General features: G+C 71.7%; 113 protein-coding genes and 1 rRNA gene (1 of these 114 cut by a window edge). 49 read left to right on the forward strand and 65 right to left on the reverse strand.

Annotation, left to right across the window (positions count from 1 at the left end; all coding sequences use genetic code 11):
- Window positions 1-94 (forward strand): 5S ribosomal RNA (gene rrf, locus ADK67_RS20955); the annotation flags it as partial.
- A 245-nt stretch (window positions 95-339) separates the two neighbouring features.
- Window positions 340-465 carry a hypothetical protein gene (locus ADK67_RS54720; RefSeq protein WP_269436012.1) on the forward strand — a complete coding sequence of 42 codons (126 nt, stop codon included), beginning with the start codon at window positions 340-342 and terminating at the stop codon, window positions 463-465.
- A gap of 7 nt (window positions 466-472) precedes the next feature.
- On the opposite strand, the gene ADK67_RS20960 is transcribed toward ADK67_RS54720, so the two are convergent.
- Window positions 473-883 carry a nucleotide pyrophosphohydrolase gene (locus tag ADK67_RS20960; RefSeq protein ID WP_082403668.1) on the reverse strand — a complete coding sequence of 137 codons (411 nt, stop codon included), beginning with the start codon at window positions 881-883 and terminating at the stop codon, window positions 473-475.
- 26 nt (window positions 884-909) lie between these two features.
- The gene (locus tag ADK67_RS20965; RefSeq protein WP_053718324.1) at window positions 910-1845 is read right to left on the reverse strand and encodes an AraC family transcriptional regulator; all 936 of its coding nucleotides are present in this window, start codon (window positions 1843-1845) and stop codon (window positions 910-912) included.
- Window positions 1846-2033: 188 nt separating this feature from the next.
- Here ADK67_RS20965 and ADK67_RS20970 point away from each other — a divergent pair, with 188 nt between their 5' ends.
- On the forward strand, window positions 2034-2834 hold the full coding sequence (locus ADK67_RS20970) for an NAD(P)H-binding protein (protein WP_197289550.1): 801 nt from the start codon (window positions 2034-2036) through the stop codon (window positions 2832-2834).
- A gap of 13 nt (window positions 2835-2847) precedes the next feature.
- Here the strand turns inward: ADK67_RS20970 and ADK67_RS20975 are convergent, their stop codons facing one another.
- The 3 genes from ADK67_RS20975 to ADK67_RS20985 are packed head-to-tail and all read right to left on the reverse strand — an operon-like array spanning window position 2848 to window position 5137.
- Window positions 2848-3867: a helix-turn-helix domain-containing protein gene (locus ADK67_RS20975; protein WP_053718161.1), complete on the reverse strand. Its 1020-nt coding sequence runs from the start codon at window positions 3865-3867 to the stop codon at window positions 2848-2850.
- A 23-nt stretch (window positions 3868-3890) separates the two neighbouring features.
- On the reverse strand, window positions 3891-4526 hold the full coding sequence (locus tag ADK67_RS20980; RefSeq protein ID WP_157620680.1) for a hypothetical protein: 636 nt from the start codon (window positions 4524-4526) through the stop codon (window positions 3891-3893).
- 44 nt (window positions 4527-4570) lie between these two features.
- A complete protein-coding gene (locus ADK67_RS20985) occupies window positions 4571-5137 on the reverse strand; it encodes a DUF3558 domain-containing protein (protein WP_053718163.1) in 567 nt (188 codons plus the stop codon).
- Window positions 5138-5340: 203 nt separating this feature from the next.
- Between ADK67_RS20985 and ADK67_RS20990 the strand changes: the two genes are divergently transcribed.
- Together ADK67_RS20990 and ADK67_RS20995 are read left to right on the forward strand one after the other, a co-directional pair.
- A complete protein-coding gene (locus tag ADK67_RS20990; RefSeq protein ID WP_157620683.1) occupies window positions 5341-6144 on the forward strand; it encodes an alpha/beta fold hydrolase in 804 nt (267 codons plus the stop codon).
- Window positions 6141-7331, forward strand: coding sequence for a PP2C family protein-serine/threonine phosphatase (locus ADK67_RS20995; RefSeq protein WP_053718164.1), 1191 nt, complete (start codon window positions 6141-6143; stop codon window positions 7329-7331). Before ADK67_RS20990 ends, ADK67_RS20995 begins: the two co-directional genes overlap by 4 nt.
- A gap of 13 nt (window positions 7332-7344) precedes the next feature.
- Here ADK67_RS20995 and ADK67_RS21000 read toward each other — a convergent pair whose 3' ends face one another.
- From ADK67_RS21000 to ADK67_RS21010, 3 genes are all read right to left on the reverse strand, one after another.
- Window positions 7345-7785 (reverse strand): hypothetical protein, encoded by a 441-nt coding sequence (locus ADK67_RS21000; RefSeq protein WP_053718165.1) that lies wholly within the window; start codon window positions 7783-7785, stop codon window positions 7345-7347.
- Between the two features lie 98 nt (window positions 7786-7883).
- Entirely contained in the window at window positions 7884-8246 is a 363-nt protein-coding gene (locus tag ADK67_RS21005; RefSeq protein WP_053718166.1) for a peptidase inhibitor family I36 protein, read from the reverse strand.
- A gap of 66 nt (window positions 8247-8312) precedes the next feature.
- The gene (locus ADK67_RS21010; protein WP_053718167.1) at window positions 8313-9161 is read right to left on the reverse strand and encodes a DUF72 domain-containing protein; all 849 of its coding nucleotides are present in this window, start codon (window positions 9159-9161) and stop codon (window positions 8313-8315) included.
- Window positions 9162-9221: 60 nt separating this feature from the next.
- On the opposite strand from ADK67_RS21010, the gene ADK67_RS21015 reads away from it, so the two are divergent.
- Both ADK67_RS21015 and ADK67_RS21020 read left to right on the forward strand, forming a co-directional pair.
- Window positions 9222-9896: a hypothetical protein gene (locus tag ADK67_RS21015; protein WP_053718168.1), complete on the forward strand. Its 675-nt coding sequence runs from the start codon at window positions 9222-9224 to the stop codon at window positions 9894-9896.
- A 33-nt stretch (window positions 9897-9929) separates the two neighbouring features.
- Window positions 9930-10667, forward strand: coding sequence for an arylamine N-acetyltransferase family protein (locus tag ADK67_RS21020; protein ID WP_053718327.1), 738 nt, complete (start codon window positions 9930-9932; stop codon window positions 10665-10667).
- Here the strand turns inward: ADK67_RS21020 and ADK67_RS21025 are convergent.
- The 8 genes from ADK67_RS21025 to ADK67_RS21060 form a co-directional block, all read right to left on the reverse strand.
- Window positions 10660-11397: a DUF72 domain-containing protein gene (locus tag ADK67_RS21025; protein WP_197289563.1), complete on the reverse strand. Its 738-nt coding sequence runs from the start codon at window positions 11395-11397 to the stop codon at window positions 10660-10662. The genes ADK67_RS21020 and ADK67_RS21025 overlap by 8 nt on opposite strands.
- 35 nt (window positions 11398-11432) lie before the next feature.
- Window positions 11433-11885, reverse strand: coding sequence for a hypothetical protein (locus ADK67_RS21030; protein WP_053718170.1), 453 nt, complete (start codon window positions 11883-11885; stop codon window positions 11433-11435).
- Window positions 11886-12023: 138 nt separating this feature from the next.
- Window positions 12024-13436, reverse strand: coding sequence for a plasmid pRiA4b ORF-3 family protein (locus ADK67_RS52655; RefSeq protein ID WP_197289551.1), 1413 nt, complete (start codon window positions 13434-13436; stop codon window positions 12024-12026).
- A gap of 262 nt (window positions 13437-13698) precedes the next feature.
- Window positions 13699-14655: a hypothetical protein gene (locus tag ADK67_RS21040; RefSeq protein ID WP_053718171.1), complete on the reverse strand. Its 957-nt coding sequence runs from the start codon at window positions 14653-14655 to the stop codon at window positions 13699-13701.
- Window positions 14656-15001: 346 nt separating this feature from the next.
- Entirely contained in the window at window positions 15002-17113 is a 2112-nt protein-coding gene (locus ADK67_RS21045) for a 3-hydroxyacyl-CoA dehydrogenase NAD-binding domain-containing protein (RefSeq protein ID WP_053718172.1), read from the reverse strand.
- Window positions 17110-18330 carry a thiolase family protein gene (locus ADK67_RS21050; RefSeq protein ID WP_053718173.1) on the reverse strand — a complete coding sequence of 407 codons (1221 nt, stop codon included), beginning with the start codon at window positions 18328-18330 and terminating at the stop codon, window positions 17110-17112. The genes ADK67_RS21045 and ADK67_RS21050 overlap by 4 nt, the downstream gene beginning before the upstream one ends.
- Window positions 18331-18413: 83 nt before the next feature.
- Window positions 18414-18863 carry an ABA4-like family protein gene (locus ADK67_RS21055; protein WP_053718174.1) on the reverse strand — a complete coding sequence of 150 codons (450 nt, stop codon included), beginning with the start codon at window positions 18861-18863 and terminating at the stop codon, window positions 18414-18416.
- Window positions 18860-19774: a hypothetical protein gene (locus ADK67_RS21060; RefSeq protein ID WP_063797671.1), complete on the reverse strand. Its 915-nt coding sequence runs from the start codon at window positions 19772-19774 to the stop codon at window positions 18860-18862. Before ADK67_RS21060 ends, ADK67_RS21055 begins: the two co-directional genes overlap by 4 nt.
- 91 nt (window positions 19775-19865) lie before the next feature.
- Here ADK67_RS21060 and ADK67_RS21065 point away from each other — a divergent pair, with 91 nt between their 5' ends.
- Window positions 19866-20513 carry a MerR family transcriptional regulator gene (locus ADK67_RS21065; RefSeq protein ID WP_053718175.1) on the forward strand — a complete coding sequence of 216 codons (648 nt, stop codon included), beginning with the start codon at window positions 19866-19868 and terminating at the stop codon, window positions 20511-20513.
- Between the two features lie 215 nt (window positions 20514-20728).
- Here the strand turns inward: ADK67_RS21065 and ADK67_RS21070 are convergent, their stop codons facing one another.
- Both ADK67_RS21070 and ADK67_RS21075 read right to left on the reverse strand, forming a co-directional pair.
- Window positions 20729-21979: a ribonuclease D gene (locus tag ADK67_RS21070; RefSeq protein WP_053718176.1), complete on the reverse strand. Its 1251-nt coding sequence runs from the start codon at window positions 21977-21979 to the stop codon at window positions 20729-20731.
- A 67-nt stretch (window positions 21980-22046) separates the two neighbouring features.
- On the reverse strand, window positions 22047-22763 hold the full coding sequence (locus ADK67_RS21075; RefSeq protein WP_053718177.1) for a response regulator: 717 nt from the start codon (window positions 22761-22763) through the stop codon (window positions 22047-22049).
- A gap of 254 nt (window positions 22764-23017) precedes the next feature.
- Here ADK67_RS21075 and ADK67_RS21080 point away from each other — a divergent pair, with 254 nt between their 5' ends.
- Window positions 23018-24190, forward strand: coding sequence for a dipeptidase (locus ADK67_RS21080; RefSeq protein WP_053718178.1), 1173 nt, complete (start codon window positions 23018-23020; stop codon window positions 24188-24190).
- A 148-nt stretch (window positions 24191-24338) separates the two neighbouring features.
- On the opposite strand, the gene ADK67_RS21085 is transcribed toward ADK67_RS21080, so the two are convergent.
- On the reverse strand, window positions 24339-24875 hold the full coding sequence (locus ADK67_RS21085) for a DUF3000 domain-containing protein (protein WP_053718179.1): 537 nt from the start codon (window positions 24873-24875) through the stop codon (window positions 24339-24341).
- 97 nt (window positions 24876-24972) lie between these two features.
- Between ADK67_RS21085 and hemE the strand changes: the two genes are divergently transcribed.
- From hemE to hemQ, 3 genes are read left to right on the forward strand one after another with little or no spacing between them, the layout of a single operon-like run.
- Complete coding sequence (gene hemE, locus ADK67_RS21090) at window positions 24973-26025, forward strand: uroporphyrinogen decarboxylase (protein ID WP_053718180.1); 1053 nt, start codon at window positions 24973-24975, stop codon at window positions 26023-26025.
- Window positions 26022-27470: a protoporphyrinogen oxidase gene (hemG, locus tag ADK67_RS21095; protein ID WP_053718181.1), complete on the forward strand. Its 1449-nt coding sequence runs from the start codon at window positions 26022-26024 to the stop codon at window positions 27468-27470. Before hemE ends, hemG begins: the two co-directional genes overlap by 4 nt.
- A 13-nt stretch (window positions 27471-27483) precedes the next feature.
- Entirely contained in the window at window positions 27484-28176 is a 693-nt protein-coding gene (hemQ, locus tag ADK67_RS21100) for a hydrogen peroxide-dependent heme synthase (protein WP_053718182.1), read from the forward strand.
- On the opposite strand, the gene ADK67_RS21105 is transcribed toward hemQ, so the two are convergent.
- The 3 genes from ADK67_RS21105 to ADK67_RS52660 are packed head-to-tail and all read right to left on the reverse strand — an operon-like array spanning window position 28160 to window position 29930.
- A complete protein-coding gene (locus ADK67_RS21105) occupies window positions 28160-28759 on the reverse strand; it encodes a hypothetical protein (protein WP_053718183.1) in 600 nt (199 codons plus the stop codon). The genes hemQ and ADK67_RS21105 overlap by 17 nt on opposite strands.
- On the reverse strand, window positions 28759-29583 hold the full coding sequence (locus tag ADK67_RS21110; RefSeq protein WP_053718184.1) for a WXG100 family type VII secretion target: 825 nt from the start codon (window positions 29581-29583) through the stop codon (window positions 28759-28761). Before ADK67_RS21110 ends, ADK67_RS21105 begins: the two co-directional genes overlap by 1 nt.
- Window positions 29580-29930, reverse strand: coding sequence for a hypothetical protein (locus ADK67_RS52660; protein ID WP_053718185.1), 351 nt, complete (start codon window positions 29928-29930; stop codon window positions 29580-29582). The genes ADK67_RS21110 and ADK67_RS52660 overlap by 4 nt, the downstream gene beginning before the upstream one ends.
- Window positions 29931-30058: 128 nt before the next feature.
- Here ADK67_RS52660 and ADK67_RS21120 point away from each other — a divergent pair, with 128 nt between their 5' ends.
- A complete protein-coding gene (locus ADK67_RS21120) occupies window positions 30059-30619 on the forward strand; it encodes a YbaB/EbfC family nucleoid-associated protein (RefSeq protein ID WP_053718186.1) in 561 nt (186 codons plus the stop codon).
- A gap of 51 nt (window positions 30620-30670) precedes the next feature.
- Here the strand turns inward: ADK67_RS21120 and ADK67_RS21125 are convergent, their stop codons facing one another.
- Together ADK67_RS21125 and ADK67_RS53790 are read right to left on the reverse strand one after the other, a co-directional pair.
- Entirely contained in the window at window positions 30671-33901 is a 3231-nt protein-coding gene (locus tag ADK67_RS21125; RefSeq protein WP_053718187.1) for a S8 family serine peptidase, read from the reverse strand.
- A 1852-nt stretch (window positions 33902-35753) separates the two neighbouring features.
- On the reverse strand, window positions 35754-36842 hold the full coding sequence (locus tag ADK67_RS53790) for a S8 family serine peptidase (RefSeq protein WP_231648290.1): 1089 nt from the start codon (window positions 36840-36842) through the stop codon (window positions 35754-35756).
- Between ADK67_RS53790 and ADK67_RS53795 the strand changes: the two genes are divergently transcribed.
- Window positions 36817-37317: a hypothetical protein gene (locus ADK67_RS53795; protein WP_231648291.1), complete on the forward strand. Its 501-nt coding sequence runs from the start codon at window positions 36817-36819 to the stop codon at window positions 37315-37317. The genes ADK67_RS53790 and ADK67_RS53795 overlap by 26 nt on opposite strands.
- A gap of 175 nt (window positions 37318-37492) precedes the next feature.
- On the opposite strand, the gene ADK67_RS21145 is transcribed toward ADK67_RS53795, so the two are convergent.
- The 11 genes from ADK67_RS21145 to ADK67_RS21195 all read right to left on the reverse strand — a co-directional run bounded on the left by ADK67_RS21145 (window position 37493) and on the right by ADK67_RS21195 (window position 50767).
- On the reverse strand, window positions 37493-40711 hold the full coding sequence (locus ADK67_RS21145; RefSeq protein WP_053718191.1) for a S8 family serine peptidase: 3219 nt from the start codon (window positions 40709-40711) through the stop codon (window positions 37493-37495).
- Window positions 40712-40939: 228 nt separating this feature from the next.
- Entirely contained in the window at window positions 40940-44140 is a 3201-nt protein-coding gene (locus ADK67_RS21150) for a S8 family serine peptidase (RefSeq protein ID WP_053718192.1), read from the reverse strand.
- 217 nt (window positions 44141-44357) lie between these two features.
- Window positions 44358-44897: a hypothetical protein gene (locus ADK67_RS21155; RefSeq protein ID WP_053718193.1), complete on the reverse strand. Its 540-nt coding sequence runs from the start codon at window positions 44895-44897 to the stop codon at window positions 44358-44360.
- Window positions 44876-45220: a hypothetical protein gene (locus ADK67_RS21160; protein ID WP_053718194.1), complete on the reverse strand. Its 345-nt coding sequence runs from the start codon at window positions 45218-45220 to the stop codon at window positions 44876-44878. Before ADK67_RS21160 ends, ADK67_RS21155 begins: the two co-directional genes overlap by 22 nt.
- Window positions 45217-46014: a DUF692 domain-containing protein gene (locus tag ADK67_RS21165; RefSeq protein WP_053718195.1), complete on the reverse strand. Its 798-nt coding sequence runs from the start codon at window positions 46012-46014 to the stop codon at window positions 45217-45219. Before ADK67_RS21165 ends, ADK67_RS21160 begins: the two co-directional genes overlap by 4 nt.
- A 56-nt stretch (window positions 46015-46070) precedes the next feature.
- Window positions 46071-46901: a TIGR04222 domain-containing membrane protein gene (locus tag ADK67_RS21170; protein WP_053718196.1), complete on the reverse strand. Its 831-nt coding sequence runs from the start codon at window positions 46899-46901 to the stop codon at window positions 46071-46073.
- The gene (locus tag ADK67_RS21175) at window positions 46849-47772 is read right to left on the reverse strand and encodes a TIGR04222 domain-containing membrane protein (protein WP_053718197.1); all 924 of its coding nucleotides are present in this window, start codon (window positions 47770-47772) and stop codon (window positions 46849-46851) included. The genes ADK67_RS21170 and ADK67_RS21175 overlap by 53 nt, the downstream gene beginning before the upstream one ends.
- Window positions 47773-47835: 63 nt before the next feature.
- Complete coding sequence (locus ADK67_RS21180) at window positions 47836-48747, reverse strand: TIGR04222 domain-containing membrane protein (protein WP_053718198.1); 912 nt, start codon at window positions 48745-48747, stop codon at window positions 47836-47838.
- 237 nt (window positions 48748-48984) lie between these two features.
- Window positions 48985-49422 carry a peptide-methionine (R)-S-oxide reductase MsrB gene (gene msrB / locus ADK67_RS21185; RefSeq protein WP_053718199.1) on the reverse strand — a complete coding sequence of 146 codons (438 nt, stop codon included), beginning with the start codon at window positions 49420-49422 and terminating at the stop codon, window positions 48985-48987.
- A 46-nt stretch (window positions 49423-49468) separates the two neighbouring features.
- Window positions 49469-49783 (reverse strand): hypothetical protein, encoded by a 315-nt coding sequence (locus ADK67_RS21190; protein WP_053718200.1) that lies wholly within the window; start codon window positions 49781-49783, stop codon window positions 49469-49471.
- A 39-nt stretch (window positions 49784-49822) separates the two neighbouring features.
- Window positions 49823-50767, reverse strand: a complete 945-nt coding sequence (locus tag ADK67_RS21195) for an asparaginase (RefSeq protein ID WP_053718201.1) — start codon at window positions 50765-50767, stop codon at window positions 49823-49825.
- Between the two features lie 78 nt (window positions 50768-50845).
- Between ADK67_RS21195 and ADK67_RS21200 the strand changes: the two genes are divergently transcribed.
- Complete coding sequence (locus ADK67_RS21200; RefSeq protein ID WP_053718202.1) at window positions 50846-51490, forward strand: GntR family transcriptional regulator; 645 nt, start codon at window positions 50846-50848, stop codon at window positions 51488-51490.
- Between the two features lies 1 nt (window position 51491).
- Here the strand turns inward: ADK67_RS21200 and ADK67_RS21205 are convergent, their stop codons facing one another.
- The 3 genes from ADK67_RS21205 to ADK67_RS21215 form a co-directional block, all read right to left on the reverse strand.
- Window positions 51492-52367 carry an alpha/beta fold hydrolase gene (locus ADK67_RS21205; RefSeq protein ID WP_053718203.1) on the reverse strand — a complete coding sequence of 292 codons (876 nt, stop codon included), beginning with the start codon at window positions 52365-52367 and terminating at the stop codon, window positions 51492-51494.
- Window positions 52368-52492: 125 nt separating this feature from the next.
- A complete protein-coding gene (locus ADK67_RS21210; protein WP_053718204.1) occupies window positions 52493-53662 on the reverse strand; it encodes an acyl-CoA dehydrogenase family protein in 1170 nt (389 codons plus the stop codon).
- Between the two features lie 12 nt (window positions 53663-53674).
- Complete coding sequence (locus ADK67_RS21215) at window positions 53675-54826, reverse strand: acyl-CoA dehydrogenase family protein (protein ID WP_053718205.1); 1152 nt, start codon at window positions 54824-54826, stop codon at window positions 53675-53677.
- Between the two features lie 77 nt (window positions 54827-54903).
- On the opposite strand from ADK67_RS21215, the gene ADK67_RS21220 reads away from it, so the two are divergent.
- Window positions 54904-55518: a TetR family transcriptional regulator gene (locus ADK67_RS21220; RefSeq protein WP_053718206.1), complete on the forward strand. Its 615-nt coding sequence runs from the start codon at window positions 54904-54906 to the stop codon at window positions 55516-55518.
- On the opposite strand, the gene ADK67_RS21225 is transcribed toward ADK67_RS21220, so the two are convergent.
- The 4 genes from ADK67_RS21225 to ADK67_RS21240 form a co-directional block, all read right to left on the reverse strand.
- The gene (locus ADK67_RS21225; RefSeq protein ID WP_053718207.1) at window positions 55487-56203 is read right to left on the reverse strand and encodes an ESX secretion-associated protein EspG; all 717 of its coding nucleotides are present in this window, start codon (window positions 56201-56203) and stop codon (window positions 55487-55489) included. The genes ADK67_RS21220 and ADK67_RS21225 overlap by 32 nt on opposite strands.
- Window positions 56200-57399 carry a PPE domain-containing protein gene (locus ADK67_RS21230; protein WP_053718208.1) on the reverse strand — a complete coding sequence of 400 codons (1200 nt, stop codon included), beginning with the start codon at window positions 57397-57399 and terminating at the stop codon, window positions 56200-56202. Before ADK67_RS21230 ends, ADK67_RS21225 begins: the two co-directional genes overlap by 4 nt.
- Before the next feature lie 85 nt (window positions 57400-57484).
- Complete coding sequence (locus ADK67_RS49190; protein WP_197289552.1) at window positions 57485-58045, reverse strand: DUF3558 family protein; 561 nt, start codon at window positions 58043-58045, stop codon at window positions 57485-57487.
- Entirely contained in the window at window positions 58042-58512 is a 471-nt protein-coding gene (locus ADK67_RS21240; protein WP_157620687.1) for a hypothetical protein, read from the reverse strand. The genes ADK67_RS49190 and ADK67_RS21240 overlap by 4 nt, the downstream gene beginning before the upstream one ends.
- A gap of 210 nt (window positions 58513-58722) precedes the next feature.
- Here ADK67_RS21240 and ligD point away from each other — a divergent pair, with 210 nt between their 5' ends.
- The 8 genes from ligD (at window position 58723) to ADK67_RS21275 (ending at window position 66626) form a co-directional block, all read left to right on the forward strand.
- Entirely contained in the window at window positions 58723-59715 is a 993-nt protein-coding gene (gene ligD / locus ADK67_RS21245) for a non-homologous end-joining DNA ligase (RefSeq protein WP_053718211.1), read from the forward strand.
- 199 nt (window positions 59716-59914) lie between these two features.
- On the forward strand, window positions 59915-60088 hold the full coding sequence (locus ADK67_RS51075) for a hypothetical protein (protein WP_157620689.1): 174 nt from the start codon (window positions 59915-59917) through the stop codon (window positions 60086-60088).
- Between the two features lie 41 nt (window positions 60089-60129).
- Window positions 60130-61017: a phosphotransferase family protein gene (locus tag ADK67_RS21250; protein ID WP_157620694.1), complete on the forward strand. Its 888-nt coding sequence runs from the start codon at window positions 60130-60132 to the stop codon at window positions 61015-61017.
- Window positions 61018-61116: 99 nt separating this feature from the next.
- On the forward strand, window positions 61117-61314 hold the full coding sequence (locus ADK67_RS21255) for a hypothetical protein (protein ID WP_053718213.1): 198 nt from the start codon (window positions 61117-61119) through the stop codon (window positions 61312-61314).
- A 128-nt stretch (window positions 61315-61442) separates the two neighbouring features.
- Window positions 61443-64208 (forward strand): glycosyl hydrolase, encoded by a 2766-nt coding sequence (locus ADK67_RS53800; protein ID WP_231648292.1) that lies wholly within the window; start codon window positions 61443-61445, stop codon window positions 64206-64208.
- A 38-nt stretch (window positions 64209-64246) separates the two neighbouring features.
- Window positions 64247-65194 (forward strand): DUF1996 domain-containing protein, encoded by a 948-nt coding sequence (locus ADK67_RS21265; protein ID WP_082403653.1) that lies wholly within the window; start codon window positions 64247-64249, stop codon window positions 65192-65194.
- An 88-nt stretch (window positions 65195-65282) separates the two neighbouring features.
- The gene (locus ADK67_RS21270; protein ID WP_053718216.1) at window positions 65283-65885 is read left to right on the forward strand and encodes a DUF2238 domain-containing protein; all 603 of its coding nucleotides are present in this window, start codon (window positions 65283-65285) and stop codon (window positions 65883-65885) included.
- Window positions 65886-65936: 51 nt separating this feature from the next.
- Window positions 65937-66626: a DUF6319 family protein gene (locus tag ADK67_RS21275; protein ID WP_053718217.1), complete on the forward strand. Its 690-nt coding sequence runs from the start codon at window positions 65937-65939 to the stop codon at window positions 66624-66626.
- 853 nt (window positions 66627-67479) lie between these two features.
- Here the strand turns inward: ADK67_RS21275 and ADK67_RS21280 are convergent.
- Window positions 67480-68991 carry an alpha/beta fold hydrolase gene (locus ADK67_RS21280; protein ID WP_231648293.1) on the reverse strand — a complete coding sequence of 504 codons (1512 nt, stop codon included), beginning with the start codon at window positions 68989-68991 and terminating at the stop codon, window positions 67480-67482.
- Window positions 68992-69149: 158 nt separating this feature from the next.
- Between ADK67_RS21280 and ADK67_RS21285 the strand changes: the two genes are divergently transcribed.
- The gene (locus ADK67_RS21285; RefSeq protein ID WP_082403654.1) at window positions 69150-70061 is read left to right on the forward strand and encodes an EamA family transporter; all 912 of its coding nucleotides are present in this window, start codon (window positions 69150-69152) and stop codon (window positions 70059-70061) included.
- Window positions 70062-70064: 3 nt separating this feature from the next.
- On the forward strand, window positions 70065-70502 hold the full coding sequence (locus ADK67_RS21290; protein WP_053718219.1) for an iron chaperone: 438 nt from the start codon (window positions 70065-70067) through the stop codon (window positions 70500-70502).
- Here ADK67_RS21290 and ADK67_RS21295 read toward each other — a convergent pair.
- The 9 genes from ADK67_RS21295 to ADK67_RS21330 are packed head-to-tail and all read right to left on the reverse strand — an operon-like array spanning window position 70493 to window position 75152.
- Window positions 70493-70966 (reverse strand): hypothetical protein, encoded by a 474-nt coding sequence (locus ADK67_RS21295; protein ID WP_157620696.1) that lies wholly within the window; start codon window positions 70964-70966, stop codon window positions 70493-70495. The genes ADK67_RS21290 and ADK67_RS21295 overlap by 10 nt on opposite strands.
- 27 nt (window positions 70967-70993) lie before the next feature.
- A complete protein-coding gene (locus ADK67_RS21300; protein WP_053718221.1) occupies window positions 70994-72067 on the reverse strand; it encodes an ATP-dependent DNA ligase in 1074 nt (357 codons plus the stop codon).
- Window positions 72052-72627 carry a hypothetical protein gene (locus tag ADK67_RS21305; RefSeq protein ID WP_053718222.1) on the reverse strand — a complete coding sequence of 192 codons (576 nt, stop codon included), beginning with the start codon at window positions 72625-72627 and terminating at the stop codon, window positions 72052-72054. Before ADK67_RS21305 ends, ADK67_RS21300 begins: the two co-directional genes overlap by 16 nt.
- A complete protein-coding gene (locus ADK67_RS21310) occupies window positions 72624-73145 on the reverse strand; it encodes a DUF6286 domain-containing protein (protein ID WP_053718223.1) in 522 nt (173 codons plus the stop codon). Before ADK67_RS21310 ends, ADK67_RS21305 begins: the two co-directional genes overlap by 4 nt.
- Window positions 73146-73448 carry an Asp23/Gls24 family envelope stress response protein gene (locus ADK67_RS21315; protein WP_053718224.1) on the reverse strand — a complete coding sequence of 101 codons (303 nt, stop codon included), beginning with the start codon at window positions 73446-73448 and terminating at the stop codon, window positions 73146-73148. It abuts the gene before it with no gap.
- A complete protein-coding gene (locus ADK67_RS51080; protein WP_157620697.1) occupies window positions 73445-73621 on the reverse strand; it encodes a hypothetical protein in 177 nt (58 codons plus the stop codon). Before ADK67_RS51080 ends, ADK67_RS21315 begins: the two co-directional genes overlap by 4 nt.
- Window positions 73618-73881, reverse strand: coding sequence for a hypothetical protein (locus tag ADK67_RS21320; protein ID WP_053718225.1), 264 nt, complete (start codon window positions 73879-73881; stop codon window positions 73618-73620). The genes ADK67_RS51080 and ADK67_RS21320 overlap by 4 nt, the downstream gene beginning before the upstream one ends.
- Window positions 73878-74324 (reverse strand): Asp23/Gls24 family envelope stress response protein, encoded by a 447-nt coding sequence (locus tag ADK67_RS21325; protein ID WP_053718226.1) that lies wholly within the window; start codon window positions 74322-74324, stop codon window positions 73878-73880. Before ADK67_RS21325 ends, ADK67_RS21320 begins: the two co-directional genes overlap by 4 nt.
- Window positions 74325-74378: 54 nt before the next feature.
- Window positions 74379-75152, reverse strand: a complete 774-nt coding sequence (locus ADK67_RS21330) for a pyrimidine reductase family protein (protein ID WP_053718331.1) — start codon at window positions 75150-75152, stop codon at window positions 74379-74381.
- Between the two features lie 39 nt (window positions 75153-75191).
- Here ADK67_RS21330 and zapE point away from each other — a divergent pair, with 39 nt between their 5' ends.
- Both zapE and ADK67_RS21340 read left to right on the forward strand, forming a co-directional pair.
- Window positions 75192-76202, forward strand: a complete 1011-nt coding sequence (gene zapE, locus ADK67_RS21335) for a cell division protein ZapE (protein ID WP_053718227.1) — start codon at window positions 75192-75194, stop codon at window positions 76200-76202.
- A gap of 67 nt (window positions 76203-76269) precedes the next feature.
- Complete coding sequence (locus tag ADK67_RS21340; protein WP_053718228.1) at window positions 76270-76512, forward strand: DUF3040 domain-containing protein; 243 nt, start codon at window positions 76270-76272, stop codon at window positions 76510-76512.
- A 10-nt stretch (window positions 76513-76522) separates the two neighbouring features.
- On the opposite strand, the gene ADK67_RS21345 is transcribed toward ADK67_RS21340, so the two are convergent.
- Complete coding sequence (locus ADK67_RS21345; RefSeq protein WP_053718229.1) at window positions 76523-77410, reverse strand: hypothetical protein; 888 nt, start codon at window positions 77408-77410, stop codon at window positions 76523-76525.
- A 92-nt stretch (window positions 77411-77502) separates the two neighbouring features.
- Between ADK67_RS21345 and ADK67_RS21350 the strand changes: the two genes are divergently transcribed.
- Together ADK67_RS21350 and ADK67_RS49195 are read left to right on the forward strand one after the other, a co-directional pair.
- Entirely contained in the window at window positions 77503-79140 is a 1638-nt protein-coding gene (locus ADK67_RS21350) for an ABC-F family ATP-binding cassette domain-containing protein (protein WP_197289553.1), read from the forward strand.
- A gap of 20 nt (window positions 79141-79160) precedes the next feature.
- Window positions 79161-80018, forward strand: a complete 858-nt coding sequence (locus ADK67_RS49195; RefSeq protein ID WP_197289554.1) for a COX15/CtaA family protein — start codon at window positions 79161-79163, stop codon at window positions 80016-80018.
- Here the strand turns inward: ADK67_RS49195 and ADK67_RS21360 are convergent.
- Window positions 80015-80749, reverse strand: a complete 735-nt coding sequence (locus tag ADK67_RS21360; RefSeq protein ID WP_053718332.1) for a histidine phosphatase family protein — start codon at window positions 80747-80749, stop codon at window positions 80015-80017. The two genes, ADK67_RS49195 and ADK67_RS21360, sit on opposite strands and share 4 nt — an antisense overlap.
- 74 nt (window positions 80750-80823) lie before the next feature.
- On the opposite strand from ADK67_RS21360, the gene ADK67_RS21365 reads away from it, so the two are divergent.
- Complete coding sequence (locus ADK67_RS21365; protein ID WP_053718232.1) at window positions 80824-81459, forward strand: hypothetical protein; 636 nt, start codon at window positions 80824-80826, stop codon at window positions 81457-81459.
- Here ADK67_RS21365 and ADK67_RS21370 read toward each other — a convergent pair.
- The gene (locus ADK67_RS21370) at window positions 81425-82798 is read right to left on the reverse strand and encodes a DUF2252 domain-containing protein (RefSeq protein WP_053718233.1); all 1374 of its coding nucleotides are present in this window, start codon (window positions 82796-82798) and stop codon (window positions 81425-81427) included. The genes ADK67_RS21365 and ADK67_RS21370 overlap by 35 nt on opposite strands.
- 101 nt (window positions 82799-82899) lie before the next feature.
- Window positions 82900-84129 (reverse strand): ornithine--oxo-acid transaminase, encoded by a 1230-nt coding sequence (gene rocD, locus ADK67_RS21375; RefSeq protein WP_053718234.1) that lies wholly within the window; start codon window positions 84127-84129, stop codon window positions 82900-82902.
- 141 nt (window positions 84130-84270) lie between these two features.
- Between rocD and ADK67_RS21380 the strand changes: the two genes are divergently transcribed.
- The 6 genes from ADK67_RS21380 to ADK67_RS21405 all read left to right on the forward strand — a co-directional run bounded on the left by ADK67_RS21380 (window position 84271) and on the right by ADK67_RS21405 (window position 89678).
- Window positions 84271-85140 carry a PPK2 family polyphosphate kinase gene (locus ADK67_RS21380; protein ID WP_053718235.1) on the forward strand — a complete coding sequence of 290 codons (870 nt, stop codon included), beginning with the start codon at window positions 84271-84273 and terminating at the stop codon, window positions 85138-85140.
- 143 nt (window positions 85141-85283) lie between these two features.
- The gene (locus ADK67_RS21385; protein ID WP_231648294.1) at window positions 85284-86366 is read left to right on the forward strand and encodes a lactonase family protein; all 1083 of its coding nucleotides are present in this window, start codon (window positions 85284-85286) and stop codon (window positions 86364-86366) included.
- 55 nt (window positions 86367-86421) lie between these two features.
- Window positions 86422-87198, forward strand: a complete 777-nt coding sequence (locus ADK67_RS21390) for an SGNH/GDSL hydrolase family protein (protein WP_053718236.1) — start codon at window positions 86422-86424, stop codon at window positions 87196-87198.
- 133 nt (window positions 87199-87331) lie between these two features.
- The gene (locus ADK67_RS21395; protein WP_053718237.1) at window positions 87332-88126 is read left to right on the forward strand and encodes a HipA family kinase; all 795 of its coding nucleotides are present in this window, start codon (window positions 87332-87334) and stop codon (window positions 88124-88126) included.
- Window positions 88110-88499 (forward strand): DUF3037 domain-containing protein, encoded by a 390-nt coding sequence (locus ADK67_RS21400; protein ID WP_053718238.1) that lies wholly within the window; start codon window positions 88110-88112, stop codon window positions 88497-88499. The genes ADK67_RS21395 and ADK67_RS21400 overlap by 17 nt, the downstream gene beginning before the upstream one ends.
- Window positions 88500-88571: 72 nt before the next feature.
- Entirely contained in the window at window positions 88572-89678 is a 1107-nt protein-coding gene (locus ADK67_RS21405; RefSeq protein ID WP_082403657.1) for an LCP family protein, read from the forward strand.
- Window positions 89679-89771: 93 nt separating this feature from the next.
- On the opposite strand, the gene ADK67_RS21410 is transcribed toward ADK67_RS21405, so the two are convergent.
- Entirely contained in the window at window positions 89772-90974 is a 1203-nt protein-coding gene (locus ADK67_RS21410; protein WP_197289555.1) for an MFS transporter, read from the reverse strand.
- Between the two features lie 35 nt (window positions 90975-91009).
- Window positions 91010-92191, reverse strand: coding sequence for an MFS transporter (locus ADK67_RS21415; RefSeq protein ID WP_053718241.1), 1182 nt, complete (start codon window positions 92189-92191; stop codon window positions 91010-91012).
- A 65-nt stretch (window positions 92192-92256) separates the two neighbouring features.
- Between ADK67_RS21415 and ADK67_RS21420 the strand changes: the two genes are divergently transcribed.
- Window positions 92257-92985, forward strand: coding sequence for a TetR/AcrR family transcriptional regulator (locus tag ADK67_RS21420; RefSeq protein ID WP_053718242.1), 729 nt, complete (start codon window positions 92257-92259; stop codon window positions 92983-92985).
- A gap of 9 nt (window positions 92986-92994) precedes the next feature.
- On the opposite strand, the gene ADK67_RS21425 is transcribed toward ADK67_RS21420, so the two are convergent.
- Window positions 92995-93204, reverse strand: coding sequence for a hypothetical protein (locus ADK67_RS21425; RefSeq protein WP_053718243.1), 210 nt, complete (start codon window positions 93202-93204; stop codon window positions 92995-92997).
- A 195-nt stretch (window positions 93205-93399) separates the two neighbouring features.
- On the opposite strand from ADK67_RS21425, the gene ADK67_RS21430 reads away from it, so the two are divergent.
- The 3 genes from ADK67_RS21430 to ADK67_RS21440 are packed head-to-tail and all read left to right on the forward strand — an operon-like array spanning window position 93400 to window position 97400.
- Window positions 93400-94167, forward strand: a complete 768-nt coding sequence (locus ADK67_RS21430) for a 3-hydroxybutyrate dehydrogenase (RefSeq protein WP_053718244.1) — start codon at window positions 93400-93402, stop codon at window positions 94165-94167.
- A 40-nt stretch (window positions 94168-94207) separates the two neighbouring features.
- The gene (locus tag ADK67_RS21435; RefSeq protein WP_082403673.1) at window positions 94208-95545 is read left to right on the forward strand and encodes an MFS transporter; all 1338 of its coding nucleotides are present in this window, start codon (window positions 94208-94210) and stop codon (window positions 95543-95545) included.
- Between the two features lie 4 nt (window positions 95546-95549).
- Window positions 95550-97400, forward strand: coding sequence for a helix-turn-helix domain-containing protein (locus tag ADK67_RS21440; RefSeq protein ID WP_053718245.1), 1851 nt, complete (start codon window positions 95550-95552; stop codon window positions 97398-97400).
- Here ADK67_RS21440 and ADK67_RS21445 read toward each other — a convergent pair whose 3' ends face one another.
- Together ADK67_RS21445 and ADK67_RS21450 are read right to left on the reverse strand one after the other, a co-directional pair.
- On the reverse strand, window positions 97401-98204 hold the full coding sequence (locus ADK67_RS21445) for a hypothetical protein (protein WP_053718246.1): 804 nt from the start codon (window positions 98202-98204) through the stop codon (window positions 97401-97403).
- Window positions 98205-98421: 217 nt separating this feature from the next.
- Entirely contained in the window at window positions 98422-99720 is a 1299-nt protein-coding gene (locus tag ADK67_RS21450; RefSeq protein ID WP_231648295.1) for a tannase/feruloyl esterase family alpha/beta hydrolase, read from the reverse strand.
- Window positions 99721-100124: 404 nt separating this feature from the next.
- On the opposite strand from ADK67_RS21450, the gene ADK67_RS21455 reads away from it, so the two are divergent.
- Window positions 100125-100391 carry a hypothetical protein gene (locus tag ADK67_RS21455; protein ID WP_053718248.1) on the forward strand — a complete coding sequence of 89 codons (267 nt, stop codon included), beginning with the start codon at window positions 100125-100127 and terminating at the stop codon, window positions 100389-100391.
- A 48-nt stretch (window positions 100392-100439) separates the two neighbouring features.
- Here the strand turns inward: ADK67_RS21455 and secA2 are convergent, their stop codons facing one another.
- Window positions 100440-102758, reverse strand: a complete 2319-nt coding sequence (gene secA2 / locus ADK67_RS21460) for an accessory Sec system translocase SecA2 (protein WP_053718249.1) — start codon at window positions 102756-102758, stop codon at window positions 100440-100442.
- Between the two features lie 231 nt (window positions 102759-102989).
- Here secA2 and ADK67_RS21465 point away from each other — a divergent pair, with 231 nt between their 5' ends.
- Entirely contained in the window at window positions 102990-103874 is an 885-nt protein-coding gene (locus tag ADK67_RS21465) for a hypothetical protein (protein WP_053718250.1), read from the forward strand.
- Window positions 103875-104042: 168 nt separating this feature from the next.
- On the opposite strand, the gene ADK67_RS21470 is transcribed toward ADK67_RS21465, so the two are convergent.
- Complete coding sequence (locus tag ADK67_RS21470; RefSeq protein ID WP_231648296.1) at window positions 104043-105347, reverse strand: MFS transporter; 1305 nt, start codon at window positions 105345-105347, stop codon at window positions 104043-104045.
- The gene (locus ADK67_RS21475; RefSeq protein WP_053718251.1) at window positions 105344-108310 is read right to left on the reverse strand and encodes an acetyl-CoA carboxylase family protein; all 2967 of its coding nucleotides are present in this window, start codon (window positions 108308-108310) and stop codon (window positions 105344-105346) included. The genes ADK67_RS21470 and ADK67_RS21475 overlap by 4 nt, the downstream gene beginning before the upstream one ends.
- Window positions 108311-108467: 157 nt before the next feature.
- On the opposite strand from ADK67_RS21475, the gene ADK67_RS21480 reads away from it, so the two are divergent.
- On the forward strand, window positions 108468-109265 hold the full coding sequence (locus ADK67_RS21480; RefSeq protein ID WP_053718252.1) for a sporulation protein: 798 nt from the start codon (window positions 108468-108470) through the stop codon (window positions 109263-109265).
- Window positions 109266-109418: 153 nt separating this feature from the next.
- Window positions 109419-109691: a GlsB/YeaQ/YmgE family stress response membrane protein gene (locus tag ADK67_RS21485; protein ID WP_053718253.1), complete on the forward strand. Its 273-nt coding sequence runs from the start codon at window positions 109419-109421 to the stop codon at window positions 109689-109691.
- Between the two features lie 246 nt (window positions 109692-109937).
- On the opposite strand, the gene ADK67_RS21490 is transcribed toward ADK67_RS21485, so the two are convergent.
- On the reverse strand, window positions 109938-110480 hold the full coding sequence (locus ADK67_RS21490; RefSeq protein WP_082403675.1) for a TetR/AcrR family transcriptional regulator: 543 nt from the start codon (window positions 110478-110480) through the stop codon (window positions 109938-109940).
- Window positions 110481-110645: 165 nt separating this feature from the next.
- On the opposite strand from ADK67_RS21490, the gene ADK67_RS21495 reads away from it, so the two are divergent.
- From ADK67_RS21495 to ADK67_RS21510, 4 genes are all read left to right on the forward strand, one after another.
- Window positions 110646-111791 (forward strand): acyl-CoA dehydrogenase family protein, encoded by a 1146-nt coding sequence (locus ADK67_RS21495; protein ID WP_053718255.1) that lies wholly within the window; start codon window positions 110646-110648, stop codon window positions 111789-111791.
- Between the two features lie 17 nt (window positions 111792-111808).
- The gene (locus ADK67_RS21500) at window positions 111809-113011 is read left to right on the forward strand and encodes an acetyl-CoA C-acetyltransferase (protein ID WP_053718256.1); all 1203 of its coding nucleotides are present in this window, start codon (window positions 111809-111811) and stop codon (window positions 113009-113011) included.
- Window positions 113012-113773: an SDR family NAD(P)-dependent oxidoreductase gene (locus tag ADK67_RS21505; protein WP_053718257.1), complete on the forward strand. Its 762-nt coding sequence runs from the start codon at window positions 113012-113014 to the stop codon at window positions 113771-113773.
- An 88-nt stretch (window positions 113774-113861) separates the two neighbouring features.
- Window positions 113862-113884 carry the 5' portion of a hypothetical protein gene (locus ADK67_RS21510; RefSeq protein ID WP_157620701.1) on the forward strand. Its footprint extends 1156 nt past the window's final position, so 23 of the gene's 1179 nt are visible here — the first part of the coding sequence; it begins with the start codon at window positions 113862-113864; its stop codon lies beyond the right edge, outside the window.

Consider the following 113884-nt stretch of genomic DNA (forward strand, 5'->3'; position numbering starts at 1 on the left):
AACACCCGGTCCCATTCCGAACCCGGTAGTTAAGCCTTCCAGCGCCGATGGTACTGCACTCGTGAGGGTGTGGGAGAGTAGGACGCCGCCGAACAATTCGTCCCCTCAGGGGCACTCGAGCAGATCGAGTGCCCCTGAGGGCTTTTTTGCGTTCAGCACAAGGTTTCCACGCGACGGCGAACCGTCACTATCCGGCGGCTTCCACCGCTATTCGGGCGACGCGCGTGGCGCGACCGGGTGACGCGCGGTTCGCCGGGGTTGATCGTCCATACCGTAGCCCGCATGAGCAGCGGTGGTTGGACGAGGGAGGCGTCGGTGCCATGGCGCGCGCGGAGACAAATGAGACGAAGAGGCAGGCACCTGCGTGCCCGCCCGTCGTCGTCGGACACACCGATGTGGGCTTCGGCCGTGCTCGGCCTGGTGGTCCTCATCGCTTTGATCTTGTTGTTGTTGACCTACGTCTAGCGCACGGTCATTCAGCGGCCTTCGGGACTTCGATCGGCTTCAGGTCACCGTTCGGGAAACGGCGTTCGTTGCGCTCGATCTTGGCGAACGCGGCCTCGATGAGGTCCACGTCCAGCTTGTCGGCCAACCGCACCAGGTAGTGCATGACGTCGGCCAGTTCGTCCCGCACGTTCCACGCCAACTCGGGGTCGTCCATCGCGTGCGCGGCCTGCTCGGGCGTGAGCCACTGGAACAGGTCGGTCAGCTCGCCGACCTCCCCGGACAACGCCATCACGAGGTTCTTCGGGGTGTGGTATTCGTCCCAGTCGCGCGCGGCGGCGAACCGGCGCAGCGCGTCCCGCAGGTCGTCGAGGGTCTTGCCCGCGGAGTTGGCGTCCGCCGTGTTCGTTCCCCCAGAATTCGTGCCCGCAGAGTTCATGCCCTCGGAGTTCGTGCCCGCAGAGTTCATGCCTGCAGAGCTACCACACGGTGGTCGCTGGGACGCACGCCGCGTACCCGTTTGAACGCCGTGCTGAACGCGAACCCGTCCGCGTACCCGACCGCACGCGCCACGGAACCGACCGTGGCGTCAGGCTTGCTCAGGAGGTCCGCGGCGACGTCCATGCGCCACTCGGTCAGGTACGTCAGCGGCGGCACGCCGACCAGCGCGGTGAACCGGCGCGCCAACGCCGCCCGTGACACCCCCGCGCGTGCTGCGAGTTCCGCGACGGTCCACGCACGCTGTGGCTCGTCATGCATCGCGCGCAGGGCGGGCCCGACGACCTCGTCACCCAACGCCCGGTACCACGCGGGGGTCTTCGCCTCGGGCCGGTCGAACCACTCGCGCAGCGCGTACACGAGGAGCAGGTCCAGCAGCCGTTCGAGGACGATGTCCTGCCCGGGCTGGTCCTTCGCCACCTCTGCGGCGAGCACGTCCACCGTGGGGCAGTGCTCGTCGTCGCACGTCACGACGAACGTCGCCGGCAGGGCGTTCAGCAGCCGCGCCGCCACGCCACCGTCGACCGAATACCCGGCGACGACCACCAGCGCTTCGCCATCAGCCGCGCCGGCCCCGGCCCAAGCCCCGGTGAAGCCATAGGTGCGGGTGCCGATGAGCGACTCCGCGCAGTCCGACTCGGTGACCTCCAGCTGCGGGGGCATCGACGGGTCGTCGGCCAGCACGAACCGTTGCGGCCCGCGGATCAGCCCGAGCGAACCCGGTCGCAGCAGGACCTGGGTGCCGTCCTCGGCCAGCAGCCACGTGTCGCCGCGCACGGCGGCGACGAGCGTGAACGGCGTCGTCTCGGTGAACGCCAGCGCCCACGGCGGTGAGGCCACCGAACGGCACACCTCGGCACGTTGCGCGCGCAAGCCGCGCAGCAGATCGTTGAGAGCGTCGATGTCGGCCACGTCCCCCACGGTAGCCACCGCGGCCATGTCCGCCGCGCTTTCCATGTCCGCCGCGCCTGCTATGTCCGCCACGCCCGTCAGGTCAGCTACGCCCGCCATGTCATCCACGTAGACGATTGAACATGGTTCCGGGACGGTGAGCCATGTTCCGTCCAGCACGATCTTGATTGTCTAGTGGCATGACAATCCTGGTTCTCGGCGCGACCGGCAAGACCGGTCGCCGTGTCGTCTCCGCCCTCGACGCCCTCGGTGTCGACTACCGTCCCGTGTCCCGCCGCACGGAGATCCCCTTCGACTGGACCGACGAGTCCACCTGGGCACGCGCGCTCGACGGCGCCACCGCCGTCTACCTCGTGCCGCTCGCGATGAACCTGGACGACGCCGAGGTGGCGGCGTTCGTGCCCCAGGCCGTGGCGGCGGGTGTGCGGCGGATCGTCCTGCTGTCGGCCCGCGGCATCTCGCCGGACGACGGCCGCGAGCGTGCCGTGCGGGCGTCCGGTGTGGACTGGACGATCCTGCGGCCGACGTGGTTCTCGCACAACTTCAGCGAGGACTACTTCCTGCCGGAGATCCTGGCCGGCGAGGTCGCGCTGCCCGCCGGTGGTGATGGCGCGCACCCGTTCATCGACGCGCAGGACATCGCCGACGTGGCTGTGGCGGCGTTGACGCAGGACGGGCACGCGGGCGTCGCGTACGAGCTGTCGGGGCCGGAGGCGTTGACGTTCGGCGACGTGCTGGCCCGGATCGGCGAGGTGTCGGGTCGTTCGATCCGCATCACCGAGATGCCCGCGGCCGACTACACCGGCATGTTGGTGGAGCGCGGATTCGGGGTCGCGTACGCGGAGGTGCTGTCGATGTCGTTGACCGCGATGCGCGACGGTCACGACGCCGCGTTGTCCGACGGTGTGCCGTCCGTGCTGGGGCACGACGGGCGGCTGTTCGGCGACTACGTGAAGGAGGCCGCCGGCATCTGGGCGTGACCCCTCGACCCCGTCACGGCCGCACGAGGGTGAGGTTCGGCCTGGTGCGGCGGCCGGGATCGCCTTGACCGGGCAGGGCGGTGAGCACGAGGCCGAACACCAGCCCGTTCAGCTCCTCCACGTCCAGCAGGAGTTCGCGGGCGACGCCGTGCGGCGTGGTGCCCTGGGCGCGCAGGGCCCGGAAGACCTTGGTGAGCAGCTGGGACGTCTCGCGGTGGGCCATCCCGACGGTGCGGCGGGCCAGCTGCGCGCACACGGTCGCGTGCTGGGGCCGGGTCAGCAGACCGAGGTCGCGCAGGCGGTGCGCCAGGGTCACCGGGTCGACGTGCCACGTGGCGCTGTGCGCGACGACGTGCTCGGTGAGCGGGCCTCGGGCCACCGCGGCCAGCACACCGGCGCGGGGCAGCAGGAACGCCGCCGCGAACGTTTGCGCGTCCGACGCCCCGGTCAGCCGTCCGAGCTCGCGGGCGGCGTCGAAGCGGGCCTCGCCGGGGGAGGCCGTCGGGTCGAGGAAGACGTACGGGGTGCCGTCGTGCCGGCAGGAGAACGGACCGACGCCCGCGCAGTCCGGCGGCAGGGAGAAGACCCGGACCCCGTGCGCTTCCAGCAGGTGCACCATGTTGGGCGCGGGCCGGTGCGGGATGCCCCAGCGGGCGCGCAGCACCTCGGCGGCGGTCTCCGGGTCGGGGTGGTCCCACGTCGGCACGTTCGGCTCGGGGAACGTGAACGCGCGCGTCAGCCAGCCGTCGAAGCCGATGGCCAGGCGGGCGGCGCCGAGCGCGGCGTCCCGTTGCCGCTTGGCCGCCGGTCTGGTGAACGTGACCTCGACCTCGGGCACGTCGTCGGCTTCGAGGAAGCCGGGCGGGAAGCCGAGGGCCTCGGTGAGCCTGGCCGTGGTGGCCGGTCGTGGCCGGCGGCGGCCGTGTTCGTAGTCGCCGATGCTCGCCGGGCTCGTGCCCGCCTTGCGCGCCAACTCCACCGCGGTGAGGCCGCGGCGGGTCCGGGCGAGGACGAGGCGGGAAGGCGTGAGCATGATCGCGCCATTCTCGCACCTGCCTACTGGCGCGGCGTGACGGTGACGTCGACGTCGTCTGGGCCTTGAGCGCCGCGTGGCGCGGGCAGGGGTCCGAACACCAAGGGCGGCAACGTGATCCGGTGCGCCCAGCGGTCCACGACCTGGCCCTGCGGCGTCGGCTCCGGCTGCGCCACCTCGCGCAGCACGACCAGGCGTTCGCCTTCCTGCTGGGGGTAGGTGACCAGGAACCACAGCTTCCACTCGTGCGTGTGCAGCGAGTCGAAGAGCGTGAACTGGTCGTGGTCGTTGCCGCGCATCATGGCGGCGATGGCCGGGCCCTTGGCGTAGTCGCTGCGCAGGGGAGCACCGGGCGTGCCGGTGTGGCGGTTGCCCTGGAGGGTGCCCAGCACGACCGGTTTGGTGGGGTGCTGGACGAGGCCGGCGTTCCACTTGTCGACCCGCGTCCAGCCCTCCGCCACGAGGACTTCGCGGAGTCTGCCGACCCGGTGGATCCAGTCGAGCAGCCCGGCGCCGTTGGTCGGCCCCAACGGTGGCGCGGAAGCGCGGGCGTCGACCCCGGCCCAGATCGCCTCGTCCAGGTGGTCCGTGCGCAGGCCCAGCTCCGCCAGCTGGGCGTGGTGCTCGGCGGTCAGCTCGGTGGCGTTCGACATCCTCATGCCCGGCACGGTAGCGCCGACCACCGACAATCCGGGCCGGCCGCTCAGCCCGCCAGGTTCCGCATGGCCGCCTCGGCCAGCCGCCGTGCCCCGTCGCACGGCGTCGCGAGGTCCGGTGAATCGCGCTTGGCGGTGAACGACGCGACCAGGTACTGCCCTGCCGCCGTGTCGACCATGACGTCGCAGGAAGCGGTGTCCGACGGGATGGTGACCGTGATCGCCGGGAAGTCGCGGACCGGGTCGGTGACGCTCGCCCGGGCGGCGCGCTCGTTGCCGGCCCAGGCCTCGATGCCCTCCGTGGTCACCGGGACCAGGGTGTAGCTCGTGTGGGCCGAGGTCCAGTTGCAGCCGGTCGTCTCGTAGGTCTTGATGGGCAGGGGTTTGCCCTCACCCTCGACGAGGAACTCGGTGCGTTGGGCGGCGGTCAGGAGCAGGCACGGCTGCTCGGTCTCCAGCCTGATCTCCCGGGGTCGCGGCGCCTGTGACGTGGCGGAAGGGCTGGACTGCGCTGTGGTGGTGGGCTCCGACGAGGTGGGCTCCACGGGAGTCCGGGTGCTGCACGCCGTCGTGAGCGCGAGTGCCACCAGGACACCGGTGAGGGATCGACGCATGGCTCGGGCTTCCCCTGTTCCGCTGCTTTCCGCCGACGACCGACGCGGGTTGGGACGCCGTCGCCCGGAACTCGGTTCCCGGCCGAGCCGCAGTCGTCCGCGGGAAGCGGCCCGACGTCGACACCGGGCATCCGACCCCCGCGGAACCTATGGTCGATAGCAGGACAGCGGGAACCACGCCGGGGAAGTGGAAGGATGACGTAGTGGACGCGCGGCGCAGGAACAACGTGGTCGTGACCGGCGACGCCGACGGCCCCGTCGTCATGCTCGCGCACGGCTTCGGGTGCGACCAGACGATGTGGCGGCTGGTCGTGCCGGTGCTCGCCGCGACGTGCCGGGTCGTGCTGTTCGACCACGTCGGCGCGGGTCGGTCCGACCTGTCGGCGTGGGACGCGGAGCGTTATTCGACGCTCGACGGGTACACGCGGGACGTGCTGGACATCTGTCACGCGCTGGACCTGCGCGACGTCGTGTTCGTCGGCCACTCCGTGTCGGCGATGGTCGGTGTGCTGGCCGCGGTGGCGGAGCCGGCGACGTTCGCCAAGCTCGTGCTGGTCACGCCGTCGCCGCGGTACGTCGACGACGGCGACTACCGGGGCGGGTTCAGCGCCGCCGACATCGACGAGCTGCTCGACTCGCTGGACAGCAACTACCTGGGCTGGTCGGCGGCGATGGCGCCGGTGATCATGGGCAACCCCGACCGGCCGGAGCTGGGCGCCGAGCTGACCAACAGCTTCTGCCGCACGGACCCTGAGGTGGCGCGGGTGTTCGCCCGCACGACGTTCCTGTCCGACAACCGGGCGGACCTGGGCGAGGTGAGCGTGCCGACGTTGGTGTTGGAGTGCCGGCAGGACGTGATCGCGCCGCCCGAGGTCGGCGCGTACGTCCACGCGCGGATCGCTGGCAGCACCCTCGTCACGCTCGACGCCACCGGCCACTGCCCGCAGCTCAGCGCTCCCGAGGCCACCGCGGCGGCCATCGCCCGTTTCGTGGCGGACGCGGCGTGACGCGCGACCGCGAGGCGTTCTCGGCGTTGTTGGAGGACAGCGCCGACGACCTGTACGAGAACGCGCCGTGCGGCTACCTGTCCACCATGCTGGACGGGCACATCGCGAAGGTGAACGGGACGCTGCTGCGGTGGCTGGGGTACGAGCGCGAGCAGTTGGTGGGTCGGCTGCGGTTCGCGGACCTGCTCAGCGTCGGCGGGAAGCTGTACCACGAGACGCACTTCGCGCCGTTGCTGCGGATGCAGGGCGAGGTCGGCGGGGTGGCGTTGGAGATGGTCGCCGCCGACGGCACGCGGCTGCCGGTGCTGGTGAACTCCACCGTGAAGACCGGCGGTGACGGCGAGCCGCTGCTGATCCGCACCACGGTGTTCGACGCGAGCGACCGCCGTTCGTACGAACGGGAGTTGCTGCGCGCCAGGCAGGAGGCCGAGCGGGAACGCGACGAGATCCGGCGGCTCGCGACGACCCTCCAGCGGACCCTGCTGCCGCCGGTGCTGCCCGCCGTGCCGGGCGTGGAGACGGCGACGCACTACCACCACGCGTCACCGTTCGAGGTGGGCGGCGACTTCTACGACCTGTTCCCGCTGGCGGACGGCCGGTGGGCGTTGTTCCTCGGCGACGTGTGCGGCAAGGGCGCGAACGCGGCGGCGGTGACGTCCCTGACCCGCTACACGCTGCGTTCGGCGGCCGTGTACGACCCGGACCCGGTCGCCGTGCTGACCAACCTCAACACCGTGCTCAACCAGGAGGCGGACACCGGGTACCCGCGGTTCTGCACGGTGACGTTCGGCGTGCTGACCGTCGAGGAGGACCGGTGCACGCTCACCCTGGCCGCCGGCGGCCACCCGCCCGGCCTGCTGCTGCGCGCGGACGGCACGGTCGAGTACGTGGAGATGCCCGGTGGTCAGCTGATCGGGATCCTGCCGGACGCGCGGGTCGTCACCACGACCGTCCACCTGGCCGCCGGCGACACGTTCGTGCTGTACACGGACGGCCTGATCGAGGCCAGGACCGGCGACACCCGGTACAGCGAGGAACAGTTGCTGGACTTCGTGTCCACCCTGCCACCCGTCTCCGCCGCGGGTGCCGTCGACGCGCTCGTGGGCCTGCTGGAACGGCTGGGCGAGGGCGTCGAGGACGACACCGCCGTGCTGGCGATCGGCGTTCCCGGACCTCCGTCGCCCTGACCGGACGTGCCGCTCATCGCCGGTTCCGGCCGGCCGGCGGAGGGAACAGCCGTCGACTCACGACCAGTGCGACGGTGGTGAGCGCCAAGGGCATGGCCGACAGGAGCATGAACGTCGCCACGGCGGGCCACGAAAGGCTGCGGGGCTCCGTGCCGAGCGGTGCCAACGACACGCCGACGCCCAGGCTGAGGTAGGCGAACATCGTCATGAGCAGCGATGACGTCCACGCCACGACGATCCCCGAGCGCAACTCGCCGACTTTCCGCAGCTCGACGTGCTCGACCGACACGTGACGGCGGGCCGCGAGGAGGTAACCGGCCGCCAGGGCCGCCATGACGACGCTGGTGCCGACCAGGATCCAGCCGAAGACGCCGAGTGCCGGGTACAGGGGAGGCAGTTCCCCGCCGAACAGCACCAAGAGCGGCACCAGCACGAAGCACGCGGTGAGCAGCACGAGCGCGACTCGCTTGCACGTTGCGCGAATCCGGTGCGCATGCGGTGCCGGCACCCACGCGTAGGGCGACACTGGGGGTTGCGCGTAGCTCACCGTGGTCAGGGCTCCCAGACCTGGATGGCCCTGACCACGAAAGGCGCGTCCGGCACATACGTGCCCTTGCCCGGGTAGGTGGTGAACTCGGCCTCGGTCGAGCACGTCACCCGCTGGTAGACCGAGGTGTCCCTGGTCAGGTTGTTCACGAACGACCGCGCCACGAAACCGTCCGGCAGCGGGATGCACTCGCGCGGGTTCGCGGCTTCCAGGTCGAGGCGGTGCGCGGCGCCGGTGTACTTGGTGCCCGACCACACGCAGAACTCTCCCCGGTCGCACGTCGGGTCGGACTGGGCCGCGGCCGTGCCGCTCGACGTCAGGGCGCCGGCGGTGAGGGCCAGCGCGGTCACGAGGGTGCGGGTCGTCATTCGGGTCACCTCCACCGCTCCAGAGTGCTGTGGCGGACGGCGGTGTGGGGGCGGTGCGGCCGCCGTTCACCTGATTGTGTGGGCCGGCGCGGGTTTGGGCAGGGCGAGGCGTTCGGCGAGGCGGAGGGCGTCGTGCGGGGCCGCGGCGTCGGTGTCGTTGTCGAAGTACGCGTAGACGTCGTGGTCGGTCGCCCAGGCGCGGATCTTGGCGGACCACTCGTCCAGCTCGGCGTCGGTGTAGCTGCCGACGTACAGGGCCTGGTTGCCGTGCAGCCGCACGTACGCGAAGTCCGCCGTGACGTCTTCGAGGTACGGGAACCGGTCGGCGGAGTGGGAGACGACGAGCGCGATGCCGTGCGCCCGGAGGAGGTCGTGGAACTCGGGGACCAGGAACGTCGGGTGCCGGACTTCCAGCGCGTGCCGCAACGGTCGGTCGGCGTCGGTGGTGGTCCAGGCGCGGTCCTCCGGCAGGCGGTCGTCGTGCCGTTCGGCGAGTTCGGCGGCGGCAGTCGTGGTGCGGGGGAGCAGGTCGAAGAACGTGGTCAGGCGGTCGGGGTCGTAGGCGGTCGTCGGGGGCAGCTGCCACAGCACCGGCCCGAGCTTGGGGCCGAGCGCGAGCACACCGGAGGCGAAGAAGTTGGCCAACGGCGCCTCCACGTCGCGCAACTGCTTCAGGTGCGTGATGAACCGGCCGCCCTTGACCGCGAACAGGAAGTCGTCCGGCGTCTGCCGCGCCCACGCCTGGTAGCTGGAGGGGCGTTGCAGGGAGTAGAAGGAACCGTTCAACTCGACCGACGAGAGGAGCCCGGAGATGTGCTCCAACTCCCTCCGCCGCACCAGGCCCTCCGGGTAGAACGCGCCACGCCACGTCGGGTACACCCAGCCCGACGTGCCGATCCGAACGTCACCTGTCACGTCTCGGGAGTACCCGGATGATCTCCGGCGTACCCCGTGGACCGGTGCGACCATGGCGGTGTGAGTTTCACCGACCGCGTTCTCGGGCTGCTCGCCGAGCACCCGGAAGGGCTCAGCGACCGCGAGATCGCGGACGCGCTGCACGTCAACCACGCGCAGGCGAACATCTACTGCCGCCAGCTGGCCCGGGAAGGGCGCATCGCGCGGGACGACTTCGCCCGCCCCATCCGCAACCGCTCGCTCGACCCCGACGAACCTGCACCCGCCCGGTCGTCCGGTCGCTCGACGGCCGCGTCCCAAGAAGGGGTCGACCGGTCGGAGGCCGCGGTCCAGGATCGGGTGGTCTCCTGGTTGGTGGCCGAGCGGTGGCGGGTGTTGCGCGTCGCGGACACCGCCGCCCGCGAGCGCGGCACCGACATCCGGGCCGAACGGGCCGGGACGCTGCTGCACGTCGAGGTGAAGGGCTACCCGTCGACGTCCTATGCCGACGCACGACGCGCGGCCGAGGTCAAACCGACGCAGCCCGCCACCCAGGCGCGGGTGTGGTTCGCGGGTGCGGTGGTGAAGGTGCTCCAGCTCCGTCAGGAGTACCCGGACGACGAGGTGGCGTTCGCGTTCCCGGACGTGCCGACCTACCGCTCGTTGATCCGCTCGATCGGGACGACGGTGACCGGGATGCGCCTGTCGGTGTTCTTCGTGCGCGACGACGGCTCGGTCGAGGCGCACCGGCCTTGACCTCCACCGCGCTCGAAGGTGCAAGTTGTGCTCATGGACGACCGGACACTTGACGCCTACCTGGCCAGGATCGGCGCGACGCGCGCGAGCACGCTGGTCGAGCTGCACGAACTGCACCTCGCCGCGGTGCCCTTCGAGAACCTCTCCATCCACCTCGGCGAGGCGATCGTGCTCGACGAGGACCTGCTCGTGGACAAGATCGTCAACCGGCGGCGCGGTGGGTTCTGCTACGAGCTCAACGGGGCGTTCGCGGCGCTGTTGAGGGCGTTGGGGCACGACGTGCGGATCCTGTCGGCCAAGGTGTTCAACGACGGCGCGTACGGGCCGCCGTTCGACCACATGGCGTTGCGCGTGGGCGATCTGCTGGTCGACGTCGGCTTCGGGCGGTTCAGCCTGCGGCCGTTGGACCTGGTCAGCAGGGAGGACCAGCACGATCCCGCCGGTGTGTTCCGGATGGTCGACACACCGGAGGGTGACGTGGACGTGCTGTTCAACGGCGTGCCCCAGTACCGCCTCGAACTTCGCCCGCGCACGTTGGACGAGTTCCGCGCCACGTGCTGGTACCAGCAGACGTGGCCGGAGTCGCCGTTCCGGCGCGGTGCGACGTGCTCGTTGCCGACGGCGACCGGGCGGATCACCATCGCCGAGAACAAGCTGATCACCACGACCGGTGACGACAAGGTGATCGAGGAGCTGGACGACGACGCGCTGCTCGACGCCTACGCCAAGCACTTCGGCGTCGTGCTGGACCGCGTGCCCCGGCTCAGCTGAGGCGTTCGGCGAGCGCGAGGGCGTCGAACGGCGCGGCGCCGCCCATCGTGTTGTCGAAGTAGACGTACACGTCGCGCTCGGCCGACCACGCGCGGAACCGGGAGGCCCAGCGGTCCAGCGCCGGGTCGGAGTACGCGCTGACGTACAGCTCTTCGTCGCCGTGCAGGCGGGCGTAGACGAAGCCGGCGGTGAGCACGCGCGGCTCGGGGAAGCGGCCCGCGGACTCGGCGATGACGAGCGCGATGTCGTGCTGTGCCAACAACTCCGCCAGTTCGGGCGTGTCCCAGCTCGGGTGCCTGATCTCGAGCGCGTGCCGGACCGGCGGGCCCGGTAACAGGTCGAGGAACGCGGCGATCCGCTCGGGCCGCCACGGCAGCGTCGGCGGCAGCTGCCACAGGACCGGCCCGAGCTTCGGCCCGAGGTCGAGGACGCCGGAGCCGAAGAACTCCTCCACGTCCTTCCCGACGTCGCGTAATCGCTTCGTGTGCGTGATCTCCCGATGTCCCTTGACGGCGAACACGAAGTTCTCGGGGGTGCGTTCGAACCACGACTTGTAGTCCGTCGGCTTGCGCAGCCCGTAGAACGAGCCGTTGATCTCGACCGTGTCGAGCCGCCGTGACATGAACTGCAATTCCAGCCGCTGTTGCAACCCGCGCGGGTAGAAGTCGCCACGCCACTCGGGATAGCGCCAGCCGGAGGTGCCGATTCGGATTTCACCCACGGTGACGATGTTGCCCATCGGTGTGACCGCCCAAACGTGTGCCGCTAGAAGCCCGCGCCGTCTAACGCACCGCTCACCACGCGATCCACCCGCGCCTGTTGCGGATCACGCGCCAACGCCTCCGTGCACGGGCACCCGGCCAAGTCGTTGCCGCACAGGTACACGCCGAGCACGCGCAGGCTGCGCGCCGTCTGCCGCAACCGTGCCGCGCCGCGCAACCGCACCTGCCCGTACACGGCCTTCGCGAGCTGGTACGGCACACCGTGCCCGAGGTCGACGCACGCCTGGCTGTCCAGCTCCTCCGCCACGTGCGCGATGGGCCGACACCCGGACGCCCGCGCCGACCGCACCAGCCGTTGGTCCAGCCTCGACACGAGCCGCTTCGCCACCTCGTCCCGCCACGCCCGGTCGGCGCGGAGGTAGGCGACCAACTCCTCCACGCGCACGGGATCGGGCCGGGGACGGCGGGCGCGCGCTCTTCGTCGTTGCGGAGTCATGACACTCAAGATCGTGTGTCTGAAACCGTCGTGAGCACCCCTCACCCGCCTGCGCGGCCAAAGCACCCGCGTGCAGTAGCGGCCACCCACTCAGAGACGTCACCGCACTCGTGGTGCCGCGGGCCGTCCCGCGGCGCTTTATTCCTCGACCAGCACCTTCGCCCGCTGCGAGAGCAGGGCGTTCACCTCGTCCGGGTCGAAGTAGGCCGGGTCGAAGTCGGCGGGGTCGTCCAGCCCCAGCCACTCCATCCGCTCCTGGTGCTCCGGGTGGTGGGGGTCGGCCAGCACCTCGCACAGGTGGGCGTAACCCCAGATGCCGCCCGAGTCCTCCAACGGGCCGGCCCGACGACCCGTCAGGCAACGGGGATAGGCGATGCCGGGCTCGGCGTCGACGACGTCCTCCACCGTGATGTCGTGCTCCCAGCCGTCGCCGAAGTCGTAGAGGTAGCCGAGGCGGTCCTCAGGGTTCCCGGCGACGTCGGCGAGCGTCACGGTAGTGGCGTCGCCGTGCTCAAGTTCCGGGTCAGGCGCCCCGTACCGCCCACCGCCGGGGGCCTCGAAGACCCACAGGTGGTAGCCCTCCCACTCGAACGAGTCCTGGATCGTCCGGTGCAGCCGCACCAACGGCATCGTGGACGGCACCTCCAGGCGACGCCAGATCGGCGGCTTGGCACCGTGCAGCGACACCTTCAGCCGGTGCACCCTCGTGTCGGCCGGTGTCGGCTCGGGTTCCGGCAGCAGTCCCACCCGTTGCCGCAGCAGGGCCAGGTTCGTCGTCACGTCCTGGACCTGGTCGGGCTCCACCGGGCACGGCTCGCGGTCCAGCGCGTCGGCCACGATCACGCGTGCCTGCTCCGGCGTGTACTCGCGGAACACCACGCCGTGCTGCTCGGCGGCTTGGACGTAACCGGACCTGATCGCCTCCGGCTGGTCGCTGACGAAGCAGTCCTTCACCCCACCGCCGAGGTCGTGGTCGATCAGCACGACGAGGACGTGCGCCTTGCGCCCGTAAGCGAAGGTCATCGCCAGCCCGTCCTGCGCCCCGAGCACGTCGGCGTAACCGAAGCAGGCGCCGACCGCGGGCCCGCCGACGACCTCGACCCACGCGGCCTCGACCAGACCGCTCGCGACGAGCCGATCACCGGCTTCCCGGGCGAGCGTCCGCACGGGCTCCTCCGCGACCACCGCGAGCGTCCGCGCCATCGCCAGCGCTTCCGGCGTTCCGGTGGCCTCGGCCTCCGCGATCAACGCGGCCAGCGCCTCCGGCACGTCTTCGACCGCGACGCCCTGCGCGAGCAACCCCAGGAACTCCGCTCCGGTCAACTCCGCGTCCAACGGGCCACAACCGGGCTCCAGCAACGCCGAGAAACCGTCCAGGAGCCCAGCCACGGCCTCTTCGGGCGACCCGATCACACCCGCTTCAGTGAGACGCCGCACCGCCTCGTCCACGTCCCGTGAACCGTCCACCAGACCAAGCACCTCTTCGGGCGCACCTTCGGCGACGAGCATGGCGCGTAGCTCCGACAGGGTCGGCAGGCTGTCGTTCGACATCCGCCCAATCGTGCCGGCTCGGCGTCGACGACTGTTCACGACCCTCTCCCCCGAACAATCCCGGACAAAGCTCCGTACCACCGGAGGGCTCTCGTTCGGGCCGGGACTGTCATGTGCGCTGACCTGGCACTCGACAGTGGAACATGCGGTCCTGTGACGTTCTTGCCGTGGCGGGGCCGCTCGGGCGGTCGCGGCCGGACCTGGGTTCGTGCGGCGGCCGGGCACCTCGAGCGGTGCCCCCGCTGCTGAGTGGCGGCTCTGCTCAACGGTCGTGCCAGACCAGGCGCATGTGCCGGCGGCGCTCGTCGGGAGCGTGTTCGGTGGCGAACAGGTCATCGGTGGTCCGGTAGACGCAGTCGATCCCCAGCCGGTGCAGCAGACCGACGCCGTCGGTGCCGGGGCGCTCGGGGAAGAGGGCGACCAGGCGGGTGACCGGCTCCGGGCTGTCCACCGCGTAGTCGAGCAGTTGCGCGACGGCCTCCCGCACCTTCCCGTGAGTGGCCAGACTCTTCGCCTCGATGACCACGACATCCGCGTCGTCGCGGTAGTACAGGTCGGCCCGCTTGCCGCTCGGCGTGACGAAACTGTGCATCTCGACGTCGGAGCGGAAAGCCCGATAGCGGGCGACCAGTCGAGCCTCGACCCGCTCGTACGCCGTCTGCCGCTCCGCGATCCGGTGCCAGACGACGTCCACGTGGGTTCGTTCGACGGGGATCACGCGGGTGTCGAGCCCGACGAGGTCGGCGGTGGCGTTGAGCCTGGCGCTCAACTCCGCCTCCACGGTGCCCGGGTTGATGCCGAAAGCGGTGATCAGGCGTGACGACCGGGGCTCCTCGACGATGCGCTGCCCGTACACGTAGTCGCCGGCGGTGAATCCTTCGATGCCCCAGAGGTCGGTGATCGGGTAGTCGGTGAGCCGGACGTTGAGGACGCTGTAGACGTTGGTGAAGCTCGAATCGTTGGCGTGCTGGTTCCAGAGGAGATCCGCCAAGGGCTCGTTGCGGAACAGGTGTCCGATCTCGCCGGTGGCCTTGATCTTCTTCTCGCCGACGAACAGCACGACGCCGCCGGCGCGCAGCCGTTCCATGGGCTTGTCGTGACGGGGGATCGCACCCCAGAAGTGCGCCTCACCGGACGGGTGTAACTCCTCCAGCCGGGCCAGATCGGCCTCGGACAGGAGCGAGCGGTAGGGCTCCTGTGTGAAGGCGATGGAACCCACGAGCGTTTCGTGGAAGCGCTTCCTCGTGTCGGGGTTGCCGTAGCAAGGGGCAAGAAGAGCGAGCGTCATGGACGGTCCCCCACCGGTCGTCACTTGATCGTGTGAGGGCTGACCTTAGGTCTCGAACTTCATGGTGTCACCGCTATGGGTGACGTCAACGAGATGCGGGCAACACGGCACGTCCGACGAAGGAGAGGACGCCCGCGAGCGCCGCAGGCGCAGCCAAGAGCAGCAGGTAAGCCGAGCGGTCAGGTGGGGGGCGCGGCTCGCGACGTCAGGCAATCGGCACCCGGAAAGCACTGCGCCCCGGCCGTCGCACGACGGCCGGGGCGCAGGGGACTGGAGGTCAGGCAGGCACGGAGGCGATGCCGGGTGCCAGGAAGCGCTGGCCCGTCACCTTCTCCGAGATGCCCGAACGGTCCAGGTAGGGGGTGATGCCGCCCAGCCAGAACGGCCAGCCGGCGCCCAGGAGCATGCACAGGTCGATGTCCTGCGCCTCCGCCACCACGCCCTCGTCGAGCATGATCCGGATCTCCTCGGCCAACGCCTCCAGCGCACGCGCGAAGACCTCGTCACCGGTCAGCGGCTGGTCGCCGAACGACCACAGGGCCTGCACCTCGGGGTCGACGGTCTGCTTCCCCGCCGAGTCCCACTGGTACACGGCGGTCTTGCCGGCGGCGACGAACTTCTTCATGTTGTCCGACACGCCGAACCGGTCGGGGAAGGCGGCGTTCATCGTCTCCGCCACGTGCAGCGCGACGGCGGGGCCGACGAGCTGCAGCAGGATCAGCGGCGACATGGGAAGGCCGAGCGGCTCGGTGGCCTTGTCCGCCACCTCGAACGGCGTGCCCTCGTCGATCGACTTCACGACCTCGCCCATGAACCGGGTCAGCAGCCGGTTCACCACGAACGCGGGCGCGTCCTTCACCAGCACGGACGACTTCTTCAGCTGCTTGCCCACCGCGAACGCGGTCGCCAGCGTGGCGTCGTCGGTCTGCCCGGCGCGCACGATCTCCAGCAGCGGCATGATCGCGACCGGGTTGAAGAAGTGGAAGCCCACGACCCGCTCGGGGTGCTTGAGGCCCGACGCCATCTCGGTGATCGACAGCGACGACGTGTTGGTCGCCAGCACGGCCTCCGGCGAGACGTGCTCCTCGACCTCGGCAAACACCTTCTGCTTCACGCCGAGGTCCTCGAACACGGCCTCGATGACGAAGTCCGCGTCCGCGAACGCCGCCTTGTCCAACGAGCCGCTCACCAGAGCCTTGAGCCTGTTCGCCTTGTCCGGCGACACGCGCTTCTTGCCCAGCAGCTTGTCGATCTCTCCGTGCACGTACCCGACGCCCTTGTCCACCCGCGCCTGGTCGATGTCGGTGAGCACCACCGGCACCTCCAGCCGCCGCGCGAACAGCAGCGCCATCTGCGACGCCATCAGGCCCGCGCCGACGATGCCGACCTTGGTGACCTTGCGCGCCAACGACTTGTCCGGCGCGCCGGCCGGTCGCTTGGCCCGCTTCTGCACCAGGTTGAACGAGTACAGCCCGGCCCGCAGCTCGTCGCTCATCACGACGTCCGCCAGCGCCTCGGTCTCCGCCGCGTACCCGGCGTCCAAGTCGTTGGCACGAGCCAGCTCCAGCAGCTCAAGGGCCTTCAGCGCACCCGGCGCCGCGCCCTTGGTCTTGCCGTCGACGATCGCCCGGGCACGTGCCACGGCCGCGTCCCAGCCCTCACCGCGGTCGATCTCGCGGCGTGCGGGCACGACGTCGCCGCGCACCACGGAAGCCAGCCACAGCAGCGACTGCTCCAGGTAGTCCGCCGAGTCGAACAGCACGTCCGCGATGCCCAGGTCCAGCGCCTGCTTGGGGTTGAGCATCTTGTTCTGGTTCAACGCGTTCTCGAAGATCACGGTGACCGCGTCGTTCGGGCCGATCAGGTTCGGCAGCAGCTGCGTGCCGCCCCAGCCCGGGAACAGGCCGAGGAACACCTCGGGCAGCGCGATGGCCGCCGCGTTGGACGCCAGCGTCCGGTAGTGGCATGACAGCGCCAGCTCCAGGCCGCCGCCCATCACCGCGCCGTTGACGAACGCGAAGGTCGGCACGGACGACTCGGTGAACTTGCGGAACACGTCGTGCCCGAGCTGCCCGATCGTCACGGCCTGTGAGCGCTCGGAGGCGCCTTCGACGGCGGTCAGGTCCGCGCCGACGGCGAAGACGAACGGCTTGCCGGTGACCGCGATCGCCATCGGTGACGCCGCCGCGGCCTCGTCGAACGCCTGGCTCAGGCTCACCAGCGACTGCGGGCCGAACGTGGACGGCCGGGTGTGGTCGTGGCCGTTGTCGATGGTGATGAGGGCGACCTGGCCGTCCAGCCCGGGCACCGTGACCAGCTTGGTGCGGGCGTGCGTGACGACCTCGTCGGGGAACAGGGCCTTGGCCTCGTCAGCGGTCAACGCGGTCACTTCGACTCTCCGTTCCAGTGCGGGTTCTCCCAGATGACGGTCCCGCCCATGCCGATGCCGATGCACATGGTGGTGATGCCGTAGCGCACGTCCGGGCGCTCGGCGAACTGCCGTGACAGCTGGGTCATCAGGCGCACGCCCGAGGACGCCAGCGGGTGGCCGGTGGCGATCGCGCCGCCCCACTGGTTGACCCGCGGGTCATCGTCGGCGATGCCGAAGTGGTCGAGGAAGGCGAGCACCTGCACGGCGAACGCCTCGTTGATCTCGAACAGGCCGATGTCGTCGATCGTGAGGCCGGCGCGCTTCAACGCCTTCTCGGTGGCCGGCACCGGGCCGACGCCCATGACCTCGGGCTCGACGCCCATGAACGAGTAGCCGACCAGGCGCATGCCGACCGGCAGGCCCAGCTCGCGCGCGGTCTCCTCCTCGGCCAGGATGCAGCCGGTCGCGCCGTCGTTCAGGCCGGCCGCGTTGCCCGCGGTGACCCGGCCGTGCGGGCGGAACGGCGTCTTCAGCTTGGCCAGGTCCTCGACCGTGGTGCCGGGACGGGGCGGCTCGTCGGCGGTGGCCAGGCCCCAGCCGTTCTCGGCCGAACGGGTCGCGACCGGCACCAGCTCGGGGCCGATCTTGCCGTTCTTCACCGCGTCGGCGTACTTGGCCTGCGACGCCGCCGCGAACGCGTCCGTGCGCTCCTTGGTGATGGCCGGGAACCGGTCGTGCAGGTTCTCCGCCGTCGAGCCCATGACGAGCGCGGACGGGTCCACGATCTTGTCCGACAGGAACCGCGGGTTGGGGTCGACGCCCTCGCCCATCGGGTGCCGGCCCATGTGCTCGACACCGCCCGCGATCACCACGTCGTACGCGCCGAACGCGATGCCGCTGGCCGACGTCGTCACGGCCGTCATCGCGCCCGCGCACATGCGGTCGATGGCGTAGCCGGGCACCGACTTGGGCAGGCCCGCGAGCAGCGCCGCGGTGCGGCCGATGGTCAGGCCCTGGTCGCCGATCTGCGTGGTGGCGGCGATGGCCACCTCGTCGACCCGCTCCGGCGGCAGCCCGGGGTGACGGCGCAGCAGCTCGCGGATCACCTTGACGACCAGGTCGTCGGCACGGGTCTCCGCGAAGATTCCCTTGGGGCCGGCCTTGCCGAACGGCGTGCGCACGCCGTCCACGAAGACCACGTTTCGAACGCGTGCCGGCGCTACTGGTGCGGCCACGGCGTCTCCTCCGCTTGTGGTGACGATTCGCCCGAGCGGTCGGGCGCGACTCCTACCGATCGGTAACCCAACTCTAGCCCCTGTTACTGGCCGGTAACCACCGTGGGCGCCCTGTCGGATCGGTCACAGAACGCCCGGATGGCCAGGAACAGCCCGAACCCGAACGGGGACAGGACGATCGTGAGCACCAGCAGCGGGCCCATGAGCAGCGGGTGCAGGCCCAGCCGGCGGCTCTCCCGGTACATCCACGCGCCGATCAGCAGGTCCCACGCGATCACCTGCGCCCAGATCGCCGAGGCGCCCCAGGCGGTGGCCAGGAACTCCCTGAGCGTGTCCAGGTCCGGACTGCTCATCGTCGCCCACAACTCGGGCAGGTGCGCGGCGACCAGGACCGTGTAGACGACCAGCGGCGGCACCGCGATCAACGGGGACGAGACGGTCCGGTTCGTGAGGGAGGACGTCGGGGCGAAGATCATCAGGCCCCAGAACGGGACGGTGAGCCAGAACGTGAGCTGGAAGAGGATCCCGGTCATGCGCGCACGACCTCCTTCGGGTTTCCGGTCGTGTCGGTCGTGTCGGCCTTGCGCGGGGTCCTCGCGATCACCGTGGCGGTCCAGGCGGCCACGGTCAGCGCGCCCAGCGCGGTGAGCAGGTCGGGGCGCAGCAGCGGCTGCCCGCGCAGCGCCTGCCACGTGAGCAGCGCCAGCAGGCCCGCGTAACCGATGGCCAGACCCCACACGGTCTTTCGGGTCGCACGCCCGCGCAGCAGCAACGCGGCCAGCGGGAGGATCTGGAGCGCGTGGATGCCCACGAAGTGCGGGATCCGCAGGTCGCCGCCCGTGGTGCTCCACCCCGTGACGGCCAGCTGCGGTCCGCCGTCGGGCACGCCGACGCTGTGCGCGCCCACGATGTCGCCGTCGTCGTCCTGGCCCGGCGCGGGCGAGGTCATCAGGAACCCGAGCGCGAGGCCGACCAGCGTGAGGAGTGTGCCGAGGCGGATGGCGAGGCCCATCGCGGCGTCGGTGAACCTCGTGAACAGCAGCGCGACGGCGATCAGGGCGTGCGTGGCCCAGATGACCACGACGGTGATCGCCATGGCGCGCCACAGCGCCTGGTCGAACGGGGTGGCCACGTTGAAGTGGCTCTGCCTGCCCCGGACCACCTGGCCGACCACGATCACCATCTCGGCCGCGCTCGCCACCGCCAGCGCAGTACCCGCCCACCAGCCGGTTCGGCGCAACCTGGTGGTGAGGGTGAGCATCCACGCCAGGGTGACGCCGTAGAGGGCGAAGGACACCGCGAACTTGAACGGCTTGAACCAGATCGGAGACCCCGCGACAATCCGGTCGTCGATGATCAGTCCGGCGAGGGACACCGGGATCAGGGCGACCATGAGCAGGGAGAACAGCATCAACGGTGGGTGCGGGCGGAGGAAGCGGGTCACGGACGGCTCCTAAGATGGATAGCAGCACTTTCTACTATCGGATAGTTACAGTATCCATGCTGAGGATCGTCTCAGGAAGGGGCCGTGCCCGATGCGCATCGCCGAGTTGAGCCGTCGCAGCGGCGTGCCCGTGCCGACGATCAAGTACTACCTGCGCGAAGGGCTACTGCCTGCCGGTGAGCTGACCAGCCCGAACCAGGCCAGGTACTCCGACGACCACCTCCACCGGCTGCGGCTCGTGCGGGCGATGGTGGAGCTGGGCGGGTTGTCGATCGCGGCCGTGCGGGAGGTGCTGGGCGCGTTGGACGACCCGGAGAAGTCCCTGCACAAGGCGATGGGCACGATCTCGGCCGCGGTGGCGCCGGCGGACCTGGGCAGCGAGGACGAGGTCGCGCACGAGCAGGTCGCGGCGTTCCTGGAGCGGCAGGGGTGGGTGTGCCGGCCCACGTCGTACGCCTACAAGGCGCTGGTGGGTGTGCTGGCCACGGCGCGTGAGGTCGGGCACGAGCGGTTCGCGGACATGCTCGACGGGTTCGCCGCCGCCGCCCGGCCGTTGGCGGAGGCCGACCTGGGGTACGTGCTGGGCGCGGGGTCCAAGGACGAGGCGCTGGAGGCCGTCGTCGTGGGGACCGTGCTGGGTGACGCGGCGATGGCGGCGGTGCGCGCGTTGGCCCGGCGCGAGCTGTCCGGCGTCCGCCAGGCGGAGGAGACGCCGACCCAACCGTGCTCGAACCCCTGACCCCCGTGTGTCGAACCTTCAGCCCGCGCGTGTCGAACCTTCAGGTCGCGCGTGTCCTACGTTCGCGTCGCGAGAGTCCTACGTTCAGAACACGCGAGTTCAACGCTCAGAACAGTCGATCTTGTTCTGAGCGTTCAACTCGGGGTACGCGAACGTAGGACACGCGCGACGTGAACGTTCGACACGCGGGGCGTGAGGGTTCGACACGCGCGGGGTTAGGGCTCGGGAGGTGGCGGGGTCAGGGCGGTGGAGAGGGCGTCCGCGGTCAGGGTGATCTGCCAGTTGCGGGCGCCGCCCTCGCGCAGGACGGCGGCCACGCCCTCAGGTGAGGTGTCGGCGGGCGGCTGCCAGCACGTGCGGCGCACGAGGTCGGGCAGCAGCAGGTTCTCCACCGGCAGGGTGTTCGCCTCGGCCACGGCCGTCAGGGCCGTCCTGGCGGCCGCCAGACGGGCTGCGGCGACGGGGTCCTTGTCCGCCCACCGGTTGGCCGGCGGCGGGCCGTCGTGCTGCTGTGACGGCTCCGGAAGCTCGTTGCGGGGCAGTGCGGCGGCACGTTGCAACGCACCCAGCCACACGCCGACCATGCGCCGTTGCGCACGTCCGCGGAACACGGGCAGCGCCAACAGCGCCGCCTCGTCGGAGGGGTTCTTCACCGCGGCGTCGACCAGCGCGGCGTCCGGCAGCACCCGGCCCGGCGCGATGTCCCGTTCACGGGCCAGCGCGTCACGGGCCTCCCACAGCGCCCGCACCGCGGCCAGTTGCCGCGGACTGCGGATCCGGTGGATGCCCGACGTGCGGCGCCACGGTTCGGCGCGCGGACGCGGCAGGGGTGCCGTGCGGGCCGCCTCGAACTCCTCGAGCGCCCACTCCAGCTTCCCCTGCCGCTTGAGCTCCTGTTCGAGCACGTCACGCAGCTCGACCAGCAGTTCGACGTCGAGGGCGGCGTAGTTCAGCCAATCGGCGGGAAGGGGGCGGCGCGACCAGTCGGCCGCGCCGTGCCCCTTCTCCAACCGGTAGCCCAACAACCGCTCGACGAGCGTGCCCAGCGCCACCCGTTCGAAGCCGGCCAGCCTGCCCGCCAGCTCGGTGTCGAACAACACGCTCGGTCGCAGACCGAGTTCGGCGAGGCACGGCAGGTCTTGCGACGCCGCGTGCAACACCCACTCGGTCCCGTCCAGCGCCTCGACCAGCGGATCGAGCCGACCGCCGAGGGCAATCGGGTCGACCAGCACGGTCCCGGCGCCTTCCCGGCGCAGTTGCACCAGGTAAGCGCGTTGCGAGTAGCGGTATCCCGAGGCTCGCTCGGTGTCCACCGCAACCGGACCCGTCGCTCCGGCGAGCGCATCAGCGGCACGCCGGAGCGACGGTGCGTCGGCGACGACAGGCGGAACACCGTCAGCGGGTTCCACCAGCGGCACCGGATCAGCACCGGTTGGTTCGGTTGGCTCGTCGGAGGGTACGTCCACGGCGGAAGACCCTACGACGAACGCACCACTCGCGGGTGTGTTCGGCCGGTTCAGTGTGCCGACCTGCTCAGCGGATCACGCCGGCACGCATGGCCAGCGCCACCATCTGAGCCCGATCCCCGGTGCCCAGCTTGCGCCCGATCCGCGACAGGTGAGACTTCACCGTGAGCGCGGAAAGGCTGAGCGCTTCGCCGATTTCCTTGTTGCTCTGGCCATCGGCGACCAGCTGGAGGACCTCGACCTCACGCGCGGAAAGCTCCCGCGGCGTGTTGTCGGTGCCCGGCACCCTCGTGCCCGCGGCGAGCACGGGCGCAACGCTCGGATCTGCGTAGACGCCGCCGTCGAGGACCCTGCGCACCCCGTCGGTGACCACCATCGGAGAGGCGGACTTCAGCAGGTACGCCTGAGCGCCTGCCTGGAAGGCCGACCTGACCGCGTAGGGGTCGTCGGAGGACGCGAGGACCACGATGCGGGGCCAGCCCTGGGCACGGAGTTCCGTGACCAGGTCGATGCCGGTGCCATCCGGCAGACCCAGATCGAGGATCGCGAGGTCGCACGGTCCGGTAGCGAGTGCCCGCGCCCGAGCCTCCGCAACCGAAGCCGCCTCATGCACTGTCCCGGCTCCCATCTGGGTGAGCCGAGCCGATATCGCCTCCCTCAGCAGTGGGTGGTCGTCGACCACCAGCACTGAAAAAAGCTCCTCCCGCGGGTGCGGGACCATGTTCGCCGGCAACGTGCCGGCTGGCGTGGTACGAACGGCCTGACCTAAGCCGACGGCAGCCACGTCACTACCTCCCTGGAGTCGGTCGTGCCCCCCGACCGGCACCGGGACTTTCGTCCAATCAGCCGCGCCACTGATCGACCGAAAGTGGTGTCGTCTGGGGCAGCGTAGCCGCCCAAGCGGGTCTACGGGACGATCAATCGGGTATCTATCCCGAATGGTTTGTCACTGATGGCCCCCGCTGTCACACGATCGGCTGACAACTCGATCGGGCGCGTAACGCGAGCGGTTCTCACGACGACATCAAGGAGTTGCGGGTGGCGAGCACCACAGGTCGAGGCCGGGCCGAGGAACTGCTGGCCCGGGTGCCTCTCGTCGACGGGCACAACGACCTGCCGTGGGCGCTGCGCGACCTCGCGCGGGGTGACGAATTCGGTGAAAAGTCAACAGCCGACGCGCCGGTCGTGTCCGCCTCTCCCGTCTCGGTCGTCGACCTGGAGGTCCGCCAGCCTGCGCTGCAGACCGACCTGGTCCGGGCGCGCGACGGCCGGTTGGGGATGCAGTTCTGGTCCGTCTGGGTCCCCTGCCGACTGGCGGGCGACGCAGCCGTCACCGCCGTGCTGGAGCAGGTCGAGCTGGTGCACGACCTCGCCGCGCGTTACCCGGCGCACCTGCGCATCGCGACCACCGCCGACGAGGCCGAACGGGCCTTCCGGGACGGGCGGATAGCCTCCCTGATCGGCGCAGAGGGCGGACACAGCATCAACGGCTCGTTGGGCGTGCTGCGGGCGTTGCGGCGGCTGGGCGTGCGGTACATGACGCTCACCCACAACGAGAACACGCCGTGGGCCGACTCGGCGACGGACGAGCCCGTGCACGGCGGGCTGACCGACTTCGGGCGCGACGTGGTGCGGGAGATGAACCGCGTCGGGATGCTGGTCGACCTGTCGCACGTGGCGCCGTCCACCATGCGTGACGCCCTGGAGGTCTCGACGCGGCCGGTGGTCTTCAGCCACTCGTCGTGCCGCGCGGTCGCCGACCACCCCCGCAACGTGCCGGACGACGTGTTGGCGCGGCTCCGGGACAACGACGGCGTGTGCATGGTGACGTTCGTGCCGCAGTTCCTGTCCCAGGCGTACGTCGACTGGGACGGCCGGCTCAGGGAGGCGATGGAGGTGGCGGGGGAGAACCACAACGACCTCGAAGCCCGCCACCGGTTCGCGGACGAGTGGCCGGCCGCCGGCCCGACACCGCGCGTGACCATGGAAGACGTAATCACCCATTTGGAGCACGCCCGCGAGGTGGCCGGTATCGACCACATCGGTTTGGGCGGCGACTACGACGGGACGCGCAGCCTGCCGGAGGGGATGGAGGACGTCTCCTGCTACCCGGACCTGCTCGGCGCCCTGCTGGACCGGGGGTGGAGCGAGGACGACTGCGCCAAGCTCGCCGGCCTCAACGCCCTGCGCGTGCTTCGCGCCAACGACTGACCCGCCTCGCAAGGACCGACCCGCCTCGCTGCGCAGGGGTCCCCGCCAGGGGACCCCTGTCTTTATTCTGCCGGCGGGCACCGACGGATTCGGGTGGTCGGACGGGGCCTGTGGACAACTGTGCGGCAGGCGGCGGCGGCAGGCGGTGTCAGCGCAAGGTCGACACGCCGACCGGGGGCAGGCCGACGGCGGTGGCCATGACGTCGAAGAACGCGGTGCCGTGGGCGGCCAGGTCGGCGGTTCGGGCGGTCCACGAGGCGCGCAGTTCCAGGTCGTCCGTGCGTGCGGGGCCCGCGATGTCGCCGAACCTCGCCGACGACGTCTGCGTGACGGTCCCGCCCAGCGCCAGGAACTCCGCGCCGGCCACCTCCAGCGCCTCCACCAGCCACGACCAGCCGACCTCGGGCAGCAGCGGGTCGGCGGCCAGTTCCGCGTCCAGCTCCACCCGCACGTAGGCGACCAGCCGGAACACGCCCGACCACGCCTCGACCCCGTCCGGGTCGTGCAGCAGCACCAGCCGTCCGGTGGACAGCTCGTCGGCGGGCCCCGTCACCTCCGCGGTCAACGCGAAGGACCAAGGCGCCAGCCGTTGCGGCGGGCGCACCTCGGTCAACTCCAGTTCGGGTCGGGTTCGCACCGACCGGAGCGTCGCCACCGCCCGCTGGAACAGTTCGGGCTCCGTCACACCACGGACTGTAGGCCCCTAAACCTCGGAACGTGAGCGCGGCACGCCGTGCCTGAAGACGCCGCCCGAAGACGTCCTCCGCCCAGCCCGTGGGACGATGGAGAACGAGATGAACGACATCACCGAAGCCCCGTTGCTCGTCGCCGCACGTGGCGGCAGGCCGTCACGCACCCCGGTCTGGTTCATGCGCCAGGCGGGCCGCTCCCTGCCGGAGTACCGCAAGCTGCGCGAAGGCACCGCGATGCTGGACGCCTGCATGGACCCGGAGATGGTCTGCGAGATCACCTTGCAGCCGGTGCGCCGCCACGACGTGGACGGCGCGATCCTGTTCTCCGACATCGTCGTGCCGCTCAAGGCCGCCGGCGTGGACCTGGACATCGTGCCGGGCACCGGGCCGGTGGTGGCCAAGCCGATCTCGACGGAGTCCGACGTCAAGGCCATCCCGGAGCTGCACGAGGAGCAGGTGCGGCCGGTGGCCGACGCGATCGGGCTGCTCAACGCCGAGCTGGGGGACGTGCCGCTGATCGGCTTCGCCGGCGCGCCGTTCACCCTGGCGTCGTACCTGGTCGAAGGCGGCCCGAGCAAGCACCACGAGCGCACCAAGGCGCTCATGCACGGCGACCCGCACCTGTGGCACGCGCTGCTGGACCGGCTGGCGGGCATCACCGCCGAGTTCCTGCGGGTCCAGGTGCGCGCGGGCGTGAAGGCGGTCCAGCTGTTCGACTCGTGGGCGGGCGCGCTGTCCGAGCGCGACTACCGCGAGTTCGTCCTGCCGCACTCGACGCGGGTGCTCCAGAGCGTCAGCGGCGTGCCGCGCATCCACTTCGGCGTCGGCACGTCCGAGCTGCTGCCCGCGATGCGCGAAGCGGGCGCGGACGTGGTCGGCGTCGACTGGCGCACGCCCCTGGACGTGGCGGTCGAGCGGCTGGAGCGGGCCGCGCCCGACCTGCCGAAGCCGGTGGTGCAGGGCAACCTGGACCCGGCGCTGCTGTTCGCGGGCCTGCCCGCGCTGGAACGCGAGATCGAGCGCATCAAGCGCGAGGGCCGCGCCGCCGCCGGGCACATCTTCAACCTCGGCCACGGCGTGCTGCCCGACACCGACCCGGACGTGATCACCCGGGCCGTCGAGCTGGTGCACCGGGCCGCATGAGCGCGCCGCGGGTGGCGGTGGTCGGCGGCGGGATCTCCGGTCTCGCCGCCGCGCACCGCCTGCGCCTGCTGCTCGGTCCGCGGGCCGAGATCACCGTCATCGAGCAGGCCGACCGGCTGGGCGGCAAGCTGCGCACCGGCGAGGTCGGCGGGCGCGCCTACGACGTGGGCGCGGAGGCATTCCTGCACCGTCGTCCCGAGGCCGCCGGGCTGGTCGCCGAGGTGGGTCTGGCCGGCCAACTGGTCCACCCGACGGCCGCGAGGGCGAGCATCCACGCCGCCGGCGACACCCGGCCGATCCCCGCGCACACCCTGATGGGTGTCCCCGCGTCGGTCGACGCCGTGCGCGAGGTGCTGTCGCACGAGGGCCTGCGCCGGGTCGCCGCCGAACGCGACCTGCCGCCGATCCGGCTGGACGGCGCGGACGTGTCGGTGGGCGCGCTGCTGCGCGAGCGGTTCGGCCCCGAGGTGGCAGATCGCCTGGTCGGGCCGCTGCTGGGCGGTGTCTACGCGGGCCGGACCGACGTGCTCGGGCTGCGCGCGACCATGCCGCAGCTGGCCGCCGCGCTGGACTCCGGCGCCGGCTCGCTGCTGGCCGCCGCCGCGGCCACCGTGCCCGCGCCACCCCGACCGGGTGTCACCCGACCGCCGGTCTTCGGCGCGTTGCGCGACGGCATGGCGACGTTGGTCGAGCGCCTGGCGGAGTCGGCCGAGATCCGGCTCGGCCTGCCGGTGCGCGCCCTGGTCCGCCGCGAGCACGGCTGGCGGCTGGAGATCGGCTCCGCCGCCGCGCCGACGCACCTGGACGTGGACGGCGTGGTGCTCGCCGTGCCCGCGCCCGCCGCGCGCAAGCTGCTCGCCGACGTCGCGCCCGCCGCGGCCCGCCGCTACGCCGAGGTCGAGCTGGCGTCGATGGCGGTGGTCGCGCTGGCCCTGCCGCCCGGCACCGAGCTGCCCGAGCGGTCCGGCGTGCTGCTGGCGGAGGACGAGCGGGCCGCCGACGGCGTGCCGTTCACCGCGAAGGCGTTCACCTTCTCCAGCCGCAAGTGGGCGCACCTGGCCGGCGAGCCGGTGCTGGTGCGCGGCAGCGTCGGCAGGCACGGCGAGGCGCACCTGTTGCAGCGCGACGACGACGAGCTGGTCGCGGCCGTCCGGCACGACCTGCGCGAGCTGACGGGCGTCACGGCCCAGCCGATCGACGCCGTGGTCACCCGCTGGGGCGGCGGCCTGCCCCAGTACGGCGTCGGCCACCTGGACGTCGTGCGGGACATCGAGGACGCGGTCTCCGAGCTGCCCGGCCTGGCCGTGGCGGGCGCCACGCTGCACGGCGTCGGCATCCCCGCGTGCATCGCGACGGGGGACGCCGCCGCCGCGCGGGTCGCCGCCCACGTCGCCCGGGAGAGCTCCGACACAGCGTCCGGCGAGGTCGTCGGGCGAGCGCGGTGAGAGGATTGGGGCCATGGCCCGCCTGAACTACAACGAACTCAACGACACCATCCGCTACACCATGTGGTCGGTCTTCCGGGTGGAGCCCGGTCGCCTGCCCGACGACCGCGGCCCGGCCGCCGCCGAGGCGCAGGAGTACCTGGACGGCCTCGAGTCCAAGGGCGTCGTGGTGCGCGGCGTGTACGACGTGGCGGGCCTGCGCGCGGACGCCGACTACATGATCTGGTGGCACGCCGAGGAGATCGAGCAGGTCCAGCAGGCCTACTCCGGGTTCCGCCGCACCGCCGTGGGCCGCGTGTCCACCCCGGTGTGGAGCCAGGTCGCGCTGCACCGGCCCGCCGAGTTCAACCGCAGCCACATCCCGGCGTTCCTGGCGGGCGAGGAAGCGCGCAAGTACGTGTGCGTGTACCCGTTCGTGCGGTCCTACGAGTGGTACCTGCTGCCGGAGGAGGACCGCCGCCGCATGCTCGCCGACCACGGCAAGGAGGCGCGGGACTACCCGGACGTGCGGGCGAACACGGTCGCGTCGTTCGCGCTGGGCGACTACGAGTGGATGCTGGCGTTCGAGGCCGACGAGCTGCACCGCATCGTCGACCTCATGCGGCACCTGCGCGGCACGGAGGCTCGTCGCCACGTGCGCGAGGAGGTCCCGTTCTACACCGGGACCCGCGTGCCGGCCGCCGAGCTGGTCACGAACCTGCCGTAAGGGCGGCGACGACGCGCTTGGCGTGGGCGCTGCCGACGTGCGCGCCGAACGTGCCGAGCACGATCCACGAGCCGTCCCGGAAGACCAGGCCGAACCGTCCCCGCGCGACCAGCCGGGGACGGCGCCTGGCCGCCACCACGACGTCGCGCGGCATCGCCCAGGTCACGGTCATCCGGTCGTCGGCGTTGACCAGGGCGACGACCCGCTGCGCCGTCACGGCGAAGAAGCTGTGCCCGGTCAGGACCGCTTCGAGCTGCCTGGCCAAGGAACCGACCGGGCCGTAGCACGTGCGCCCGCCGATCCAGCTCTCCGGGAAGTCGCCGGGCAGGTCGAGCGACGGCGACGCGAACGCCACCCCGCCGACACCGGCCAACGCCTTGCCGACCCAGCCCTTCGGCTCCGGCACGGCCCGGTCCACCCGGTCGACGACACGGCCCGCGGGCGTGGTCCAGAAGTCCGGTTCGGCCCCGCCGCGCGCGCCGTAGGCCACGCCGACGGACGTGATCGCGAGCAGGGCCTCACCGGGGGCCAACGCGCGCCGCGCGTCGTCCCCCCACACCTTCAGGTCGTCGACCAGCGGCATCAGTCGTCGTCGGTGGCGTAGTCGTAGACGTCCTTGCCCATGTTGAACAGGCCACCCGCCGGTCCGCCCGGCACGGATTCGCCCAGGGCCTGGCCCAGCGGGATGCGGACCGGGGCGGTGTAGATCGACTTGGCGACGCCGAGCGCGATGCCTTCCTTGCTGAACGTGCCCGCGGCCTTCTTCAGCGCCTTGATCGCCTTCAGGCCCGCCTTGTACGCCTTGGCGGCCTCGGCCAGCTTGCGGAGCATGTTCGACAGCTTCATCAGCAGGTCGGCCAGCTTCTTCACGATCTTGAAGACCTTGCCGAGGGTGGCGGCGGCCTTGGCGGCGGCGGCTGCGGCGCCCGCGGCCAGCGACGCGCCGAAGCTGACCACCGAGAGCGCGAGGCTCACCAGCAGGTCGGTCACCAGCATCATGATCAGGTCGATGACGAGGTCGATGATCAGGTTCGCCGAGTCGACGCAGCCCTTCGCGGCCTCGACCAGCATCCCGGACGTGTCCTGCACGTTCTGGGCGAGCTGGTCGATCTGCTCCTCGATCTCGGTCAGCCTGCCGTTGAACTTGTCCGCCGCCGGGCCCTGCCACACGCCGCTCACGGTCTGCCGCGCGCTCGCCTCGTCGGACACGATCGCGCGGATGTCGGTGGCGGCCTTCTCCCACGCGTCGGCCGCGCGGATCAGGTCGTCCGGATCGCCCGCGACCCAGTCGATGGCTTCCAGGAACGGGTTGAGCAACGGCCGGATGATGCCCTGGATCGGACCGGGGCAGCCGTTGAGGAAAGTCTCGATCTTGTTGTTGACCTCGACGGTCGTGCTGGGACTCATCCGCCCACCTTCGGAATCGTCAGCCCTTCGAGGCCTTGGACGATGTCGGTGAGGATCTCTCCGATTCCGCCGTCGACGCCCTCGTAGTCCTCGGCGGTGTCGCGCACCGATTCGGCGATGTCCCGCATGGCCTCGGCGCATTCCTTGAGATCGTTCATGGTCGAGGTCACGCGTTCCTCGTACGAGGCGTGGACGTCGCCGCTGGACGGCATCTTGCCGAACGACTCGCGGCCGACCTTCGCGGCCTCCAGAGCGGCCATGACCTGGTCGAACCGGTCGCCCCGGCGGACCGACGTGCCCGCGAACTCCCGGATGCCGTCGAGCCTGACGTCGAACTTCGCCGTCATCGCGCCACCTCCCAATACCGATCCCTCCGACGGTCGCGACCACGCCGTGGTTCCACCGGATCGCGAATTGTGCCGCCGTTCGGTGCACTAGCCTGCGGCAGACAGTAGTACAGCGGATCGAGGGCGCGATGCGAGAAGATCTCGAACAGAAGCTGGCGCGGATCACCGAACTCGCCGAGCGGAAACAGCAGCAGGCCGATGAACTGCAAGGTCAGCTGGCGGGATTGCGGGTGACCAGGAAGTCCGGTGACGGGCTGCTGACCGCGACCGTGACCGCGAACGGCCAACTGGTCGACCTGCGCATCGACGACCGGGCCCTGCGCAACGGCCGCGAGCTGGCGGCGAACCTGCTGAACCTCGTGTTCCAGGCGTCGGCGGAGGCGTCGCAGCAGGTGCAGGCGCTGGCCGCGCCGCTGCTGGAGGACAGCTCGATCGACCCGTCCGAGCTGGGCCTCGGCCCGACGCCGCCCGTGACGCCGGGGATGCCCGGACCCGGTGGCCCGGGCGCGCAGGGCCCTCAGCAGTACCAGGAGCCGCCCCAGACGTTCCAGCAGCCGGTGCGGAACCACCCGCAGCCGCCGCCTCCTCCGCAGCCGTTCCAGCAGCAACCGCCGCCGCCCGCGCGCCGGCCACCCGTGGACGACGAGCCGGAGGACGGCGGCTCGATCTTCCGCAAGGACACGTGGTGACACGGGCGGAGGGGCGCCCGACCTCGGACGCCCCTCCGCACCGGTCCGCCGCTACTTGGTGAGCCGGTAGGCCCGGATCACCGAGTGTTCGAACGTGTTGCCCTTGCTGTCGGAGCCCTTGGCGCGCAAGGAGGCGAAGCCTGCTTGGTCGGCGTTGCGCACGAGTGCCGCGCCACCGACGACGGGGACCTTGGACCACGTCTTGCCGTCGTCGAAGGAGACGTCGACCTCGACCTTGCGCACGCGGCCGTTGTCGGCGCCCTGCTGCTGCTCCACGGTCAGCGGGATGCGCAGCAGACGTCCGGCGGGCGTGCCGCCGTCCGCGTCGAGCTTGGGGGCGAACCGCACCACCGAGATCGGCAGCTTGCGGATCTCGCCGGTGGGCGTGGTGTCCGAGCGGAACGTCCACGCGCCGGTGACCCGGGTGCTCAGCTCGGAGATGCCCGGCGCCCGGACGTAGTCGACCTCCGCGCGGTAGTCCGCCGCGCCACCGGGCACGGTGAACTGCCCGCCCGGCTCCGGGACCTCGCCGATCTTGGTCCCGTCGCGGTAGAGCGCGGTGCGCGCGGTTTGGTGGCGTGATCCGCCCAGGTTGTTCGCGCCGTCGTTGAGCAACGGCACGTCCACGAGGAGGTGGTCGCCGACCCGGGCGAGGTACTCGAACCGGGACACAGGCAGTCCGGGACCGTAGACCGGGAAGTTGAAGCGCTCCTCGCCGCGCTGGCCCGGCCGGTAGGTGCGGTCGGGCGCCGTGTAGTTCGAGACGAAGTCGGACACGCCCTGGATCTGGTTGAACTGCCAGATCCAGGTGAGGTCGGCGGTGGTGACGTAGTCGACCGCCGCGCCGCCCGGCTTCACCCGGAAGTGCGTCGACCAGCCACCGGAGCCGCTGGGACCGACGGCGTTGCCGCCGTGGATGAACTCGTCGGCGGCGGGGCCGGGGCCGAACTTCGTCCGCACCTCGGCCAGCTCGCCCTTGGCGGGCGCGCGGTCGAAGCCGGTGGGCGCCCGGCCGTGCTCGATCCACGCGAACCGGTAGGCGACGTGCGCGCCGTCCACCGGCTTGCCCTCGTACTGGGCGCTGATCATGACTTCGAGCTGGTCGGCGGGCAGCGCCGGGCCGCTGTGGCCGATCGTCAGGTGTTCCGGGAACCCCTCGAAGAACGCCACGCCGGACCCGCTCCGCCGGTTCCCGAGCGTGCGGGTGACGCCGATGTCGCCGATCACCGCCACCGCGTCCGGCTCGGGCGGCGTGACCTTGAGGGGTTTGGCGGTGCGGGCGTCGAACGTGAGGGAGACGTCGCGGGTGACCGTCAGCGAGGGGTGCGGCAGCACGGCGAGCCTGCCGTCCGCCGGGTCACCGGTGGTCACCATGGCGGACACCAGGTACTCGCCCTTGGGCAGGCGGGTGGTCACGGTGTTGTCGGTGTCCTCCAGGAACGTGAACGTGTCGTTGTCCAGGCCCATCACCACGCCGCTGTACTGGGTGGGCGCCGCGCCGTCGGCGTCGAGGAACGTCGCGTCGACCCCGTAGCTCTCGACCTCGCGCTCGACGGCCACCGGCGTGCGCAGGACGTCACCGGCGACCACCGTGCCGGAGAACGCGCCGTCCGCCGTGCCGACCCTGGTGTCCGCGGTGACGGTCACCTTGGCCTCACCGCCGGCGGGAACGGTGACGGTGGCCGGACTGACGGTGAACATGCCCGCAGGCGCGGGCTTGCCGTCCGGGCCCTTGGCGTCGACCGACACCGGGAAGGTGACCGGCTCGGTCCCGCTGTTGCGGTAGGTCAGGTCCTTGGTGACCGGGGTGTCGTCGGTGTGCGGCCACTGCTGGACGCCCATGGACAGGCTCACTGGGTCCGTGGTGACCGTGGTGGTGATGGCCTTCGCCAGGTCGACCCGGCCCGCGCCCTGGTCGAACGCGGTGAGTGCCGGGTTGTTCTTGGCCGAGGCCATGAGCGCGGCTTTGATCTGGGCTCCGGTCCAGTCGGGGTGCTGCTGGGCGATCAACGCCGCGGCGCCCGCCACGTGCGGTGTGGCCATGGAAGTCCCGGACAGCGCCACGTGGTTCTCGTCCACGGGCGTGCCGATGCTGCCGGTGGCGGCCTTCGCCGCGACGATGTCCACGCCCGGCGCGGTGATGTCGGGTTTGACGGCGCCGTCGCCCACGCGCGGGCCGCGGCTGGAGAAGTACGCGATGCTGTCGTCCCGCTCGACCGCGCCCACGGTGAGCGCGGCGTCCGCGCTGCCGGGTGAGCCGACGGTGCCGGGACGGCCCGAGTTGCCCGCGGCGATCACGAACAGCGTGCCGCTCTGGGCGGACAGCGTGTTCACGGCTTCTTCCAGCGGGTCGAGCGTCGGCGAGTCACCGCCGCCCAGGCTCAGGTTGACCACGTCGGCGCCCTGGTCGACGGCCCACTGCATGCCGCCGAGGATCCACGACTCGGCGCAGCCCTGGAGGACGCACACCTTGCCGTCGAGGATCTCCGCGTCCGGCGCGACACCCTTGTACTTGGGCCCGTTGCTCGCGATGGTCGCGGCGACGTGCGTGCCGTGGCCGTCGACGTCGGTGGCGTCGGGGTCTTCGGTGAAGTTCCGCTCCGCGACCTCCTTGCCCGCCAGGTCGGGGTGCGCGCCGTCGACGCCGCCGTCGAGGACCGCGACCTTGACGCCCTTGCCGGTGTGCCCGGCCTGCCACGCCGTGGGCGCGCCGATCTGGGCGGTGGAGCGGTCGAGGTTCGGCTGGCGCAGGCCGTCGAGCCAGACCTTCTTCACCCCGGGATCGTTCACGAGGGCCTGGAACGTTGTGGTGGCGTCGGATTTCGCGGTGTTCGCGGCGACCGCGCCCACGGTGGGCAGCGCGCGGGTGACCTGGACGCCGGCCCGCGGTTGGTCGCCGGTGATGATCAGCGGCAGGGTGTCGCGCTTGGCGTCGTCGTAGCCGGACTCGACCAGCCCGGTCACGTCGAACAGGCGCAGGTCGAGCTTGCCCTTGGCGACGGCGGCGAGCGCGTCGGCCGGCACGACGTGCAACCGGCCGTCGCGGTGGAACGTGTGGAAGACGACGTCTTCGCGGCCGGGACCGGGCCGTAACGAGCGGGACGTGGGTCCGTTCAACAGCACCTTGTCGCCCGTGATGAGGGTGACGGTCGCGCCGGCCGTTTGGTCGTGCCGTTGTTCCGGTGTCGCGGCGGCAACCCCCGTTGCCGTGCCCGCGACGAGTCCGGCCGCGAGGACGGTGGTGGCCCACCCGATCCAGTGCCTTCGTGATCTCGACGTCAACGCAGATACCTCCCGAATCTGGTTGTCGCGCGGCGGAAACGCGCGCAGTCGGAAGGCACCGCCGGCCCACGGTGGCGGCGGAGTACCGGAACAGTCGAAGCCCCCCAACGACTTCGACGCTATCCACCCGTCAGGGTGAGGGCAGCGTCTCTTGGTGGGAAGTTCACCACTCGGACGGGGCAACAGGCGGTCACTCAACGTCGGTGAAGCGAGAGAGGGAGCATCCGATCGAGCGAATGCCCCCTCTCGTCACGCGATCTTGCTCAGCCGACCCGGTAAGCCCGGATCACGGTGTGCTCGAACGTGTTGCCCTTGCTGTCGGAGCCCTTGGCGCGCAAGGAGGCGAAGCCTGCTTGGTCGGCGTTGCGGACGAGTGCCGCGCCGCCGACGACGGGGACCTTGGACCACGTCTTGCCGTCGTCGAAGGAGACGTCGACCTCGACCTTGCGGACGCGGCCGTTGTCGGCGCCCTGCTGCTGGTCCACGGTCAGCGGGATGCGGAGCACGCGGCCCGCGGGCGTGCCGCCGTCCGCGTCGAGCCGGGGCGTGAACCGCACCACCGACAGCGGGAGCCGGTGAACCTGGTCGCCGGGCACGGTCCCGGAGCGGAACGTCCACGCGCCGGTGACCCGGGTGCTCAGGTCGGAGACCCCGGGCGCGCGGACGTAGTCCACTTCGACCTCGTACCCGGCAGGGTCGGCGGGCACGGGGAAGAACCCGCCCGGTTGCGTGGTCTCGCCGATCTTCTGCCCGTCGCGGTAGAGCGTGGTGCGGGACGACTCGGCGGCGGCTCCGCCCAGGTGGTTCTCGGCGTCGTTGAGCAGCGGGATCTGCACCACGAGCTGGTCGCCGAGCCTGCCCAGGTAGTCGAACCGGGTCGGCGGCAGGCCGGGACCGTACACGGGGAAGCCGAACCGCTCCTGGTGCGTGCGGCCGTTGCGGTAAGCGCTGTCCTCGAGCGAGTAGTCGGCCACGGAACGGCCCTCGGCGGTGAGCTGCGTGGCCAGCCAGCGCCAGCGGAAGCCGTCCGCGGTGATGTAGTCGACCGCGTCGCCGCCCTCGGGCACGATGAACAGCACGCCGAGCGGGCTGGAGCCGTCGGGTGCGATGGCCGCGCCGCCGTGGGCGTAGCGGTGACCCGCCGGCGCCGGGCCGAACGTCGTCCGCACCTCGGCCAGGTCGCTCTTGGCGGGCGCGCGGACGAAGCCGGTGGGCACCCGGCCCTGCTCGAACCACGCGAACCGGAAGCGGACCGCGGTCTGGCCGACCGGCGTGCCGACCGTCTGGGTCGCGACCAGGAACGAGAGCTGGTCGTCCGGCAGGTCCGGGCCGAGGCCGCCGACCGTGACGCCCTCGGGCAACCCCTCGGTGAACAGCGAACGCGCCCCGACGTGCGCGTCCTGGTACCGGCGGGCGATGGTGACCTCGGCGAGCACCGTCGTCGGGTCCGGGTCGGGTGTGGTGATCTTGAGCGGCTTGGTGGCGCGGGCGTCGAAGGCGATCGTGGTCGAGCCGGTCACGGCGAGGCTGGGCTGCGCGAGGATGGCGACCCGGCCGTCCTGGGGGTCGCCCGTGGTGACCTCGACGTGGGCGAAGTACTCGCCCTTGGGCAGGCGGGTGGTGATGGTGTCGTCGGTGTCGGCCAGGAGCGTGAGCGTGTCGTTGTCCAGGCCGATCACGATGCCGCTGTACCGGGTGGGCGCCGCGCCGTCGGCGTCGACGAACGTCGTGGTGACGTCGTAGCTCTCGACCTCGCGGTCCACGCTCACCGGCGTGCGCAGCACGTCGCCCGCGACCACCGCGCCGGCGAACACGCCGTCGACCGTGCCGATCCTCGTGTCGGCGGTGACGGTCACCGTCGCCTCACCGCCGGCGGGGACGGTGACGGTGGCCGGGGTGACGGTGACCATGCCGGCGGGCGCGGGCTTGCCGTCCTGGCCCTTGACGTCGACCGACACGTCGAACGTGACCGCCGCCGTGCCGCTGTTGCGGTAGGTGACGTCTTTGGTGACCGGGGTGTCGTCGGTGTGCGGCCACGGCTGGAAGCCCAGGGCGAGGTTGGCCGGCTCGGACGTGACCGTCGTGGTGATGGCCTTGGTGAGGTCGACGCGTCCGGTGCCCTGGTCGAACGCGGTGAGCGCCGGGTTGTTCTTGGCCGACGCCATGAGCGCGGCCTTGATCCCGCCGCGCCCGCGACGTGCGGCGAGGCCATCGAAGTGCCCGACACGGCGACGTGGCCGTCACCGACCGGCACGCCGATGCTGCCGGTGGCGGCCTTCGCCGCGACGATGTCCACGCCCGGAGCCGTGATGTCCGGTTTGACGGCGCCGTCGCCGAGGCGCGGGCCGCGACTGGAGAACTCGGCGATGCCGTCCTGCCGGTCCACCGCGCCCACGGTGAGCGCGGCGTCGGCGCTGCCGGGCGAGCCGACGGTGCCGGGACGACCCGAGTTGCCCGCGGCGATCACGAACAGCGTGCCGCTCTGGGCGGACAGCGTGTTCACGGCCTCTTCCAGCGGATCGAGCCCCGGGGTGTCGGTGCCGCCCAGGCTCACGTTGATCACGTCCGCGCCCTGGTCGACCGCCCACTGCATCCCGGCGAGGATCCAGGACTCGGAGCAGTCGAGGGAGCAGACCTTGCCGTCGAGGATCCGCGCGTCCGGCGCGACGCCCCGGTACTTCTCGCCGGCGCTCGCGATCGTGGCGGCGACGTGCGTGCCGTGGCCGACCCGGTCGGTCGTGTCCGGGTCGTCGGTGAAGTTGCGCTCGGCGACCTCCTGACCGGCGAGGTCGGGGTGCGTCTGGTCGACGCCGCTGTCCAGCACGGCGACCTTGACGCCTTGGCCGGTGTACCCGGCCTGCCAGGCGGTGGGCGCGCCGATCTGGGCGACGGAGCGGTCCAGGCTGGGCTTGCGGATGCCGTCCAGCCAGACCTTCTTCACCCCGGGATCGCCGGAACGTCGCGGCGGCTTCGGATTTCGCCGTCCGCGCGGCCACCGCGCCCACGGTGGGCAGCGCGCGGGTGACCTGGACGCCGGCGCGCGGCTGGTGACCGGTGATGATCAGCGGCACGGTGTCGCGGCGCGCGTCGTCGTAACCCGCCTCGACCAGCCCGGTCACGTCGAACAGGCGCAGGTCCAGCTTGCCGTTCGCGAGGGCCGGGAAGGCGTCGCGCGGCACGACGTGCAACCGGCCGTCGCGGTGGAACGCGTGGAAGCCGACCTGGCCGCGGCCCGGACCGGCCTCGACCGAGACGACCGCCGTGCCGTCGAGCACCACCCGGTCACCCGTGATCAGGGTGAGGGTCGTGCCGGTGGCGTCGCGGTGCGTCGAGCCCGGCGTCGCGCCGGCCACCCCCGTGGCCGTGGCGGCGACGAGCCCGGCCGCGGCCACCGCGGCCACGGCGACCCGTCGTGATCTGGCGGTCAACACAGATTGCCTCCCGAATCCGGTGGTGCGCGGTGAAAACGCGCAGTCGGAAGGCGCCGCTGACCCGCGGCGGCGGTGATCGTGCCCGGATAAGTCGAAGCCCCCCAACGCTTTCGACGCTATCCGAGAAGGGGGCACCCGCGGGTGCGAATGCCCCTCCCGCCTAACCGATCTTGTACGCCCGGATCACGGTGTGCTCGAACGTGTTGCCGTCGCGGTCCGCGCCCTTGACGCGCAGCGACGCGTGCCCGGCGGTGGCGGGGTTGCGCACGAAGGCGGTGCGCCCGACCACGGCCGCCGACGACCACGACTTGCCGTCGTCGAACGACACCTCGACCTGGACCCGGTCGACCCGGCCGTTGGCCGCACCCTGCTGCTGCTCGACCACGAGCGGCACGCGCAGCACCCGGCCCGCGGGCGCGACGCCGTTCGCGCCGAGGTCGGGGGTGAACCGGACCACGGTCAACGGCAGCGGCACGAACACGTCACCCGGCACGGTGTCCGAGCGGAACGTCCACGCGCCGCTGACGGCGGTGGAGAACTCCGAGACGCCCGGCGTGCGCACGGCCTCCGTTTCGACGCGGAAGTTCGCCGCGCCCGGCGGCACGGCGAACCGGCCGCCGCCCGGCGTGGCCGACTCGCCGACCACGGTCCCGTTGCGCAGCAACGTGGTCCGCGCCGACGACGTCACCGACTGGCCGAGGTTGCCGTCGCCGTCGCCGAACAGCGGCAGCGAGAAGCCGACCACGTCGCCCGCCCGTGCCAGGTACGGGAACGGGGATTTGGGCATGGCCGGCCCGAACACCGGGCGGTTGAACCGCTCGTGGTACGTGCGCCCCGCCTGGTGGGTGCGCCACGGCGATTCGAGCACCGCCTCGATCCCGTCCGCCCCGAACTGCGCGAGCGACCACACCCACTCGACGCCGGACGGTGTGGTGGCGTAGTCGAGGGACCGGCCCGGCGCGGTCACCGGGGTCTCCACGGCGAGACCGCCCAGCCCGCCGGGCAGCACGGGGAAGCCGGCGTAGCGGTGCTCCTTGCCCGCCGGACCGGCGGCGAACTCGGACCGCACCTCGGCCAGGTCCCGCCTGGTCGGCGCGCGGACCAGGCCGGTGGGCACCTTGCCGTGCTCCGCGAACGACAACCGGTAGGTCACCGGCGTCGTGCCGACCGGTGTGCCCGCGGCCTGCGTGCTCACCATCACGGACACGTCGGCGGCGGGCAGCTCGGGGCCGAGGTGCGCGATCGACACGGTGCGGAAGCCGCCCGCGAACACCGCGCCGATGGCGGTCACCAGCTCGCCGTCCCGGCTGCGGCTGATCAGCAGGTCGCCGAACTCGGGCTCCGCCTTCGGGTCGGGGAACGTGATGGCGATCGGCTTCGCCTTCCGCGCGTCCACGGTGACCGTGGTGGTGTCGCGGCTGACGCGCAGGCTCGGCATCGGCAGCACGGCGCTGTTCGTGCCTCCGGTCAGCACCTCGCCCACGAACAGGTACTCGCCCACGGGCAGCCGGGCGGTGGCCTTCCCGGCCGTGCCGCTCGGCACCACGAACTTGTCGTTGTCGAGGCCGAGGACGAACGCGAAGTAGTCGGCCGCGGGGTTGCCCTCCGCGTCGATGAAGTCGAACGTGACGTCGTAGCTCTCGACCTCGCGGTTCACGCCCACCGGCACGCGCAGCGCGACGCCGCCGCCCGAGGCGACGACCGTGCCGCTGTACGCGCCGTCCACGGTCGCCGCCTTGGTGTCGGCGGTGACCGTGGCCTTGGCCTCGCCACCCGCGGGCACGGTGACCGTGGCCGGGCTGACGGTGAACACGCCGGCCGGCACGGGCGCGCCGCCGGGGCCCTTGGCGTCGATCGTGAGGTCCAGCGTGACCGGCTGCGCGCCGGCGTTGCGGACGGTGAACTCCTTGCTGGTGGCGACGTCGTCGTCGTGCGGCCACTCCTGCAGGCCGAGTGCGAGCGACGGCGGGTCGGCGGTCACCGTGGTGGTGATGGCCTTGGTGAGGTCGACGCGTCCGGTGCCCTGGTCGAACGCGGTGAGCGCCGGGTTGTTCTTGGCCGACGCCATGAGCGCGGCCTTGATCCCGGTCCAGTCGGGGTGCTGTTGGGCGATCAACGCCGCCGCTCCCGCCACGTGCGGTGTGGCCATGGACGTGCCGGACACGGCGACGTGCTTGTCGCCCACCGGTGTGCCGATCTGGCCGGTGCTGGACTTCGCCGCGACGATGTCCACGCCGGGCGCGGTGATGTCCGGCCTCGGCGCGCCGTCACCCACGCGGGGGCCGCGGCTGGAGAAGCCCGCGATGCTGTCGTCCCGCTCGACCGCGCCGACGGCGAGCGCCGCGTCCGCGCTGGCCGGCGAGCTGAGCGTCTCGGGGCCGCCGGAGTTGCCCGCCGCGACCACGAACAGCGTGCCGGTCCGCGCCGACAGCGTCTCGATGGCCTGCTCCAGCGGGTCGACGTCCGGGGTGTCCGTGCCGCCCAGGCTCATGTTGATCACGTCCGCGCCCTGGTCGGCGGCCCACTGCATGCCGTCGACGATCCAGGACTCGGCGCAGCTCAACGAGCACACCTTGCCGTCGAGGATCTGCGCGTCCGGCGCCACGCCCCGGTACTTCTCGCCGGCGCTCGCGACCGTCGCGGCGACGTGCGTGCCGTGGCCGACCAGGTCGCTGTTGTCCGGGTCCTCGCTGAAGTTGCGCTCGGCGATCTCGCGGCCGACCAGGTCGGGGTGCGTCTGGTCGACGCCGCTGTCGAGCACGGCGACCTTGACGCCTTGGCCGGTGAGTCCGGCCTGCCAGGCGGTGGGCGCGCCGATCTGGGCGACGGAGCGGTCCAGGCTGGGCTTGCGGATGCCGTCCAGCCAGACCTTCTTCACCCCGGGATCGAGGCCTCGGAACGCCGCCGCGGTGTCGGCTTTCGCGGTCCGCGCGGCCACCGAACCGATGGTGGGCAGCGCGCGGGTGACCTGGACGTCGGCGGTGCGCGGCTGGTCGCCGGTGATGATCAGCGGCACGGTGTCGCGGCGCGCGTCGTCGTAGCCCGCGTCCACGAGGCCGGTGACGTCGAACAGGCGCAGGTCCAGCTTGCCGTCGGCGAGCGGCCGGGCCACGTCGCGCGGGATGACGTGCAGGTGGCCGGCACGCAGGAACCGGTGGAACGTGATGCCGTCGCGGTCCCGGCCCGGCGTGACCGACAGGAGCGTGCCACCGGCGACGACGACCCTGTCGCCGGTGACGAGGGTGACGGTGTGCCGCTCGCCGCCGGCGCGTCCCGGCGGTGGCGGTGCGGGTGAGGCGATCGCCGTCGCGGTGCCGGCGGCCAGTCCGACCGCCAGCAGCGCGGCCCCCCAGACGACACCACGTGATCTCGGATTCAACGCAGATACCTCCCGAATCTGGTTGAGCGCGTTGCGGAACGCGCCTGCGGGAGGCGGAACGAGCTGCGGTGAACCGAAACGACGTCGCCCCCCGACACGGTCGACGCTAGCCAGTCGGGGGACGGGATTCAGCGGCCCAACGTGGTGCGTGCGGGCGGCCGGGCAGCCCAACGGGCGTTGGTCGCCGGGAGGGGCGCCCGAAGGTCGCGGACGCCCCTCCCGAGCCCGTCAAGCGATCTTGTACGCCCGGATCACGGTGTGCTCCAAGGCGTTGCCGTCGCTGTCGGTCGCCTTCACCCGCACCGAGCCGTAACCGGCCGCGTTCGGGTTCGCGATGGTGGCGACGTTCCCCGACACCGGCGCCGCGGTCCACGTCGCGCCGTCGTCGAACGACACCTCGACGTCGACCCGGTCGACCCGGCCGTTGACCGCGCCGTCCTGCTGCTGCACGGTCAGCGGCACGCGCAGGGCCTGGCCCTTCGGCGCCGCGCCGCTCGCGTCCAGCTCCGGCGTGAACCGCACCACCGACAGCGGCAGCGGCACGTACCGGTCACTGGTCGCGGTGTCCGAGCGGAACGTCCACGCGGCGCTCACCTTCGTGGCGAACTCCGACGTGCCGGCCGCCCGCACCGCGTCGGTCTCCACCCGGTAGGCCGCCGCGCCCGCGGGCACCTCGAACAGGCCGTTCGCCGCGTACGACGTCTCACCGACCTTCGTCCCGTCGCGCAGCAACGTGGTCCGGGCCGACGACACCGCCGCGTTGCCACCGTTGCCCGCCCGGTCGGTGAACAGCGGCACGGCGAAGCTGATCTCGTTGCCGCTGCGCGCCAGGTACGGCGACCGCGACTCGGGCAGCGCGGGGGAGAACACCGGGTCGTTGAACCGCTCGTCGTGCGTGCCGCCCCGCTGGTAGGTGCGCTCCGGCGAGGTCAGCGTCGCCTCGACCACGCCCTCCGCGCCGAACTGCAGGAAGCCCCACGACCACGCCAGGTCCGTGGTGACCCGGTTGACCGCCTCACCGGGCGAGCCCACGTACGGCAGCCACGACCAGCCGCCGACACCGCCCGCGGTGATCGGGTTGCCGCCGTGCCCGAACTGGCGGCCCGCCGGACCGGGACCGAACTTCGTCCGCACCTCGGCCAGCTCCGTCGCGGCCACGTCGCGCACGAACCCGACCGGCATCTTCCCCTGCTGCGTCCAGGCGAACCGGTAGGTCACCGGCTTGTCGCCGTCCGGCGTGCCGCGGAACTGCGCGCCGAGCAACGCGGTCATGTCGCCCGCCGCCAACTCCGGGCCGACGTGCGCGATGGACACGTTCGGGCCGAAACCGCCGAGGAACGCCGTGCTCACGCTGGCCTGCCGGTCGCCGCGGGTGCGCACCATCGTGACGTCGCCCAACGCCTCCTCGGCGCCCGCGTCCGGCGCGGTGATCTTCAACGGCTTGGCCGTGCGAGCGTCGAGCGTCACCGTGGTGTCCGCGGTGACGTTCAGGCCCGGCCGCGGCAGCAGCGCCAGCCGCGTGTCGTCGGTCTGCACGTCGGAGTTGGTGAAGTAGTCGCCCTTCGGCAGCCGCAGCGTGAACGAGCCGTCCGCGTCGTAGGGGAAGGCGAACGTGCCGTTGCTCAGCCCGATGATCGACGTGTAGTAGTCGGCGGCGGGCGCGCCCGAGCCGTCCAGGAAGTCGAACGTCACGTCGTAGCTCTCCACCTCCCGGTTCACGCTGAGCGCGGTGCGCAGCGGTGTCGGACCGCCGGTCGCCACCACCGCGCCCACGTACAGGCCGTCCTGCGTGCCGAGCCGGGTGTCGGCGGTGACCGAGGCCGTCGCCTCGCCGCCCGCCGGCACGGTGACCTTCGCCGGGGACACGCCGATCAGGCCCGCGGGCGCGGTGCCGCCGTCGGGGCCCTTCACCTCGGTGGCCAGCGACAACGTGATCGGCGCGGTGCCGCCGTTGCGGTAGGTCACCGTCTTGGTGATCGGGGTGTCGTCGGTGTGCGGCCACTTCTGCAGGCCCATGGCGAGGCTCGCGGGCTCGGCGGTGACCGAGGTCGTGATGGCCTTGGCCAGGTCGACCCGACCCGCGCCCTGGTCGAACGCGGTGAGCGCCGGGTTGTTCTTCGCCGACGCCACCAGCGCCGCCTTGAGCTGCGCGCCGGTCCAGTCCGGGTGCTGCTGGGCGAGCAACGCCGCCGCGCCCGCCACGTGCGGCGTCGCCATCGACGTGCCCGACATGGCCACGTGCCCGTCGCCGACCGGTGTGCCGACCGTGCCGCTGCTCGACTTCGCGGCGACGATGTCCACGCCCGGAGCGGTGATGTCGGGCTTGACCGCGCCGTCGCCGACGCGGGGTCCCCGGCTGGAGAACGGCGCGATGCCGTCCTGCCGGTCCACCGCGCCCACCGTCAGCGCGGCGTCGGCGCTGCCGGGCGAGCTGATCGTCTCGGGGCGGGAGTTGTTGCCCGCCGCGATCACGAACAGCACGCCGGTCTGCGCGGACAGCGTGTTGACCGCTTCCTCCAACGGGTCCAGCTCGGCCGTGTCGCCGCCGCCGATGCTGATGTTCACGATGTCCGCGCCCTGCTCGGCGGCCCACTGCATGCCCGCCACGATCGCCGACTCCTGGCAGCCGGAGAGCACGCACACCTTGCCGTCCAGCAGGTCCGCGTCCGGCGCGACGCCCTTGTACTTCGCGCCCGAACTGGCGATCGTCGCGGCGACGTGCGTGCCGTGGCCGACGCCGTCGGTGTTGTCCGGGTCGTCGGTGAAGTTCTTCTCCACGACCTCGTGGCCCGCCAGGTCCGGGTGTTCCTGGTCGACGCCGGTGTCCAGCACGGCCACCTTGACGCCCTTGCCGGTGTGCCCGGCCTGCCACGCGGTCGGCGCGCCGATCTGCGCGGTGGAGCGGTCCAGGCTCGGTTGGCGCAACCCGTCCAACCACACCTTGCGCACGCTCGCCCTCGACACGAGCGTGTGCCAGGTGTCCGTCGCCTCGGACTTGACCACCTGCGCGGCGTACGAGCCGACCGCGGGCAGTTGGTGGCCGACGCGCAGGCCGGCGGTCGCCGGCGCCTGCTCGCCGGTCACGATCAGGGGCAGCGTGTCCCGGCTGCCGTCGTCGTAGCCGGACTCGATCAGACCCGTGACGTCGAACAGCCGCGGGTCCAGCTTGCCCTGCGAGACGGCTTTCGCCGCGTCGCGCGGCACGACGTGCAGGTGCCCGTCACGCCGGTAGCTGTGGAACACCGTGCGTTCTCGTCCCGGCGCGGCGACCAGGGCGCTGACCTCGTCACCGAGGAGCACGACCTTGTCGCCGGTGATCAGGGTGACCTCGTGGTGCTCGCCGGTCGTGGGCGGGACGTCCTCCGCGCCCGACACCCCCGGACTGCTCGCCGTGAGGCCCGCCGCGACGAGCACGGCCCCCCACGTCATGCCACGGATGCGTTTGCTCTTCAACTTGTCTCGAACCTCCCGGTGAGTGCCGCGCCTGGCGGGCGCGCGGCCGGAAGGGCTGGCTACCCGCGGTGGCGGCGGATGGACCGGGAGCGACGTCGCCCTTGACGTCACCGACGCTAGAGGCTCCGGGGAGGCTCGACAGCCGCTGATTGGTCGGTACGTTCTTGACCAATTCAGCCGAGTAAACGGTTACCTACCGTTCAGTAATAGAGCCGTCGGCACCAACTGAGATACCTGCCTGTGGACCACCGGCTGGGCAGTCCGGACCGTTGGGGTAGACCATTTCGGGGGTCAGCCCGATATGCCGGTCCACCAGGGAAGAACCGGATTGGTCCAGCAGCGTCAAGCGCGCCGTGACCGGTTTCGCGGGCAGCTCCGGAAGATCGGCGAACCCGTGCTTGCCTCCCGTCGGCTCAGAGCGCGCGCTGCACGAGTCGTCCGGGGAAGTGCCGGTGCAGGTCGTCTCCACGACCCGGCTCGACGGGTACAGCTCCAGCGCGGGGGTTGCACAGATCTCGTCCCAGCAAACCTCGATCGCGCCGGACACCACGTCGGGGTGTTCGACGTCCACGGAAACGCCGGTGCGCGTGCCGATCGCCGTGCAGCCCACGCCGCCGCCGACGTTGGTCGCGCCGCACGCGGTGGCCAGCAACAACACGCCCAACGGCCAGATCCGTCTCCACATGCCCCAGGGACGGAACGGGCGGGCGATCAGGTTGCCCGCCGCCACCACCGTCTTCTCCTCGGCGGCGCGAGCTCGCCCCGGGCGACGGCCCAGTCGGCGAAGCGGTTGGCGTCGTCGCGGAACCGCGTGCCGACCTCTTTGGGGTGGGCCGCGGCGTAGGCGTCGAACAGGGGGCGGAACCGTTCGCCCAGCTCGGCGGCGACGTCGGGCCGGATCATCTCCACGATCCCGCGGCGCTTGGCGAGCAGCGCCCGCCGCTCGACGCGCACCCGTTCGGCGTCGAACCCCGCGGGCACGTCGCCGCCGGCCAGCAGCGCCCGCAGCAACTCGGCCTGTGCCGCGGCCAACCGGTCGCGCTGGGGCTGGGTCACCCCAGCACCGCCCGGATCGCGGCCAGTTCGCCGGCCAGCTCGGCGTCGGCCGGGTAGTCGTCGTCGCGTTCGAGCAGGACGCCGGGCGGGTCGACGCGGGCACGCAGCTGGGCGAGGACGTCCAGCACCTCGGGGAGCACGGCGTGGGCGTGCGTGTCGTGGTAGACGCCTTGGTGCTCCTCGCCGCCCGCGACGTGCACGTAGGCGAGGCGTTCCAGCGGGATCTCGTCCAGGAAGCGGGCGACGTCGGTGCCGAGGTTGCGGGCGTTGGCGTAGAGGTTGGCGACGTCGACCAGCAGGTGGCAGTCGGTGCGGTCGACCAGTTCGGCCAGGAACTGGCCTTCGGTCAGCTCGCCGTCCGGCCAGTCGAGGAGCGCGGCGACGTTCTCCAGGGCCAGGGGCACGGGCAGGTCCTGCTGGGCGGCCTTGACGTTGGCGACGAGGACGTCGAGCGCGTCGCGGGTGCGGGGGAGCGGCATGAGGTGGCCGGAGTCCAGGCCGCCCGCGCGCACGAAGCAGACGTGATCGCTGACCAGCGGCGCGTCGAGCGCCTCGGCCAGCGCGCCCAGGTGCGCCACCCGTTGGGCGTCAACGGGTTCCGCGCCGCCGAGCGAGAGCGAGACCGCGTGCGGCAGCACGGGAACGCCCCGTTCGCGGAGCAGGAGCACGGACTCGGGCAGGTGCCCGACGTGCAGGTTCTCCGCGACGACCTCCACGAAGTCGACGCCCGGCAGGCGTTCGACGGTGAGGTCGATCTCCGGCCGCCATCCGATGCCGACACCCAGCTTCTCCACGGGCCACCCGCCTTTCCGCCGCTACCGCGCCGCTCTCCCGCCTTCGTGCCGGCCGGTCACTCGCCGCCGCCACCACCGCCACAGCCGCCGCCACCACCGCACGACGAGCCGCCGCTGTCTGAACCGCCGTTGGCCGAGCTGCCACCGCCGCAACTGCTGCTGGAGCAACTGCCGCAGCCGCCACCGCACGACGCGCTGCCGTCGGACCTGCTCGCCCGCGTCCGCCGTTGCAGCCTCTCCCGCGCGGCGGGCGCGATGCCGAGCACGTCCGTCACCCGGGTGCCGCCGAACCGGCCCAGCAGCCCGAAGCAGGCGACCAGCGCGATCCGGTTCCGCGGCAGGGCGATCCCCTTCAACCGCACCACCTCGTCCCGCCCCCGCCTCGTCAGCGGGCGCGCCAGCCGACCGAGCACGGCCGAGCACACCGCCCACCCGATCACGGCGCCGAAGCCCACCTGGAGCGGCAGCGCCAGCGCGAACATCGCGATCACGGCCGCCGCCGCCGCACCCAGCACCAGCAACCGCAGCCGCCGCACCGCCCGCCTGCGCTCCGGCGACGTGACCAGGCCGCGGTCGATCAGGTGCCGCCGCAGCCACTGCGCCTCGTCGCTCCCCGCCGTCGCGGTGACCAGCTCACCCAACGTCCGCGGCACCGAGCGCAGCACGTGCGCCTGCAACGGGCTCCACCCGTGGCCCGGCCGGCCGACCGCGCTGACGTGGCCCTCGCGGGAGATCCGCAGCATCCCGGCCTCGACCAGCGACACCACCGCGACCTCGGCCGCCCGGCCCGGCCCGCCGACCAGGAAAGCCTGCTCCTCCGGCTTCGGCCACGGCTCAGGCGTCGAACCCGCCGAACCCGCCGAAGTCGGCGTCCACTGAGTCACCACCGTCGTCCCCTTCCAGCCACTGCGCGGCCAACCACCCACCCGCGAACCACCCGCCGGCCACGAGCCACCCGTTGCGCCGTTGCCAGCGCCGCGGTTCGACCACCACGGCACGCCTGCGCCGCGGGAGTGGTGCCTGTGACGTCTCGCCGGGCGCGATCGGTTCCGCCCGTTCGCCGTCGAACACCGCCGTCTCCGACCGTGCCGACCCCTTGCGCGGCACGGGCGGCTCGGCGGTGCGCGACGAGCGGACCAGGCCGTAGCGGGCGGTCACCTCGGCCGGGTCGACCGGGGCGAGGCCCGCCGTGGCCTCCTCGTACGCCCGCGCGCCCCTCCTGGTCAGGACGGGCGGCGGACCCAACAGCAGCAGGACACCGAGCACGCCGGTGACCGCCAGCGCGGTGACCGTCACCCACCCACCCGGACCTGCGAGAACAGCGACCACCGCGAGCGCCGCCACCGGCACGACCGCCAGCACCGCCCGCGCCAACCGCCGTCGCGGCGACACCAGCAGGCCACCCGCGACCAGGCGTTGCCCGATCTGCCGGGCGGGTCCGCTGGTGGCCGCGCCGACCACCAGCTCGTCCAGGTCACGCGGCTGCGCGAGCCGGGCGAGCACGACCGCCTGCAACGCGGTGGCCGGCTGCTCCTCGCCGGGCACCGCCGCGGCCACCGAACCGGACACCCGAGCCCGGTTCTCGGCCACCAGACCCGCCAACGCCACCTCGACCGCCCGCACCGGGCCGCCGCCGAGGTAACCGATCTCCTCGAACGACAGCGGCCGGTCGGGCACGGCGCCGGCGACCCGCTTCCAGCGCAGGCCCACCACCACCGCGGCGACGAGCGCCGGGCCGTACCACCACAGGAACGTCATGGCCGCCACCCTAGGAGCCGTCGGGCCGAACCCGGCCGTGGTCACGGAAGCGTAAGAACCCCGTCAGCCACCGCCGCCACCACCACCGCAACCGCCGCCCCCGCCACCACAGCTGCTGCCACTGCTGCCGGAGCAACTGCTCCCGCTACCGCAGCCGCTGCCGCTCGTCGTGGACGTGCCGGCCACGAAAGCACCGCCCGACGCCATCCTGGGACGTGACCACGGACGTGCCGCGGCGCGCAGCGTGATGTTCGGGTGGCTGTTGAAACCGTTGAGAGCGACCGACTCGGCGGCGTTCGCCGAGCCGGTCCCTCCCCACCCCCCGGTGATCCCGCCTGCGCGAGCCTTCGCCACCGCGGCACGACCCTTCGCGGTGCGCGTCAACGGAGCCGCCTTCAGCAGCCCCCAGATCAGCAAGCCCGTCAGCACGAGCTGCAACGTCAGGATCCACACGGGCGCGTTGATCACCTGCCCGTTCACCCAGCGCGCGACACCGACGACGAACAGCAGCGCCATCGGCGTGACACCCGCCCGCAGCCGCCGCTTCACCACGTCCGGCGCGTCCAGGTAGCCCAGCTCGACCAGCCGGCGGCCGACCGCGCGCGGCGCGTCCTTCTCCGAGACCGACGTGATGAGCAGCGACAACGTCCGGTAGCGGTAACGCGTCGCGTCGGCCAGCACGGCCTGGTCGACCGGGTGGTCCGCGACGGGGGAGCCGACGACGCGCACGGCCCCGTTGCGCGCGGGGATCAGGGCGCCCGAGTCGATGAGGGACGCGACGGACGTCTCGACCACCCGTCGTGGTCCGCCGGTCAGGTAAGCGATGTCCAGCAACCCGAGCGCACCCGCGGGGGCGTCACCCCGCGACCCCCACGGGCGCACTCGGACGAAGATCGCGAAAGCCAGCGACACGGCCAGCGCGATCCAGTACAGCTCAAGGAATTCCGGGCCTGAAAGCCCCCACGGTCGCTCCACGGTCCACCCCCTGTGGGCCTCGGTGGAACCAGGTCCACCAGCTAGGAGGCAATCGTGTGCGCCAGGCCACACCCCAGCAAGAGGGCTTTAGCAAGCCTTAGGGTTCGGGTCGTTCGACGGTGGGTCCGTCAGGAGGACGACGCGCCGTCCACGCCGCCGGAGCCTTCGCCGTCAGTGCCCTTGAAGATGCGCATGATTCCTCCTGGAGTGGATCAGTCATCATTCGGAGTAGCGCCCTCAGTCTGCTCGACCACCGGTGGTTTCGACCAGACGCAAGCTCACCGAGTTGATGCAGTAGCGCTGATCCGTGGGCGTGTCGTAGCCCTCACCCTCGAAAACGTGCCCCAAGTGGCTGTGGCACGTGGCGCACAGCACCTCCGTTCGGACCATGCCGTGCGCGCGGTCCTCACGCAGGATCACCGAGTCACCCGCCAGTGGCGAGAAGAACGACGGCCAGCCGCAGTGCGAGTCGAACTTCGTGTCGCTGCGGAACAACTCGGCGCCGCACGCGCGGCACTCGTAGACACCCTCGGTCTTGGTGTCCGTGTACTCGCCGACCCAGGCGGGCTCGGTGCCGGCGTCGCGCAGCACCGCGTACTCCTTGGGGGTCAGGATCTCCCGCCACTCCAGCTCGGAGTGGACCACCTTCGGGGTGGCGCCGACGACAGGTTCCATGCCTCCACGGTAGTCGCACCCGCGGCGGTCGGAACGGGGGCGGAGGTCAGTAGAAGAACACCCAGACGAAGGTGCCCAGGTAGTACCAGACGCTGATCAGCACACCCAGCAGGATGAGGCCGACCACGACGACGGCGGTGAGCCGGCGCAGGCCGCCCGTCCGGTTCGCGGAGTCCGCGAACTGCGCGACCCCCGCGACCGTGCCCTCGATGGTGAAGCTCGGTGGTTGCTGCTTCATCCGGCCGAGGTGCTCGGCGAACGCCCTGGTCTCTGGGTCGTCGGGGTCGAGGCCGATCAGCTCGTCGTCGATGCTGCCCTGAGGGCGATCGTCCGGTGCGTCGGCGGCTCTGGCGCTGGCCATGGAACCCAGCGTAGCCGGCGTTTCAAGCCGCTGGGAGGCTCAACGCGCCAGGGCGGGTGACGGCCGGACCGCGCCGACCGGCCGGCCGTGGCCGAGCACGGGGAACGTGGCCAATTCGTCCGGCGCGTCCACTCCCAGCTTGCGCAACGCGGCGACCAGGACCACCGCCCTGGCCCGGCTGGAGCCGTCCGCGATCTTGCACGCCACCGCTTCGCCGGTCGGCAGGCCGATCGCGTAGACGCCTTCCGCGCCGTCCTTGGCCACCGCGCCCGGGATCGCCCGCATCAGCGTCGTGACGTCGCGGTTCGTGCCGCCGACCCACTCCGGGTGGGCGTTCATCGCCTGCGCGATCCGCCGCTCCGGACCGTCCTGCGCGCGGGCCAGCGCGCTGAACGCCCTGGCCAGGCCGGTGAGGCTGATGCCGAGCAAGGGCGCGCCGCAGCCGTCGACGCCCTCCGCGCCGACGCGCTCGCCCGCCAGTTCCTCCAGGGTGTCGCGGATGGCCCGCTGGAGGGCGTGGGCGGGGTCGAGGTAGTCGTGGGTCGACCAGCCGTTGACGACGCAGGTCGCCAGCATGGCGGCGTGCTTGCCCGAGCAGTTCATGTACTTCGGCGCCTTGGTCCGGCCCGCGGTCAGGTGGGACCTGAGGGCGTCCTCGCCGATCGGCAGGTCCGGGGTGCACTGGAGGTCGGCCTCGGTCAGGCCGTGCGCGCGGAGGATGCGGTGGACGCCGTCGATGTGGAAGTCCTCGCCGGAGTGGCTCGCGCAGGCCAGGGCCAGCAGCTCGTCCTTCAGGTCGAGGCCGTGGCGGAGCATGGCCAGCGCCTGGATCGGCTTGTTGGACGAGCGCGGGTAGGCCGTGTCGTGGGGGCGGCCGACGGACAGCGCTTCACGGCCCGTGCGGTCGAGGGCGATCACGGAGCCGTGGTGGACGGACTCCAGGAACTCGCCACGCCAGACCTCGGCGACCAGTTCGTGCGCCATGCCGTCCCTCCAAACCCTGCGTGCTGCCAACTGTCGACAGTTAACATGGCGGGTGACTTCTCGCGCTAGGAGACGTTCGTGACACTTCCCGTGCACTTGAGCTTGGCCGGTCAGGCCGTGGACGTGCTCCGCGAGCTGGTGCTGACCGGCGACATCCCGCCGGGGGCGCGGGTGAACGAGGTCGAGCTGGCCCAGCGGCTGGGCATCTCGCGGGGGCCGTTGCGGGAGGCGATCCGGCACCTGGCGTCCGAGGGGCTGCTGGTGCTGGCGCCGCACCGGGGCGCTTCCGTGCCGGTCCCGGACGAGGCCGACGTGCGGGCGCTGTTCGAGCTGCGGACCGCGTTGGAGTGCGCGGCGGTCGAGCTGGCGGCGGTCCGGCGGACCGAGGGGGACGTGGTGCGGCTGCGCGCGGTGTGCGAGGAGTCGCGGCGGGCGTACTCGGCGGGTGAACCCTTCCCGTACCGGCTGGACCTGGCGTTCCACCAGGCGTTGCTGGACGCGGCGCGCAGCCCCCGGATCGCCGAGCAGGTGCGGCTGGCGCAGCAGCGGGTGGTGCTGCTGCGCAGCGGCCTGCGCGACGACCCGCCGCACCAGCACGCCTCGCTGGACGACCACGACGCCCTGGTGGCCGCCATCGCCGCCACCGACCCGTCCCGCGCGTCGGACGTGATGCGCAAGCACTTGGCCCGCGTGTGCGCCCAGATGCTCACCAGCCTGGCCTGAGTCAGTAGGTGGCCAGGTGGTCGAGCAGGTGCAGCGTCGTCTGCTCCGCCGCCTCCTCGGGCACGAAGTGGCCCACGCCCGGCATCACCTCGAACCAGTACGGCCCGGTGGTCCACCGCCCCGAGTTCTGCGCCGTGTCGGGCGCGACCACCTTGTCGTCCTCGCCCCACAGGTACCTGGTCGGCACCGAGACCGGCCGGTGCGCGTCCGTGCTCCCGGTGGTGAAGTCGTTGGCCCGGTACCAGTTCAACGCGGCGGTCAGCGCGCCCGGCTCGGTCAGCTTCCGCACGTACTGCGCCACCCGCTCCGGCGGGATCACCGCAGGCCAGCCCTCGCGCAGCCGCGCGCCGTTGTCCGCCAGCAGGGTGCGTTCGGCGACACCAGGCTCCCGAAGGTGGTCCAGGTGGGCCCACCGGCGCCGCTGGTCCGGGTCCGTCCGCAACGCCTCGGCCAGCGCGCCCGGGTGCGGTGCGGACACAGCCGTCAGCGTGCGCACCCGCAGCGGGAACCGCGCCGCCGCGACCCACGCCGCGATACCGCCCCAGTCGTGCCCGACCAGGTCGAACCTCGTCCACCCCAGCGCGTCCGCGATCTCGACCACGTCCTGCACCACGTGGTCCAGCCCGTACGCGCTCACCCGGCGCGGCCGGACACCCGCCGAGTAGCCGCGCAGGTCCGGCGCGACCGCCCGGTAGCCGTGGGCGGCCAACGCCCGCAACTGGTGCCGCCACTCGATACCGCACTCCGGCACGCCGTGCAGGAGCAGCACCTTGCGGCCGGTGGTGGGGCCGGTCGCGATGGCGTCGAACGTGCCCGCGGGGGTCGAGATGCGCTGACGCGTCAGGTCGGATTCGAAGAGCACCGGTCGTGATCGCATGCACTCATCGTGCTGCGGTGATCGCGCTCAGTCCCTGGTGTGCGCCGCCGGAGCGCTGGTGGGGCCAGCCCTACCTCTGTCGGGGGCCGGCGGAGCCGGGTGGACGACCCCGCCGGCCGCCCACGTCAGCCGAGCGTCCCCGTCACCTTCGCGTGGCCCTTGAGCAGGTTGCGCGCGATCGTGCGGCGCTGGATCTCGTCCGTGCCCTCGTAGATGCGCAGCAGCCTCAGTTCCCGGTACCAGCGCTCGATCGGCAGCTCGCGCGTGTAGCCCATGCCGCCGTGGATCTGCAGCACGCGGTCCACGATCTCGTTCGCCTTGATGCCGCCGTACAGCTTCGCCATCGACTGCGCCTGCCGCGAGTCCGCGCCCTGGTCGACCAGCCACGCCGCGTGCAGCACGAGCCAGCGCAACGCCTCGATCTCCACCGCCGAGTCCGCGATCATCCACTGGATGGCCTGGTACTCGGCGATCGGCTGACCGAACGTGACCCGCGTCTTGGCCTGCTCGATGGCCATCTCCACCAGCCGCTCGCACGAGCCCAGCGCCCGCGCCGGCAGCAGGTAGCGGCCCTGGCCGATCCACTGCATGGCCAGGTTGAAGCCGCGACCGACCTCGCCGAGCACGTTCTCCTCGGGCACGCGGACGTTGTCGAACACGAGCGCGGCCGGCCCCCACTGACCCATGGTCGGGATCGGCTCGGACTTCCAGCCCATGTCCCGGTCGACCAGGAAGCACGTGACGCCGCCGTCCGCGCCCTTCTCCTTGTCGGTCACCGCGAACACCATCACGAAGTCGGCCTCGTTGCCCTGCGTGATGAACGTCTTCTCGCCGTTGATCACCCACTCGTTGCCCTCCTTGCGGGCGGACGTGCGGATGGCCTTGGCGTCGGAACCGGCACCCGGCTCGGTGATCGCGAAGCACGACACGCGCTCACCGGAGATCGTGGGCAGCAGGTAGCGCTGCTTCTGCTCCTCGTTGCCGTGGAACAGGATGTTGTCCGCGTACCCGCCGAACCGGAACGGCACGAACGTGCGGCCCAGCTCGGCCTCCAGCAGCGCCGTCATGAGCGCGCCGAGGCCCATGCCCCCGTACTCCTGCGGCGTGAGCACGCCGAAGAAACCCGCGGCCTTCGCCTTGTCCTGCAACTCCTTCAGCTCGTCACGGGTCAGACCCGGCTGCCCCAGGCGTTCACGGCGCAGCACCTCCGGCTCCAGCGGCGCCACCTCCTTGCGCACGAAGGTCCGCACCCAGTCGCGGATCTCCTTCTGCTCCTCGTCAAGCGTGAAGTCCATGCCGTCCTCCCTCTACGCGAACGCGTTGACGCCGGTCAGCGCCCGGCCGATGAGCAATTTCTGGATCTGGCTGGTGCCCTCGTAGAGGGTCGTCACGCGGGTGTCCCGCAGGTACTTGCCGACGGGGTACTCGTCGATGTAGCCGTAGCCGCCGAACACCTGGATGGCGTTGTTCGCCACGCGCACGGCGGCTTCGCTGGCGTACAGCTTCGCCATGGACGCCTCCGTGCCGAATGGCTCGCCGCGGTCGGCGAGGTCCGCGCAGCGCCACGTGAGCAGGCGTGCCGCGTCGGTCTCCACCGCCATGTCGGCCAGGAGTTCCTGCACGAGCTGGAAGCCGGCGATTGGCTTGCCGAACTGCTCGCGTTCCTTGGCGTACTTGACGCTGACCTCCAGCGCGCCGCGCGCGGCGCCGACGCACCCGGCGGCGACGGACATCCGGCCCCGGTCGAGGGCGGCCATGGCCAGCTTGAAGCCCGCGCCCTCGTCGCCGAGCCGGTTCGCGTCGGGCACCCTGATCCCGTCGAGGGCGAGTTCGGCGGTGGCCTGGCCGCGCATGCCGAGCTTGCCGCGGATCTCGGTGGCGGTGAAGCCGGGCGAGTCGGTCGGCACGAGGAACGCGGTGATCCCCTTAGGACCGGGACCACCCGTTCGGGCGAAGATGAGCGCCACGTCGGCCCACGTCCCGTTGGTGATGAACACCTTCCGGCCGGTGATCAGCCAGTCGTCGCCGTCGCGGACGGCCCTGGTGGCCAACGACGCGGCGTCGGAGCCGGTGCCGGGCTCGGTCAGGCCGAAGCAGCCCAGTTCACGGCCCGAGCACAGGCCCGGCAGCCAGCGCTGCTTCTGCGCCTCGGTGCCGTGCTTGGCGAGGGTCTTGCCGACCAGCCCGAGGGAGACGGAGATGATGCCGCGCACGGCCGAGTCGCCGCGGGCGATCTCCTCCAGCACCAGGCAGTACGCCAGGTGGTCGCCGCCCGAGCCGCCGTACGCTTCGTCGATGCCGAGACCGAGGAAGCCGACGTCGCCCAGCGCGGGCACCAGGTCGCGGTCGATGGCCTCGTCCCGGTCCCAGCGCGTGGCGTGCGGGACGATCTTCTCCTCGGTGAACCGGTGTGCCAACTCCTTGAGCTGCCGGTGTTCGTCGGAGATGCGCAGATCCACCGGGGTGACCTCCTAACCGAACGGTGTTAGGTTATCTAACCTAGGCGCGGAATCGACCACAGGCAAGGGGAGCGGACATGCCGAGGAGCCCGATCCTGAGTGCCTCGCGCATCCGGACCGCCGCGCTGCACATCATCGACCGGGACGGCCTCGACGGCCTGTCGATGCGCAAACTGGCCTCTGAGCTGGGCGTTCAGGCCGCGTCGCTGTACGGGCACGTGAGCACGAAGGACGATCTGCTGCACGAGGTGGCCGCCGGGATCCTGGAGCGGGTCGACGTCTCCGGGTTCGAGGGCGGCGACTGGCGGCACGGCCTGCGCAGCTGCGCCCGCTCCTACCGGGCGGCGCTGGCCGCGCACCCCAACATCGTGCCGTTCCTGGCGTACGGGCCGGCGCACCGCGAGGCCTCGCTGAGGCGGCTGGACGTGGTGCACGGCGGGCTCGTCGCGGCGGGCTGGTCACGGCGTGAGGCGACGATGATCGCGGCCGCGTTGATGTACCTGGTGTTCGGCGCCGCGCTCAGCTCGTTCTCCAGCGGCTTCTCGGAGGACCAGACGTTCTACCGCGACCGGTACCCGAACCTGGACAAGGCCCACCTGCTGCCCGCCGTGGCCCGCGAACTGGACCACGACAGCTTCGAGCTGGCGCTGGAGGCGTTCGTCACCGGGTTGGCGGCGCGAGCGCGCGACTGAGCCGCGCCGCGAGGCCGCCGTGGTCCGCAGGTGCGACGGTGATCCAGTCGGACCCCGTGCTCGCGTACCGGCCGCGTTCGGTGTCGAACCAGGTGATCGGGTGCTCCGCGCCGTCGACGGCGAAGTGGCCGGTGCCCGTGATGGGGCCGGCCAGCATCTCCCGCACCGCCTTCACGTCCGGGTTGCCGGCCTGGCGGACGGCCCGCGTGAAGCCCTGCGGTTCTTCGGGCGGCGGCGCGAGGTCCTTCGCCGCGACCGTCACCGGCTTGCCGGGCCCGGGTCGCAACGGCGGCAACACCTCGACCGCCGCCTCGGCCGGGCCGCGCACCACGTCGAGCAGGACGAAGCCGTCCTCCTGCACGGCGCGGACCGCGTAACCGCCACGTGCCACCACCACGGCTCTGAGCAGCCCGTCGGTGTGGATGTCGGGCATGCCCAGGACGGTGATGCGGGTGGGTGGGCGGTGCAGGAGGCGGAGGGCGTCCTCCAGTTCGGCCTCGGGCCTTCCGCGCCGGGTGAGCGCGCGGCGGTCCAGGTCGGCGTGCACGGCTTGCCGGATGCGCCGCCGTTCGTCGAAGGTCGTGCCGGGCGAGGGCACGTCGAGGGGGTAGGGGATGGGGCCCGCGTCGAGGTCCTCCCAGAGGACGTCGAAGGCGGCCAGCGTCAGCGCGGCGACCCGTCTCATTCGCCGATGGTCTCCGGGGCGACCATGCGCTTGTCGTCGAAGTACTCGTCGGTGGGGATCAGGTACTTCGTCTGGTGCTCCTGGTCCTCCCCACCCGGCGCGCCCTGCCCGGCCATCGGTGCTGCCGCACCCATCGCGCCCATACCGGGTGCCCGCCGTGCCGCATCACCTTGACTGCCCGTGGGCCCGAACGACGCGCCGCCGGTAGGCCCGAAGCCAACCGCACGCCCCTGCCCACCCGCACCGCCTGCGGCCCCGCCGCCACCTGCCGCAGCGGGCATACCGGGCATCCCACCCGGGAACCCAGGCCTGCCCACGTGCCCCGTGCCGCTTCCGCCGGTCGACCTACCACCGGGCGGCACACGCGTCGTTCCGGACGGCGGCCCGACGGGCGCGACCGGCGGCCTCCACCCCGGCTGTCCGACGGGCGGCGCCACCGGCCGCTGCCCATAGGTGGGCGGCGTCAGCGTCGGTGGTGGTGGTGGTGGTGTCGGCGTGACGGTCGGCGGCGTGGTCCACGACGTCCGCGTCGTCCCGCCATCTCCGACAGGCAACGACGCAGGCAGCGTGCCCGTGACACCTGCCGTCCCCGTACTCCCAACGGTCCCGCTCGTCCCACCGCCGATCCGCCCGGCCGGATCCACCGTGTGGGTGTTCACGGACGGGTTGTCGGGCGGCGTGGTGATGACACCCTGCTCCTGCGTCACCTTCGGCGGCTCGGCCAAGGCCGGCATGCCGAGCGCCGCGAAGTACAACGCGTCGTCCCGGGCGTACATCACCCGGACCGCGTCGGCATGCGCCGCGACGGCCTTCGCCTTCAACGCCGGGACGGTGAACGCTGCCGCCATGATGTCGAGCAAGTTGCCGCTTCTCGCGGCATCGGAGTACATCCGCTCTTCATCGAATTCTACTACGGGAGGCATCTTCGCCTTGGCTTCATCAGCCGCTTGGATCTGGTCCCGTACCACCTCGCCGGTACGACTGAACTGATCACTGGCCAACTCGCTGAACTGGCCGACTTTGAGCAGCGCGCTCCGTGCCCCTTCCGCCGCGCCCCCGGTCCAGCCGTCCCTGGAGCCGGTGATGATGGCGGAGAAACTCCTTGCCAGTCCACGCAACGTCTCGCCGATTTCCTCCCAACTGTCGGCAATCTGGTATGCGGTATTGGCGTCGGATTTATTCGTGACTGACTTCACCAAATCTTGGTGTGTACTACTCTCGTAGCGTATTTTGGGTGCGGGTGCGGTGGGCTGCGAAGTCATCAGGTCATCCTCGCGGCGTTCAGGGGAGTTTGGGGGCTATCAACTCGGCGGTCTTGGTGGCTCGGTCGCACGCTGCGGCGGTGTCGATGGTGTTCGCCGGCATGGTGGCGACTACCTGCACGCTCGACGATGCCGATACCGAGATGACCACGTGGCACATGTATTCCGCGCCCAGTGGTGCTTCGATTCGGGTCGCCGGGTATTTGCCGACCTTCGTCGGCACCGTGCGTTCGTCGGTGTAGTCGAGATCGCCGATGCCCTGGTGAGGGCGGATGGCGGCGCCGGCATTTCCGTTGCCGCTGACCTTCCAGAAGCACGTGTCGGCGCCGGCCACTCGATCTTCTTCGCCGGGATTGCTGAGGCCGAGTTGGCTCACTTCATTCGGGGTGAGCAGGTCACAGGGCTTGAGTTCGGCGAGTGCGCTGTTGCCGGGGGCGCTGGACGACGACGTAGGCGAAGATGGCTTCGAGTCGGTTGTCGATGCCGGGCGGGGTGAGCCGGTGGTACCGGCAGCAGTGCATGCGGTCGTCAGCGAGAAGACGGTGACACAGGCGATTGCAAGGCGACCGGTCGGATTCACGGCTGGGCGTTCCTCACCATGTTGTTCCACTCATCGGCCTGGGTGGCGTCCGTGGTTTGGTAAGCCGCCCGGCTCCGGTGGATTTCCGCTTTGAGGTCTTCGATAGCCTGGCGGAACTTCGGGATGATCCGATCCAGTGCTTCCCTGCCGATGTCCCGATTGACTTGTCCAACTTCTTCGGCGTACCCGCTGCCCAGAGGGGTGGAACTGCCGATCATGCCGGACCTTCCTGCGGCCAGATCAAGAGTGTCTTGCATTTCGGTCAATTTCTTGAGCATCGAATCGACGGCATGGGGGTCGATCGACAGTGCGTGCGCCTCGTTTGCTGCAATAAACTCCTCAGTGGCGGCTGTGATGGTGTAGAGTCCAATGTTCAACCACCCGCTTCCAGATGTCTCGCCGTACCTTTCAAGGGCGAACTCGCCGGCATTGTCGAGCTTCGCGCCGCCGTCCTCGACCACAGGCATGCCCCTCCCCAATGCGTCTTGCATGTCGATCAAGGACTGTAGCGCAGTACCATGGTAGAGGTGGACCAGTGGTCCCACTTCATCCGAATGGTGTACCTGACTGCCGCAGTTGTGCGGATTTCATTCACGTGATGGTTTCTCGCATTCATTGACCACTGTTCGTGGTCAGATGCTGGGTGTGAAGGCCTCTTCGTTGTTACCCTCACCCGTATGGCCCAGGCTGTGGAACTAACCGTCGGTGAGCGCGTGGTGCGGGTGTCCAACCCGGGCAAGGTCTACTTCCCCGAGCGTGGGATCACCAAGATCCAGGTGGTCGAGTACTACCTGGCGGTCGCCGAGCCGCTGCTGCGCGTGCTGCGCGACCGGCCGACGACGTTGAAGCGGTACGTCGACGGGGTGACCGGGGAGGCGTTCTACCAGAAGCGGTTGCCCAAGGGGGCGCCCGAGTGGGTCGAGACGGCGCGCATCAAGTTCCCGTCCGGGCGGCCCGCGGACGAGGTGTGCCCGACCGAGCCGGCCGTGCTGGCGTGGGCGGCGAACCTGGGCACGTTCGACTTCCACCCGTGGCCCGTGCGGCGGTCGGACACCGATCGGCCGGACGAGCTGCGCGTCGACCTCGACCCCCAGCCCGGCACGGACTTCCGGGACGCGGTCACGGTGGCGATGGTGCTGCGGGAGGTGCTGGACGAGCTGGGATTCACCGGATACCCGAAGACGTCCGGCGGTCGTGGCATCCACGTGGCCGTGCGCATCCGGCCCGAGTGGGACTTCGTGGACGTGCGGCACGCCGTGATCGCGTTGGCGCGCGAGGTGGAGCGGCGCGTGCCCGACAAGGCGACCACGTCGTGGTGGAAGGAAGAACGCGGCGAACGGGTCTTTCTGGACTTCAACCAGGCCGCCCGCGACCGCACCATCGCGTCCGCCTGGTCGGTCCGCGGCACGCCCCGCGCCACCGTGTCGACCCCGGTGACGTGGGACCACCTGTCCACTGTGGACCCGGACGACTTCGACGTCCTCACCGTGCCGAAGTACCTGGCGGAGAACGGCGACGCGCACGCGTCCCTGGACGACGAGGCGTTCGGCATCGAGCGCCTGCTGGAGTGGTACGAGGCCGACGACCGGGGCGAGATGCCGTACCCGCCGGACTACCCGAAGATGCCCGGCGAGCCACCCCGCGTGCAGCCGTCGCGGAAGCGCAACTAAAGCGACTCCGATCACGTGCGCCCGGTCCGAGTTCGCCCGACCGGGTGGTGTCGTGCTGCGGCGACTGTCCCAGTGGGGTCGAGAGACCCGGCAAGTGCGCAGGTCATCACGGCGGACGGCGGTGGTGGTGCAGGCCGACGGTCCCCGTGTCCCGGAAGGGGTATCGCCCCGGCGACGGCACGGGGGCATGGTGAGCCGCGTGAACACTCGACGCCTTGAAGTGGTCCTGCCTCCCGACGTGCCCGCCCGTGACTACGCGGCCGTCGCTCATGCCATCTGGGCGGTGCTGGACGCGGCCGGGTTGGGCGCGGACGGTGCGCTCCTGGTCGACGAGAACGAGGACGAAGGCGGCCAGGTCGACGACGACCGATAATCGCTCGCCCGCGCCGTTCGGAACGATCTAGCCTGCCCGCCGTGAGCTTCCCGCCCGCGGTGACCGAAGAGCAGTTCGAGGCGCTGGACGACGACGCGCTGCGGCCGGGGGTGGAGGCGTTGTGCGGGCACCTCGGGGTGTCCGGCGACGTGGAACGGTTCCCCGACGGGTCGTTGCCGGTCTACGCGGTGGGTGTCCGGCACGTGCTCAAGCTGTTCCCCGCGGTCCACCTGGACGAGGTCGCGACCGAACGGGACGTGCTGGAAGCCGTGCAGGGACGGTTGCCGGTGCCCACTCCTGCGTTGCACGCGGCGGGCGAGTTCGGCGGTTGGGGATACGTCCTCATGGAACGCCTGCGTGGCGCGAGCCTGAAGGACGTGTGGCCCCAGCTGGACGAGGGCGCGAGGCGGGACGTGTCACGCCAGGTCGGAGAGGCGCTTGCCGCTCTCCACGCCATCACGCCGCCGCCGTTGGAGCCGCGGGACTGGGCGGAGTTCGTGCGCACGCAGACGGCCGGTTGCGTCGAACGCCAGCGTGCCCGCGGCCTCGCGCCCGAGTGGCTGGAGCAGATCACCGACTTCCTCGACTCCGTCGACCTCGGGCACCCCGAACTGGTGCTGGCGCACACCGAGGTGATGAGCGCCCACCTGCTGATCGACGACGGCCGCCTCACCGGCCTGTTCGACTTCGAACCCGCCCTGCGCGCCGCCCGCGAGTACGAGTTCGTCGCCACCGGCGTCTTCCTCACCCGCGGCGAACGCGAGGCCAACCGGGCGCTGCACGACGGCTACGGCCACGCGGTCGACCCGCGCAAGGTGCTCGCCTACGCGCTGCTGCACGTCTACTCGAACGTCGCCTGGTACCTGCGCGAGGTGCCGACCGGGGCCACGACGCTGGACGGCCTGGCCGACCACTGGTTCGGCGCCTGACCTTTCCGCCAACCGGCTGTTTCCGAGAGCGGTTCAGCCGCGATCCGACTGGTCCTCTCGTACCATGGAGGGCAACGTCGAAGAAGGGGAGGCAGGCCGATGACGCAGGCGTACGTGGTGCGGTTCGTCGGCGGCCCCCTCGACGGCCGGGTCGACTCGCACGCCAGGCCGCCCGAGGTGCCGAAGCAGACCGTCACCCACGTCCACCTGCACGGCGGCCCCAAGATCGTGCACCACTACGACCTCGAGTACGCCGTCGAGTACGGCTGCGAGTACCGCCTCCGCGTCGAGGACTAGCCACCGCGCAGCGGGCTCTTGACAGAGTCAGAAGCGGCCAACCGTAGACACGCGCCTCACCTGCGGTTTACCGTTTGGCTTGCGTGAGAGCGCTCTCACAGAGCTGTGAGTCCCTGCTGGAGGTCCCTGTGCGTTCAATCCGCCCCCACTTGGCGGCACTGGTGGTCGCGGTGGCCGCGGCTGCCGCGATCCCCCTCGCCCTGCCCGGAACGGCCAGTGCCGTCACGGTAGGCGCGGGCAGCTACGCCACCACCCGCCCGGCGGGCGCGGTCGGCCCGTCCGACGCCAACGGCGCACCCCTGACGCCGAAGGTCACCGCCCGGATGGCCGGCCGCCCGGTGCCGACCAACGACTGGTGGTCGTCCCTGGCGTTCCAGCGCTACCCCGGCAACCCGTACTCCGAGAACATGTACGCCCACCCGCTGACGTTCCACGCGGCGGCGCAGGGCCTCGGCGTCGGCTACCCGACCAGCCCGAACATCACGCCCGACGGCCGGTTCTACGAGTTCATGCACACCGACGACCTGTTCGTCGGCGTCAGCGGCCTCACCGCGCCGCGCACCCAGGTCGACGGCTGGTCCGACTGGACGGTCAGTCCACTGTGGACCGACGGGACGCGCACCCTGCGCACGACCATCGGCCACGGCTCGCCGTACGTGTACGCGGAGGCCACCGGCGGCGCGGCGCGGGTCGGCTTCAACGGCGCCACCACGATCTGGAGCAACACCGGCACCACCCTCGGCGTCACGATCAACGGCCGCGACTACGCGTTGTTCTCGCCGAGCAACTGGAACGTCGTCGGCACCGCCGAGGCCACCTCCTCGGCCGCGTTCTTCTCCGTGGCCGTGCTGCCGAGCCGCGACGCGCTGTCCCTGTTCCAGCGCTACGCGTTCTCGTTCGTCACGGACACCAAGGTCAACTGGACCTACAACTCGGCGAACGCCCAGCTCACCGCCACCTACACGGCCACGACCACGGCACGCCAGGGCACCCAGACAGGCACCCTGCAGGCCCTCTACCGGCACCAGTGGCTCAGCTCCACCGACACCGTCACCGCCTTCCGCTACACCTCGCCGCGCGGTGAGATGCGGCTGCGCGAGGGCTCGTCGTTCACGACCCGCAGCACGTTCAACGGCGTCCTGCCCGCGCTGCCCCTGTCCTCGGCAGCCGACCAGAACCGCCTGCGCGCCGAGATCGACCAGGAGTTGAACGCCGCCGACCCGTGGAAGGGCGCGGGCGACACCTACTGGACCGGCAAGGCGTTGTGGCGCCTGGCCGCGCTGGCCCGCGTGGCCAACCAGATCGGGTACACCGCGGGCCGCGACCGGCTCCTGGGCATGGTCCGCGACCGGCTCACCGACTGGCTCACCGCCACGTCCGGCGAGGCGGGCAACCACTTCGCCTACGACGCAACGTGGGGCACGCTGATCGGCTACAAGGCGTCCTACGGCACCGACGCCGAGCTGAACGACCACCACTTCCACTACGGCTACTACGTCCTGGCCGCGGCGATCCTCGCGCAGCACGACCCGGCGTGGGCGTCTGACTCCCGCTACGGCGGCATGGTCAAGCTCCTGGTCAAGGACGCCAACAACTACGACCGCGGCGAGACGCGCTTCCCGTTCTTGCGCAACTTCGACGCCTACGCGGGCCACGGCTGGGCGTCCGGCCACGCCGGGTTCGCGCACGGCAACAACGAGGAGTCGTCGTCCGAGGCGATGATGTTCGCCACCGCCGCGGTGCTGTTCGGCCAGGCCACCGGCGACACCGCGCTGCGCGACGCGGGCATCTACCTGCACACCACGCAGGAGAGCACGATCGCCCAGTACTGGTTCGACAAGGACGACACGGTGTTCCCGGCGGCCTTCCAGCACGGCACGGTCGGCATGGTGTGGGGCGCGGGCGCCAGCTACAGCACGTGGTGGACGGCGAACCCGGAGGAGATCCACGGCATCAACATGCTGCCGATCACCGGCGGCTCGCTGTACCACGCCGACTACAAGGCCGACGTGCTGCAGAACGTCAACGAGCTGCGCGCCAACAACGGCGGCACCGAGGTCGAGTGGAAGGACGTCATCACCCAGTTCCTGGCGATCGCCGACCCGGCGCAGGCGCTGGCCAACTACGGCTCGGGCCTCCCGCCGGAGGACGGCGACTCGCGGGCGCACGCCTACCACTGGATCACGTCGCTCAACACCTACGGCACGCCCGACACGTCCGTCACCGCGAACGTGCCGACGCACGCCGTGCTGAGCAAGAACGGCGCCCGCACGTACGTGGCCTACAACCCGGGCACGACGACGGCCACGGTGACGTTCTCCGACGGGCAGACCCTGTCCGTGCCGGCGTCGTCCACCGCGTGGCGCGGCCCGGCCGGCAGCGGCACCGACTCCGGCTCGGGCGGCGTGAACCCGACATCGACCACGACCACGACTACTACGACGACGACCACCACGACCACCACGACCGCTCCGCCGGTCAGCCGGGACGCGTTCGGCACGATCCAGGCCGAGTCCTATGACCAGCACCAGGGCGTGTTCAAGGAGACGACCACCGACACCGGCGGCGGCCAGAACATCGCCGGCATCGCCAACGGCGAGTGGGTGCTCTTCCGGGGCGTCGACTTCGGCACGCGCACCGGCCGGCAGTTCGTCGCCCGGGTCGCCGGCGGCGCGGCGGGCGGCGTGAGCGGCCTGGTCGAGGTCCGCGTCGGCAGCCCCACGGCCGCACCGCTCGGCAGCTTCGCCATCGCCAACACCGGCGGCTGGCAGAGCTGGCGCACCGTGCCCGCCAACATCACCGGCCTGACCGGCAAGCACGACGTCTACCTCACGTTCACCAGCGGTCAGCCCGCCGACTTCGTCAACGTCAACTGGATCACGTTCGGCTCCTGAGACCTGCCGCCGCATCCCGCTCCACTGGAGGAGATCGGATGAACGCGAGAATGAGAGGTGTCATCGGCGCCGCGTCCGTCGCGCTGGCACTGGCCCTGATCGGGTCGGTGGTCGCATACCAGCCGGCGGGCGCGGGCCCCGCACAGCTCCACGCCGTGAACCACGACAACCACCCGGCCGCACCGGACGCGCACCAGGCCGCGGCCATCGAGGGGCAAGCCGGCATCCAGGCCGCGTCGGAGTTCCGCGCCAACTGCCGCGCGAGCCACCGGTCCGGCAACGACCCGATCATCTACCCCGACCAGACCGGCGCGTCGCACGTGCACGAGTTCTTCGGCAACCGGTCGACCAACGCCTCGTCCACGTACACGTCGCTCAAAGCGGCGGGCACCACGTGCGACCCGGTGGTCGACCTGTCCGCCTACTGGGTGCCCACGCTCTACAAGAACGGGCAGCCGGTCGCGCCGGAGAGCGTCACCGTGTACTACCAGGGCATCCACGACATGCAACGCGCCGTCCCGTACCCGCCGAACATGAGGTACGTGGTCGGCAACGCCCGGGCGACCAGCCCCGACCAGAACCCGTCCGCGCGGTGGTCGTGCACCACGCAGTCGCCGTCGAGCCGGGACTTCATGAACTGCCCGGCGGGCACCAAGCTGGAGACGTACCTCGACTTCCCGACCTGCTGGAACGGCCGGGACCTCGACAGCGCCAACCACAAGGACCACATCGTGTTCTGGAACGGGTCCTGCCCGTCCACGCACAACGTGGTCCTGCCCAGGCTGGAGTTCCTGATCACCTACCCGGTCAACGGCGGCGGGCTGTCGCTGGGTGGGACGGTGAACGGGGCGAACGTGACCACCGCGCCGGGGTACACCTTCCACGGTGACTTCATCAACGCGTGGGACCAGCCGGAACTGGAACGACGGGTGCGGAACTGCGTGAACGCGGGTCGCATCTGCGGCACGAACGGCAACCCGATCTAGGAGCGCGCGGGCGGTGGGGCGTCGTCCCCACCGCCCGTCCTCTGTGGACCGCTGTGCGGCACGGCCCGTCGGTGGCAGGATCGGGCGGATGGAGCCACGGGACCGACTGCCGGTCACCCTCGGTGCACTCGTCGTGGTGGCGGTCGCCGTGTCGGCCATCCGGCCCAAGAGCCACGTCACCTGGCTGCTGGAGGTCGCGCCGATCCTCATCGCGCTGCCCCTGCTGGCGTGGACCCGCCGCCGGTTCCCGCTGACGGCGCTCGCGTACTGGCTGATCTTCGGGCACGCGCTGGTGCTCGCGCTCGGCGGCCACTACACGTACGCCGAGGTGCCGTTCGGCGACCTCTGGACCGACCGCAACCACTACGACCGGTTCGCCCACTTCGTGCAGGGTTTCGTGCCGGCGGTGCTCGCCCGGGAGATCTTGTTGCGCCGGACGCCGCTGCGGCCGGGGCGGTGGACGTTCTTCCTCGTGTCGGCGACGTGCCTGGCGGTCAGCGCGGGCTACGAGTTCGTGGAGTGGGCGGGCGCGGTGATCGGCGGCGAGTCGGCGACGGACTTCCTTGGCACGCAAGGGGATGTGTGGGACACGCACTGGGACATGCTCCTTGCGCTTGTCGGGTCGGTGGTCGCACAGTGGTCGCTGGGGCGTGCGCACGACCGACAGCTCGCGGGATTGTCGGTGGGGTAGGGCAAGCTGCACACCGACGGATCTTGTGCAAGTCGTGGAGGTTGGTAGGCGATGGCGAAGGCGAAGCAGAGCTCGTTGTCCCCGCAGGACATCGACCACCTGCGCGCGGAGTTGGCCGCGGGCCGCCCGCCCGTGGTCTGGTTCACCTCCGCCGCGGTCGGGGTGGAGGCCGGGCGGTCGGCGAAGGTGATGGCGTTCACCGAACCGGCCGAGGGTGATTTCATCCAGGTGCGGCCGACGGGGGAGAAGGACGACCTGTCGTTCTCGCCGGCCGAGTTGACGGTGGAGAAGCCGGCTCCGCGCAAACGCACCCCGGCGCCCGCGGCGGCTGCCGTCGCGGAGGCCCCGGCGCCGGCTCCGGTTGAGCACATCTACACGCCGGCGCCCGCTCCCGCTCCCGCGCCGCCGAAGCCGAAGCCCGCTGCGGCGCCCGCGGCGGCCGCGGAACGCCGACCGGCCGTGCGCAAGCAGGCGAAGCCGGCGGAGGTGACGGTGACGCTCACCTCGACCGCGGACGGCGAGTGGACGGTCGACGTGCAGTGGGGTTCGAAGCGCACGCTGAAGGCCGCGCCGGTGGCGGCGTCGGCGGTGTCGCAGGCGTCGAAGCTGCTGCCGGCGGAGGTCGACGAGGCGGTCGAGAGCGTCCTCAGCGCGGCCCGCGAACGCCACCTCGCACGGGTCGAGCAGCTGCGGGCGGAGCTGGAGGCGGCCCAGCGGGCGTTGGACGACCTGACCGGCTGACCGAGCGAGAACACGTATTGCAACGTATTGATGATTGGCGTTCCGCGATCGGGTGAGGGTACTTCCCCTGGCCGGCGGTAGGGGCGGACCGTGGGGTCGAAATACCTTCGGTCGCACGAAGTCCCTCGACGCCGCGGAGGCACAAGATGGTTGTGGAGATCACGACAGCTGAGCAAGCCCAACTCGGCAGCTGCGGCTGCTGCACCGGTTGCACGGGCCCCGGCTGCGGGTGTTGCTCCAGCTGCTAGTCCCGCGCCTGCCAGGAAAACGAACGCACCAACGCCAACCACCCGACCCCGGCCCGCCCCAGCGCGCCGGGGCTCGGGCCGGCAATCCCCACCACCCCACGGCCCGCGACCTCAAGGCCTCGCGACCCACCAGCCTCGCGGCTCGTCCGCCAGCTTGACCGCGCCGCCTCATCGCGCTTTGGCTTCGCCGCCCGCTTGGCCGCCGCCGCCCGCCAACTCCGTGCGGCACACCGCTTCGCAACTGCACCCGCACCCCGCATGGCGCACCGGCCTCGCCGCGTCCTGGCGCGAGGGGGGTTGGCTCGCCGGGCGTCCTGCCGTGGCGGGGTCGTTCGCGGATCGGCGGTCGTTCGCGGACTGTGATCGTCAGCGGCTGGGGTCGTTGCGGGTCGGGGTCGGTCGTGGGCTGGGTGGTGGCGGACTGGGGTGGTTTCGGCGGGTCCGCTGGTTTTCAACCGAGGTACGGGAACAGTGTTTCCGTACATTTTCCGGCCAAGATCACCCGATTGTGTTTGGTTGTCGCGAGCCTCGGCGGGTGGGACGCGGGACGGCTTGGGCGGCAGGGTAGCGCGGTCCGCGGGGGTGTGCCGGGTGACCGGCGCGGCTCACGGGGGGCAGGCGGTGCCGTTGGACGGCACCTTCGCGTCCACCAAGAACTCCTCCGCCGCCCTGGTCGCGCACGCCGACTGGCCGAGGGCGCCATGTCCACCGCCCTGCCACCCCACCACGACCCCGGCGGGCAGGGCCTGCGCCGCCCGCTCACCACCCTCACGAGGTGTCACGGGGTCGGTCGCGGTGGTCAGAACCAGCATCGGTGGGGCGCCCACCAGCCTCGGCACCTTCACCGGCTGAGGCACCGGGAACGGGCCGCAGGCCAGCAGTTTGCGTGCGAAGTGAGCGCCGAACAACGGGTGCTTGGTGCGCCAGTCCGCCGTCAGACCAGCCACCCGTTCGGGCGGCACGCGGTTCGTCGTGTCGTTACAGCCGGTGATGATGCCGGCGTCGATGCGTGGCGGGTCCTCGTCCTGCTCCAGCAGCAGCGGCTCGATGAACGCGCTCAGCTTGGCGCCGTCACCGCCCTCCGCCGCCACGATCGCGTCAGCCAACGCCACCCACCGCGACCGGTCCGCCAAACCGGCCAGCACGGCCTCCGTGGCGGTCCCCGGCGTGAGGTCGAAGTCCTCACCGGGCAACGGCTTGTCCCGCAACGAGTCCAGCAACGCCCGGTACCGGTCGGTCGCACCCGAGCCGAGCGGGCAGCCCCGGATCACGCAGTCCTTCTGGAACGCCGAGAACGTCTCCTCCGCCGCCACCGCCCGGGTCTGCGCCACGGCCGTCGTGTCCAACGTCGGGTCCGGCGCGCCGTCGAACACCATCCGCCCGATCCGGTCCGGGAACCGCGACGCGTACAGCGTCAACACCCGCGAACCCTCACCGAGGCCGATGGCGTTCAGGTGCGGCACGCCCAACGCCTCGCGCAGCTGCTCCAAATCGGCCGACGCACGCCACGAGTCCACCGCGGGCAACCGGTTCTCCATGTCGAGCACGCACTCGCGGCTCGCCAACGTGTACGCGTCGACCAGTTCCTCGTTCGACTCCGCACCCGGATCGGCCTCCACGATCCCGACCCGCGCCGCGTCCGGCACGCACTGCACGGGGTCCGACTCGCCGGTGCCCCGCCGGTCGACGCCGATCAGCGTGAACGTGCTCAGCACCGTCGCGGGCAGGCTCGCCGCCAGCCGCGCCGCCTTCAACGTCCCCGGCTCGCCACCGGCCTCGCCGACCACCACCAGCGGACTGCCGCCCGTGCCCACGCGCAGCAGCGACATGCCCAGGTTGCCGCGCCCGGGACGGCTCGGCACGTCCAGCCGCACGGTGAGCTGCGAGCACTCGTACTCCCACGTGCCCGCCGGCGCCGAAGCACCCATCCGGGCACGCGCGGAGTCCGTGCACGACGACCAGGACAGCCCGGGCGCCTCGTAGCTCTCCAGCGGCGGGACCTCGCGGGGACCGGTCGGGACGGTGGCGGACGACGGCTCCTGGCCGTCGCCGTGCACGGCGATCACCGGCCGGGTCGACGGACCCGCGCTGCACGCGGCCAGCGCGCTCAGTGCCACCAAGACGGAAGCGGCGTGACGCCGACGCGGCACAGCGGTCCCCTCGCTCTCTCCCACGGCGTTGATCTCCCGGTGGGCTGGTTGCCCCATAGGTTCGGTGCAGAGCCTCACACAGTCCAGGTGAGACTTCGGTGAGTGGGCTGGGGCAGGATGTCGACGTGGTCACGGTGCACGTCGAAGGCATCCCCGAACGCAGGCTCAGCCGCTCGGGGCCGGTCACGCTCGCCGCCAGGGCGTTCGGCGCGATCCCGCCACCCGCGCTGGTGCTGCTGGGCGTGGTGAGCGTGCAGGTCGGCGCCGCCGTGGCCAAGCAGCTGTTCACCCTGGCGGGCGCCGCGGGCACGGTCACGCTGCGGCTCGTGCTGGCGGCCCTCATCCTGCTGCTGGTGTGGCGGCCGTCGCTGCGGCTGGACCGGCGGACGTACGCGGTGATCGTCGGCTACGGGCTGGTGCTCGGCGCCATGAACCTGAGCTTCTACCAGGCGATCAAGCACATCCCGCTGGGCGCGGCGGTCACCATCGAGTTCCTCGGCCCGCTGGCGGTGGCCGTCATCGGCTCGCGGCGCTGGCTGGACGGTGTGTGGGCGTTGCTCGCGGCGGCCGGCGTGCTGCTGCTGACCAGGGTCGACGGTGGCCTGGCGCTGCCCGGCGTGCTGTTCGCGGCGGGCGCGGGCGCGTGCTGGGCCGGCTACATCCTGCTGACGGCGGCGCTGGGCAGCCGCACGTCCGACGGCAAGGGCCTGGCGCTGGCGATGGTGGTCGGCGCGGCGGTGGCGCTGCCGTTCGGCGTGGCCGAGGCGGGCACGATGCTGCTCGACCCGGTGGTGCTCGTCGCGGGCGCGGCGGTGGCGCTGCTGTCGTCGGTGATCCCGTACTCGCTGGAGTTGGAGGCGTTGCGCAAGATCCCGCCGCGCGTGTTCGGCATCCTGATGAGCCTGGAGCCGGCGGTCGCGGCGCTGGCCGGGTTGCTCCTGCTGCACGAGGCGCTGCGCCCGGCCCAGTGGGTCGCGGTGTTCTGCGTGGTGCTGGCGTCGATCGGTGCGACCCGCACCGCGAGACCGGAGGTGTGAGGGATGGTCCAGAGCAAGGCCGCGACGGTCGAGGAGTACCTGGCGGAGCTGCCGGAGGACCGGCGCGCGACGGTGTCGGCGGTGCGGGACGTGGTCCTGGCGAACCTGCCGGACGGGTACGTCGAGGGCATGCAGTGGGGGATGATCACCTACTCGGTGCCGCTGGAGGTGTCCGGCAAGACGTACAACGGGCAGCCGCTCGCGTACGTGTCGCTCGCGTCGCAGAAGAACTACGTCTCGCTGTACCTGATGGGCGTGTACGGGGAGCGCGAGCAGGAGTTCCGGTCCGAGTTCGAGGCGACCGGGCGGAAGCTCGACATGGGCAAGAGCTGCGTGCGGTTCAAGCGCGTCGACGACCTGCCGCTCGACCTGATCGGACGTGAGGTCGCGCGGCAGGGCGTGGCCGACTTCGTGGCGAAGGCGCGCGCCGCTCAGGGCTGAGGGGGTTTGGGCTGCGGGTCGTCCGGCGGTTCCTCGACGCTGAGCCGGCCGTCGATCAGCTCGTTGCCGCGTTCCTCGAAGATCGTCGCGTAGGTGGCGGAGTACTTGCGGTAGACGGCCAGCACCTCGCCTTCCACCGCGTTCGCCACGTCGGCGCGGAAGTCGTCGCGCAGGTGCCGCATGGTGTTGACGGCGCTGCGCCGCTTCAGGCTGTGCAGGTAGGGCCGGAACGTCACGTTCAACCCGCCCACGACCGCCGTCGTGAGCAGCAGCACCTTGCCCAGCGGCGTCTCGGACGACGTGAATCCCACCGCGAGCACGGCGGGCACGACGATCAGCACCACGGTGTAGAACAGCCCGGTCGTCCGGTGGACGACCCGCCACATCGACAGCCGCGTGCAGTCGTGCCGCATGCGGTCGTCTAACTCCCGGATGAGCGTGTCCACGTCAGCTACTTCGGCCACAACCCACCACGGTACTCACCCGAGCGGTCACGCGGGGCGAACTTCGCCTCGCAGCACCGATTCCACGTCGTAGCGCGCAGGCTGCTCGAGCTGGTCGTAGCGGCACGACGCGGGGTCGCGGTCGGGCCGCCAGCGGCGGAACTGGCCGTTGTGCCGCAGCCGGGCCGGCGCGCCGCCCTCGGTCTGCGAGTACGCGATCTCCAGCACGCGTTCCGGCCGCAGCGGCACCCAGTCGGCGTGCTTGCCGCGCCACCGGTTGATCTCGCCGGGCAGGCGGCGGCCGTCCGGCTCCACCAGCCACGGGTGGTCGTCGGTGGTGATCAGGTCCTTGAACTCCTCGGCCAGCGCCCGCCGTTCGGCCGCCTTGAAGGAGCCGACGACGCCGACGTGGTGCAGGATGCCCGCGTCGTCGTGCAGGCCGAGCAGCAGCGAGCCGACCGCGGTGCCGGGCTCGGTGTCCTTGTGCCAGCGCAGCCCGGCCACCACGCACTCGGCGGTGCGGGCGTGCTTGACCTTGATCATGGTGCGCTTGCCGGGCGTGTACTCGCCCGCGGCGGGCTTGCCGATGACGCCGTCCAGGCCCGCGCCCTCGAACAGCTCGAACCACTGCGCCGCCAGGTCGCCGTCGGTGGTCGCGGGCGTGAGGTAGAGGCCGTCGCCGGGCGTGATCAGGCCCTCCAACGTGGACCGGCGCTCCGTGCCCGGCCGTTCCAGCAGCAGGTCGTCGCCCAGGGCCAGCACGTCGAACGCCACGAAGCTCGCCGGCGTCTGCTCCGCCAGCAGCCGCACGCGGCTCTCCGCCGGGTGGATCCGCTCGGACAGCGCGTCGAAGTCGAGCTTGTCGTCCTTGGCCACGACGAGTTCGCCGTCGACCACGATCCGCGGCGGCAGGGTGCGCCGCAGCGCGGCCTCCGCCTCCGGGAAGTACCGGTTGAGCGGCTTGCCGCTGCGGGACTGGAGGAACACCTCGTCGCCGTCGCGGAACACCAGGCAGCGGTAGCCGTCCCACTTGGGTTCGAACACCAGGTCCGCGCCGGTCGGGATCTTGTCCACCGCGGTGGCCAACATCGGCTGCACGGGAGGGGTCAACGGGAGCGCCACCCGGCCATCCTGCCGGGTGAACGCGCCGGGCGCACGCGTTGACGCTCCCTCTTGGCCAGATCGAGCCGCACGGCGGTCGGGAGGACGTCGACGCCGAGCGCGGTGCGGGCCCGCGACAGCACCAGGCCGTCCAACTCCCGCCACACGTGCCGCACGTCCGCGCCGTGCCGCAGCGTCAGCCGCAGCCGCAGTGCGGGCGTGCCCACCACGGACACCTTCGCGGCGGCCACGCCCGGCAGCTGCTCGGCGTCCGCGCGCACCGCCGCCGCCAGCGCCTTGGCGGTCACGACCACGTCGTCCAGGAACAGGTCGGGGTGCCGTTCGGGGCGGATCGCGCGCCACGCCCACCGCAGCCCGAGGACCACGGCCAGCAGGCCGAGCGCGATCAGCCCGAGCCGGACGGGCAGCAGGTGCCGCCGGGCCCAGTCGAGCACGACCGGGTCGAGCACCGGCCGGTCGACGGCGAAGCGGTGCAGCAGCACGGCGGCGCCACCGACCAGCAGGGCGAGCGCGCCGAGCACGGCGGTCGGCACGCGTCCGGGGCGGTTCGAAGGGTTCACGGGCGGTCCTTGGCCGAGATGCGGTCCTTCGGCGAGATGACGACGACCGACACCTTCGGCCGCACGGGTAGCGGCAGCTCGTCCACCGCCGCCCGCGCCACCTCCAGCAGCCGTGGCCGCAACGACGCCTCGTCGTGCAGGCGGCTGGTCGCCCGGACCCGCACCTTGCGCCGCGACGCGGAGACCGACACGTCCACCACCCCGTCCTCCGCCCGCACCCGGTGCCCGACCACGCGGGCCAACGACGTCGGCGTGGTCACCACCCGCACCCCGTCGGCCGGGTCGTCCAGCAGCACCTGCGCCACCCCGGCCCGTGACGCCACGACCAGCAGGAACAGCCCGCCGACGGCCAGCCACGCGCCGATCACGAGCACCGGCCGGTCCACCCAGGACCAGTCCGGCCAGTCCGGCCACGCGCGCCCGGACCAGTGCCGGGCGACCGCGACGACCAGCAGCGCGCCGGCGGCGGCGAACGCCACCCCGAGCAACGGCGACAGCACCCGCAGCAGGAACCGCACCTACACCACCCGCGGCCGGGTCTCGGCGCGCAGCGCGGACACCGTCACGGCCACCGACCGGACCCGGTAGCCGGTGATCCGCTCGACCTCCTCGGTGACGCGCCGCCGGACGTCCGCGGCGGCCGTGCGCACGGGCGACGGGTAGCGCAACGCCAGCTTCACCGCCAGCTCCAGGTCACCGGCCACCTCGCCGACCTTGACCACCGCGCTCGGCTCCGCGCCGGGCACGAGCCGGACGGCGTGCGCCGCCACCTTCTTCACCACGATCGGGTGGATCTCGAGCGTGCCTCCCGCGTCGGTCACTTGTCGCGGCCCCGGCCGAACAGGTCGCCGAGGTCCAGCTCGCCGTCGAGGACCCGGCCGGCGACCAGGCCGATCACCCCGACCGCCAGGGTCACCAGGAAGGCGGTGAAGCCACCCGTCGCGGCCAGGCCGAGGACCAGGCCCGCCAGCAGGCCCGTTTGCGTCGCGCTCACCAGCTCTCCCACTCCAGATCGGCCACGACGACGTCCACCGGCGCGGCGCCCGCCACCCGCGTCACGCGCGCCCGCAGCTCCGCCACCACCTCGCGGACCGGCCGTCCGGTCCGCAGCACCACCGCCACCTCGACCCGCGCGCCGACCCGGACGCCGAGCACCCGCCGTCCCGGCAGGTAGGAGGCGAACGCGCCGTCCAGCCGCGCCACGTCCGGGTGGGCGAGCACGGCGGCCTCGACGTCCTCCGACACGTCCGTCACTCGACCCGCGACCCCGTCGGCTCGGTCTCCTCGTCCTCCTCGGGCAGGTGGATGTCGTTGACCGCGATGTTGACCTCGATGACCTCCAGGCCGGTGATCCGCTCCACCGACCCGATCACGTTGCGCCGCACGGCCCGCGCCAGGTCGACGATGCTCGCGCCGTACTCGACCACGATGTCCAGATCGACCGCGGCCTGCTTCTCGCCGACCTCGACGGCGACACCGGCGGTGTCCGCGGTGCCCGCGCCCGGGATCCGCTCGCGCAGGGCGCCGAACGCCCGCGACACGCCGCCGCCGAGCGCGTGCACGCCCGAGATCTCCCGCGCGGCGATGCCCGCGACCTTCTGCACGACCGACGACGCGATCGTGGTCCTGCCCTGTTCGGTGTCCTCGGCCAGACGGGCGGTGCCGACCTCCGGCTTGGCGGCGGTGCTCTGCGCCACGGCGGATCCTCTCCGAATCGGTGCGTGCACGTTCGGATGCGGACCGTATCCGGCTCAGGGCGCGGATGTGCCCGGCGTCACCGGATCAGGCGTCACCTTGCGGTACCGCAGGAGGAGGGCGCTGTCGTGGTGCAGCACCGATTCCAGCTCCATCGACCGCGGTGACGGTGGCAGCGGCCCGACCGCGATCCGACCGGCGTCACCGCCCGCGAGCAGCGGGGAGAACGTCACGCACAGCACGTCCACCAGGTCCGCGTCGATCAACGCGCCGAGCACGTGCGGCCCGCCCTCGCAGTCGACCCGGCGCAGCCCGCGCTCGTCCAACGCCGCCAGCGCCAGATCCATGGCCACGGTCTCCTCACCGGCGACGACCACGTCGGCGCCCGCCGCGGCCAGCGCGGCACGCCGCTCCTCGGGCGCGGCCCGCGTGGTGAGGATGATCGGCGGCACGCTGGTGCTGGTCAGCAGCGTGGACGTCGGCTCGATCGAGCACCGCCCCGTGACCACGGCGACCGGCGGCACGGGCGCGAGACCCAGCCTGGCCCGCCGGGACGCGCGCACCTCGCCCGCCTTGACGCCGTGGTAGCCCTCGACCAGGGCGGTGCCCGCGCCGACGAGCACCACGTCGCACAGGTCGCGGCCGAGCATGAACACCTTGCGGTCGGCGTCGTTGCCCAGGCCCTCGGACCGCCCGGCCACCGACACCGCACCGTCCACGCTGGACACGAAGTTCACCTGCACCCACGGCCGGTCGAGCCCGCCGGGGTAGTCGTAGAGCCGTTCCAGCTCGTCGTCGGTGATCTCGCCGGCACGTGGTGGCCACAACATCCGCACCGCCACATCCCAGCACGCCGTTACGATCCGGTCATGTCCGCCCCGCCGCGCCTGTCCGACCGCACCCCGCACGTCGCCGCGGACGAACTGGTGGACGCGATGGTGCCGCCGCCCCGCTTCGACGCGGTCCGCTTCGACACCTACCTGCCCAACCCGGACGAGCCGAGCCAGGCCGCGGCGGTGCGGGCCGGCCGCGAGTTCGCCGAACGCGTGTCCGAGGGCGGCAGCCGGGGCGTGCTCGGCAGGCTGTTCAAGCGGTCGGGCGCCGACGACGGCAAACCCGGGCTCTACCTCGACGGCGGCTTCGGCGTCGGCAAGACCCACCTGCTGGCGTCGGTGTGGCACGCGGTGCCCGGCCCCAAGGCCTACGGCACGTTCGTGGAGCTGACCAACCTGGTCGGCGCGCTGGGCTTCGGCGAGACCGTGCGCCGCCTGTCGTCGCACAAGCTGCTCGCGATCGACGAGTTCGAGCTGGACGACCCGGGCGACACGATGCTGGTCACGCGCCTGATCAAGGAACTGACCGCGGCGGGCGTGTCGGTCGCGGCCACGTCGAACACGCTGCCGGACAAGCTGGGCGAGGGCCGGTTCGCCGCCGCCGACTTCCTGCGCGAGATCCAGTCGATGTCGGCGAAGTTCACCGTGGTCCGGGTCGACGGCCCCGACTACCGCCACCGCGGCCTGCCCGACGCGCCGCCGCCCACGACCGACGAGGACCTGGTGGCCAAGGCGCGGAGCACGCCCGGCAGCACGCTGGACGAGTTCGCCGACCTGTGCGACGCGCTGGCCCGGATCCACCCGTCGAGCTACGGCCGGCTGGTGGACGGCGTCACCGCGGTGCACCTGCGCCACGTCCGGCCCGCGCCCGACCAGGCGGTGGCGCTGCGGCTCGTGGCGCTCGGCGACCGCCTCTACGACCGGGACATCCCGGTGGCGGTGTCCGGCGAGCCGCTCTCGGAGCTGTTCACGGCCGAAATGCTGCGTGGCGGCTACCGCAAGAAGTACCTGCGGGCGGTGTCGCGGCTCGTCGCGCTCTCCCGCTGATCGCGCCTGCTCAGAGCCCCGTTCGGGGTGGTTTTGGGGGTGGGGCGCCGGGTATCCCTCGCGCGTGATGAGCGAAGCGGAACGCCGCACCCTCAGTGAGATCGAGAGCAGACTCGCGGACGAGGAGCCGGGGCTGGCCTCGGCGCTCGTCGCCGGCAAACCCCGGCACCCGGTGCTCAGCTACGCCCTCGTGGCCACGTTCGGGGGCCTGGGCGTGCTGCTGCTGGTCCTCGGCGCGATCGGCCCGGCCCTGGCGTCGCTGGGGTTCGGCGCGCTGCTGCTGCTGATGCGCGGCTACACCTGGCGGTGAGCGGTCACCGCTACGGCACCAGGTGCACCCTGGCCGTGCAGCTGCCCACGCACGCCATCGCGTCGTAGTTCTCCCACCGGGCCGCACCTTCGGCGGGGTCGAGCACGAGCAGCCCGGCGAAGCCGGCGCCCATCAGCCGCAGCGAGCTCATCCGCGTGTAGCCGGTGACGACCCTGGCGTGACCGGGCACGAAGCTGATGGACGGCCGTTCCGCGCGCACCTCGGCCACGTGCTCCGTGAACGTCGGCGAGGTCGACACCGCGACCGACAACGCCTTGCCGGTCAGCCCCTCCACCGCGAGCGCCACGTCCCGCCACGTGCCGCGCACCGGCGAGTCCTCCGTGCCGAGCCCCAGCTCCGACGCGAGCCGTTCCTGGTCGTACCGGTAGCGGTAGAAGTCCAGCAGCACCTGCACGCACGCGGCCAGCGCCCACGCGTCGGTCTCCTGCCGCGGCGTCCGGACGCACGGCGGCAACGTCCGCGTCTCGACCCTGGGCCGCAGCACCTCCTCGACCAGCGCCCGGTCGAACCGCCGCACCACCGGCTCGTCCAGCCCCACCACCTGCGCCAGGTGCGCGAGGTCGTGCACCCGGTGCCGGTACCGCTCGGCGGCGTCCTCCCGCGCGTCGTCTACCGGCCACGGCCGCCGCACCACGGCCGGCGTCGCACGCCCCTCCGGCACGAACGCCACCAGCGGCGCGCCCCAGCACGGCCGCGCCGCCACGTCCACGTACCCGCGGCCCACCGGGTGCCGCCACAGGACCACGTCGCCGGAGTCGCACCGCACCGGCGCCGGCTCGCCGACCGGCACGCCGTCCTCGACGCCCGGCAGCGCCCCCACCGTGGCCAGCACCCCCAGTTGCGCCGCGACCAGCCGTGCCATGTCGCTCGAATCCATCCCCGACATCCTCCCCGCGAACCGCCCGTGATTGAGGGAGTCGCGTCACACTTCGCAGATACTGCCAAATCCGCTGGCCACGGGCGGCGGCCATGACCGACCATGCGCGAGTGGGATTCCTGGACGCGAACGGCCTCGCCTTCCGCCTGCCCGACGGCCGCGAGCTGTTCCGCGACGTGTCGTTCAAGGTCGGCACGAACAGCGTGGTCGCCTTGGTCGGCGCGAACGGCGTCGGCAAGACGACGCTGCTCAGGATCCTGTCGAACGAGCTGACACCCACCGCGGGCAGCGTCCGCGTGCAGGGCGGGCTCGGCGTGATGCCGCAGTTCGTCGGCTCGGTCCGCGACTCCAGCACCGTCCGGGATCTGCTGCTGGCCGCGTCACCCGAGCCGCTGCGCGCCGCCGCCCGGGCGCTGGACGAGGTCGAGCTCCAGCTCATGGAGACCGACGACGAGCCGACCCAGATGCGCTACGCCGACGCGATCACCGCGTGGGGCGAGGTCGGCGGCTACGACGCCGAGGTGCTGTGGGACACGGTCACGGTCGCCGCGCTCGGCGTGCCGTTCGACCGGGCCAGGTTCCGGGAGGTCCGCACGCTGTCCGGCGGCGAGCAGAAGCGGCTGGTGCTCGAAGCGCTGCTGCGCGGCCCGGAACAGGTGCTGCTGCTGGACGAGCCGGACAACTACCTCGACGTGCCGGGCAAGCGGTGGCTGGAGGAACGGCTGCGCGAGACCGGCAAGGCCGTGCTGCTGGTCAGCCACGACCGTGAGCTGCTCGACATCGCCGCGACGCACGTCGTCACGGTGGAGGCGCACTCGGCGTGGACGCACCCCGGCTCGTTCGGCACCTGGCACGGCGCCCGCGCGGCCCGCATCGACCGCCTCGCCGAGCTGCACCGCCGCTGGAACGAGGAGCACGACCACCTCAAGGAACTCGTCCGCACGCTCCAGATCCAGGCCAGGATCAGCGAGGTGATGGCGGCGAAGTACCGGGTGATGCGGGCCAAGCTGGAGAAGTTCGAGGAGGCGGGCCCGCCGCCGGAGCTGCCGACGGACGAGAAGGTGACGCCCCGCCTGCGCGGCGGCCGGACCGGCGTGCGCGCGATCACCGTGGAGAACCTCGAGCTGACCGGGCTGATGAAGCCGTTCGACGCGGAGGTCTTCTTCGAGGACCGGGTGGCCGTGCTCGGCTCGAACGGCTCGGGCAAGAGCCACTTCCTGCGGCTGCTCGGCGGCGGCGACGTCGCGCACACGGGCGTGTGCCGCCTCGGCGCGAGGGTGGTGCCGGGCCTGTTCGCGCAGACCCACCAGCACCCGGAGTGGATCGGCCGCACGCTGGTCGACGTCCTGTGGCACGGCGAGGGCGGCCGCAAGGGGCTCGACCGCGGCGCGGCGATGGCCGTGCTGAGCCGGTACGGCCTGGGCAAGCAGGGCGACCAGCGGTTCGAGACGCTGTCCGGCGGTCAGCAGGCCCGGTTCCAGGTGCTGCTGCTGGAGCTGTCCGGCGCCACGTTGCTGCTGCTGGACGAGCCGACCGACAACCTCGACCTGAACTCGGCGGAGGCGTTGCAGGACGCGCTGGAAGGCTTCACCGGCACGGTCGTCGCGGTCACGCACGACCGCTGGTTCGCCCGCGGGTTCGACCGGTTCCTGCTGTTCCGGTCCGACGGCGAGGTGGTCGAGGTGGACGAGCCGGTGTGGGACGAGACGCGGGTCAAGCGCGCCCGGTGAGGCGATCTACGCTGCCGGACGTGAACGCCGTACGCCTTCCCGTCCGTCGGCCCGCGCACGCGGCGGCCGTGGCGGCGCTCGTGGCCAACGTGCTGATCGTGCTCACCGGCGCGCTCGTGCGGCTGACCGGTTCCGGGCTGGGCTGCCCGACGTGGCCGAGCTGCACCGACGACTCGTTCGTCACCACGCCGGAGATGGGCGTGCACGGGGTGGTCGAGTTCGGCAACCGGGTGCTCGGCATCGTCGTCGGCCTGGTCACGCTGGCCCTCGTGGTCGCGGTGGCCCGGCATCGCGCCCGCCCGCCGAAGTCGCTGCCGCTGGCCGTCGGCGTGCTGGTCGGCGTGGGCCTGCAAGGCCTGATCGGCGGGCTCAGCGTGCGCCGGGCCCTCGCGCCCGAGATCGTCGCCGTCCACTTCCTCACCAGCATGGTGCTGGTCGCGGCGCTCGTCGTGCTGGTCGACCTGCTCGGCCGGCCCGACGCCGTGTCGCGTCCGCCCGCCAACCTCCGGGTCCGGCTGGGCGTGGGCGCGCTGCCCGTGGCGCTCACCGCCGTCATGGTCCTGGGCACGCTGGTGACGGGCAGCGGCCCGCACGCCGGTGACGAGAACGCGCGCCGGTTCGGCTTCGACCCGGCCGACCTGACCGCGGCCCACGTCCTCGCCGTGGTGGTCATGGTCGGGCTGCAGCTCGGCACGGCGGTGCTGGTGCGCAGTCTGGCCGCGGTCGCCCTGCTCGCGCTGTCGATCGTCCAAGGCGTGATCGGCTCGGTCCAGGAGGCGTTGGCGCTGCCGGTGCCGCTGGTGGCGGCGCACGTGGTCACCGCCGCGGTGATCGTCGCGGCGACCGCGCACCTCGTCGTGCGGACGTTCCGGTCCTAGCGGGCGCTCGGCTCGGGCGTGCGGGTCGCCGAGTCACCCGACTCCGTCGGCTCGACGCCCCGCTCGACGAGGTGATCGGTCTCGAACTCGCGTTCCAGCACCCACAACCCCTCTTCACGCCGCCACGACGTCAGCGAGGCGTTGGGCACCACGGTGTTGTGCGCGAACGCGGTCAGGTCGGGCTCGGGCAGGCACTCCAGCAGGTAGCGCAGCAGGAACGCCTGCAGCTCGTGCCCGAACAGCAGCACCCGCTTCCCGTCCAGGTCGCGCAGCAGGGACCGCAGCCGCAACGCCACGTCCGCCCACGACTCGCCGCCCGGCGGTCGGTAGTAGAACTTGCCGAGCCGCCGTTCGCGCGCCCGTTCGTCCGGGTGCCGCCGCGCCACGCCGTGGCTGGTCAGCAGGTCCAGCACGCCGAGTTCGCGGTCGCGCAGCCGTTCGTCGACGCGTGACCGCGGTCGTCCGCTCACGGTGAGCCGCGCGGTGTCGATGGCCCGCCGGTACGGGGAGCAGACCACCAGGTCCGGCCACTGCTCGCGCGGCAGCGCGGCGAACCACCGGCCCAGCGCCCGGCCCTGCCGCTCGCCCTGGTCCGACAGCGGCACGTCCGCGTCGCGCTCGGTGATGTCGATGACCTCGTGACCGGCCGACTCCGCGACCTCGCGCGCCACGTTGCCGGTGCTCTCGCCGTGCCGGATCAGCCCGATCCAGTCCACCCCAAGGGAGTCCACCTGAGCCAACTTAGCCCTCTGTGGCCGCGCCGGCACTCCCTGGCGTTCACCCCGGCGCGGTAGAACCGCGACTCGTGGACGACGTGGACGCGTACTGCGAACGCCTGGCGCCCGGGCTCTGGGCCGAACCGCTCAACGCCGTGAGCAACGCGGCCTTCCTGATCGCGGCGGCCGTGCTGTGGTGGCGCTACCGGCCGCGACCCCGCAGCCTGCGCGCGCTGCCGGTGCTGCTGGCGCTGGTCGGGCTGGGCAGCCTGAGCTTCCACACCGTCGCCGACTCGCTGACCAGCTCCTTGGACGTCGGCTTCATCGCGGTCTACGTGATCTGGTACCTGGTCGTGTTCACGCACCACTACCTGAACGCCCGGTGGGCGGTGGCCTGGCCGGCCGCGCCCGCGTTCGTCGGCCTGGCGGTCGCCACCGCGCCGCTCGGCGCGCTCGTGCCCGGCGGCTCGGGCCTCTACCTGGCGCCGTTCCTGTGCCTGCTGTTCGCCGCGGTGGTCGCGGCGGCGCGTCGGATGCCGTGGCACGACCTGGCGTGGGCCGCCGGCGTGTTCGTGGTGTCGGTGACGCTGCGGACGCTCGACACGCCCCTGTGCGAGGCGTGGCCGAGCGGCACGCACTACTCCTGGCACGTCCTCAACGCCGTGGTGCTGTTCCTGGTGGCGCGGCAGGTCATTCGCGTTCAGCGGGCAGCCGACCCGACTTGACCGCCGCGACCAGCTCCTCGTGGTCGGCGGCCGTCCGGTCGGCGTAGTCCAGCGCGTACCGGGCGATCGCCTCGTCCAGCTCCTCGCCGTCCGCGCAGTACCCGGCCAGCAGCCGGGGGTCGACCGACCGGCTGTGCGCGCGGGCCAGCAGCCCGCCCGCGAGCCGGCCGTAGTCGTCCAGGTCGTCCCGCTTCAACGTGGTCGCGTCGATCTCGCCCTTGCGGTTGCGGAACTGCCGGACGATGTAGTCGCGTCCCTCGATCGTGGTCCAGCCGAGCAGGATGTCGGTCTCCGCCTGCACGAGCCGCGCGCCGTGCACGATCCGCTTGCCCTCGTGCTTGACCGCCGGCGCGCCCAGGAACGGCGCCAGCGCCGACGGCCGCGCCTCCTTCGCCTGCAGCACCAACGCCTCGTCACCGTTGCCGTGCAGCAGGACCAGGTAGTTGCGCCAACCGACGCTGCCCGTGCCGACCACGCGGAACGCCACGTCCGACACGCTGTAGCGCATGATCAGGTTGTACCGCGACTCCCGCAGCGTGTCCACATAGGACGGCAGGGCGTCCACGACGGACTCGGCCGCCTCGGGGGAGATCCGGGACAGCACGGGCGGGTCCTCGACGAACCGGATGTGCTCGCCCTCGCGCCGGGTCCACTTCGCCGCCACCTTGGCGCTCGTGTTCTTGCGCGCCTTCGACGCGGCCTTGGTGAAGTCGTCCAGCAGGTCGTCGGCCTTCGTCTTGGACAACGCCGACTCGTCGCCCAGCGCGTTCCACGACTCCATGAACGGGATCTCGGCCAGGTGCCGGGCCGCGCCGCGGTAGGCGCGCACCGCGTCGGACGCCGCGTCGCGGCAGCCCTTCTCCGACACACCGCCCTCCCGGCCCGCCAGCACCAACGACGTCGCCAGCCGCTTCAGGTCCCACTCCCACGGGCCGGGCAGCGTCTCGTCGAAGTCGTTGATGTCCATCACGATCCGGCCCTCGGGCGTGCCGTAGAGGCCGAAGTTGGCCGCGTGCGCGTCGCCGCACAGCTGCGCGTCCAGCCCGCTGCGCGCGCCGACGGCCAGGTCACCGGCCATCAGCCCGGCGCTGCCCCGGAAGAACGCGAACGGCGAGACGAGCATCCGGCCGATCCGCAGCGGCACGAGGTGCGGCAGGCGGCCCTCGTTCGACGCGTCCACGAACTCGACCACCGACGGCCGGTCCGGCGCGAGCGCCGACGCGCGGTGCGCCTCGTGACCGACCGCCGCCCGCAGCGCGCGACCGTGCGCCAGGACCTCTTCCGGTTCGACCCACTGTCCCAGCGAGACGGCGGCCTGAGCCCGCTTGCGTTCACCCATGCGGGTAAGGATGCGTCACCGGCCGACGGGATACGTGTGCCGCGACACGTCTGTGACCTGCGGTAACGGTGCGTGGTCGGTTGATCCGGATCCGAACCGGGTCAATCGGACACAGCGGTCAACACCTCGCCGATGGCGTCGACACCGCGGTCCAACTCCGCGCGCGTGATCACGAGCGGGGGAGCGACGCGCAGGGTGGTGTCCTGGGTCTCCTTGCACAGCACGCCCAGCCCGGCCAGCGCCTCCGACGCGGCACGCCCGCGCGGCCCGCCGGGCGCGATCTCCACACCGGCCCACAGCCCGCGCCCGCGCACCTCCGCCACACCGCGCCCGACCAGCTCACCCAGCCGTGCGTGCAGGTGGGCGCCCAGCTCGCGGGACCGCTGCTGGAACTCGCCGGTCGCCAGCAGCCGCACCACGGCCCGGCCGACCGCGCACGCCAGCGGGTTGCCGCCGAACGTCGACCCGTGCTCACCGGGCCGCAGCACGCCGAGCACCGCGCGGCTGCCGACCACCGCGGACACCGGCATGATGCCGCCGCCCAGCGCCTTGCCCAGCGTGTAGAGGTCGGCGCGCACGCCCTCGTGGTCCAACGCCAGCAGGTCGCCCGTGCGGCCGAGGCCGGACTGGATCTCGTCGGCGATCAGCAGCACGTTGTGCTCGTCGCACAGGGCCCGCGCGCCCGCCAGGTAGCCCGCGGGCGGCACGACCACGCCCGCCTCGCCCTGGATGGGCTCCAGCAGCACCGCGGCCGTCCGCTCGGTGATCGCGTCGCGCAGCGCGTCCAGCGAGCCGTACTCGACGACCTTGAACCCCGGCGTGAACGGCCCGAAGTCGTTCCGCGCCGTGTCGTCGGTGGAGAACGAGACGATCGTGGTCGTGCGGCCGTGGAAGTTCGACCCGGCGACCACGATCTCGGCCGTGCCGGCCGGCACGCCCTTCACCCGGTACGCCCACTTGCGGGCGACCTTGATCGCCGACTCGACGGCCTCCGCGCCGGAGTTCATCGCGAGCACCATCTCGGTGCCGGTCAGCTCGGCCAGCTCGCGGCAGAACAGGCCGAACTGGTCGTGGTGGAACGCGCGGCTGGTCAGCGTGACCCGGCCGAGCTGCTCGACCGCGGCGGCGACCAGGTCGGGGTGGCGGTGGCCGAAGTTCAGCGACGAGTAGCCGGACAGGAAGTCCAGGTAGCGGCGCCCGTCGACGTCGGTGACCCACGAGCCCTCGCCGTGCGAGATGACGACCGGCAGCGGGTGGTAGTTGTGCGTGCTCCATTCCTCGTCGAGCGCGATGAAGTGCTGGGAGCTCAGTGCTGCGGCCATGGCGGTCATGTCACCACAGTAAGGGGCCTGTGCCAGCGATTTCATCCGTCAGCCGTTGCGCGTCCGTCATGTTCGTTGCGCAATCGAACGCTTTGGCAGTGATTCATTGCGTGGTCGGCAGGCCCATGATCGGCGGGTTACCCTCCGACGATGGCCGACAAGTCCGCGCAGGTCCAGTCGATATCGGAGACCTTCCGGGTGGAGCCGGAGGACTTCGACCTCGCCAAGGTCGACCCGGCCGGGAAGCCGGTCGGGCCGCGGTCGAAGACGGAGGCCGCCGCGGACATGGCGGTGATCGGCCGCGAGCTGGACCGGCTCCAGGAGGCGCTGTACGCCGAGGGCACGGGCGGTGGCGACCGGCGGGCGCTGCTGGTGCTCCAGGGCATGGACACCTCGGGCAAGGGCGGCACGATCCGGCACGTCGCGGGTCTGGTGAACCCGCAGGGCCTGCGCATCGCGTCGTTCAAGAAACCGACCCGGACCGAGTCGCGGCACGACTTCCTGTGGCGCGTCCGCCGCCAGGTGCCGCAGCCGGGTTACATCGGCGTGTTCGACCGCTCGCACTACGAGGACGTGCTGGTCGCGCGGGTGGACAACCTCGTGCCGTCGACCGAGTGGCGCCGCCGGTACCGGCAGATCAACGCGTTCGAGGCGGAGCTGGCCGACCAGGGCGTGACCACGATCAAGTGCTTCCTGCACATCTCGCCGGAACGGCAGCGCGAACGGCTCATCGCCCGGCTGGAGGACCCGCTCAAGCGCTGGAAGTACAACCCGGGCGACCTGGACGTGCGGGCCAAGTTCTCCCGCTACCAGCTCGCCTACTCCGACGCGCTGGTCAAGTGCTCGACGCGGGTCGCGCCCTGGCACGCCGTGCCGTCGGACCGCAAGTGGTACCGGAACTGGGTGGTGGCGCGGCTGCTGCTGGAGGCGCTGCGCGGCCTGGCGCCCGCCTACCCGGAACCCTCGTACGATCCGGCCGTCGAGTTGGCACGGCTCCGGGAAGCCGATCCGTTGCGCTGAGTGCAATCTTCGTTGCGCCTCTTGCTTGTTCACAGTGGTGCACGCCACTGTGGGACCGCCGCGGGCGGTCGAAGCGGAGGTTCGGTGTGGTCTTGGACAGGCGGCGGTTCCTGGGGGCCGTTGGCGTGGGAGCGGGGTTGCTGATGACCGAGGGTGTCGCGCGAGCGGACGAGTCCGAGGAGGACCGCGGCCGGCGGGAGGTCCGCGCCTACCTGGGCACCTACACGTCGTGGGCGGGCGGTGGCACGGGCCTCGGGCTCGGCGCGTACGACCCGCGGACGGGCGGGCTGCGGGTGACCGGCGTGGTGCCGGACGTGCCGAACCCGTCGTTCGTGATCGACGCGGGCCGCTGGGTGTACGCGGTCAACGAGAAGGCCGACGGCGAGGTGACCGCGCTGGCGGTCGGCCCGGACGGTGTGCCGAAGGTGGTCGGCAGCCGGAGCACCGGCGGCGCGGACCCGTGCCACCTGGTGCTGCACCGGGGTTTCCTGCTGTCGGCCAACTACAGCTCGGGCAGCGTGGCCGTGCACCCGGTGCTGCCGGAGGGCGGGCTGGGCGAACGCACGGACCTCGTCGTGCACACCGGCGCCGGACCGGACCCGGACCGGCAGGAGGGTCCGCACGCGCACCAGGTGCTGGCCGACCCGACGGGCGAGTTCGTGCTGGCCGTCGACCTGGGCGCCGACGCGGTGTTCAGCTACCGGCTCAGCGGTGAGGGCAGGCTGACGTCGGCCGCCACGGCGCGCGTGCACGCCGGCGCGGGGCCGCGGCACCTGGCGTTCCACCCGTCGGGCAGGTACGCCTACATCGCCAACGAGCTCGACTCCACGATCGTGGTGGCGAGCTACGACCGCGGCGTGCTCACGCCGGGCCCGAAGGTGAGCACGCTGCCCGCCGGCGCGCCGACCGCACCGCGCAACTACCCGGCGGAGATCGTGGTGTCGGCGGACGGGCGGTTCGCCTACCTGTCCAACCGGGGCCACGACAGCGTGGCCGTGTTCGCGGTGGAACGCGGCGGCGCGGTGCTGAGGCTGGTCGAGGCCACCCCGGTGGGCGGGAAGTTCCCGCGGCACATCGCGCTCGACGCGTCCGGCCGGTTCCTGCTGGCGGCCAACCAGAACTCGGACACCATCACCACGTTCGAGGTGGACCGGAGCACCGGGAAGCTGCGGCTGACGAGCACGTCCGCCGCGCCGATCCCGGTGTGCGTCGCACTGACGAGGTAACTCCCTCCGGGTCAACTTCGGCCGGCGGGACTGTCCACAGTGGTAGGCCCGGTGCATGAAGATGCTCGCGCTCGCGCTGCTGATGGCCATCACACCCGCACCGGCCGCGCCGGAGCTCGTCGCGTTGGGTGACTCCTACGCGGCGGGCCTCGGCGCGGGCGACGAGGCGCCCGACGACTGCCGGCAGAGCCCGCACGCGTACCCGAGGCTGTGGGCGGAACGCCACCACGCGTCCCTGGTGCAGGCCGCGTGCGCCGGCGCCACGACCGACGAGGTGCGCGGGCAGACGGAGCGGATCACGCCGAACGCCACGCTCGTCACCATCACGGCGGGCGGCAACGACGCCGGTTTCGGCGACGTCATGACGACGTGCACGCTGGGCGACGAGGACGAGTGCGTGCGGCGGGTCGACGTGGCCGAGCGGTTCATCCGCGACGAGCTGCCCGGTCGGCTGGACGCGCTGTACGGCGCGGTGGACGACCGGACGTCGGCCGACGTGGTGGTGCTGGGCTACCCGCGGCTGTTCTCGCACGACACGTGGTGCCTGATGAGCGCGCCGAAGCGGACGGCGGTGAACCGGGCGGCGGACGCGTTGGCCGAGGTGACCGGCGACCGGGCGAAGGCGGCCGGTTTCGAGTTCGCGGACGTGCGCGAGGCGTTCGACGACCACGGCGCGTGCGCCGACGACCCGTGGCTGAACGGCCTGGTCCTGATCCCGGTCGACCGCTCCTACCACCCGAACCGGGCAGGCCAGGAGTCCGGCTACCTGCCGGCGCTTAACGACGCCGCTGGGCGGGCGGGTAACCGGTTGGCGGTCGCGACGACCGATTGACCGCGAGGTCGCGTCGATCGTTCGCGTCCTCATTCACGGCGATCACGCTTTTCGATCGTCGGGAATCAGGGCGCGAACGGTCGACTTCCAGGCGACCTCGCCGCCGTCTGCGGAGCAGCGGCAAACTAACACCGTGAATCCCACGAACGGGCTGCGCCAGGTCGCGGCCACCCGCTACGTCACGCCCTTCCGGGAGGGCGGCTCCCTGCCGGGGCTCGTCGAGGCCGACGACCTGGGCATGTACGTGCTCAAGTTCCGCGGCGCGGGCCAGGGCGTGAAGGCGCTCATCGCCGAGATCGTGGTCGGCGAGCTGGCCCGCCGCCTCGGCTTCCGGGTGCCCGAGATCGTGCTGGTCGACCTGGACCCGGAGCTGGGCCGCGCCGAGCCGGACCAGGAGGTGCAGGAGCTGCTCAAGGCCAGCGGCGGGCTCAACCTGGGGCTGGACTACCTGCCCGGCTCGTTCGACTACAACCCGGTGGTGCGCGAGCCGTCCGCGGAGACCGCGACCCGCCTGCTGTGGCTGGACGCGCTCACGCTCAACGTCGACCGCAGCTGGCGCAACCCGAACACGCTGCTCTGGCACCGCGAGCTGTGGCTGATCGACCACGGCGCGTCGCTGTACTTCCACCACTCGTGGCGGCCGGAGAGGTTCCCGGCGGCCACCTACCGGTTCGACGCGGCCGACCACCTGATGCTGCCGTTCGCGGGCGACCTGGCCGAGGTGGACGCCGAGCTGACCGCCCGCGTCACGCCCGACCTCGTGCGCGAGGTGCTGGCGCTCGTGCCCGACGCGTGGCTCGCGCAGGACGAGGCGTTCGGCACACCGGCCGCCGTGCGCGAGGCGTACGAGTCGTTCTTCACCGCCCGCCTGGCCGCGCCGCGGGCGTGGGTCGACGCACTGGAGGCAGCCCGTGCCGCACGTGTTTGAGTACGCGCTGCTGCGCGCCGTGCCGAGGCAGGAGCGCGGCGAGTTCGTCAACGTCGGCGTGCTCGTCTACTGCAAGGACCTGGACTTCCTCGGCGCCCGCGTGCACGTCGACGAACGCCGGGTGCTGGCGCTGGACCCGTTCCTGGACGTGGAGGTGTTGCGGGCCACCCTGGACCACCTGGGGCTGTCCTGCGACGGCGTGCCGACGGCGGGTCCGGTGTCGCGCACGTCGGCGGGTCAACGGTTCCGCTGGCTGACCGCGCCGCGCAGCACGATCGTGCAGACCTCGCCCGCGCACACCGGCCTGACCGACGACCCCGAGGCCGAGCTGGACCGCCTGCTGGCCGCGCTCGTGCTGCCGCCGGAGCACTAGGGTGGGCAACCTCTTGCCGCGCACCGCGTCTTTAGGTGCGAGCAGTGACCGACACACGGACGGGGTCGCTTGATGAGCGCCGGATACCAGCAGGGCGGGTATCAGCAGGGCGGATACCGACAGGGCGGGCAACCGCGGCAGCGCAGGCCACAGGGTGGGCCGCAGCAGGGCGGGTACGGGCAGCAGCCCGCGTACCAGCAGGCCGGACGACGTCCGGCGCCCAAGCGCCGCAAGCCGAGAATCGGGCGGATCATCGGGGTCGTCCTGGTGTTGCTGCTGGCGTTCGGCGTCGGCATGTGGTTCTACGTCGACGGTTCGCTGCGGCGGATCGACGCGCTGACCGACTACGAGGGCAGGCCCGCCGACACGCCGGGCACCAACTGGCTGCTCGTCGGGTCGGACGCGCGCGACGACCTGACCGAGGAGCAGAAGGCCGCGCTGTCCACCGGTGACGCGGGCGGTCGGCGCACGGACACCATCATGCTGCTGCACATCCCGGAGGGTTCCGGGAAGTCCACTTTGGTGAGTGTCCCCCGCGACTCCTATGTGGACATCCCCGGCAACGGCAAGAACAAGATCAACGCGGCGTTCGCGTTCGGCGGGCCGTCGTTGCTGGTGCAGACCGTCGAGGGCGCCACGGGCATCCACGTCGACCACTACATGGAGATCGGCTTCGGCGGCTTCGCCGGGATCGTGGACGCGGTGGGCGGCGTGGACATGTGCATCGAGGAGCCGATGCAGGACCCGTTGGCGGGCTTGGACCTCCAGCCGGGCTGCCAGGAACTCGACGGCGCGCAGGCGCTGGGCTTCGTCCGCTCGCGGGCGTTCGCCACGGCCGACCTGCAGCGGGTGGAGAACCAGCGCAAGTTCCTCGCCGCGCTGACGGACAAGGCGACGAGCTTCGGCACGCTGGCCAACCCGTTCAAGGCGTTCCCGCTGCTGTTCGCGGGCACGGACTCGATCTCGGTCAACTCCGACGACCACCTGCACCACCTCGCGGGCATGGCGTTCGCCATGGGCGGGGGAGTGGACACGGTGACCGTGCCGGTGGGCGGCACGCCGACCGTGCCGGGTGCGGGCTCGGTCGTGCAGTGGGACCGCGACAACGCGCTGCGCCTGTTCGGCGCGCTGGAGAAGGACGAGCCGGTCCCGGCCGACCTCCTCCCGGCGCCGAAGTAGCGCCGCACGGACGGGCCGCCGGGCACACGCACCCGACGGTCGCTCCACGGATCGGGCCGCCGGGCACACGCACCCGGCGGCCCGTCCGCGTTCCTAGGCCTTGGCGAGCGGGACGTCGACGTCACCGAGCGGGCGCACGGCCGACATCAGGACGACCGCGCCGACGAGGATCATCCCGGCCGCCGCCACGCACGCCGCCCACCACTGGGCCCCGTCGTACAGCACCCCCGCCGCCAGGCTGCCGATCAGCAGCCCGACCAGGCCCGCGGTGTCGTGCATGCCCAGGACCGGGCGGGCCGCCGCGTCGGCGACGGCTCGCCGCACCGACAGCACCGCACCCCACGCGGCCCCGCTGAGCACCCACAGCGCCGCGATCACGTACGGGTTGGGCGCCGCCGCGAAACCCAGCGTCGCCGCGCAGCCGACCAGCGACCCGACCGCCAGCACCCGCGTGCGGCCGTACCGCGACACGTATCGGCGCACGTGCAGGACGGCGACTCCGGCCACCATCGAGCCGGGCACGAACACGAGCACCACCTGCACCACGCCGAGGTCGAACCCGCGTTGCAGGTGCAGGACCAGGAGCAGTCCGACGGCCGCCTCCGCCGCCGTGGTCAGCGCCTCCGCGACCGCCGCCCGCAGCCGTCCCTGGCCGGCCGCCGCCTCTTCCTGACCGTCACCGCCGCTCTCGACACCGTCCTCACCAGGGCTTTCACCGGCGCTTTCCGGGCGGCCAGGCCCGGCGACGAGAAGCGCCGCCGCCAGCACGCACATCGCCGCGCACGCCCAGAACACACCGGCGAACCCGATGATCCCGAAGAAGACCAGCCCGAGGGCGGTGGTGACCATCGACCCCGCGTCCCGGGCGGACGCGACGCGGAGGAACGCCTCGGTGTCGTCGGCCTGCCGCTCCCGGGCGATGGCCCGCACGGCGACCCACAGCAGCGTGCCCCCGACGCCCCCGACCGCTGCCGCGCCGTACGCGAGCGGTGCGCTCTGGGCCACCGCGTACCCGGCGCACGCGAACGCGTAGAGCAACGCGCCGACGGCGGCGGTGTGCCGACGTTCCCACCGGTCCACCAGCACACGCGCGACCGGCCGTGCGACCAGCGAGAACGCCACCACGACCGCGACCAGCGCGCCGACCTCCGTCGCGCTCAGCCCGAGGGCCGCGCCCGCCCACAGCGGCAGCACCACGTCGATCAGCTCGATCGGCCCGCCGACCAACCCCGCCGCTCTCAGCGCCCGCCGTTCCCGCAGCACACCCGGTGCGTCCACATCGCCCCCAAACGTCAAAACCGGACGGTAGCGCCCCAGGACTCGCGAAGAGATCAGCGGGACTGGGCCACCGGCACGTCCGGCACACCGAGCAGGCGGACGGCCCGCGGCACCACGACCGCGCCCGCCAGGATCATCCCGGCGGCCACCACGCACGCCACCCACCAGTGCGCCCCGTCGTACAGCGCGCCCGCCACCAGGCTGCCGATCAACGCCCCGACCAGGCACGCCGCCTCGTACACGCCCATGGCGCGCCCCACCTGCCCGTCGGCCGCCTCGGCGATCACGGCCTGCTGCACCGGCAGCACCGCCGCCCACGCCAGACCGCTGAGCACCCACAGCCCCGCGATCACGTACGGGTTCGGCGCCCACGCGAGGCTCACCGCGAACGCGCAACTGGCCAGCGACGCGCCCACCAGCACCTTCCGCCTGCCGAACCGCAGCACGTACCGGTGCAGGTACTCGGCGGCGGCGCTCATCGCGATCGCGCCGGGCAGGAACACGAACGCGACCTCCTGCACCTCCAGGTCGAACCCGCGTTGCAGGTGCAGGAGCAGCAACAACCCGACGGCCGCCTCCGCCGCCATGGTCATCACCACCGCGAACAACATCGGCCGCAACCGCTTGCCCACCGCACCGAGACCGGCCGCCGCCACGCCCTGGCCACCGCGTTCCCGGCGCCGGGGCGCGACGAGCAGGAACCCCGCCGCCGCCACGCAAGCCGCCGCGCACGCCCAGAACAGCCCCGCGTACCCGACCGCGCCCACGAACGCCATGCCGGCCACGAACGCCACCCACGAGCCCGTCTCCTGCGCGGCGAGCAGGCGCGGGAACACCGCGGTGTCCTCGGCCAGCCGTTCGCTCACGATCGCCCGCACGGCGACCCACAGCAGCGCGCCACCCGCGCCTCCGACCGCCGCCGCGCCGTACGCGAGCGGCGCGCTCTGGGCCACCGCGTACCCGGCGCACGACAGCGCGTAGAGGAGCGCGCCGATGGCGGCGGTGTGCCGTCGTTCCCACCGGTCGGCCAGCACGCCCGCCAGCGGCCGCACGAGCACCGACAACGCCATCTCGACGGCCATCAGCAGGCCGACCTCGGTCGCGCTCAGCCCGATGGCCGCGCCCGCCCACAGCGGCAGCACGAAGTCGATCAGCTCGGTGGGCCCGTTGGCGAGCGTCGCCGCCGTCAACGTGCGCCGTTCGCGTGTCGTCCCCCGGTCCGCGGTGTCGTCCACAGTCTTCCCCCCCAAAAACTTCGAACACTGTTCGTACAACTCCGAACGGTATACTGAGTTTCATCATGAACGCAAAGGACGACGCGCAGCGGCGAGTGCTGGAACTGCTGTGGAAGGACGCCCGCCGCCCCGCGCGCGGCCCGCGGCGCGGCCTGACGATGGAGCGGATCGTGGCCGCCGCGATCCGGATCGCGGAGACCGAGGGCCTCGCCGCGCTGTCCATGCGCCGGGTGGCCGTCGAGCTGGGCGTCGGCACGGCCTCGCTCTACACCTACCTGCCGGGCAAGGCGGAGCTGGAAGCCCTGATGGCGGACTCGATCGGGGCCGACGACCCGCTGCCGGACGACTGGCCGGGCGACTGGCGGGCCAAGCTGGAGGCGTGGGCGCGCAACGACCACGAGGGCTACCGCAAGCACCCCTGGGTGCTGCAACTGGTCGCGACCGTGGCCGCACCCGGCCCGAACCTGCTGCGCTGGATGGACTCGGCGCTGCGCGTGCTGGAGGGCACCGGCCTGACCGAGGCGGAGAAGATGGCGGTGGTCGAGTCGGTCGACGCCTACGTGCGCGGCCAGGCCAGGCTGAGCCTCGACACGCGGGAGCTGAGCGCCGACGAGGTGCGCGAACGCGACGCCGCGCTCGGCGAGCTGGTCGACTTCCGGCCGTACCCGGCGCTGGTCGCGACCGTGCGGGCGGGTGTGTCGCCGTACGCGGGCGACCAGTTCGAGTTCGGGCTGCGGCTGCTGCTGGACGGTGTCGAGACCCTCATCGCCTCGAAGAGGGCCTCGACGTCCTGAAAGTCTTCGTCAGTTCTCGTCCGGCGTCGGCTCGTCGACCCGCTCCGCGGCGGGCGCGGCGGCCTGGACGGTGGTCCGGTCCTCGGCAGGCTCGGCGGTCTGGGCGGCGGGCTGGTCCGCGGTCGGCACGGCCGCCTGGACCGCCTCGGCGGCCTCGCTGACGAGGATGATCCCCTCGAACTCGCGCAGCAGGTCGTCGTAGATCGGCGTGAGTGACACTAGGTAACCCCCAAAACGTCGTTCGTCCCCCGAACGGGCCAAAGCAGCCTACCTATGGCGGCACCTCCGCTTCACCCGGTATTCGACAACTTGATGACCGTGTCGCTAACTGTTGGCTAAACACATCCACTGCCCACAGGTTGTGGCGCTCGCTCACATGTGCGGTGAACCGCAGGTCACCTAGCGTTTCGGGCCATGACGAGTGTCCCTGGTCACAGCGACGACCTGTCCGGTCGCACCGCCCTGGTCACCGGCGCCGGCAGCGGCATCGGGCGGGCCTGCGCGGTCGCCCTCGCCCGCGCCGGGGCGAAGGTGCACCTCGTCGACCGCGACGGCGACTCGGTCGCCGAGGCGGCCCGCGAGACCGGCGGCACCGAGCACGTGGTCGACCTCGCCGCCGACGACCCCGCCCGCGACCTGCCCGCCGAGGTCGACATCCTGGTCAACAACGCCGGCCTGCAGCACGTCGCCCCGGTGCACGAGTTCCCGCCCGACCGGTTCGCGCTGCTGCAGCGGGTCATGGTCACCGCGCCGTTCCTGCTCGCCCGGCACGTCCTGCCGCACATGTACCAGCGCGGCTGGGGCCGGGTGGTGAACATCTCCAGCGTGCACGGCACGAGGGCCAGCGCATTCAAGTCCGCCTACGTCACCGCCAAGCACGGCCTGGAAGGGCTGAGCAAGGTCATCGCGCTGGAAGGCGCCCCGCACGGCGTGACCAGCAACTGCGTCAGCCCCGGCTACGTGCGCACGCCGTTGGTGGAGAACCAGGTCGCCGACCAGGCCAAGGCGCACGGCATCGAGCCCGAGCAGGTGCTCGCCGACGTGATGCTCACCCGGCACGCCATCAAGCAGCTCATCGAACCGGCCGAGGTGGCTTCCGTCGTGCTGTGGCTGTGCGGCGCGCACTCCGGTCACGTCACCGGCTCGTCGTTCACGATCGACGGCGGCTGGACCGCCCAGTGACCCCCCGTTAGCCCCCACCCCCAACGAAGTGGTGACCGACATGACCAACGCCGCCCCTCCGCAGCCGAAGAAGTCCTTCGCCAAGGTCGTCATAGCCAGCCTGATCGGAACCACCATCGAGTGGTACGACTTCTTCTTGTACGGCTCCGCCGCCGCCCTGGTGTTCAACAAGCTGTTCTTCCCCACGGTGGACCCGATCAACGGCACCCTGCTCGCGTTCACCACCTACGCGATCGGCTTCCTGGCCCGGCCGCTCGGCGGCCTGGTGTTCGGCCACTTCGGTGACAAGCTCGGCCGCAAGAAGCTGCTCGTGCTCAGCCTGGTGCTGATGGGCGGCGCGACGTTCGCCATGGGCCTGCTGCCCACCTACGCCGCCATCGGCGTGGCCGCGCCGCTGCTGCTGACGTTGCTGCGGTTGATCCAGGGCTTCGCGCTGGGCGGCGAGTGGGGCGGCGCGGTGCTCATCGTGTCCGAGCACGGCAGCGCGGAACGGCGTGGTTTCTGGGCGTCCTGGCCGCAGGCGGGCGTGCCGATGGGCAACCTGCTGGCGACCGCCGTGCTCGCGGTGCTGGCCGCCGTGCAGACCGACGAGGCGTTCCTGTCGTGGGGCTGGCGGGTGCCGTTCCTGCTGTCCGGCGTGCTGGTCCTGATCGGACTGTGGATCCGGCTCAGCGTGTCCGAGTCGCCGGTGTTCCTCGAAGCCCAGAAGAAGGTCGAGGCCGGCAAGATCAAGGAGAAGCCGCCGATCGTGGCCGTCCTGCGCGACCACTGGCGCGAGGTGCTGATCGCGATGGGCGCCCGCATGGCGGAGAACGTGTCGTACTACGTGATCACCGCGTTCATCCTGGTCTACATCACCTCGGAACTCCAGATGCCGCGCTCGGCGGGGTTGAACGCGGTGCTGATCGCCTCGTTCGTGCACCTGATCACGATCCCGTTGTGGGGCGCGCTGTCGGACCGGATCGGCCGCCGCACGACCTACCTGATCGGCACGGTCGGCATCGGCCTGTGGATGTTCGTGTTCTTCACGCTGCTGGACACGAAGTCGTTCTTCCCGATGACGCTCGCGGTCACCGTCGGCCTCTTCCTGCACGGCGCGATGTACGGCCCGCAGGCCGCGTTCTTCTCCGAGCTGTTCGGCACGAAGGTGCGCTACTCGGGCGCGTCCATCGGCTACCAGTTGGCGTCGATCGGGGCGGGCGCGGTGGCACCTCTCATCGCGACCGCGCTGCTCGCCACCTACGACAGCACGTTCCCGGTGGTGCTGTACGTGCTCGGCATGTGCGTGCTGACCGTGATCGCCGTGGTGGTGGCGAAGGAGACGAAGGGCAGCTCCCTGAACCGGACCGACACCGAGGCCCCCTCGGTGCGAGCATGACGGTATGAGCGAGGCGGACGCGGTGGAGCACCTGGTCGAGTTGCTCGGACTGCTCGCGACCGACGCGGGCAGTGAGCGGCTCGCGGCGGTGCTCCCCGCGGCCCGGGCGGCGGGCGTGCCGGACCACGAGCTGGACCGCATCGCCCGCGCCACGGAGTGGGCGTTGCGGATCCGCCGCACGCTCACCGCGCACCGCCGCCGGGAAACCGAGCTGGAAGCGCTGTTCGACACCGCGAACGACCTGGCGGGCGTGCGCGACCCGGACGCCGTGCTGCGGTCCATCGTGCGGCGCGCCCGGCTGCTGCTCGGCGCGGACATCGCCTACCTGAGCATGAACGAGCCCGGCGAGCGCGGCACGTACATGAGGGTCACCGACGGCTCGATCTCCGCGCTGTTCCAACAGGTCCGGCTCGGCATGGGCGAGGGACTGGGCGGGTTGGTGGCGCAGACGGCCCAGCCGTACGTGACCGCCGACTACTTCGCCGACGACCGGTTCAACCACACCGGCCCCATCGACGCGGCCGTGCGCGACGAGGGCCTGGTCGCGATCCTGGGCGTGCCGCTCAAGCTCGACCGCCGGGTCATCGGCGTGCTCTACGCGGCCAACCGCTCGCCGCGCCAGTTCCCGCCCGACGAGGTGGCGCTGCTGTCGTCGCTGGCCGACCACGCCGCGATCGCGCTGGACACCGCGCACCTGCTGGAGGAGACCCGGGCCGCGGGCGAGACGATCCGCGCGCACAACGAGGCCATGCGCCGCGCCGAGGACGCCCACGACCGGCTCACCGACCTGGTGCTGCGCGGCGCGGACGTGCCCGAGGTGGCCGCCGCCGTGGCCAAGGTGCTCGACGGCGGGATCGTGGTGCACGACAGCGACGGCGCCGAGCTGGCCCGCATCGGCACCACCCGCGCCCTCACGCCCCGTGCGGCGGTCAACGCCTCCCGCGCCAGCGGCCGGGCCATCCCGCAGGACGGCACGTGGGTGTGCGCGGTGCTGGCGGGCCGCGAGCTGCTCGGCAGCATTACCCTCACCGACCGCCCCGACCTCGGTGACGCCGACCGCAGGCTGTTCGAACGCGCGGGCGTCGTCACCGCCCTGCTGCTCCTGCTGCGCCGCACGGTCGCCGAGGCGGAGAACAAGGTGCGCGGCGAGCTGATCACCGACCTGCTGACGGCCGCGGTGGACTCGGTCGCGTTGCGCGCCCGTGCCCGCCGGGTCGGCGTCGAGCTGGCGGCCGACCACGTGGTGCTGGTCGCGGACGGCCCGCGCGACCGCCTCCTCGCCGCCGCCGCGCACCACGCGTCGGCCTGCCGCGGCCTGGCGGGCGTGCACGGCGAGCACGTGGTGCTGGTGCTGCCCGGCGCGGACCTGGCGTGCGCGGCGGAGGACGCGGCACGGGTGCTCGGCAAGGCCGTGGGCCTGCCGGTGACCGTCGGGTCCGGCGGCCCGGCGCACGGCCCGGAAGCCGTCGCCGCCGCGCACGCCGAGGCGGTGCGGTGCCTGAAGGCGTTGCTGCAGCTGGGCCGGAAGGGCACCGGGGGCACGCTCGCGGACCTCGGTTTCGTCGGCGTGCTGCTGGGCGACCGGGCCGACATCGCGGGCTACGTCCGCGCCACCCTCGGTCCGCTGCTGGACTACGACGCGAGTCGGGGCACCGAGCTGGTTCGGACGGTCACGGCGTACTTCGCGTGCGGCGCCAACCTCAGCCGAGCCAAGGACGAGCTGCACGTGCACGTGAACACGGTGGTGCAACGGCTGGACCGGGTGGCGAGCCTGCTCGGTGACGACTGGCAGTCGCCGGAACGGGTGCTGGAGGTCCAGCTCGCGCTCAAGCTGATGAAGGTGCTCGGCCCGTGATCACCCCCCTGCCGACCGCGCCCCGTGGCAGTCGGGCCGCACGTGCCGGATGTCGGGCACGTCGTCGACCAGTTGCCAACCGAGCAGGGACAGCACGTCAGCGGGCCGGGGGCGACCGTCCCCGCCCTTCTCGCAGAAGGTCCTCCCGATGACGGCCTCCTGACGCAGCACCACCGGGTCGCGGCTGCCCTCCTCCAGCAGGGACAGGTCGTGGTCACCGGATTCGAGCACCCAGCCCACGTAGGTCGTCGTCCGGGTGTCGACCCGCTCCAGCGGGATCCACGCGGGGGTGCCGTAGTTGGGCGCGGCCAGGACTGCGCACACGACGACTGCCGCTCCCGAGCCCCGATAGAGCCGACGGCACACCGCGCGGACACGCCGGGGGAGGGCGGGCACGGCGCCGGCCACCCTGCCCACGAGGTAGACGACCCACAGGACGGCTACGCCCACGACGACGAACAGCGGGAAGGCGACCGCGGTGACCACGAGGACGCCGAGCGCGATCCGGGCGAGTCGGCCCAGGGTGACGTCGGGCCGTTCCACGAGGCGCGGCGTCACCCAGCTCACCACGGCCCACGGCGCCAGCACCGAGGTGGACGTGAACACGCTGAACGCGACCGCGACGAAGTCGACGCCCCGCAAGACCGCGGGCAAGGCGTGCAGGTCGTACCTGACCCAGGCGAACAGGCTGAACGCGGCCAGCGCCACCGAGCCGATGGTGACCAGCAGAGCGGCCGCCTCCAGCCGGGCGACCCAGGACCGGACCGGGCGGCCTTCCGGCGGCCGGACCCGCCTCCTGCTCATCGTCCTCGCGATCAGCGGGTCGCGACCTCGAACTCCGGGCGACAAGGAACGCCCACCCTCCCCGCCGATCGGACGGACCACCGCCGCCATCCTGGCGTGCCGCGGCCTCGCGCCGGCACGTGGGGTCTCGAACGGGGTGGAGGACCCGCCCGCGCCCGACTCGTCGGTCCCGCCGCTCGGCCGCCCCCAGAGCACGCCGAGCGGCGGGACGCTTCGGTCACGACAGCGCGCACTCGGTCGTGCTCACCGCCGCCGGCCGGGGAACGGTCGCCGACGCGGGCGGTCGCGTGCCCGACAGCCACCCCTCCAGCGCGGCGAACGCCGACCGGTGGCACGGCGTCAACGGCCGCAGCCGGTCCGGGAACGCGTCGAACAGCGAGTCCACGTGGGTTCCTCCCTCGATCCGGTAGTAGCGGAACCACGCGCCGCGCCCCGCCCGGCGCACCATGTCCGCGTACACGTCGGAGTCGCGGGAGATGGGCAGCAGTACATCCAATGTGCCGTGCAGGGTGAGCAGCGGCTTGCCGATCCGGCCGGTCAACGCGATCCGCTCGACGGCGCGCTGCGCCTGCGGCCGTGACGCGTAGTCGTAGTCGGCGTCGCACAGCGGCGTGCCGGGCGCGCAGAACGGCGTGCCCGCCTCCGCGTCGCCGTCCCACGCCGGGTCCAGTTCCTCGCGGTAGATGCGCTGGGTCAGGTCCCAGTAGTACTGGTGGTGGAACTGCCACAGGAACTCCGACTCGGCCGGGAACCCGGCGGCCACCACCGCCGCCTTGTCGCCGGTGGCGTAGCCCCTGAGCGCCGGCGGCAGGAACGTCAGCAGGTTCGGGCCCTGCGCGCTCCACAGCGTGCCCTCCCAGTCCACGCCGCCGTCGTACAGCTCGGGGCGGTTCTCCAGCTGCCAGCGCACCAGGTAACCGCCGTTGGAGATGCCGGTGGCCAGGGTGCGCGACGGCGGCCGGCAGTACCGCTGCGCCACCACGGCCTTCGCCGCCCGGGTCAGCTGCGTGACCCGGTGGTTCCACTCGGCGATCGCGTCGCCCGGTCGCGAGCCGTCCCGGTGGAAGGCCACGCCCGTGTTGCCCTTGTCGGTCGACGCGAACGCGTACCCGCGGGCCAGCACGAAGTCGCTGATCGCGCGGTCGTTGGCGTACTGCTCGCGCACGCCGGGGGAGCCCGCGACGACGAGGCCGCCGTTCCAGCGCTCCGGCAGCCGGATCACGAACTGCGAGTCGTGCGCCCAGCCGTGGTTGGTGTTGCCGGTGGAGGAGTCGGGGAAGTAGCCGTCCACCTGGGTGCCGGGAACGGGCGTCGGCGCGGGCAGGCCCGCCGGGGTCAGCCCGGCCCAGTCGGCCGGGTCGGTGCGGCCGCCGGCGGTGGACAGGTCGGCGAGCCGGGTCAGTTCCTGGTGCTCGGCACCGGGCACGCGCAGGGGCCCGCATCCGTTGGCGGACGCGGGAACGGCCTGCGCCGTCGTCGCGAGGAGCGCTGCGATCAGCGGAACGGCGATGTTCACCCGAGGCACGGTAAAACGGCTCGCTGGGCCGCGTAATGGGGTCGGACGCCATGGCCGGCGGGGCGGATGTGGTGTGCGGAGCCATCGGCGGCACACCTGCGAGTGACCCTCACACCGGGGGGCTGCTCGACACCGCGTCACCAAGGGCGGTAATCGGGGAGTTCACCACCATGGGTGACGCCGATCGGTGCATACCCGGAGTGTGATCGAGCTGCACGAGCGCCCGAACGGCCCTGTTCTGGACGTCCCCGCGTGCACGGCGTGGCCTCTCGCCCGGCGGTGGAGCCTTGAGTACCACGTTCGGTTCGTTTTGATCGCACCGGCTGGGGTAGCTGAGTTGACCCAGCGAAGTTCGCACTGCCAGGTGATTTACGTTCACCCGGCGTGAGGTGTCTGCTTCCGGGGTGACTGAGCAACGGCGCTCTACGCGCACTGACCAGGAGTGGGACCTGATCCGGCGCATCCAGAACCTGGCCCACCGTGCCGAACGCACCGCGTTCGACCACTCGAACCTCGTCGGTCCGCCACCGTCCCAGCAGCACCTGGACATCCTGGCGGAACTCCGCGTCCTCACCGAGCAGGCGGTGGCGCAGCGGATGCCGAGACCGGCCAAGCTGCCCCGACAGGCGGCGCCGGTCGAGGACCAGAAGGTCTCCGCACCGGTTCGCTGACCGCCGTGCGCGGGCCGGGCCTGACTCCCGGCCCGCGCACGGGCGCGGTCAGCGGCGTCGGACCAGCTTGACCAGGCCCTTGAACGTCTCCTCCAGGCCGGAGGAGAACGGGTTGTCGTTGACGAGGTAGGTCCAGGTCGTGTTCGGGCGCTGCACGCCCGCCTCGGCCAGGTGCGCGCCGTCGGCGTCGATCTCCACCTTGGCGAACGTCTCCTCCGCCTCGTCCCACGCGTCCGGGATGATCTTGTGGTAAGCCGGGATCGCCTCGCGGTGGAACTCGTCCAGCGGGTTCTGCCGCGCAAGCGCCCGCAGGTGGATGCCCTCGCGCAGGTCGGTCAGGAACGTCAGGTGGTCGCTCCACCGCTGGTCGAGGTGGTGCAGCGCGATCAACCGGGCCGCGGTGACCTTGACGTCGGTGTCGAGGTCCTTGATCTCGTGCGCCTTGTCCGGCTTGCGCTCGGACAGCTCCTTCCAGGCCAGGTCGGTGCGCAGCAGCTTGTCCCGGTACTCCAGCAGCAGCTGGCGCTGGTGCTCGATCAGCTTGTTGTACCGCCAGGTGTTGCGGTGGATCTCCAGGTGCACGCCCTCGGCGACGCGCTGCCCGTGCTCCACGGTGTGCAGCGTGCCCGCGTCGGTGACGCGGCCGTCCTCGTCCACCTCGGCCGGCTCGTCGTGGTCGGGCACGTACTGCGTGACCAGGTCGTCCTGCAACGAGGAGAAGAACACCGACCCGCCGGGGTCGCCCTGGCGGCCCGCGCGACCGCGCAGCTGGTCGTCGAGCCGGCTGCTGGAGTGGCGGCCGGTGCCGATCACGTACAGGCCGCCGAGCTCGGCGATGCGCTCCCGGTCGGTCGAGTCGTGCCCGCCGAGCCGGATGTCCGTGCCGCGGCCCGCCATCTGGGTCGACACGGTGACCCGCTGGAACGACCCCGCGTCGGCGATGATCGCGGCTTCCTCGGCGTCGTTCTTGGCGTTGAGGACCACGCACTCCAGGCCCGCCTCGGCGAGCTTGCGGGACAGGCGCTCGGACTCGGCCACGTCCAGCGTGCCGACCAGGATGGGGCGGCCCGTCTCGTGGACCTCCTTGATCTCGGCGACGACGGCCGCTTCCTTCTGCTCCAGCGTCGCGTACAGCCGGGGCGCCTCGTCCTCCCGGATCGTCTCCACGTTCGGCGGGATGACCAGCACTTCCAGTTGGTAGAAGTCGCGCAGCTGCTCGGCGACGGCCACCGCGGTGCCGGTCATGCCGCAGACCGTCGGGTAGCGGCTGAGCAGCGCCTGGACCGTGATCGAGTCCAGCACCTCGCCCGCGTCCGTGGTCGCCACGTTCTCCTTGGCCTCGACCGCGGCCTGGAGGCCGTCGGGCCAGCGCTGGAGCTTCGCGATCCGGCCGCGGGTGTCGTTGATCAGGTGCACCTTGCCGTCGCGGACGATGTAGTCCACGTCCCGGTGCAGCAGGACCTGCGCGTGCAGGGCCACGTTCACCTTGCTCAGCGTGGTCGAGACGTGCTCGTCGGAGTACAGGTCGATGCCGCCGAGCGCCCGTTCGACCAGCTCGCTGCCCGCGCCGGTGAGGTAGACGTTGCGCTCTTCGTCGTCGATCTCGAAGTGCAGGTCGCGACGCAGCCGCTTGACCAGGTCGGCCAGCGCCGGGTCGACCGCCGGGCCCGCCGTGGAGCCCGCCAGGACCAGCGGCACGCGTGCCTCGTCCACCAGGACCGAGTCCGCCTCGTCGACGAGGGCGACGCGCGGCTTGGGCACGATGAGGTCGCCCTCGTCGGTGGCCAGCCGGTCGCGCAGCACGTCGAAACCGATCTCGGAGACCGAGGCGTACATGACCTCGGCCTCGTAGGCGGCGCGGCGCTCCTCGGGCTTGGAGCTCTGGTTGATCCAGCCGACGTTCACGCCCATGAGCTCGTAGAACGGGCCCATCCACTCGGCGTCGCGCTGGGCCAGGTAGTCGTTGACCGAGACCACGTGCACCTGGTCGCCGCGCAGCGCGAAACCGGCCGCGGCGATGGCGCCGGAGAGCGTCTTGCCCTCACCGGTGGCCATCTCGACCACGTGGCCCTCCAGGAGGCCGAGCGCGCCGAGGATCTGCACGTCGAACGGGCGCAGGCCGAGCGCGCGGTCGGCGGCCTCGCGGCCGAGCGCGCACACCTCCACCAGCTCGGGGCGGCCGAAGTCCGACTTGTCGCGCAGCTCGGCGGCCGCGGCGGTCAGTTCCTCGTCGCTGAGCTTCTTCACGCGCTCGGCCTGCTCGTTGACCTCGTCGAGCAGCTTCCGGTAGGGCGTGAGGTCGGCGGAGCCGGGCTTCTGCGCGAACCGACGCAGCCGCTGCTTGAACCGTCCCAGGAGAGTGGTCACGGCACGGCAACGTACGGCAAGTCCACAACGTTCCGCACGTCACCCGGTTGACAGTTCACTCGTCGGACGAGTCGATCTTGTGCGCACGCCCGTAGAACTGCGGGCGGGGCTGCCTCCGAGTGGGCGAACTCGACCGTCTCCGGTAGCCGGGGCCACTCGGGTGCTCCCGATCGTGACTACTGACCGATAACCTCCGATTCCCAGGCGTGATCACGTCTCGTAGGGGGCGGCGTGCTGAAACGGTTCGTCCAGTGGCTCGACGACCTCCTCGTCGATGAGGGCTCGGCGGCGGTCGTGAAAGCGGTCGTCGGCATCATGTCGTTCGCGGTGCTCTTGGGTGCGGTGTTCGGGAATGCCGCGGTCAAAGCGGGTGCCCTCGTGGCCGCCATTCTCGCCGTGCTCTCATTCGGCCTGCTGTTGCTGTCCGACCGGCGCGACCTCGTGCGTCAACTCGAGATGCACAAAGAGCTCGTCTCCAAGTACTCGAAGCAGGTCGCCGAGGACCGCCACCCGTCGTACGACGTCATCACGTGGGAGGAGTACGCCGCCATCGAGTCCAATGGCGACGTGCGCAAGCAGCTCACGATCCGGGCGAAGGTCCTCAACGACCTGCGCGTGCTGCGCCTGGTGCAGGGCTGCGGCTGGGCGCAGCCGGCCAGGTATCGCCGGAAGGTTCGCGTCGAGGTGCGCAAACTGCTGATCGGGGACCTGCCCGGCGCCAGCCTGAGCACGACCGTGGCCTGGCTGAAGGACGGGCAGCTCGTGCTGATGGTGCACTTCCCCGAACCGCCGAAGGTCGGCAGCGAGATCACCATCGCGGTGGAGTTCAGCTGGCCCGCGATGTGCTCACCGCTGATGCGCGACCGCCGCCCCGACACGTTCACGCTCCAGTTCGCCACCCCGGTCGTCTACGCGCGGTACAAGGTGGCGCTGCCGCGCGGGTTCGACGCCTACGTCGAACCGGTGGGCTTCGAAGAGCACCAGAACGGCTACTCCTGCGGTCCGGCGAACGACGACGACGGCCGGCCGGTCTTCCTCTTCGAGGGGTTCGACCTACCGGTGCACGAAAGCGTGGGGATGCGACTCGAGCTCAAAGGGAGGGGCGGCCCCGCATGAGGCCTCCCCTCCCTTGAACTGTGCGCAATGCCGGCCGACGTCAGCCGTCGTTGCCGCTTTCGCCCCCGATGGGCCATTCCACGGTCAAAGCAAACCTCATTCCCAATTGCAATCTAGCGGCTATATTCCAACCGAAGTGGAATATAGCCCATGGGAAGTCGGCAGATGTTAGCGCTTGTGCGTTTCCCGCAAGCCGAGCACCGAAGCCAGCGTCACCACGCCCATGACCAGCAGGAACGCCGACACCGACAGTGACGTCCCGGTCGCCACCAGCAACGCCGTCATGATGAACGGTGTGCCGCCGCTGACCAGGATCGAGGCCAGCTGGTACGCCAGTGACGCGCCCGAGTACCGGACCTGCGGCTCGAACAGCTCCGCCAGGTACGCCGCCACCGGCCCGTAGACCAGGCTCGACCCCACCCCCGACACGGCCAGCGCGACGAAGATCAGGCCCAACGAGGCGGTGTCGACCAGCCAGAAGTACGGGAACGCCCACGCGATCATGGCCACCGCACCCGCGATGATCAGCGGACGCCTGCCGTGCTTGTCCGACCAACGCCCCGCCAGCAGGATCACCGGCACGCTGATCAGCGACGACAGCAGCGTCACCACCAGCACCGAGTTGCGCGCCAACCCCAGCTCACGGGTCGCGTAGTCGAGCACGCCCGCGATGCTGACGTAGAACACCGCGTTCGACGCGAACATCAGCCCCGCCCCGAGCAGCACCGGCCGCCGGTGCGTCCGCAGCACCTCCCGCAACGGCGCGGGCGCGGGTCCTTCGCCACGCCGGTCCTTGATCTCCCGGAACACCGGGCTGTCCTCGACCTTCAGCTGGATGAACAGCACCACCGGGAACAGCAGCGCGCTCGCCAGGAACGGCACCCGCCACCCCCACGTGGCGAACGACGCGGCCGGCACCAGCGCGCCCACGACCAGGAACGACACGTTGCCCAGGATCACCCCCAGCGGCACGCCCGCCTGCCCGAACGTCCCGGCGAACCCACGCCCCCGCGGCCCCGCCGTCTCGGTCAGCAGCAGCACGACCCCGCCCCACTGCCCGCCCACCGCGATGCCCTGCAGGAACCGCAGCAGCACGAGCAGCACCGGCGCCATCACGCCCAGCGTCGCGCTGGTCGGCAGCAGCCCGATCAGGAACGTCGCCGCGGCCATCAGCGCCAGGCACGTCACCAGCGCGGGCTTGCGGCCGAACTTGTCGCCGACGTGCCCGAACACGAGCCCGCCCACCGGCCGGGCGATGAACCCCGCCCAGAACGTGCTGAACGACAGCAGCAGCCCGATCAGCGGCGACGCCTCGGGGAAGAACAACTTCGGGAACACCAGCGCCGCGGCGGTCGCGTAGATGAAGAAGTCGTACCACTCGAGCGACGAGCCGACGAGCCCGGCCGCCATGAGTTTGCGCAACGTGCGCCGCTCGGGGGGAGCGGTCGTGACCATGTGCTTGTTCCCTTTCACCAGGTGTCCACGAACGGGCGTTTCTTGCCGGTCCGGACCGGGGCGTGGTCGGGACCGGTGAGCAGGGTGGTGATCCAGCGCCGGGTGTCGGCCGGGTCGATCACGTCGTCGATCTCGTAGGCGGACGCCACGTTGAGCGCCTTGCCGTGCTCGTAGGCGGCGGAGACCATCGCCTCGAACATCTCCTTGCGCTGCGCCGGGTCGTCGATGGCGTCCAGTTCGCGCCGGTACCCGAGCCGCACCGCGCCTTCCAGCCCCATCGGGCCGAACTCGCCGCTGGGCCACGACACCGCGAACAGCGGCACCTTCAAGCTGCCCGCCGCCATCGCCTGCGCGCCCAGCCCGTAGGCCTTGCGCAGCGCCACGAACCCGAACGGCACGTCGAGGTTCGCGCCGGCCACGAGCATCCGGGTCAGGTGCCGGACGGTCGCGGTGCGCTCGGCGTCCGGCCCGACCATGAACCCCGGCGTGTCGCACAGCGACACCACCGGCAGGTCGAACGCGTCGCACAGCTGGAGGAACCGCGCGGCCTTGTCCGCGGAGTCGGCGTCGATCGCCCCGCCGAGGTGGCCGGGGTCGTTGGCGATCAGCCCCAGCGGCCTGCCCTCGACCCGGACCAGGGCGGTGACGATGCCCCGACCGAACTCCGGCCGCAGCTCCAGCACCGAGCCGGTGTCGGCGAGGGTCCGCACGACGGACCGCACGTCGTAGGCGCGGACCCGGTTCTCCGGCACGAGGTGGCGCAGCATCCGCTGGTCGGCGCACTCCCAGGCGTCCACGGGCCCCTGGAAGTACGACAGGTACTTCTTCGCCACCGAGACGGCCTCGGCCTCGTCGGACACCAGCACGTCGATCACGCCGTTGGGCACCTGCACGTCGACGGGCCCGACCTCCTCGGGCCGGAACACGCCGAGCCCGCCGCCCTCGATCATCGCCGGGCCGCCCATGCCGATGGTCGCGTCACGGGTCGCGATGACCACGTCGCACGTGCCCAGCAGCACGGCGTTGCCGGCGAAGCAGCGGCCGGACGCGATGCCGACCAGCGGCACCAGCCCGGACAGCTTGGCGAACAGGTGGAACGCCAGGCAGTCCAGCCCGCTGACGCCGCCGTGGTCGGTGTCGCCCGGCCGTCCGCCGCCGCCCTCGGCGAACAGCACCACCGGCAGCCGCCGCTGCTCGGCCAGCTCGAACATCCGGTCCTTCTTGGCGTGGTTGCGCAGACCCTGCGTGCCCGCCATGACCGTGTAGTCGTAGGACATCGCGACGACCTGGCCGCCGTTGACCCGGCCGACGCCCGCCACCAGCCCGTCCGCGGGCGTGCGCTCGACCAGCTCGTCCAACGACCGGCGACGGCGTTGCGCGGCGATGGCCAGCCCGCCGTACTCCACGAACTCGTCGCACAGGTCGGCGATGTTCTCCCGGACCGTGCGGCGGCCGGCCGCGTGCCGCTTCGCCTCCGCCTCGGGACGTGCGAAGTCGTGGCGCGCCAACGTTTCCGCGAGGTCCGGCCGCACGTCGTCCAGGTCGACCTCGACGGCCTTCTCCTCGACGGCCAGGTCGACGCCCTCGGCCAGCAACGCGCCTTCCGCGACCGTGTCGCCGACCTCGACCAGCACCCGCGCGTCGCCGATCGGCACGACGTGCTGCATCTTCATCGCTTCCACGACGACCGTGCCGGACTCGATCGCGACGACCGTTCCCTGCACGGGAGCGCGCGCTCCGGTGTCTTCACGGGGCAGTGAGTCGACCAGGCCGGTGTGCGCTTTCAGGACGTCCGGGTGGTCCAGGAGCCCGCGCAGGAAGCCGATGTTCGTCCGCGCGCCGTCCACTGTGAACTCGTCCAGCGCACGGCGGGCGCGGCGCAGCGCGGTGTCCAGGTCGTCGGCCTGCACCACGACCTTCGCCAGCAACGGGTCGAAGCCGAGGCCCGCCCGGTAGCCGACGGACGCGTGCGTGTCGACCCGAACGCCCGGTCCCGTTGGCGGGACGAACGCCGACAGCCGTCCCGTGGACGTCAGGCTCACGCGCAGTTGCAGCGCGCTGCCGCGTGGCGTGTGCGTCAGGTCCGGTTCGACCTCGGCCGCCAGCAGCAGTTGCGCGCGCACCAGGTCCAGCCCGGTGACCTGCTCGGTGACGGTGTGCTCGACCTGGAGCCTCGGGTTGGCCTCCAGGAACGCGAACCGGCCGTCCGGCGCGACCAGGAACTCGACCGTGCCCAGCCCGGTGTACCGGACGGCGCGCGCGATCGTCGCCGCCGCGTCGTGCAGCGCGGACCGCAGGTCGGGGGAGAGGTCGGGCGCGGGCGCGATCTCGACCAGCTTCTGGTGCCGGGACTGCAGCGAGCAGTCGCGGTCGCCGAGCACCGTCGTGCCGACCAGCTGCACCTCGACGTGCCGCGCCGGTTCGAGCAGCTCCTCCACGAACACGGTGTCGTCGCCGAACGCGGCCAGCGCCTCGGACCGGCACCGCTCGACGGCGGCTTCGAGGTCGGCCAGGCGCCGCACCACGCGCACGCCCTTGCCGCCGCCACCGGCCACGGCCTTCACGACCACCGCGCCGTGCGTGCGGAAGAACTCCTCGAACCCGTCCTCGGCGCCAGCGAGCACCGGCACGCCCACCTCGGCGGCCAGCGCGCGGGCCCGGCTCTTGTCGCCGAGCAGCTCCAGCACTTCCGGCGGGGGTCCGACGAACGTCAGCCCGGCCTCGGCGCAGCGGCGGGCGAACCCGGCGTTCTCGGCCAGGAAGCCGTAGCCGGGGTGCACCAGGTCGCACCCGTCGGCGGCGGCGAGCACGGCGTCCACGTCCAGGTAGGAGCCTTGCAGCCGGACGGCGCGGTCGGCGAACCGGCCGTGCGCGTCGTCGGAGTCGGTGACGAGGGCGACGGTCCGCCAGCCGAGGTCGGCGGCGGCGCGCAGCACCCGGACGGCGATCTCTCCCCGGTTGGCGACGAGCAGCGTGGGCACTTCAACCTCCTGAGCGACCGCTTAGTATGTGACCGCGGTCGCATAGTGACACCCGGGCTTGGCGTTCGTCCAGAGGGAACCGATGTCCTTGCCGAGGCGTCCTTGGGGAAACCCGAGCTCAAGGGCGTGACCCACAGCAGGCCAGGAGGCACTCACCGTGGTTTTCAAGAGGATGTTGCGCGCGTTCGGAGTCGGCGGTCCTTCGGTGGACACGGTGCTGGCCAACCCGAACGTGCGGCCGGGCGAGGTGCTGACCGGCGAGGTGCGCATCGCGGGCGGTGACCACCCCGCCGACATCGACCAGGTCAAGCTGTCGCTCGTCACCCGGGTCGAGGTGGAGAGCGGCGACAACGAGCACAACCGCAACGTCGAGTTCGCGCAGGTCCTGGTCGGTCAGCGGATCGCCGTCGCGCCGGGGCAGAACCTCGTGCTGCCGTTCCAGTTCCCGGTGCCGTTCGAGACGCCGCTGACGGTCGTGCACGGGCAGCACCTGCACGGGATGACGATGGGCCTGCGCACGGAGCTGGAGGTGCGCGGCGCCGTCGACCCCGGCGACCTCGACCCGGTGGCCGTGCACCCGATCCGGTCACAGGAGCACGTGCTGAACGCGTTCGGCGCCCTAGGGTTCCGCTTCCAGCGCGCGGACAACGAGTCGGGGCGGATCCGCGGCGTGCCGCAGCAGCTGCCGTTCTACCAGGAGATCGAGTTCCTGCCGCCGGGGCAGTTCCTGGGCAAGATCAGCCAGCTGGAGCTGACCTTCGTGACCGACCCGCACCGGCTGTACGCGGTGCTGGAGGCGGACCGCCGCGGTGGCCTGTTCCGGGCTGGCGGCGACTCGTTCGGGCACTTCGCCATGTCCCACGATGAGGTGATCCGCACGGACTGGGCGGCGCTGCTGCACCAGTGGATGGATCAGGTCGGCGGCAGGCGATCTTCCCACGGTTTCGGCCACTAGGGCGTCCGCCGCGGTGCTCGCCGGTCGGCGGACCGCCTGCCGACCGGGCCGCCGCTGGCGCTGCGGCCGGCGTGTTGGGTGGGGATGATGAACGGCGAGGCCCTCGACGAGGTCGGGGACTTCTTCGAAGGCGACTAACCCGCAGGAGGCATCGTGGGCATCGGCGGTGTGATCAGCGCTCTGATCGTGGGTCTCATCATCGGTTTGCTGGGCAAGCTCATCGCGCCGGGCAAGCAGGCCATCCCCATCTGGCTGACGATCATCGTCGGCATCGTGGCGGCGTTCCTGGGCACGTTCATCGCCCGGGCGCTCGGCGTGGAGGACACGCCCGGCATCGACTGGATCGAGATCATCGTGCAGGTGATCATCGCCGCCATCGGCGTCAGCCTCGTCGCAGGGTTCTACGGCAAGAAATCCGTCCGCTAACCCCACCTCACCGCGAGAGTCCTACGTTCACGTCGCGTGAGTCCTACCTTCAGCACGCGCGTGTCCTACGTTCAGAACACGTGTGTCCTACGTTCAGAACACCCGAGTTCAACACTCAGAACACCGCGGCCCGGCGTCCGCGCCGCACGGCTCTGTCCTGAGCGTTGAATTCGGGGTACCTGAACGTAGGACACGCGCGTTCCCAACGTAGGACACGCGCGTGCTGGACGTAGGACTCTCGCGCGGTCAGGTGGCGCCGACCATGCGCAGCACCAGGTCGGCGTAGAGGTCGCCGATCTCGGCCGGCGTGCGGCGGCCGGAAGGCTGGTACCAGCGCGCCACGTCGATGCACAGCGAGAGCACCGCCAGGGTCGCGCCCCGCACGTCGGGCACGTCGAACACGCCCGCGGTGACGCCCGCGGTGACCATGTCCCGTACGGCGGCCTCGATCCGGCGGCGCAGCTCCACCACCTCGGCCAGGTGCTCCGGCGTCAACGCGCTCAACTCGTACTGCACGACCCGCGCCGTCGTGTGGTACTCCGCGTGCCACGACGCGAACGCCCGCACGGCCGCCGCCAACCGGGCCACCGGGTCCACCTCGGACACACCCGTCAGCACCGACAGCGACGTGGCGTGCCCGATCCGGGAGATCTGGAACAGCAGTTCCTCTTTGGACCGGTAGTGGATGTAGACGGCGGCGGGCGACATGCCGGCCTGCGCCGCGATGTCACGGGTCGTCGTCGCGTGGTACCCGCGCACCGAGAACGCGGCCGCGGCGGCGATCAGCATCCGCCTGGCCGCCGGCGGCGTCACCGAGGACCACGTCTCATCGAGGAGCGCGAACTCACCACTGGTAGTCGTCACAGCCGGCCCTCCTTGACACGAACCCGAACGATACCGCAGGCTAAGCACACGCTTAGACCTAAGCAACCGCTTAGTATGGAGGAACTGAGAGTGCGCCGGACGCTGTTCGAACCCGACCACGAAGCGTTTCGCGAGACCGCGCGGGAGTTCTGCGACCGCACCCTCACCCCGAACTACGAGCGGTTCGTCGAGCAGCGCCACATCGACCGCGACGTGTGGCTCGAAGCGGGCAAGCAGGGCCTGCTCGGCCTGGAGGTCCCCGAGGAGCACGGCGGCAGCGGCGCGAACGACTACCGGTTCAACGCCGTGCTCGGCGAGGAGCTGTCCAAGGTCAGCGCCGGCATGGCCTCCTGCCTCGGCATCCACGGCGACGTCGTCGCCCCCTACCTGGTCGACCTGTGCACCGAGGAGCAGAAGCAGCGCTGGCTGCCGAGGTTCTGCTCGGGCGAGCTGACGACCGGCATCGGCATGACCGAGCCCTCCGGCGGCTCCGACCTGGCCGCGCTCAAGAGCAACGCCGTGCGCGACGGCAGCGACTGGATCCTCAACGGCTCCAAGACGTTCATCACCAACGGCTTCTCCGCCGACATGATCGTGGTCGCCGCGCGCACCAGCCCGGAGAAGAAGGCCAGGGGCATCACCCTGTTCGCCGTCGAGACCGGCATGAAGGGCTTCGAGCGCGGCCGCAAGCTGGACAAGGTGGGCCAGCCCGAGTCCGACACCGCCGAGCTGTTCTTCGAGGACGTCCGCGTGCCGGCCGAGAACGTCATCGGCGAGGTCGACCAGGGCTTCATCTACATGATGGAACGCCTGCCGCAGGAACGGCTCGGCGGCGCGATTTCCAACCTGGCCCACGCCAAGCAGATCCTGCTGGAGACGATCTCGTACACCAAGGAGCGCAAGGCGTTCGGCCAGGCCATCGGCTCGTTCCAGCACAACAAGTTCACCCTCGCCGAGCTGGTCACCAAGATCGACGTGACGCAGGCGTTCCTGGACCAGTGCACCGACGCGCACACCCGCCGCGAGCTGACCGCCGTGGACGCGGCGAAGGCCAAGTGGTGGAGCGCGGACGTGCAGAACGACGTCATCGACGCGTGCGTGCAGCTGCACGGCGGCTACGGCTACATGACCGAGTACCGCGTGGCCCGCGCCTGGATGGACGCCCGGGTGACCCGGATCTGGGCCGGCTCCAACGAGATCATGAAGGAACTCATCGGCCGCGACCTCGGCCTCTAGACCCAGGAGAACCCGCCATGCCCGAGGCTGTCATCGTCGCCACCTCGCGTTCCCCGATCGGTCGGGCGCGCAAGGGCTCCCTGGTCGACCTGCGCCCCGACGACCTGGCCGCGCAGATCGTCGCCGCCGCGTTGGACCAGGTCCCGGAGCTGGACCGCGCGGACATCACCGACCTGCACCTGGGCTGTGCCGAGCCGCAGGACGAGCACGGCCAGAACGTGGCCCGCCGCATCGCCGTCCAGCTCGGCCTCGACACCCTGCCCGGCACCACGGTCAACCGGTTCTGCGCGTCGTCGGTGCAGACCGCCCGCATGGCCTTCCACGCCATCAAGGCGGGCGAGGGCCACGCGTTCATCAGCGCGGGCGTGGAGTGCGTCTCCCGCTACCGGCACGACGACCCGCACTTCAACCCGCTGTTCGACGCCGCACGCGAACGCACCCAGCGCACCGCCGAGACCAACGAGCCGTGGCACGACCCGCGCGCGGACGGCGAGCTGCCGGACTACTACATCGCGATGGGCCAGACCGCCGAGAACGTCGCCACCACGCTCGGCATCAGCCGCCGCGACCAGGACGAGTTCGGCGTCCGCTCGCACAACCTCGCCGAGAAGGCCATCGCGGACGGCTTCTTCGCCCGCGAGATCACCCCGGTCACCCTCCCCGACGGCACCGTCGTCGCCACCGACGACGGCCCGCGCAAGAACGTCACCTACGACGCCGTGTCGGCGCTCAACCCGTCGTTCCGTCCACAAGGGACCGTCACGCCCGGCAACTGCTGCCCCCTCAACGACGGCGCGGCGGCCGTCGTCATCATGAGCGACACCAAGGCGAAGGAACTGGGCCTGCCCCCGTTGGCGCGCATCGTGTCCACGGGCGTGTCCGGCCTGTCGCCGGAGATCATGGGCCTCGGCCCGGTCGACGCCACCAAGCAGGCGCTCGCGCACGCGAACCTGACCATCGGCGACATCGACCTGGTCGAGATCAACGAGGCGTTCGCGGTGCAGGTGCTGGGCAGCCAGCGCGCGCTCGGCATCGACATGGACAAGCTGAACGTGCACGGCGGCGCGATCGCGCTGGGTCACCCGTTCGGCTCCACCGGCGCCCGCATCATGACCACCTTGATCAACGGGATGCGCAGCCGTGACGCGCGGTTCGGGCTGGAGACGATGTGCGTCGGCGGCGGTCAGGGCATGGCGATCATCCTGGAGAGGTTGAGCTGAATGGGAATCCTGGACAAGTTCCGGCTGGACGGGCAGGTCGCGATCGTCACCGGCGCGTCCTCGGGCCTGGGTGTGGCGTTCGCCAAGGGCCTGGCCGAGGCGGGCGCGGACGTCGTGCTCGCCGCCCGGCGGGTGGACCGGCTCAAGGACACCGCGCAACTGGTGGAGGACGCCGGTCGGCGCGCGCTCGTCGTGCAGGCGGACGTGGCGCAGCCGGACGACTGCCGTGAGGTGGCCCGCGCGGCGGCGGAGTTCGGCCCGGTGCACGTGCTGGTGAACAACGCCGGGGTCGCGTCGGCGGTGCCCGCGTCCCGGGAGACGCCCGAGCAGTTCCTCGGCGTCATGGACGTCAACCTCAACGGCGCGTACTGGATGGCGCAGGCGGCGGCGGCCGTGATGGCGAACGGCGGCTCGATCGTCAACGTCTCCAGCGTGCTCGGCCTGGTCTCCGGCGGCCTGCCGCAGGCGGCGTACTCGGCGTCGAAGGCCGGTCTGCTCGGCCTGACCCGGGACCTGGCGCAGCAGTGGACCGGCCGCAAGGGCATCCGGGTCAACGCGCTCGCGCCGGGCTACTTCGCCTCCGAGATGACCGACCAGTACCCCGAGGGCTACCTCGAAGGGCACATCTCTCGGCTGCCGATGGGCCGCGTCGGCGACCCGGAGGAACTGGCCGCGGCCGTCGTGTTCCTCGCGTCGGCGGCGGGCGGCTACACCACCGGCGCCACGTTCGTGGTCGACGGCGGCGTGACGCTCGGCGGGTGATTCCCCGACTTGTGACACATCGGGGCGGCACGGCGATCTAGCCTGGTGCCAGGTGAGATCGCCGTACCGCCCGGGGGAGTCCGTGGTCGTGAAGAGCTCGACCGAAGAGCC

Source organism: Saccharothrix sp. NRRL B-16348, assembly GCF_001280085.1.
In the GTDB taxonomy this organism is placed as follows: Bacteria; Actinomycetota; Actinomycetes; order Mycobacteriales; family Pseudonocardiaceae; genus Actinosynnema.

Coding starts and splice junctions, on each gene's coding strand:
- ADK67_RS21020 (WP_053718327.1), top strand. CDS start 9,930: ATGGACGACCGGACACTTGACGCCTACCTGGCCAGGATCGGCGCGACG.
- ADK67_RS21265 (WP_082403653.1), top strand. CDS start 64,247: ATGAACGCGAGAATGAGAGGTGTCATCGGCGCCGCGTCCGTCGCGCTG.
- ADK67_RS21220 (WP_053718206.1), top strand. CDS start 54,904: ATGCCGAGGAGCCCGATCCTGAGTGCCTCGCGCATCCGGACCGCCGCG.
- ADK67_RS21385 (WP_231648294.1), top strand. CDS start 85,284: ATGACCGAGGGTGTCGCGCGAGCGGACGAGTCCGAGGAGGACCGCGGC.
- ADK67_RS21190 (WP_053718200.1), bottom strand. CDS start 49,783: ATGGCCAGCGCCAGAGCCGCCGACGCACCGGACGATCGCCCTCAGGGC.
- ADK67_RS21240 (WP_157620687.1), bottom strand. CDS start 58,512: ATGCCTGTGGTCGAGGACGGCGGCGCGAAGCTCGACAATGCCGGCGAG.
- ADK67_RS21255 (WP_053718213.1), top strand. CDS start 61,117: ATGACGCAGGCGTACGTGGTGCGGTTCGTCGGCGGCCCCCTCGACGGC.
- ADK67_RS21420 (WP_053718242.1), top strand. CDS start 92,257: ATGAACGCAAAGGACGACGCGCAGCGGCGAGTGCTGGAACTGCTGTGG.
- ADK67_RS21110 (WP_053718184.1), bottom strand. CDS start 29,583: ATGAGTCCCAGCACGACCGTCGAGGTCAACAACAAGATCGAGACTTTC.
- ADK67_RS20960 (WP_082403668.1), bottom strand. CDS start 883: ATGAACTCTGCGGGCACGAATTCTGGGGGAACGAACACGGCGGACGCC.
- ADK67_RS21195 (WP_053718201.1), bottom strand. CDS start 50,767: ATGGCGCACGAACTGGTCGCCGAGGTCTGGCGTGGCGAGTTCCTGGAG.
- ADK67_RS21350 (WP_197289553.1), top strand. CDS start 77,503: ATGACCGACCATGCGCGAGTGGGATTCCTGGACGCGAACGGCCTCGCC.
- ADK67_RS21435 (WP_082403673.1), top strand. CDS start 94,208: ATGACCAACGCCGCCCCTCCGCAGCCGAAGAAGTCCTTCGCCAAGGTC.
- ADK67_RS21275 (WP_053718217.1), top strand. CDS start 65,937: ATGGCGAAGGCGAAGCAGAGCTCGTTGTCCCCGCAGGACATCGACCAC.
- ADK67_RS21505 (WP_053718257.1), top strand. CDS start 113,012: ATGGGAATCCTGGACAAGTTCCGGCTGGACGGGCAGGTCGCGATCGTC.
- ADK67_RS21345 (WP_053718229.1), bottom strand. CDS start 77,410: ATGGATTCGAGCGACATGGCACGGCTGGTCGCGGCGCAACTGGGGGTG.
- ADK67_RS21440 (WP_053718245.1), top strand. CDS start 95,550: ATGAGCGAGGCGGACGCGGTGGAGCACCTGGTCGAGTTGCTCGGACTG.
- ADK67_RS52660 (WP_053718185.1), bottom strand. CDS start 29,930: ATGACGGCGAAGTTCGACGTCAGGCTCGACGGCATCCGGGAGTTCGCG.
- ADK67_RS21065 (WP_053718175.1), top strand. CDS start 19,866: ATGCGCATCGCCGAGTTGAGCCGTCGCAGCGGCGTGCCCGTGCCGACG.
- ADK67_RS21005 (WP_053718166.1), bottom strand. CDS start 8,246: ATGACGACCCGCACCCTCGTGACCGCGCTGGCCCTCACCGCCGGCGCC.
- ADK67_RS21205 (WP_053718203.1), bottom strand. CDS start 52,367: ATGCGATCACGACCGGTGCTCTTCGAATCCGACCTGACGCGTCAGCGC.
- zapE (WP_053718227.1), top strand. CDS start 75,192: ATGTCCGCCCCGCCGCGCCTGTCCGACCGCACCCCGCACGTCGCCGCG.
- hemG (WP_053718181.1), top strand. CDS start 26,022: ATGAGCGCGCCGCGGGTGGCGGTGGTCGGCGGCGGGATCTCCGGTCTC.
- ADK67_RS20980 (WP_157620680.1), bottom strand. CDS start 4,526: ATGAGGATGTCGAACGCCACCGAGCTGACCGCCGAGCACCACGCCCAG.
- ADK67_RS54720 (WP_269436012.1), top strand. CDS start 340: ATGAGACGAAGAGGCAGGCACCTGCGTGCCCGCCCGTCGTCGTCGGAC.
- ADK67_RS21380 (WP_053718235.1), top strand. CDS start 84,271: ATGGCCGACAAGTCCGCGCAGGTCCAGTCGATATCGGAGACCTTCCGG.
- ADK67_RS21330 (WP_053718331.1), bottom strand. CDS start 75,152: ATGTTGTGGCCACCACGTGCCGGCGAGATCACCGACGACGAGCTGGAA.
- ADK67_RS21390 (WP_053718236.1), top strand. CDS start 86,422: ATGAAGATGCTCGCGCTCGCGCTGCTGATGGCCATCACACCCGCACCG.
- ADK67_RS20985 (WP_053718163.1), bottom strand. CDS start 5,137: ATGCGTCGATCCCTCACCGGTGTCCTGGTGGCACTCGCGCTCACGACG.
- ADK67_RS21430 (WP_053718244.1), top strand. CDS start 93,400: ATGACGAGTGTCCCTGGTCACAGCGACGACCTGTCCGGTCGCACCGCC.
- ADK67_RS21370 (WP_053718233.1), bottom strand. CDS start 82,798: ATGGGTGAACGCAAGCGGGCTCAGGCCGCCGTCTCGCTGGGACAGTGG.
- msrB (WP_053718199.1), bottom strand. CDS start 49,422: ATGGAACCTGTCGTCGGCGCCACCCCGAAGGTGGTCCACTCCGAGCTG.
- ADK67_RS21445 (WP_053718246.1), bottom strand. CDS start 98,204: ATGAGCAGGAGGCGGGTCCGGCCGCCGGAAGGCCGCCCGGTCCGGTCC.
- ADK67_RS21030 (WP_053718170.1), bottom strand. CDS start 11,885: ATGACTCCGCAACGACGAAGAGCGCGCGCCCGCCGTCCCCGGCCCGAT.
- ADK67_RS21175 (WP_053718197.1), bottom strand. CDS start 47,772: ATGACGTTCCTGTGGTGGTACGGCCCGGCGCTCGTCGCCGCGGTGGTG.
- ADK67_RS53795 (WP_231648291.1), top strand. CDS start 36,817: ATGCCGTCCAGCCAGACCTTCTTCACCCCGGGATCGCCGGAACGTCGC.
- ADK67_RS52655 (WP_197289551.1), bottom strand. CDS start 13,436: ATGTCGAACGACAGCCTGCCGACCCTGTCGGAGCTACGCGCCATGCTC.
- rocD (WP_053718234.1), bottom strand. CDS start 84,129: ATGACCGCCATGGCCGCAGCACTGAGCTCCCAGCACTTCATCGCGCTC.
- ADK67_RS21120 (WP_053718186.1), top strand. CDS start 30,059: ATGCGAGAAGATCTCGAACAGAAGCTGGCGCGGATCACCGAACTCGCC.
- ADK67_RS20975 (WP_053718161.1), bottom strand. CDS start 3,867: ATGCTCACGCCTTCCCGCCTCGTCCTCGCCCGGACCCGCCGCGGCCTC.
- ligD (WP_053718211.1), top strand. CDS start 58,723: ATGGCCCAGGCTGTGGAACTAACCGTCGGTGAGCGCGTGGTGCGGGTG.
- ADK67_RS21105 (WP_053718183.1), bottom strand. CDS start 28,759: ATGCCGCTGGTCGACGACCTGAAGGTGTGGGGGGACGACGCGCGGCGC.
- ADK67_RS21405 (WP_082403657.1), top strand. CDS start 88,572: ATGAGCGCCGGATACCAGCAGGGCGGGTATCAGCAGGGCGGATACCGA.
- ADK67_RS21270 (WP_053718216.1), top strand. CDS start 65,283: ATGGAGCCACGGGACCGACTGCCGGTCACCCTCGGTGCACTCGTCGTG.
- ADK67_RS21500 (WP_053718256.1), top strand. CDS start 111,809: ATGCCCGAGGCTGTCATCGTCGCCACCTCGCGTTCCCCGATCGGTCGG.
- ADK67_RS21340 (WP_053718228.1), top strand. CDS start 76,270: ATGAGCGAAGCGGAACGCCGCACCCTCAGTGAGATCGAGAGCAGACTC.
- ADK67_RS21150 (WP_053718192.1), bottom strand. CDS start 44,140: ATGACGTGGGGGGCCGTGCTCGTCGCGGCGGGCCTCACGGCGAGCAGT.
- hemQ (WP_053718182.1), top strand. CDS start 27,484: ATGGCCCGCCTGAACTACAACGAACTCAACGACACCATCCGCTACACC.
- ADK67_RS21225 (WP_053718207.1), bottom strand. CDS start 56,203: ATGAGACGGGTCGCCGCGCTGACGCTGGCCGCCTTCGACGTCCTCTGG.
- ADK67_RS20970 (WP_197289550.1), top strand. CDS start 2,034: ATGACAATCCTGGTTCTCGGCGCGACCGGCAAGACCGGTCGCCGTGTC.
- ADK67_RS21490 (WP_082403675.1), bottom strand. CDS start 110,480: ATGCTGATCGCCGCCGCGGCCGCGTTCTCGGTGCGCGGGTACCACGCG.
- ADK67_RS21055 (WP_053718174.1), bottom strand. CDS start 18,863: ATGACCGGGATCCTCTTCCAGCTCACGTTCTGGCTCACCGTCCCGTTC.
- ADK67_RS21290 (WP_053718219.1), top strand. CDS start 70,065: ATGGTCCAGAGCAAGGCCGCGACGGTCGAGGAGTACCTGGCGGAGCTG.
- hemE (WP_053718180.1), top strand. CDS start 24,973: ATGGAGAACGAGATGAACGACATCACCGAAGCCCCGTTGCTCGTCGCC.
- ADK67_RS21210 (WP_053718204.1), bottom strand. CDS start 53,662: ATGGACTTCACGCTTGACGAGGAGCAGAAGGAGATCCGCGACTGGGTG.